115 protein-coding genes and 1 pseudogene (2 of these 116 cut by a window edge) are annotated in these 111,726 nt (G+C 67.9%); 75 read left to right on the forward strand and 41 right to left on the reverse strand.

Going from position 1 to position 111,726, the window contains the following annotated elements; all coding sequences use genetic code 11:
• The 3 genes from pntB to Y710_RS08870 form a co-directional block, all read left to right on the forward strand.
• A protein-coding gene (gene pntB / locus Y710_RS08860; protein ID WP_006896880.1) for a Re/Si-specific NAD(P)(+) transhydrogenase subunit beta crosses the window boundary here: on the forward strand, positions 1-531 show its final stretch. It extends 918 nt beyond the left edge of the window; 531 of the gene's 1,449 nt are visible here — the last part of the coding sequence; its start codon lies off the left edge, out of view; it ends in the stop codon at positions 529-531.
• Between the two features lie 150 nt (positions 532-681).
• Positions 682-2,445 (forward strand): HSP90 family protein, encoded by a 1,764-nt coding sequence (locus tag Y710_RS08865; protein ID WP_062367240.1) that lies wholly within the window; start codon positions 682-684, stop codon positions 2,443-2,445.
• Entirely contained in the window at positions 2,442-5,258 is a 2,817-nt protein-coding gene (locus Y710_RS08870) for a hypothetical protein (protein WP_062367242.1), read from the forward strand. The genes Y710_RS08865 and Y710_RS08870 overlap by 4 nt, the downstream gene beginning before the upstream one ends.
• 19 nt (positions 5,259-5,277) lie before the next feature.
• Here the strand turns inward: Y710_RS08870 and Y710_RS08875 are convergent, their stop codons facing one another.
• Both Y710_RS08875 and Y710_RS08880 read right to left on the reverse strand, forming a co-directional pair.
• Positions 5,278-6,027 (reverse strand): metallophosphoesterase family protein, encoded by a 750-nt coding sequence (locus Y710_RS08875; protein WP_006896877.1) that lies wholly within the window; start codon positions 6,025-6,027, stop codon positions 5,278-5,280.
• A 64-nt stretch (positions 6,028-6,091) separates the two neighbouring features.
• On the reverse strand, positions 6,092-7,324 hold the full coding sequence (locus tag Y710_RS08880; RefSeq protein WP_062367244.1) for a helix-turn-helix domain-containing protein: 1,233 nt from the start codon (positions 7,322-7,324) through the stop codon (positions 6,092-6,094).
• 168 nt (positions 7,325-7,492) lie between these two features.
• Between Y710_RS08880 and Y710_RS08885 the strand changes: the two genes are divergently transcribed.
• Positions 7,493-9,331, forward strand: a complete 1,839-nt coding sequence (locus tag Y710_RS08885) for a flavin-containing monooxygenase (protein ID WP_062367245.1) — start codon at positions 7,493-7,495, stop codon at positions 9,329-9,331.
• Between the two features lie 140 nt (positions 9,332-9,471).
• On the forward strand, positions 9,472-11,127 hold the full coding sequence (locus Y710_RS08890) for an HNH endonuclease signature motif containing protein (RefSeq protein ID WP_231875712.1): 1,656 nt from the start codon (positions 9,472-9,474) through the stop codon (positions 11,125-11,127).
• Here Y710_RS08890 and Y710_RS18465 read toward each other — a convergent pair.
• Positions 11,030-11,638, reverse strand: coding sequence for a TetR/AcrR family transcriptional regulator (locus Y710_RS18465; RefSeq protein ID WP_082781283.1), 609 nt, complete (start codon positions 11,636-11,638; stop codon positions 11,030-11,032). The two genes, Y710_RS08890 and Y710_RS18465, sit on opposite strands and share 98 nt — an antisense overlap.
• A gap of 225 nt (positions 11,639-11,863) precedes the next feature.
• Between Y710_RS18465 and Y710_RS08895 the strand changes: the two genes are divergently transcribed.
• Genes Y710_RS08895 through Y710_RS08945 form a run of 11 tightly spaced genes read left to right on the forward strand, consistent with a single transcriptional unit; the run spans position 11,864 to position 23,290 of the window.
• Positions 11,864-13,621: an FAD-dependent oxidoreductase gene (locus Y710_RS08895; protein WP_062367246.1), complete on the forward strand. Its 1,758-nt coding sequence runs from the start codon at positions 11,864-11,866 to the stop codon at positions 13,619-13,621.
• Positions 13,618-14,391, forward strand: a complete 774-nt coding sequence (locus Y710_RS08900) for an MlaE family ABC transporter permease (RefSeq protein ID WP_062367247.1) — start codon at positions 13,618-13,620, stop codon at positions 14,389-14,391. The genes Y710_RS08895 and Y710_RS08900 overlap by 4 nt, the downstream gene beginning before the upstream one ends.
• A gap of 30 nt (positions 14,392-14,421) precedes the next feature.
• Entirely contained in the window at positions 14,422-15,288 is an 867-nt protein-coding gene (locus Y710_RS08905) for an MlaE family ABC transporter permease (RefSeq protein ID WP_062367248.1), read from the forward strand.
• Positions 15,285-16,451: an MCE family protein gene (locus Y710_RS08910; RefSeq protein WP_062367249.1), complete on the forward strand. Its 1,167-nt coding sequence runs from the start codon at positions 15,285-15,287 to the stop codon at positions 16,449-16,451. Before Y710_RS08905 ends, Y710_RS08910 begins: the two co-directional genes overlap by 4 nt.
• Complete coding sequence (locus tag Y710_RS08915) at positions 16,448-17,485, forward strand: MCE family protein (RefSeq protein WP_062367251.1); 1,038 nt, start codon at positions 16,448-16,450, stop codon at positions 17,483-17,485. The genes Y710_RS08910 and Y710_RS08915 overlap by 4 nt, the downstream gene beginning before the upstream one ends.
• Positions 17,482-18,474, forward strand: a complete 993-nt coding sequence (locus tag Y710_RS08920; RefSeq protein ID WP_231875713.1) for an MCE family protein — start codon at positions 17,482-17,484, stop codon at positions 18,472-18,474. The genes Y710_RS08915 and Y710_RS08920 overlap by 4 nt, the downstream gene beginning before the upstream one ends.
• Positions 18,471-19,589, forward strand: coding sequence for an MCE family protein (locus tag Y710_RS08925; RefSeq protein WP_062367252.1), 1,119 nt, complete (start codon positions 18,471-18,473; stop codon positions 19,587-19,589). Before Y710_RS08920 ends, Y710_RS08925 begins: the two co-directional genes overlap by 4 nt.
• The gene (locus Y710_RS08930) at positions 19,589-20,689 is read left to right on the forward strand and encodes an MCE family protein (protein ID WP_062367254.1); all 1,101 of its coding nucleotides are present in this window, start codon (positions 19,589-19,591) and stop codon (positions 20,687-20,689) included. Before Y710_RS08925 ends, Y710_RS08930 begins: the two co-directional genes overlap by 1 nt.
• A complete protein-coding gene (locus Y710_RS08935) occupies positions 20,686-22,098 on the forward strand; it encodes an MlaD family protein (protein ID WP_062367255.1) in 1,413 nt (470 codons plus the stop codon). The genes Y710_RS08930 and Y710_RS08935 overlap by 4 nt, the downstream gene beginning before the upstream one ends.
• Entirely contained in the window at positions 22,071-22,655 is a 585-nt protein-coding gene (locus tag Y710_RS08940; RefSeq protein WP_231875714.1) for a hypothetical protein, read from the forward strand. Before Y710_RS08935 ends, Y710_RS08940 begins: the two co-directional genes overlap by 28 nt.
• Positions 22,652-23,290: a hypothetical protein gene (locus Y710_RS08945; RefSeq protein ID WP_197462926.1), complete on the forward strand. Its 639-nt coding sequence runs from the start codon at positions 22,652-22,654 to the stop codon at positions 23,288-23,290. The genes Y710_RS08940 and Y710_RS08945 overlap by 4 nt, the downstream gene beginning before the upstream one ends.
• 30 nt (positions 23,291-23,320) lie before the next feature.
• Here the strand turns inward: Y710_RS08945 and Y710_RS08950 are convergent, their stop codons facing one another.
• Positions 23,321-23,932 (reverse strand): CHAP domain-containing protein, encoded by a 612-nt coding sequence (locus tag Y710_RS08950; RefSeq protein WP_062367372.1) that lies wholly within the window; start codon positions 23,930-23,932, stop codon positions 23,321-23,323.
• A gap of 121 nt (positions 23,933-24,053) precedes the next feature.
• On the opposite strand from Y710_RS08950, the pseudogene Y710_RS08955 reads away from it, so the two are divergent.
• Positions 24,054-24,284: pseudogene (locus Y710_RS08955) on the forward strand (hypothetical protein).
• Between the two features lie 146 nt (positions 24,285-24,430).
• Here the strand turns inward: Y710_RS08955 and dps are convergent.
• The 3 genes from dps to Y710_RS08970 all read right to left on the reverse strand — a co-directional run bounded on the left by dps (position 24,431) and on the right by Y710_RS08970 (position 26,021).
• Positions 24,431-24,985, reverse strand: a complete 555-nt coding sequence (gene dps / locus Y710_RS08960; RefSeq protein ID WP_006896859.1) for a DNA starvation/stationary phase protection protein Dps — start codon at positions 24,983-24,985, stop codon at positions 24,431-24,433.
• Positions 24,986-25,040: 55 nt separating this feature from the next.
• Positions 25,041-25,370, reverse strand: coding sequence for a hypothetical protein (locus Y710_RS08965; RefSeq protein WP_006896858.1), 330 nt, complete (start codon positions 25,368-25,370; stop codon positions 25,041-25,043).
• A gap of 63 nt (positions 25,371-25,433) precedes the next feature.
• The gene (locus Y710_RS08970) at positions 25,434-26,021 is read right to left on the reverse strand and encodes a type 1 glutamine amidotransferase domain-containing protein (RefSeq protein WP_006896857.1); all 588 of its coding nucleotides are present in this window, start codon (positions 26,019-26,021) and stop codon (positions 25,434-25,436) included.
• Positions 26,022-26,157: 136 nt separating this feature from the next.
• On the opposite strand from Y710_RS08970, the gene Y710_RS08975 reads away from it, so the two are divergent.
• Entirely contained in the window at positions 26,158-26,580 is a 423-nt protein-coding gene (locus tag Y710_RS08975; protein WP_006896856.1) for a nitroreductase family deazaflavin-dependent oxidoreductase, read from the forward strand.
• Between the two features lie 7 nt (positions 26,581-26,587).
• Here the strand turns inward: Y710_RS08975 and Y710_RS08980 are convergent, their stop codons facing one another.
• Positions 26,588-26,902 carry an AzlD domain-containing protein gene (locus tag Y710_RS08980; protein ID WP_006896855.1) on the reverse strand — a complete coding sequence of 105 codons (315 nt, stop codon included), beginning with the start codon at positions 26,900-26,902 and terminating at the stop codon, positions 26,588-26,590.
• Positions 26,899-27,612: an AzlC family ABC transporter permease gene (locus Y710_RS08985; RefSeq protein WP_039867626.1), complete on the reverse strand. Its 714-nt coding sequence runs from the start codon at positions 27,610-27,612 to the stop codon at positions 26,899-26,901. The genes Y710_RS08980 and Y710_RS08985 overlap by 4 nt, the downstream gene beginning before the upstream one ends.
• An 18-nt stretch (positions 27,613-27,630) precedes the next feature.
• Here Y710_RS08985 and Y710_RS08990 point away from each other — a divergent pair, with 18 nt between their 5' ends.
• Positions 27,631-28,224, forward strand: a complete 594-nt coding sequence (locus Y710_RS08990; protein WP_006896853.1) for a helix-turn-helix domain-containing protein — start codon at positions 27,631-27,633, stop codon at positions 28,222-28,224.
• A 7-nt stretch (positions 28,225-28,231) separates the two neighbouring features.
• Here Y710_RS08990 and ligD read toward each other — a convergent pair whose 3' ends face one another.
• Positions 28,232-30,196, reverse strand: a complete 1,965-nt coding sequence (gene ligD / locus Y710_RS08995; RefSeq protein ID WP_062367257.1) for a non-homologous end-joining DNA ligase — start codon at positions 30,194-30,196, stop codon at positions 28,232-28,234.
• A gap of 62 nt (positions 30,197-30,258) precedes the next feature.
• Between ligD and Y710_RS09000 the strand changes: the two genes are divergently transcribed.
• The 4 genes from Y710_RS09000 (at position 30,259) to Y710_RS09015 (ending at position 34,584) form a co-directional block, all read left to right on the forward strand.
• The gene (locus tag Y710_RS09000; RefSeq protein WP_062367373.1) at positions 30,259-31,119 is read left to right on the forward strand and encodes a non-homologous end joining protein Ku; all 861 of its coding nucleotides are present in this window, start codon (positions 30,259-30,261) and stop codon (positions 31,117-31,119) included.
• 119 nt (positions 31,120-31,238) lie between these two features.
• Positions 31,239-32,705: a flavin-containing monooxygenase gene (locus Y710_RS09005; protein ID WP_062367259.1), complete on the forward strand. Its 1,467-nt coding sequence runs from the start codon at positions 31,239-31,241 to the stop codon at positions 32,703-32,705.
• 50 nt (positions 32,706-32,755) lie between these two features.
• Entirely contained in the window at positions 32,756-33,232 is a 477-nt protein-coding gene (locus tag Y710_RS09010; protein ID WP_045538085.1) for a DUF4334 domain-containing protein, read from the forward strand.
• Between the two features lie 65 nt (positions 33,233-33,297).
• Positions 33,298-34,584 carry an alpha-hydroxy-acid oxidizing protein gene (locus tag Y710_RS09015; protein WP_062367261.1) on the forward strand — a complete coding sequence of 429 codons (1,287 nt, stop codon included), beginning with the start codon at positions 33,298-33,300 and terminating at the stop codon, positions 34,582-34,584.
• A gap of 18 nt (positions 34,585-34,602) precedes the next feature.
• On the opposite strand, the gene Y710_RS09020 is transcribed toward Y710_RS09015, so the two are convergent.
• The gene (locus Y710_RS09020; RefSeq protein WP_062367263.1) at positions 34,603-35,466 is read right to left on the reverse strand and encodes an oxygenase MpaB family protein; all 864 of its coding nucleotides are present in this window, start codon (positions 35,464-35,466) and stop codon (positions 34,603-34,605) included.
• 76 nt (positions 35,467-35,542) lie between these two features.
• Between Y710_RS09020 and Y710_RS09025 the strand changes: the two genes are divergently transcribed.
• From Y710_RS09025 to Y710_RS09040, 4 genes are all read left to right on the forward strand, one after another.
• Positions 35,543-36,205 (forward strand): TetR/AcrR family transcriptional regulator, encoded by a 663-nt coding sequence (locus Y710_RS09025; RefSeq protein WP_045538079.1) that lies wholly within the window; start codon positions 35,543-35,545, stop codon positions 36,203-36,205.
• Between the two features lie 4 nt (positions 36,206-36,209).
• A complete protein-coding gene (locus tag Y710_RS09030) occupies positions 36,210-36,809 on the forward strand; it encodes a TetR/AcrR family transcriptional regulator (RefSeq protein ID WP_045538076.1) in 600 nt (199 codons plus the stop codon).
• A gap of 91 nt (positions 36,810-36,900) precedes the next feature.
• Positions 36,901-38,109, forward strand: a complete 1,209-nt coding sequence (locus Y710_RS09035) for an acyl-CoA dehydrogenase family protein (protein WP_062367374.1) — start codon at positions 36,901-36,903, stop codon at positions 38,107-38,109.
• Positions 38,106-39,125, forward strand: a complete 1,020-nt coding sequence (locus Y710_RS09040; protein ID WP_062367375.1) for a phosphotransferase family protein — start codon at positions 38,106-38,108, stop codon at positions 39,123-39,125. Before Y710_RS09035 ends, Y710_RS09040 begins: the two co-directional genes overlap by 4 nt.
• A gap of 566 nt (positions 39,126-39,691) precedes the next feature.
• Here the strand turns inward: Y710_RS09040 and Y710_RS09045 are convergent.
• Positions 39,692-40,357 carry a histidine phosphatase family protein gene (locus Y710_RS09045; RefSeq protein ID WP_006896842.1) on the reverse strand — a complete coding sequence of 222 codons (666 nt, stop codon included), beginning with the start codon at positions 40,355-40,357 and terminating at the stop codon, positions 39,692-39,694.
• A gap of 350 nt (positions 40,358-40,707) precedes the next feature.
• Here Y710_RS09045 and Y710_RS09050 point away from each other — a divergent pair, with 350 nt between their 5' ends.
• Positions 40,708-41,979: an ROK family transcriptional regulator gene (locus tag Y710_RS09050; protein WP_006896841.1), complete on the forward strand. Its 1,272-nt coding sequence runs from the start codon at positions 40,708-40,710 to the stop codon at positions 41,977-41,979.
• 24 nt (positions 41,980-42,003) lie between these two features.
• On the opposite strand, the gene Y710_RS09055 is transcribed toward Y710_RS09050, so the two are convergent.
• The 3 genes from Y710_RS09055 to Y710_RS09065 all read right to left on the reverse strand — a co-directional run bounded on the left by Y710_RS09055 (position 42,004) and on the right by Y710_RS09065 (position 44,879).
• A complete protein-coding gene (locus Y710_RS09055; RefSeq protein ID WP_006896840.1) occupies positions 42,004-42,747 on the reverse strand; it encodes a substrate-binding domain-containing protein in 744 nt (247 codons plus the stop codon).
• A 61-nt stretch (positions 42,748-42,808) separates the two neighbouring features.
• Entirely contained in the window at positions 42,809-43,708 is a 900-nt protein-coding gene (locus tag Y710_RS09060; RefSeq protein WP_062367265.1) for an adenylate/guanylate cyclase domain-containing protein, read from the reverse strand.
• Complete coding sequence (locus tag Y710_RS09065) at positions 43,701-44,879, reverse strand: TetR/AcrR family transcriptional regulator (protein WP_045538074.1); 1,179 nt, start codon at positions 44,877-44,879, stop codon at positions 43,701-43,703. The genes Y710_RS09060 and Y710_RS09065 overlap by 8 nt, the downstream gene beginning before the upstream one ends.
• 125 nt (positions 44,880-45,004) lie before the next feature.
• On the opposite strand from Y710_RS09065, the gene Y710_RS09070 reads away from it, so the two are divergent.
• Together Y710_RS09070 and Y710_RS09075 are read left to right on the forward strand one after the other, a co-directional pair.
• Complete coding sequence (locus tag Y710_RS09070; RefSeq protein WP_006896837.1) at positions 45,005-46,216, forward strand: acetyl-CoA C-acetyltransferase; 1,212 nt, start codon at positions 45,005-45,007, stop codon at positions 46,214-46,216.
• A 34-nt stretch (positions 46,217-46,250) separates the two neighbouring features.
• Positions 46,251-48,449, forward strand: coding sequence for a 3-hydroxyacyl-CoA dehydrogenase NAD-binding domain-containing protein (locus tag Y710_RS09075; RefSeq protein ID WP_006896836.1), 2,199 nt, complete (start codon positions 46,251-46,253; stop codon positions 48,447-48,449).
• Between the two features lie 80 nt (positions 48,450-48,529).
• Here Y710_RS09075 and Y710_RS09080 read toward each other — a convergent pair whose 3' ends face one another.
• Genes Y710_RS09080 through Y710_RS09090 form a run of 3 tightly spaced genes read right to left on the reverse strand, consistent with a single transcriptional unit; the run spans position 48,530 to position 51,216 of the window.
• Entirely contained in the window at positions 48,530-49,363 is an 834-nt protein-coding gene (locus Y710_RS09080; RefSeq protein ID WP_062367266.1) for an ABC transporter permease, read from the reverse strand.
• Complete coding sequence (locus Y710_RS09085; RefSeq protein ID WP_006896834.1) at positions 49,360-50,349, reverse strand: ATP-binding cassette domain-containing protein; 990 nt, start codon at positions 50,347-50,349, stop codon at positions 49,360-49,362. The genes Y710_RS09080 and Y710_RS09085 overlap by 4 nt, the downstream gene beginning before the upstream one ends.
• Before the next feature lie 24 nt (positions 50,350-50,373).
• Positions 50,374-51,216: an SGNH/GDSL hydrolase family protein gene (locus Y710_RS09090; RefSeq protein ID WP_006896833.1), complete on the reverse strand. Its 843-nt coding sequence runs from the start codon at positions 51,214-51,216 to the stop codon at positions 50,374-50,376.
• A gap of 132 nt (positions 51,217-51,348) precedes the next feature.
• Here Y710_RS09090 and Y710_RS09095 point away from each other — a divergent pair, with 132 nt between their 5' ends.
• Genes Y710_RS09095 through Y710_RS09115 form a run of 5 tightly spaced genes read left to right on the forward strand, consistent with a single transcriptional unit; the run spans position 51,349 to position 54,763 of the window.
• Positions 51,349-52,596 carry an alkane 1-monooxygenase gene (locus tag Y710_RS09095; protein WP_006896832.1) on the forward strand — a complete coding sequence of 416 codons (1,248 nt, stop codon included), beginning with the start codon at positions 51,349-51,351 and terminating at the stop codon, positions 52,594-52,596.
• Positions 52,593-52,760, forward strand: coding sequence for a rubredoxin (locus Y710_RS09100; protein WP_006896831.1), 168 nt, complete (start codon positions 52,593-52,595; stop codon positions 52,758-52,760). The genes Y710_RS09095 and Y710_RS09100 overlap by 4 nt, the downstream gene beginning before the upstream one ends.
• Position 52,761: 1 nt before the next feature.
• A complete protein-coding gene (locus tag Y710_RS09105; protein ID WP_006896830.1) occupies positions 52,762-52,950 on the forward strand; it encodes a rubredoxin in 189 nt (62 codons plus the stop codon).
• The gene (locus Y710_RS09110) at positions 52,947-54,131 is read left to right on the forward strand and encodes an NAD(P)/FAD-dependent oxidoreductase (RefSeq protein ID WP_062367269.1); all 1,185 of its coding nucleotides are present in this window, start codon (positions 52,947-52,949) and stop codon (positions 54,129-54,131) included. The genes Y710_RS09105 and Y710_RS09110 overlap by 4 nt, the downstream gene beginning before the upstream one ends.
• Positions 54,128-54,763, forward strand: a complete 636-nt coding sequence (locus tag Y710_RS09115; RefSeq protein WP_006896828.1) for a TetR/AcrR family transcriptional regulator — start codon at positions 54,128-54,130, stop codon at positions 54,761-54,763. The genes Y710_RS09110 and Y710_RS09115 overlap by 4 nt, the downstream gene beginning before the upstream one ends.
• A 16-nt stretch (positions 54,764-54,779) precedes the next feature.
• Here Y710_RS09115 and Y710_RS09120 read toward each other — a convergent pair whose 3' ends face one another.
• Complete coding sequence (locus Y710_RS09120) at positions 54,780-55,637, reverse strand: alpha/beta fold hydrolase (protein WP_062367272.1); 858 nt, start codon at positions 55,635-55,637, stop codon at positions 54,780-54,782.
• Positions 55,638-55,689: 52 nt separating this feature from the next.
• On the opposite strand from Y710_RS09120, the gene Y710_RS09125 reads away from it, so the two are divergent.
• Together Y710_RS09125 and Y710_RS09130 are read left to right on the forward strand one after the other, a co-directional pair.
• On the forward strand, positions 55,690-56,001 hold the full coding sequence (locus tag Y710_RS09125; RefSeq protein ID WP_062367274.1) for a hypothetical protein: 312 nt from the start codon (positions 55,690-55,692) through the stop codon (positions 55,999-56,001).
• A gap of 67 nt (positions 56,002-56,068) precedes the next feature.
• On the forward strand, positions 56,069-57,229 hold the full coding sequence (locus tag Y710_RS09130; protein WP_062367277.1) for a L,D-transpeptidase: 1,161 nt from the start codon (positions 56,069-56,071) through the stop codon (positions 57,227-57,229).
• Positions 57,230-57,246: 17 nt separating this feature from the next.
• On the opposite strand, the gene Y710_RS09135 is transcribed toward Y710_RS09130, so the two are convergent.
• Positions 57,247-58,224 carry a R2-like ligand-binding oxidase gene (locus Y710_RS09135; RefSeq protein WP_197462927.1) on the reverse strand — a complete coding sequence of 326 codons (978 nt, stop codon included), beginning with the start codon at positions 58,222-58,224 and terminating at the stop codon, positions 57,247-57,249.
• Between the two features lie 102 nt (positions 58,225-58,326).
• Here Y710_RS09135 and Y710_RS09140 point away from each other — a divergent pair, with 102 nt between their 5' ends.
• A complete protein-coding gene (locus tag Y710_RS09140) occupies positions 58,327-58,911 on the forward strand; it encodes a DUF3592 domain-containing protein (RefSeq protein ID WP_156479429.1) in 585 nt (194 codons plus the stop codon).
• A 32-nt stretch (positions 58,912-58,943) separates the two neighbouring features.
• Here Y710_RS09140 and Y710_RS09145 read toward each other — a convergent pair whose 3' ends face one another.
• The 3 genes from Y710_RS09145 to Y710_RS09155 are packed head-to-tail and all read right to left on the reverse strand — an operon-like array spanning position 58,944 to position 63,809.
• Complete coding sequence (locus Y710_RS09145; RefSeq protein ID WP_062367377.1) at positions 58,944-61,022, reverse strand: MMPL family transporter; 2,079 nt, start codon at positions 61,020-61,022, stop codon at positions 58,944-58,946.
• A gap of 59 nt (positions 61,023-61,081) precedes the next feature.
• Positions 61,082-63,064, reverse strand: coding sequence for a M13 family metallopeptidase (locus tag Y710_RS09150; RefSeq protein ID WP_062367281.1), 1,983 nt, complete (start codon positions 63,062-63,064; stop codon positions 61,082-61,084).
• Positions 63,065-63,083: 19 nt separating this feature from the next.
• Positions 63,084-63,809, reverse strand: a complete 726-nt coding sequence (locus tag Y710_RS09155) for a pirin family protein (protein ID WP_197462929.1) — start codon at positions 63,807-63,809, stop codon at positions 63,084-63,086.
• Positions 63,810-63,939: 130 nt separating this feature from the next.
• Here Y710_RS09155 and Y710_RS09160 point away from each other — a divergent pair, with 130 nt between their 5' ends.
• Positions 63,940-65,571 (forward strand): NTF2-like N-terminal transpeptidase domain-containing protein, encoded by a 1,632-nt coding sequence (locus Y710_RS09160; RefSeq protein ID WP_045540028.1) that lies wholly within the window; start codon positions 63,940-63,942, stop codon positions 65,569-65,571.
• Here Y710_RS09160 and Y710_RS09165 read toward each other — a convergent pair.
• The 5 genes from Y710_RS09165 to trmB form a co-directional block, all read right to left on the reverse strand.
• Complete coding sequence (locus tag Y710_RS09165; protein WP_006896818.1) at positions 65,558-65,971, reverse strand: DUF3054 domain-containing protein; 414 nt, start codon at positions 65,969-65,971, stop codon at positions 65,558-65,560. The genes Y710_RS09160 and Y710_RS09165 overlap by 14 nt on opposite strands.
• Positions 65,972-66,005: 34 nt before the next feature.
• The gene (locus Y710_RS09170) at positions 66,006-67,184 is read right to left on the reverse strand and encodes a lysylphosphatidylglycerol synthase transmembrane domain-containing protein (protein WP_006896817.1); all 1,179 of its coding nucleotides are present in this window, start codon (positions 67,182-67,184) and stop codon (positions 66,006-66,008) included.
• 33 nt (positions 67,185-67,217) lie between these two features.
• Entirely contained in the window at positions 67,218-70,328 is a 3,111-nt protein-coding gene (locus Y710_RS09175) for an MMPL family transporter (RefSeq protein WP_062367285.1), read from the reverse strand.
• Positions 70,329-70,423: 95 nt separating this feature from the next.
• Positions 70,424-71,077 carry an NYN domain-containing protein gene (locus Y710_RS09180; RefSeq protein WP_045540559.1) on the reverse strand — a complete coding sequence of 218 codons (654 nt, stop codon included), beginning with the start codon at positions 71,075-71,077 and terminating at the stop codon, positions 70,424-70,426.
• Positions 71,074-71,862, reverse strand: coding sequence for a tRNA (guanosine(46)-N7)-methyltransferase TrmB (gene trmB, locus Y710_RS09185; RefSeq protein WP_062367287.1), 789 nt, complete (start codon positions 71,860-71,862; stop codon positions 71,074-71,076). Before trmB ends, Y710_RS09180 begins: the two co-directional genes overlap by 4 nt.
• Positions 71,863-72,010: 148 nt before the next feature.
• On the opposite strand from trmB, the gene Y710_RS09190 reads away from it, so the two are divergent.
• The 4 genes from Y710_RS09190 to Y710_RS09205 all read left to right on the forward strand — a co-directional run bounded on the left by Y710_RS09190 (position 72,011) and on the right by Y710_RS09205 (position 76,270).
• Positions 72,011-72,787 (forward strand): hypothetical protein, encoded by a 777-nt coding sequence (locus Y710_RS09190; protein WP_231875715.1) that lies wholly within the window; start codon positions 72,011-72,013, stop codon positions 72,785-72,787.
• A complete protein-coding gene (locus Y710_RS09195; RefSeq protein WP_062367291.1) occupies positions 72,784-73,926 on the forward strand; it encodes a hypothetical protein in 1,143 nt (380 codons plus the stop codon). Before Y710_RS09190 ends, Y710_RS09195 begins: the two co-directional genes overlap by 4 nt.
• 8 nt (positions 73,927-73,934) lie before the next feature.
• Positions 73,935-74,318, forward strand: a complete 384-nt coding sequence (locus tag Y710_RS09200) for a DUF6802 family protein (protein WP_231650293.1) — start codon at positions 73,935-73,937, stop codon at positions 74,316-74,318.
• Positions 74,319-74,437: 119 nt separating this feature from the next.
• Positions 74,438-76,270 (forward strand): phosphoenolpyruvate carboxykinase (GTP), encoded by a 1,833-nt coding sequence (locus Y710_RS09205; protein ID WP_006897427.1) that lies wholly within the window; start codon positions 74,438-74,440, stop codon positions 76,268-76,270.
• 95 nt (positions 76,271-76,365) lie between these two features.
• Here Y710_RS09205 and gluQRS read toward each other — a convergent pair whose 3' ends face one another.
• The 6 genes from gluQRS to Y710_RS09235 form a co-directional block, all read right to left on the reverse strand.
• Positions 76,366-77,271 (reverse strand): tRNA glutamyl-Q(34) synthetase GluQRS, encoded by a 906-nt coding sequence (gene gluQRS / locus Y710_RS09210; protein ID WP_006897426.1) that lies wholly within the window; start codon positions 77,269-77,271, stop codon positions 76,366-76,368.
• Between the two features lie 2 nt (positions 77,272-77,273).
• Positions 77,274-78,776 (reverse strand): DHA2 family efflux MFS transporter permease subunit, encoded by a 1,503-nt coding sequence (locus Y710_RS09215; RefSeq protein WP_006897425.1) that lies wholly within the window; start codon positions 78,774-78,776, stop codon positions 77,274-77,276.
• Entirely contained in the window at positions 78,773-79,396 is a 624-nt protein-coding gene (locus tag Y710_RS09220) for a PadR family transcriptional regulator (RefSeq protein ID WP_045539605.1), read from the reverse strand. The genes Y710_RS09215 and Y710_RS09220 overlap by 4 nt, the downstream gene beginning before the upstream one ends.
• 99 nt (positions 79,397-79,495) lie before the next feature.
• On the reverse strand, positions 79,496-81,466 hold the full coding sequence (locus Y710_RS09225) for an alkaline phosphatase family protein (RefSeq protein WP_062367298.1): 1,971 nt from the start codon (positions 81,464-81,466) through the stop codon (positions 79,496-79,498).
• 58 nt (positions 81,467-81,524) lie between these two features.
• Complete coding sequence (locus tag Y710_RS09230) at positions 81,525-82,622, reverse strand: Glu/Leu/Phe/Val family dehydrogenase (protein WP_045539608.1); 1,098 nt, start codon at positions 82,620-82,622, stop codon at positions 81,525-81,527.
• Between the two features lie 35 nt (positions 82,623-82,657).
• Positions 82,658-86,173 (reverse strand): indolepyruvate ferredoxin oxidoreductase family protein, encoded by a 3,516-nt coding sequence (locus tag Y710_RS09235; protein ID WP_062367300.1) that lies wholly within the window; start codon positions 86,171-86,173, stop codon positions 82,658-82,660.
• Between the two features lie 153 nt (positions 86,174-86,326).
• Between Y710_RS09235 and Y710_RS09240 the strand changes: the two genes are divergently transcribed.
• From Y710_RS09240 to Y710_RS09255, 4 genes are read left to right on the forward strand one after another with little or no spacing between them, the layout of a single operon-like run.
• Positions 86,327-86,842 (forward strand): Lrp/AsnC family transcriptional regulator, encoded by a 516-nt coding sequence (locus Y710_RS09240; protein ID WP_006897420.1) that lies wholly within the window; start codon positions 86,327-86,329, stop codon positions 86,840-86,842.
• A 4-nt stretch (positions 86,843-86,846) separates the two neighbouring features.
• Positions 86,847-87,800: an alpha/beta hydrolase gene (locus Y710_RS09245; protein WP_045539243.1), complete on the forward strand. Its 954-nt coding sequence runs from the start codon at positions 86,847-86,849 to the stop codon at positions 87,798-87,800.
• A gap of 60 nt (positions 87,801-87,860) precedes the next feature.
• Complete coding sequence (locus Y710_RS09250; RefSeq protein ID WP_006897418.1) at positions 87,861-88,913, forward strand: ATP-dependent DNA ligase; 1,053 nt, start codon at positions 87,861-87,863, stop codon at positions 88,911-88,913.
• 1 nt (position 88,914) lies between these two features.
• Complete coding sequence (locus tag Y710_RS09255; protein ID WP_045539230.1) at positions 88,915-89,973, forward strand: DNA polymerase domain-containing protein; 1,059 nt, start codon at positions 88,915-88,917, stop codon at positions 89,971-89,973.
• A gap of 19 nt (positions 89,974-89,992) precedes the next feature.
• Here Y710_RS09255 and Y710_RS09260 read toward each other — a convergent pair whose 3' ends face one another.
• Both Y710_RS09260 and Y710_RS09265 read right to left on the reverse strand, forming a co-directional pair.
• Positions 89,993-90,760: a helix-turn-helix domain-containing protein gene (locus tag Y710_RS09260; protein WP_045539232.1), complete on the reverse strand. Its 768-nt coding sequence runs from the start codon at positions 90,758-90,760 to the stop codon at positions 89,993-89,995.
• Positions 90,733-91,125 (reverse strand): VOC family protein, encoded by a 393-nt coding sequence (locus Y710_RS09265; RefSeq protein ID WP_006897415.1) that lies wholly within the window; start codon positions 91,123-91,125, stop codon positions 90,733-90,735. The genes Y710_RS09260 and Y710_RS09265 overlap by 28 nt, the downstream gene beginning before the upstream one ends.
• Before the next feature lie 118 nt (positions 91,126-91,243).
• Between Y710_RS09265 and Y710_RS09270 the strand changes: the two genes are divergently transcribed.
• The 3 genes from Y710_RS09270 to poxB are packed head-to-tail and all read left to right on the forward strand — an operon-like array spanning position 91,244 to position 95,267.
• The gene (locus tag Y710_RS09270) at positions 91,244-92,332 is read left to right on the forward strand and encodes an HtaA domain-containing protein (RefSeq protein WP_062367302.1); all 1,089 of its coding nucleotides are present in this window, start codon (positions 91,244-91,246) and stop codon (positions 92,330-92,332) included.
• A 59-nt stretch (positions 92,333-92,391) separates the two neighbouring features.
• Complete coding sequence (locus tag Y710_RS09275; RefSeq protein WP_062367306.1) at positions 92,392-93,537, forward strand: AI-2E family transporter; 1,146 nt, start codon at positions 92,392-92,394, stop codon at positions 93,535-93,537.
• On the forward strand, positions 93,534-95,267 hold the full coding sequence (gene poxB, locus Y710_RS09280) for a ubiquinone-dependent pyruvate dehydrogenase (RefSeq protein WP_006897412.1): 1,734 nt from the start codon (positions 93,534-93,536) through the stop codon (positions 95,265-95,267). Before Y710_RS09275 ends, poxB begins: the two co-directional genes overlap by 4 nt.
• Positions 95,268-95,530: 263 nt before the next feature.
• Here the strand turns inward: poxB and Y710_RS09285 are convergent, their stop codons facing one another.
• From Y710_RS09285 to Y710_RS09300, 4 genes are read right to left on the reverse strand one after another with little or no spacing between them, the layout of a single operon-like run.
• Positions 95,531-96,802, reverse strand: coding sequence for a tyrosine-type recombinase/integrase (locus Y710_RS09285; protein ID WP_062367308.1), 1,272 nt, complete (start codon positions 96,800-96,802; stop codon positions 95,531-95,533).
• A 1-nt stretch (position 96,803) separates the two neighbouring features.
• Positions 96,804-97,745 carry a hypothetical protein gene (locus Y710_RS09290; protein ID WP_062367310.1) on the reverse strand — a complete coding sequence of 314 codons (942 nt, stop codon included), beginning with the start codon at positions 97,743-97,745 and terminating at the stop codon, positions 96,804-96,806.
• Positions 97,746-97,791: 46 nt separating this feature from the next.
• Positions 97,792-98,205 (reverse strand): hypothetical protein, encoded by a 414-nt coding sequence (locus tag Y710_RS09295; protein ID WP_062367312.1) that lies wholly within the window; start codon positions 98,203-98,205, stop codon positions 97,792-97,794.
• Positions 98,192-98,689 (reverse strand): helix-turn-helix domain-containing protein, encoded by a 498-nt coding sequence (locus Y710_RS09300; RefSeq protein ID WP_156479431.1) that lies wholly within the window; start codon positions 98,687-98,689, stop codon positions 98,192-98,194. Before Y710_RS09300 ends, Y710_RS09295 begins: the two co-directional genes overlap by 14 nt.
• A 157-nt stretch (positions 98,690-98,846) precedes the next feature.
• Here Y710_RS09300 and Y710_RS18935 point away from each other — a divergent pair, with 157 nt between their 5' ends.
• From Y710_RS18935 to Y710_RS09380, 18 genes are all read left to right on the forward strand, one after another.
• Positions 98,847-99,083 (forward strand): XRE family transcriptional regulator, encoded by a 237-nt coding sequence (locus Y710_RS18935; RefSeq protein WP_197462930.1) that lies wholly within the window; start codon positions 98,847-98,849, stop codon positions 99,081-99,083.
• Entirely contained in the window at positions 99,080-99,310 is a 231-nt protein-coding gene (locus Y710_RS18940; protein ID WP_062367318.1) for a helix-turn-helix transcriptional regulator, read from the forward strand. Before Y710_RS18935 ends, Y710_RS18940 begins: the two co-directional genes overlap by 4 nt.
• Complete coding sequence (locus Y710_RS09315) at positions 99,307-99,492, forward strand: hypothetical protein (protein WP_062367320.1); 186 nt, start codon at positions 99,307-99,309, stop codon at positions 99,490-99,492. Before Y710_RS18940 ends, Y710_RS09315 begins: the two co-directional genes overlap by 4 nt.
• Entirely contained in the window at positions 99,489-99,617 is a 129-nt protein-coding gene (locus Y710_RS19255; RefSeq protein ID WP_269449339.1) for a hypothetical protein, read from the forward strand. Before Y710_RS09315 ends, Y710_RS19255 begins: the two co-directional genes overlap by 4 nt.
• Before the next feature lie 132 nt (positions 99,618-99,749).
• Positions 99,750-100,073, forward strand: coding sequence for a hypothetical protein (locus tag Y710_RS09320; RefSeq protein ID WP_062367323.1), 324 nt, complete (start codon positions 99,750-99,752; stop codon positions 100,071-100,073).
• Positions 100,070-100,210 carry a hypothetical protein gene (locus Y710_RS18740; RefSeq protein ID WP_156479432.1) on the forward strand — a complete coding sequence of 47 codons (141 nt, stop codon included), beginning with the start codon at positions 100,070-100,072 and terminating at the stop codon, positions 100,208-100,210. The genes Y710_RS09320 and Y710_RS18740 overlap by 4 nt, the downstream gene beginning before the upstream one ends.
• Positions 100,207-100,440 carry a hypothetical protein gene (locus tag Y710_RS09325; protein ID WP_062367326.1) on the forward strand — a complete coding sequence of 78 codons (234 nt, stop codon included), beginning with the start codon at positions 100,207-100,209 and terminating at the stop codon, positions 100,438-100,440. Before Y710_RS18740 ends, Y710_RS09325 begins: the two co-directional genes overlap by 4 nt.
• Positions 100,441-100,627: 187 nt before the next feature.
• Positions 100,628-101,692 (forward strand): YqaJ viral recombinase family nuclease, encoded by a 1,065-nt coding sequence (locus Y710_RS09330; RefSeq protein ID WP_062367329.1) that lies wholly within the window; start codon positions 100,628-100,630, stop codon positions 101,690-101,692.
• 3 nt (positions 101,693-101,695) lie between these two features.
• The gene (locus tag Y710_RS09335; RefSeq protein WP_062367331.1) at positions 101,696-103,279 is read left to right on the forward strand and encodes a DNA cytosine methyltransferase; all 1,584 of its coding nucleotides are present in this window, start codon (positions 101,696-101,698) and stop codon (positions 103,277-103,279) included.
• On the forward strand, positions 103,279-103,584 hold the full coding sequence (locus tag Y710_RS09340) for a hypothetical protein (protein WP_062367333.1): 306 nt from the start codon (positions 103,279-103,281) through the stop codon (positions 103,582-103,584). Before Y710_RS09335 ends, Y710_RS09340 begins: the two co-directional genes overlap by 1 nt.
• 116 nt (positions 103,585-103,700) lie before the next feature.
• Entirely contained in the window at positions 103,701-103,895 is a 195-nt protein-coding gene (locus tag Y710_RS18745) for a hypothetical protein (RefSeq protein ID WP_156479433.1), read from the forward strand.
• A gap of 3 nt (positions 103,896-103,898) precedes the next feature.
• Positions 103,899-104,852: a recombinase RecT gene (locus Y710_RS09350; protein WP_082781288.1), complete on the forward strand. Its 954-nt coding sequence runs from the start codon at positions 103,899-103,901 to the stop codon at positions 104,850-104,852.
• 3 nt (positions 104,853-104,855) lie between these two features.
• Positions 104,856-105,278: a DUF7171 family protein gene (locus tag Y710_RS09355; protein WP_062367340.1), complete on the forward strand. Its 423-nt coding sequence runs from the start codon at positions 104,856-104,858 to the stop codon at positions 105,276-105,278.
• A 244-nt stretch (positions 105,279-105,522) separates the two neighbouring features.
• The gene (locus Y710_RS09360) at positions 105,523-105,816 is read left to right on the forward strand and encodes a hypothetical protein (RefSeq protein WP_156479434.1); all 294 of its coding nucleotides are present in this window, start codon (positions 105,523-105,525) and stop codon (positions 105,814-105,816) included.
• The gene (locus tag Y710_RS09365) at positions 105,817-106,890 is read left to right on the forward strand and encodes a hypothetical protein (RefSeq protein WP_062367344.1); all 1,074 of its coding nucleotides are present in this window, start codon (positions 105,817-105,819) and stop codon (positions 106,888-106,890) included.
• On the forward strand, positions 106,887-107,408 hold the full coding sequence (locus tag Y710_RS09370) for a hypothetical protein (protein WP_062367346.1): 522 nt from the start codon (positions 106,887-106,889) through the stop codon (positions 107,406-107,408). Before Y710_RS09365 ends, Y710_RS09370 begins: the two co-directional genes overlap by 4 nt.
• Complete coding sequence (locus tag Y710_RS09375; protein ID WP_062367348.1) at positions 107,405-108,058, forward strand: RuvC family protein; 654 nt, start codon at positions 107,405-107,407, stop codon at positions 108,056-108,058. The genes Y710_RS09370 and Y710_RS09375 overlap by 4 nt, the downstream gene beginning before the upstream one ends.
• A 91-nt stretch (positions 108,059-108,149) precedes the next feature.
• A complete protein-coding gene (locus Y710_RS09380; RefSeq protein ID WP_062367351.1) occupies positions 108,150-108,587 on the forward strand; it encodes a hypothetical protein in 438 nt (145 codons plus the stop codon).
• A gap of 20 nt (positions 108,588-108,607) precedes the next feature.
• Here the strand turns inward: Y710_RS09380 and Y710_RS09385 are convergent, their stop codons facing one another.
• The gene (locus tag Y710_RS09385) at positions 108,608-109,099 is read right to left on the reverse strand and encodes a hypothetical protein (RefSeq protein ID WP_062367353.1); all 492 of its coding nucleotides are present in this window, start codon (positions 109,097-109,099) and stop codon (positions 108,608-108,610) included.
• Between the two features lie 265 nt (positions 109,100-109,364).
• Here Y710_RS09385 and Y710_RS09390 point away from each other — a divergent pair, with 265 nt between their 5' ends.
• The 7 genes in view from Y710_RS09390 to Y710_RS18755 are tightly spaced (each overlapping or abutting the next) and all read left to right on the forward strand, a layout consistent with a single transcriptional unit that may run on beyond the window.
• Entirely contained in the window at positions 109,365-109,655 is a 291-nt protein-coding gene (locus tag Y710_RS09390; RefSeq protein WP_062367355.1) for a hypothetical protein, read from the forward strand.
• Positions 109,652-110,179, forward strand: coding sequence for a DUF7448 domain-containing protein (locus Y710_RS09395; RefSeq protein WP_082781289.1), 528 nt, complete (start codon positions 109,652-109,654; stop codon positions 110,177-110,179). Before Y710_RS09390 ends, Y710_RS09395 begins: the two co-directional genes overlap by 4 nt.
• Complete coding sequence (locus tag Y710_RS09400) at positions 110,176-110,604, forward strand: hypothetical protein (RefSeq protein ID WP_062367357.1); 429 nt, start codon at positions 110,176-110,178, stop codon at positions 110,602-110,604. The genes Y710_RS09395 and Y710_RS09400 overlap by 4 nt, the downstream gene beginning before the upstream one ends.
• The gene (locus Y710_RS09405) at positions 110,601-111,290 is read left to right on the forward strand and encodes an exonuclease domain-containing protein (protein WP_062367359.1); all 690 of its coding nucleotides are present in this window, start codon (positions 110,601-110,603) and stop codon (positions 111,288-111,290) included. The genes Y710_RS09400 and Y710_RS09405 overlap by 4 nt, the downstream gene beginning before the upstream one ends.
• Complete coding sequence (locus tag Y710_RS09410; RefSeq protein ID WP_062367361.1) at positions 111,287-111,517, forward strand: hypothetical protein; 231 nt, start codon at positions 111,287-111,289, stop codon at positions 111,515-111,517. Before Y710_RS09405 ends, Y710_RS09410 begins: the two co-directional genes overlap by 4 nt.
• Positions 111,514-111,687 carry a hypothetical protein gene (locus tag Y710_RS18750; RefSeq protein WP_156479435.1) on the forward strand — a complete coding sequence of 58 codons (174 nt, stop codon included), beginning with the start codon at positions 111,514-111,516 and terminating at the stop codon, positions 111,685-111,687. The genes Y710_RS09410 and Y710_RS18750 overlap by 4 nt, the downstream gene beginning before the upstream one ends.
• Positions 111,684-111,726 carry the start of a hypothetical protein gene (locus Y710_RS18755; protein ID WP_156479436.1) on the forward strand. It continues 113 nt past the right edge of the window, so only the first 43 of its 156 coding nucleotides appear in the window; the start codon lies at positions 111,684-111,686; the stop codon falls past the right edge of the window. The genes Y710_RS18750 and Y710_RS18755 overlap by 4 nt, the downstream gene beginning before the upstream one ends.

Genomic DNA, 111,726 nt, shown 5'->3' on the forward strand with positions numbered 1-111,726 from the left:
GACTACGGCGAACACCGCGAGATCAACGCGGAGGCTGCCGCCGAGCTCCTGTCCGGCGCCAAGTCGGTGATCATCACCCCGGGCTACGGCATGGCGGTGGCCCAGGCGCAGTACCCGGTCGCGGATCTGACGTCCCGGCTGCGCGCGAAGGGCATCGATGTCCGGTTCGGCATCCACCCGGTGGCCGGTCGTCTCCCCGGCCATATGAATGTGCTGCTGGCCGAGGCGAAGCTGCCGTACGACATCGTGCTCGAACTCGACGAGATCAACGACGATTTCCCCGAGACCGACGTCGTGCTGGTCATCGGCGCCAACGACACCGTGAACCCGGCTGCCGCGGAGGATCCGGGCTCGCCGATCGCGGGCATGCCGGTGCTGGAGGTCTGGAACGCCAAGGACGTGATCGTCTTCAAGCGTTCGATGGCGGCCGGCTACGCGGGCGTCCAGAACCCGCTGTTCTTCCGCGAGAACACCCAGATGCTCTTCGGCGACGCGAAGGACCGCGTCGAAGACATCATCGCTGCTCTGTAACCGGGCACCGAACCCGAGCACCCCGTCGATCCGTCCGGATCGGCGGGGTGCTCGTCGTCCCGGGGCGGTGCGGCCTCGGTTCGCCGGACGACTGGATTCGCCGATCCCGGGGCCCGGGAGTGTCACCGGCGACCCCTACCATCGACAGACATGGAGCAAACTGGGGTCTTCGATGTGGACCTGCGCGGACTCATCGATGTACTGGGGAACAATCTGTACACCAACCCGGGCGTATTCGTCCGGGAGCTGCTTCAGAACGCGATCGACGCCCAGACCGAGCGCCCGAGCGTCGATCAACCCATCGTCATCACGGCCGACGGGGCCGAGTTCGTCATCTCCGACACCGGCGTCGGGATGCGGGCGGACCAGATCGCCGAGCTGCTGGGGACCATCGGCCGCAGCTCGAAACGGGACGAGCTCGGATTCTCCGAGCAGGCGACGATCGGCCAGTTCGGCGTCGGGCTGCTCAGCGGATTCCTGGCCGGGGACCGGATCGAGGTCTCGTCGAAGGCCGAAGGACATGACCCGGTCCGGTGGGTGGGCGATGCGTCCGGAACCGTCGAGACCGGACCGGGAGACCGGAGCGAGACCGGCACCACCGTGCGGATCTGCGCACGTCCGGGATTCGAGCAGTGGCTCGATCCCGACCGCGTGGCCTCGCTGGCTGCGCGATACACCGCCCTGCACCCGACCCCGGTCACGGTGAACGGACGCCGAGTCAATCCACCGGTCGAGGTCTTCGCGGCCGAGGCGGGCCGCCGGGTCGCCGCGCAGGTCGCCTACTGCCAGGACGAGTTCGGATTCACTCCGCTCGACACCTTTCAGGTCGATATCCCCGAAGCGGGTCTGCGCGGCGTCGCGTTCGTTCCGCCCAGCGGCGGAGACCTCGTGGCACGGTCGGAGCACCGCGTCCACGTCAAGGGACTCCTGGTCGGCGACCTCGCGGAGCTGCTCCCGGAGTGGGCGTTCTTCGTGCGGGTCGTCGTCGACGCCACCGGACTGACTCCGACCGCATCGAGGGAGAGCGTGGTGCGCGACGATCTGTTCCACGACGTCGTAGAGTCGCTCGGCGCGCAGGTTCTGGCCTGGCTCGCCGGGCTCGAGCAGCGGCCGGCCACACGAGCGAAGTTCCTCAGCGTCCACGAGCAGGGGATCAAGGCGCTCGCGGCCCACCGGCCGGAACTGCTGGGCTTCGTCGACCGGCACTGCGTCTTCGAGACCAATTACGGGCCGATGCCGCTTGCGACCTTCCGAGCGAGATTCGGCGACCTGCGGTACACCGGCAGCGTCGATGACTTCCGCGTCCTCGGCGACATCCTGGGCAGCCGGGGTTTCGGCCTGGTCAACGCCGGCTACGCCTTCGAGACAGGCGTGGTCCGCGCGTTGATCGCCGCCGACCCCGACATCACCGGCGAGTACGTGACGCAGGAGGTGCTGCTGACCGCGCTGGGAGACGTCGGTGACGATGTGCGGACGCGGTTCGCCGGTGCCCTCGCCCTGGCGGGAACCGCGCTGGCGCCGTACGGCTGCGACGTGGATCTGACGGCCATCGAGCCCGGCGAACTCTCGGGTGTGCTGCTGACCGATGACTCGGCGAAACTCGCGGGCGACCGTCGCGAGATGCTGTCGGAGGTCGCCGGGGACCCCGACGCGTGGTTGGCCGCGGTCGCCGCGGTCGACGCGCACGACCATCAGGTGCCGAGCCGGCCGGTGCTGCTGCTGAACGTGGCGAACACGCTCGTGGGACGGTTGCCGTCGATCACCGATCCGACGGTGGCGGGCGCCCTGGTCCGGACGGTCTACAGCCAGGCGTTGGTGCGAGCGCACCGATCGTTGTCGTCGGACGCGGCCAGGGACGTGGACGAAGCCGTGATGCTGCTGGCGGATCTCGCTACTCGGGCGGGCGCCAGGTGACCGACCAGCCGACGCACGATCCGCGTCTGGAGAGTTTCGTCAACGACCTCTGGCACGCGCGGTACGGGGATCCGCGGTTCGGCCACGAGGATTTCGGGCCCTTTCCCGCGCTGATCGCCCGGGCCGACGAACTGGGCGACGACTACTGGCGGTTCGTCGTCCGGCTCGAGGCCTCCTACGCCGCGCTGTGGTCGGGAACCGCGGCCGACGTGCTGACTCTGCTGGCGTGGATGCTCCGGGCCCACGACCGCCAGGCGGCGACGCTCGATTTGGAGCCGACACAGCTCGAACAGCTCAACACCACGCTCGTCGACTTCCTCGAATCGGTGCCCGACGTCCCCGAACTGTCGCTCGACCAAGTGCGAGATCTGCTCGACGACTGGATCCGGAGGACCCGCGGGACGGGCTACGAGTCGGATGCGCTGGTCGCGGTGGTGCGCGCGAAGATCGCACTGCACCGCGGCGACCCCGACGCGGCCCGCCGGTTCCTCGACGAGTGCCGGGACTTCGCTCCGCCGGCCGGCACCTGCCGGGAGGGTGCGCGAGCGATGGTCGCGGCGCTCTACAGCCGGTGCGGCGATCACGCGCGAGCGCTCGAGTTGTCGGAGCCGGATCTAGAGGACGACGGCGAGCGATGCGGGTTCTTCCCCGCCGAGACGCATGTCGCGCTGATCGGTGCTTACGCAGCGGCCGGCCGGCGCGACGACGTCGTATCGGCGGCCGATCACATCGACCGGATCTACGGTGAGTTCCCGGGCTCCACCGGCCACGCCGAAGCCATTCCCGCGCTGTTGCGCGTCGGTGAGCTCGGGCGGGCACGGGATCTGGCGGTGAGCCGCCTGCCCCATCTGGACGACTGCTTCACGTCGCTCGACCGGGCGCGGCTGGCCGCGGCGCTGTCGGCGGCGTTCGCTTCGGCCGCGGCGGTGGACGGGGACGCCGTGATCTCCCATCACACCGATCCGGGTCGTCCGGCCCGGACCCGACCGGCGGCCGATCTGGCGGCCGAACTCGCCGACGTGGCGCGCGACATCGCCCGGGGGTTCGACATCCGCAACGGCAGCGGCGCGGTCTCGACGTGGGTCGAGCAGACCCTGGCGCTCCGCGCCGCGGGTCGGCCCGATGACCGGGTGAAGCCGGTCGCCGAACGGACGGCCCAGGAGTTGATGAGCGGCATGGCCGTGTTCTCCATGGTCTCGAGTCGCAGGGCCGAGGCGTGCGCCGAGGCGCTCGCGGGCCGGATCGGCGAACTCACCGGCCGCAGCCTGGCGCGGGCACGGATCATGCTGGCCTCCGACCTGCGCCGCAGCGATCGTCACGCCGCCGAGGCGGCACTGCGGGAAGCCGCTGCGGCGGCGCGCGCGGAGTATCCGGCCATGGCGGCGCAGGCCGAACTCATGGCCGATGTGGAGGCGGCGGCACAGGGCGTCCTCGATCCGCAGCGGCTCCTGTCGGCGCCGGACCCGGATCCGGCGTGGGCCGCGCTGTCTCAGGCGAACTACTGGCGTTTCGTCGCCGTGGCGAGCGAACCCGTGGACGGTGAGCGAGCCGGCCGTGCGGTGGACGCGGGGATCGAGACGCTGCGACGCGGCTTGGCGGGCGAGATCCGCCTCGTGGAGGACGAGATGGCGTCGCGCCCGGGCTCGGCGGAGGCCGATGCCTACTCGATCGCGGCGGCGCTGCACATCATGGCGGCGTCGATGCGGGCCGCCGCCGGATACTCTCCCGACGCCGAGATCGATGCGGCGCTCGTCTCAGCCCGCCGGATGGTCGCGGCCGCCTCGACGCCCGACCAACGCCTCGAAGCCCACGCCCAGCTGGCCGGCGTCCTGGGATTCGCCGCGCAACTGCAGTCGATGAGCGACGAGCAGGCGGCCTTGCGTCTGCTGGACGAGGCCGTCGAGAACTCCCGGTACGCGCAGCGTGCGCCTCTGCTCGCTCAGCGGGCCGAACTCCGGATCACGGCGGCCGAGGACTTCGACGGTGCGGTGACCGATCAGGAGCAGGCGATCGCCGTCTGGATGGTGGAAGGCCTCGATCATCAAGCCGATGCCGCGTTGATCGACTTGGCCCGGATGCAGCTCTCGCGAGGCGACGACGCGCGGCGGGTGATCGAGGCGGTACGGCCGGTGATCGACCGGATGTCCGAGCGCGGCGACGAGGATGCCGTCGCCGCCGGTCTCGCGGTGCTCGGCCGTGCGCAATCGTCGGCTCGGCTCCCGGACGACGCGGTGATCTCGTTCTCCCGAGTGCTCGACACGGTGGTGGGCGACGAACATCCCGGGTACCTCGCGCAGCTGTATCAGGCGCGTGCGGGCGAACTGATGGATCTCGGACGGCACCCCGCGGCGATGGCCGACTTCGACCATGCGGCGGAGCTGTTCGCCGAGTTCGGCGCGCAGCACGATCTCGGCGAGGTGCTCCGATCCGCCGCTCTGGCCGCTCATTTCGGGGGCGACGACGCCACCGCCGTGAGCCTGCTGGAGCGCGCCGAGCGCGTCTACGACGAGCTGAGCGTCGACGGTCCGGTCGATTTCGAGCGAGCCCGGCTCGATCTCGCTCGCGCCGACATCCTCCGGTCCACGGACCCCGAGCGCGCCGAGTCGCTGCTGCAGTCGGTGGTGGAGCGATCGTCGGCGGCCAACTGGCTTCCGCTGGCGTTGAGCGGACTGAATCTGCAGGCGCTCATGGCCGTGGAGGCGGGCGGCGACGACGGGCGCGCACGGGCGTGGGACCTGGTGCTCGAAGGACTACGGCTCGACCCCGAGCATCCAGGGCTCAACCAGCTGGCGTTCGAGTTGAACGACGAGTGATCCGCGGTGGGCCGACGAGCTACACCGGCACTCCGCGGAAATGGGTCGTGAGCCGGTGGTCGTCGTCGATCAGGTGGAAGGCGACGCCGGGACGCTGAGCGATGTTGAGGACGTCGGTGCCCTCGAACGGAAGGTTCAGGGTCGAGGCGACGCCGGGGGCGATGACGTGCGGCCGCCCGGCGAAGGTGGTCACGGCCGGTGTGTGCGCGTGCCCCGCCACGCAGCCGACGATGTTCGGGTGCTCGCCGACGAACTCCGCGAGCAGTCCGGGATCGAGCTGTCTGCGGTCGTCGATGAACGGGATCCCGACCGGGACCGCCGGGTGGTGGAAGGCCACCAGCACATCGGTGTCCGGGCCCGCTTCGGCTATCTGCGCGCGCGCCCAGTCGAGGGTGCCGCGGGAGATGTAGCCGTCGGAGCGGCCGGGGATCGACGAGTCGAGCGCGAGCACCAGGAGTCCGGACAGACGGAGCGCCGAGTTCACCGGTTCACTGCACTCGGTTCCGGTCACCACCGAGTTGTACGCGGCGCGTTCGTCGTGGTTGCCGAGGGTCATCAGAGTCGGAATGTCTGTGACGAGCGCGTCGAGGGCCTCGCGGTATTCCTCGGGGAGCCCCTCGTCGGCGATATCGCCGGTCACCAGCAGTGCATCCACGTTCCGCGGGCCGCCGCAGCGACCGTTGAGATAATCCATCAGCGCGGCCACCCGCCTGCGGTGGTCGGGGCCGCCGTCGAAGTGGAGATCGCTTATCTGTGCGATGACGAACATGCGTCTCCTTTGGGCATCGGCCGATACCTGATCCAGGCTAGACGACCGATGCACCTGAGTCAGATCACGTCGGCGCCGGTGACACTTCCACACTCACGATGTCGGCGAAACGGTAGGGCGAGGCCACCAGCAGCCCGCCGAGCTTGCGCCGCAACCGGGACATCTCGGCGCGGACCGTGACGGTTCGATCCGCGGTTCCGAACAGGTGCGCCGACAGTTCGGCCGCGCTGAGTCCATCGGGATGAGCGGCGAGGAGCCGGAGGATCTGAAGATGCCGCGGTGACGGATGGAGGACCCATGCCGCACCCGAAGAGTCGACATGTACTGTCGCGGGCCCGTCGGTGCTTTCGACGAGCACGACATGCGTGGTGGCGGCCGTTTCGTCCGGATCGGTGACGCGCAGGAGCCAGCCGCCGGGAAGGGGCTCGACGTCGCACGGTCCCAGATCACCGACGTGTGCGCGCCCGGCGCTGAAGTCCCGCGGAAGCGAGACCCGGGTGCGGGGAGGCAGCCGGTCGACGGCGGCGACCCACCCGTGGGGATCCACCGCGAGGGCCGGTGCTCCGGTGCGGGCCAGAATCGGTGCGGCGACGCTGCGGAGCAGGTCGAGGCGGGTGCGGTGGGCATCACGCAGTTGCGCTTGCGCGAGTCGTGCCACCGAGTCGACCAATGCGAGCGTCGCGGGATGAATCGACGGAGCCGGGCCGCTGACGTCGACGACGCCGATCACGTCGCCTGTCCGCGGATCGCGGATGGGTGCACCGGTGCACGTCCAGGTGTGGTGGGTGCGGACGAAGTGTTCGGCGGAGAACACCTGGACGGCTTGGCGTGAGACCAGCGCCGTCCCGATCGCGTTGGTCCCCACATTCCGCTCCGACCACGAGGCCCCTTCGGTGAACCCGAGTCGGTCGGCGCGGCGCAAAACCTGCGGCCCGCCCGACCGCCAGAGAACGTGGCCGGAGGCGTCCGCGACCACGAGGAGATTGTCCCCGCCGGAGATGAGGACTTCGAGGTTGCCGGTGACCGATTCGAGGACGTCGGCCAGTCCGGATTCGGCGCGACGGCACTCCACCTCACCCGGATCGAGCGGGTCGTGTCCGGCTCCGCGATCGGGATCGACGCCCGCGGTGGTGACCCGGTCCCACGACTGCCCGATCACCGATCTCGGGCGGGCGGGCAGTCGGTCGCCGGATCGTGCGGCGTCGTAGACCGCGCGGAGCACGGCCGCGAACTCGCGGGGATCGTCGCCGGAGGAGATCGCCGGTTCCGGCACCGGCCGGGCCGTCGCGTTCGACATCGGACTCCCTCATACCGCTGTGGTGGTCGTCACATGACGGATTCAGCTTCACCCCCGCCCGCGCGGTCGTCAAGCCGGTTGCAACCCCCTGCAACGCTTGTCGGCCCCAATCCGAAAGAGTGTGCTGTGCATCACAACGTTGAATGACCGCAGTGAGAGGACACAGTCATGACGCAGACCATGGATCGGCCGGTGGACACCGGGCGGCACACCCCGTCCGAACGCATCGACGCCTGGCTCGAGAAGTTCGATCGAGCCCTGGCCTCGGGGGATCCGCAACAGGTCGCCTCATTGTTCGTGGCGGACTCGTTCTGGCGTGATCTGGTGGCGTTCACCTGGAACCTGAAGACGGTCGAGGGACACGACGAGATCGTCGCGATGCTCGCCGCGCGTCAATCGGATGCGGCGGCCGGCGGCTTCGCGCGCACGGAGGAGGCGAATGAGACCGACGGGGTGGTCGAGGCGTTCATCGAGTTCGAGACCCGGGTGGGTCGCGGTGACGGTCACTTGCGCATCAAGCAGGACGACGACGGCGTCGACCGAGCTTGGACCCTGCTCACCACCCTGCAGGAGTTGAAGGGCTTCGAAGAGCCCAGCGGCTTGCGCCGGCCGAGGGGCGCGGTGCACGGCAGTGACCCGGACCGCCGGTCGTGGGCGGAGAAGAAGGAGGATGAGGAGGCCGAACTCGGCCGAGCCGTCCAGCCCTACGTCCTCGTGATCGGCGGCGGCCAGGGCGGAATCGCGCTCGGTGCGAGGTTGCGGCAGCTCGGCGTTCCGTCGATCGTCGTCGACAAGCACGATCGGCCAGGCGATCAGTGGCGTGGCCGGTACAAGACGCTGTGCCTGCACGATCCGGTCTGGTACGACCACCTTCCGTATCTGCCGTTCCCGCCCAACTGGCCGGTGTTCGCGCCCAAGGACAAGATCGGCGACTGGCTGGAGTTCTACACCAAGGTGATGGAGGTGCCGTACTGGAGCAGGACCGAGTGCACATCCGCCGCCTACGACGAGGCGGCCGGACGCTGGACCGTCGAACTCGTCCGCGACGGTGAGCCGATGACACTGCACCCGACACAGTTGGTGCTCGCGACCGGGATGTCGGGCAAGCCCAACGTCCCCGAGTTCCCGGGACAGGACGTGTTCGCCGGCGAGCAGCACCATTCCAGCAGACATCCGGGACCCGATGAGTATGTGGGCAAGAAGGTGGTGGTGATCGGTGCGAACAATTCCGCCCACGACATCTGCAAGGCGCTCGTGGAAGCGGGAGTCGACACCACGATGGTCCAGCGGTCGTCGACGCACATCGTGAAATCGGACTCGTTGATGGAGATCGGTCTCGGGGCGCTCTACAGCGAGCAGGCAGTGGCCGACGGGATGACGACCAAGAAGGCCGACATGACCTTCGCATCGTTGCCGTACCGGATCATGCATCAGTTCCAGATCCCGTTGTACGACCAGATCCGGGAGCGTGACAAGGACTTCTATGCGCGGCTTGAGGCCGCGGGATTCGATCTGGACTTCGGCGACGACGGCTCGGGTCTGTTCATGAAGTACCTGCGCCGCGGTTCGGGCTACTACATCGACGTCGGGGCGTGCGAGCTGGTGGCCGACGGGACCATCAAGCTCGCCAAGGGCGGAGTGCAGCGTCTCACGGAGAACTCGGTGATTCTGGAGGACGGGACCGAACTTCCGGCCGACGTCGTGGTTTACGCCACCGGATACGGTTCGATGAACGGCTGGGCGGCGGATCTGATGGGCCAGGAAGTGGCCGATCGCGTCGGCAAGGTGTGGGGTCTGGGCTCGGACACCACCAAGGACCCCGGCCCTTGGGAGGGCGAGCAGCGGAACATGTGGAAGCCGACGCAGCAGCCGGGACTCTGGTTCCACGGAGGCAATCTGCACCAGTCGCGTCACTACTCGTTGTACCTGGCGCTGCAGCTGAAGGCCCGGTTCGAGGGGCTGGACACGCCGGTCTACGGATTGCAGGAGGTCCATCACCTGAGTTGAGACATTGGCTGACCGCCCGGACACCAGGTCCGGGCGGTCAGCCGTCGACGCGAGTCGTTTTGTCGGACCTGGGTGATAGCGTTCAGGTAGTCAAGAAAACATGGTTTGACCAGCTGAAACACTCGGGGGAGGTGGCAGCGATGACCGATCCGATCACCGATTCGATCGCCACTGTCGTCGCCACCGGTGCATTGCCGGGGCGGCCCGCCGAACTACTCGCACTGATCGATGCCGCGGCGGTCAAACTCGCCGAAACCTCCCTATCACCGGAGACCGAACCGGAACTGCTGGCCCACACACAGACCGCCGAACGCATCCGGCGACGCTGGGACGGCATCTCCGCAGCACTCCTGGTGGAAGTCTCCGACCGCAACGCCCACCGCACCGCCGGCTACCTGAATCCGCACCAATACCTCTCGCAAGGGCTGCGGCTGGGAACCCGCGAGGCTGGCCGACGACTGCGGATGGCCGAGACCATCGGCGAGTTCTCCAACTTCCAAGGCGAGACCCTGCCTCCGCGGAAGCCGGCTACTGCCGCAGCGGTCGCGGCCGGGACTGTCGGCGCCGAACACGCTCTGGTGATCTCCGCGGTGCTGGCGAAAGTGCCCGGCTGTATCTCGCCGGAGGTCAAAGCCCGCGCCGAGGCGGAGTTGGCCGACGCGGCGGCTGGGTTGAATCCGGATGATCTGGGCAAGGTCGGTGACCGACTGCTCGCTCACCTGGATCCGGACGGGCAGGAGAGCGATCACGTCGACCGGCAACGCCAACGCGGAATCACGATCCTCCCGCAGGATCGTCAGTTGATGAGCAAAGTCCGCGGCGCGATGACCCCGGAGTTGCGGGCCAAGTTCGAAGTGATCTTGACCGCCTGGGCCGCACCCGGCATGAACAACCCCGCCGACCCCGACTCACCCACCGGAACCATCGACGCCGACGGCATCGACGCCGAGGCACTCGCGGCGGCGCGGGGCCGGGATCTGCGCAGCGCCGCCCAACGCACACACGACGCACTGCTGGCCCTGTGCGACTACGTTCTCGCCCACGGCGGACTCGGAGCACCGAACCGGATACCGACCGAACTCGTCATCACCGTCACCGACCAAGAACTCGCCGCCCACGCCGGCATCGCCCTGACCGCCACCGGCACCCGCATCCCGATCGGCGAACTCGTGAACCTCGCTGCCGACGCCGTCCCGCACCTGGCCGTCTTCCGCAATCACACCAGCGAGATCCTCTACCAGGGCCGAAGTGCACGCTTCGCGAGCAAGGCGCAGCGGTTGGCGTTGTTCGCCCGCGACCGCGGCTGCACCGCCCCCGGCTGCGACCGCCCCTTCGCCCAAACTCAAGCCCATCACGCACCGGACTGGATCACCCCGGCCGGACGCACCGACATCGACGCCCTCGGCGCAGCCTGCGGACGCCACAACCGCGCCGTCGGCACCAACCGCGGACAATGGGAAACCACCACCCTCACCGACGGACCCGACGCCGGACGCATGGCCTGGCGACCAGCCACCACCGATCAACCCTGGCGCCTGAACCCGATCCACCACGCCGGACAAGCACGGCACCTGCACCCACCGCCGCGCAATCACGCTGCGCCGGACCCGGGTACAGACCTCGAACGCCTTTTCAACCGAGCTTGCGGCCTGACCGTGCGGGCCTCTCGAGGCCTCAGCGCTCGGCCCTGCTCCGTCCTCAAGGCTGTACGAACGTCGAGATCAGACCGCGGACGGTCGCCCGGATCTGATCAACCGCGGCCGTATGGTCGCCACGGGGTTGAAGCAGGTGACTGACGGTGAGGCGCACGAACACTTCGACTAGTGTCGCCCGGTCTGCATCGCCGATCTCGGGTGCCACCGACCGCGATTGTTCGGCCACTACCTGCATCGCCCGGCCGAGAACCGTTTCGGAATCGACCGCGACTAAAGACAGGAGCTCGGTCTCACGTGCCCGGGCACCTTCGCTCACCACCGACAGCAGAAGCCGGTTCTGCTCACCGGTCGCAAGCGTGACTGCCGCGGCGGCGGCGAGGCCCTCCACCAGATCGGGGGCATGGGTCGAAATGGCCTCAGTGACACCGGTGAGGAAGCGGTCGGCTTCCCGAGCCACCAACGCCGCCGCCAGATCCTGACGCGTCCCCATTTCGTTATAGAGACCGGCCCGGCTGATCCCGACCTCGCGGGCGACGCGTGACATGTTGACCGAGGACCAGCCGTGGGCGATTACGAGATCGCCTGCGGTGTCGAGTATTCGGTTTCGGAGGAGGCTGCGGACCTCGCTGTGGAAGGTCCGACTCTCACCCATGCGGCCAGTCTACGCGGGCAAACACTGAGGCCTTCCGTGCGTTTCGGGCGTTTGAGGACGTCCCGGCATCGTTGACAGTTCAGGAGAAACTGCTGATCTAGTTGACACAACCGCCATAAATGTATAAACAATGTGCAGTACAAATCACAGTGTCTGAGCTCGATAACCCAGATCACCTCCTAGACCCGGTGCGCCGGCCCAACCATTTCAGCGACGGAGAAGCCCATGCCTGATCCCCGACGGAACCCTCGGCCTCTCCGGCAGAGCGCCTCCAGTGAGCGCGACTACGACGTCCTCGTCGTGGGATCAGGGTTCGGCGGAAGTGTCACCGCCCTGCGGTTGTCGGAGAAGGGATACCGCGTCGGGGTGCTGGAGGCGGGACGACGTTTCGAGGACTCCGACTTCGCGAAGACCAGCTGGGACCTGCGGCGATTCCTCTGGGCACCGAAGCTGGGTGCGTACGGGATCCAGCGCATCCACCTGCTTCGCGACTGCGTCATCCTCGCCGGCGCCGGGGTCGGCGGTGGCTCGCTGAATTATGCGAACACGCTCTACAAACCGTCGGGCGCGTTCTTCGCCGACGAGCAGTGGGCGCACATCACCGACTGGGAAGATGAGCTCAGCCCCTACTACGACCAGGCACGACGGATGCTGGGGGTCGTCACCAATCCGCACATGACGCCGGCCGACGAGATCGTGAAGGCTGTCGCCGACGACATGGGTGCCGGTGACACCTTCATCCAGACGCCCGTCGGCGTGTACTTCGGGGCGCCCGGCCGCACCGCACCCGACCCCTACTTCGGCGGAGTCGGTCCGGAACGGACGGGCTGCATCGAGTGCGGTGAGTGCATGACCGGATGCCGCCACGGTGCGAAGAACACCCTCCTCAAGAATTATCTGGGTCTCGCGGAGAAGATCGGCGCGGTGGTCCATCCCCTCACCACCGTCACCGACCTACGTTCGACGGCCGACGGTTCATGGGAGGTCCACACGGCCCGCACCGGTGCGTGGATGCGGAAGCGCAGACAGGTTTTCACCGCTCGCAGTGTGGTGCTCGCGGCGGGCACGTGGGGGACGCAGCAATTGCTGCACAAACTGAAGGACTCCGGTCGCCTCCCGCAGCTCTCGTCGCGCTTGGGCGAGCTGACCCGAACCAACTCCGAGTCGATCCTCGGTGCAATCCGTTACAGCGTCGACGAGTCGCTCGACCTCACTCGTGGAGTGGCGATCACGTCGTCGTTCTATCCGTCGCCCGACACGCACGTGGAGCCGGTCCGTTACGGCAAGGGCTCCAACGCGATGGGCATGCTGCAAGCGCCGATGACCGACGGCGACGGACGCCTGCCACGCTGGGTGCGTTTCCTGGGAATCATGCTGCGCCACCCGATCGCGACCGGACGGATCCTGGCGGTGAAGGGGTGGAGCGAGCGGACAGTGATCGCGCTCGTGATGCAAAATCTCGACAACTCGATAACCACGTTCACCAAGCGAGGTTTGCTGGGCCGGCGGCTCTCGAGCCGGCAGGGGCACGGGCAACCGAACCCGACCTGGATTCCCGCGGGCAACGAAGCGACGCGCCGCATCGCGGAGCAGATCGGGGGAGTCCCGGCGGGTACCTGGGGCGAGGTGTTCAACGTTCCGATGACCGCGCACTTCCTCGGTGGCTGTGTAATCGGTGACGACGCCTCGACCGGGGTGATCGACCCGTACCACCGCGTACACGGCTACCCGACGCTCAGCGTGGTCGACGGATCGGCGGTCTCGGCGAATCTCGGTGTCAACCCCTCGCTGACCATCTCCGCGCAGGCCGAGCGGGCGGCGGCCCTGTGGCCCAACAAGGGCCATGCCGACACTCGACCGGCCCAGGGCGACGGATATCAGCGGATCGAGCCGGTGGCGCCTGTCGCTCCGGTGGTTCCAGCGTCGGCACCCGGTGCCTTGCGTCTGCCGATCACGCCGATCGACAGGCCGGTGAGCCGATGACGGCGGCTTTCGCTCCCGCCCTCGGGAAGGCCCGCGACGGAGTCCAGACAGTCGGTTCCTTCTTCCTGACATTCTGGGAGATCCTCAAAGCCTTGCCGCGCAGACCGTTCCAATGGCGCGAACTCGTCGCGCAGGCCTGGTTCATCGCCAGTGTCTCGATCGTCCCGACGATGCTGATGTCGATTCCGTTCTGCGTGATGGTCGTCTTCCAGATCAATGTCCTGCTCAATGAGATCGGTGCCATCGACCTCAGCGGTGCGGGCGCGGGCATCGCGGTCATCCGCGAGATCGGCCCGATCGTCACCGTGCTCGTCGTCGCGGGAGCGGGTGCCACCGCCATCTGCGCCGACCTCGGATCCCGAACGATCCGCGAAGAGATCGACGCGATGCGCGTGCTCGGAATCGACCCGATTCAGCGTCTCGCGGTACCGCGTGTCATCGCCTCGTGCGTGGTCGCGGTATTTCTGAACGGGCTGGTGACAGCTATCGGACTCACCGGCGGATACCTGTACGGAGTCTTCCTGCAAGGTGCGACACCCGGCCAGTACATCACCGCCATCCCCATTCTGACCGGCACGTCAGACCTGTTGATCAGCGAACTCAAGGCGGGCATCTTCGGACTTCTCGCGGCCGTCGTCGCCTGTCATCTTGGCTTCAAGGCGGGCGGCGGGCCCAAAGGCGTCGGCGACGCCGTCAACCAAACGGTCGTGTTCAGCTTCGTGCTGCTGTTCCTGGCGAACGCCGTCATCACGACTCTTTCTCTGCATTAGGCGGGTACCGGTGAATCGGAGGACCACATCATGACGAGCGCACCCACCGCTCGAGAACCGTCTCGCGCGCGATTCGAACGGCTCGCGCCTGGCCGCGTCCTGGCGCCGGCCGAGCGCCTCGGCCGGCAACTGGCGTTCTACGGCGCGTCGCTGCGGGCGGTGCCTCGCGCCTTCACGCATTACCGACGCGAGACAGTCCGGCTGCTCGCCGAGGTCTCGCTGGGCGCGGGAGCGCTCGCGGTGATCGGCGGCACCGTCGTCATCATCGGATTCCTCACGGCAGCCGCGGGCTACGAGGTCGGTCAGCAGGGCTCGAGTTCTCTGGGGCGCGTCGGCGTCGAGGCGATGTCGGGCTTCATCTCGGCGTTCTTCAACACCCGCGAGGCGATCCCGGTTATCGCAGGCGTTGCGTTGACGGCGACCGTCGGTTCCGGTTTCACCGCCCAACTGGGTGCTATGCGGGTCAGCGAGGAGATCGACGCCCTCGAAGTGATGTCGGTGCAGTCGCTGCCGTATCTGGTCTCCACGCGAATCGCAGCCGGACTGGTCGCGGTCATCCCCCTCTATGCCATCGCGCTGTTCACCGGATATGCGGCGACCGAGTTCGTCAGCGTATTCCTTTCCGACCAATCGCCGGGTACCTACAACCACTATTTCCAGCTCTTCCTGCAGCCGTCCGATGTCGCGATCTCGCTGCTGAAGGTGATCGTCATGGCGGTGTCGGTGATGGCTGTGCACTGTTACTACGGCTACAACGCGAGCGGCGGACCGGCCGGCGTCGGTGTTGCGGTCGGCCATGCCGTGCGGACCTCGCTGATCATCATCATGGTCGTCGACTTCGTGGTCGGAATCGCGCTCTACGGAGGCGTTCACTCGACTGTGCGGGTGTCCGGATGATCGAGCATTCGCGCACGCGCCACCTGTTGTACGCATTCACCGCAGCTGCCGTCGTCGTCCTTCTCGTCGTTTTGGCAGTGTTGTCGTACCGAGGCAGATTCCAGAACACCGAGACGGTCTATCTCAACGCGCCGCGCGCCGGACTGCTGTTGGTTCCGGGCTCGGACGTGAAGATGTACGGCGTCGTGGTGGGCCGGGTATCGCAAGTCACCGTCGCCGACGACAAAGCTCGAATCCGGATGGAGATCGACTCCGACGTGATGGACGACTTGCCGTCCGACATGCGAGCCGAGATGGAACCCACGACACTGTTCGGACGCAAGTACGTTGCGCTGTCGATGCCGTCGTCGCCGTCGGCGGGCAAGCTGGCCGCCGGCGCGACGATTGACACGTCCGCCACCCCGGTCGAGGTGTTCGACACCTTCGACCTGCTGGTCAAGATCCTCGACAGGATCGATCCGGCACGCGTCAACGCGACGCTCACTGCGGTGCAGACGGGCACAGTGAACCGCGGCGGCAAGCTCGGCTCCGTGATCGACGATGTGAACCGTTACCTCGCGACCTTCAACAAGTCGCTGCCGACGCTGCAACGCGATCTGAAGCTGGGCGCGGACAACCTCGAGACGTTCGCCGATATGACGCCCGACCTGATGACCACGATCAGGAATCTAACGGTCACGTCGAAGACGATCGTCGACGAGCAGACTCAGCTGACGTCGTTCCTGCTGAGCTTCACCCGCTTCGGCAACACCGGCGACCGATTCATGGCCGGCGTCCAAACACCGCTGGTGAAAGCCGCGGAAGCACTGGCGCCGCCGACTCAGGTGCTCGGCGACTACGGCCCGATCCTCCCGTGCTTCCTGTCCGGCCTCAACCTCGGACGCAAGTATCTGGAGCGTGCGTTCGGGGGCGCGCGAGCCGGACTGGACATCGTCGGAACACTCATCATGGGCGACCCGCCCTATCGGCCGGGAACAGACGCTCCGCGCACCGGCGCGGGAGAGTCGGGACCCAGCTGTTACGGGTACCCCCGCGGCCCCGGTGCCAAGGCGCCCGGCCACGTCGATTTCAACGACGGCAGCCACGCCTACCGTGATGTGAAGAACCCGGAGGACATCATCGGCAACCCGTTCGCCTCCATGATCTACGGAATGACGCGATGAACGTCACCGGGCCCGCGATCAAGCTGAGCATCTTCCTCGTCGTCAGCGCACTCATCACCGCCGTGCTCTTCGTCATCGTCGGCGACCTGCGGTTCGGGCCTACGAAGTCGTACCGTGCCGTGTTCACGTCGGCGTCCGGGCTGCGGACCGGTGACGATGTGAAGCTCGCCGGCGTCGTGGTCGGAAAGGTGACCGACGTCCAGGTGGCCCGCACCGAAGAGGACGGCCCTCACCTCGGCGCCGAGGTGGCCATGGACGTCGACTCCGACGTCGTCGTCACCACGGCGACCAACGCGAACGTCAAGTACAAGAACCTGATCGGCGACCGCTATGTGGAGCTGAAGACGCCGCCGGCGGCTGCGGCGAAGGAGCGTCCGTCCGGATCGGTGATTCCCGCGACGCAGACGCGCGCCGCGCTCGACATGGACGCTCTGGTCAACGGCTTCAAACCGTTGCTCGTCGGAGTGAACCCCGACCAGACCAACCGTCTGTCGGCGGCACTGGTATCGGTCCTCAACGGCCGGACCGACGACATCGGAGAAGTGATCACGCAGCTCGGACAGCTCAGCAAGACGATCGCCGACCGGGACGCCACGATCGGCTCCGTGGTGAGCGACCTCAACACGGTCCTCGGCACGGTCGACGAACGTAAGGCAGCGTTCGGCTCGATGATCGGACAGATGCAGCGGCTGGTGTCCGGGCTCGCCGAGGACCGAACCACGATCGTGGACGGACTCGCCCACATCGAGGCGGCGACCTCGCAACTGGACAGCCTGCTGTCGGAGGTCAGACCGGATCTGACCATCGACATCACGCGCCTGCGTGGCCTCGCGGCGAACCTGAACAAGAACACGTCGACGATCAACATGCTGCTGAACAAGCTTCCGGAGGCGTATCGCCTGCTCGGCCGCTCCTCGGGGTACGGCAGCTTCGTCAACTTCTTCGTCTGCGGTCTGGCCATCCGCTACCCGACGCTCGACGGCGGCCACCAGGACACGCCGATGATCCAAGTACCCGCCCAGAGGTGTAAATGATGAGACCTGACGACTCCGTCCGTGCCGTGCGGGCCGGGATCATCGGTAGCGCGGTGATCCTCGTCGTTCTCGCACTGGCCTTCAACTATCGGTCGCTGCCCTTCTGGCCCGGCGCCACCACGGTGGTCGCCGAGTTCGCTGACGCGAGCGGTCTGAACACCGATGACGAAGTCCAGGTGGCGGGAGTCTCCGCGGGCACAGTCACGGCGATCTCACTGAAGTCCGATCACGTGGACGTCAAACTCCGTCTCACCGAGGGGTGGAGAGATCTGGGCTCACAGACACGCGCCGCGATCAAAGTGGAGACCGCGCTCGGACGCCGCTACGTCGAGCTGACGACCGGCGGCGGCGGTGAGCTCGGTGACCGGATCCCGCAGTCGCGCACCACCTCAGGCTTCGACCTCACCGATTCACTCGATCAACTCACCGAGAACGTCGGCGACACAGACAAGAAGCAGGTTGTCGACGCGGTGCAGAGCCTGGACAAGGTGATGAAGGGCCTTCCGGACGATCTCGGCGGCTCGCTCGAGAACGTCGCGGACGCCGCTCGGACAGTCTCCCGCCGGGATGCGGGCATTCGGACCCTGTTACAGCACACCCGTTCGCTCTCGGGCGTCCTCGCCGAGCGCAAGGGCAACCTGACCCGCCTGATCGACGACGGCGATGTCCTGTTCCAAGCGCTGAACGATCGCGCCGCGGTGATCCGCCGCGTGCTCGTCAGCCTGCGAGGTGTCGCCGACGAGATCGAGCGTGTCACCGTCGAGAACCGCACGTCGACGCCGCCGATGCTCGAGGAATTGCGCAGAGTGACCGACACCCTGAACGCGAACTACACGAATCTCGACAAGTCGATCTCGGGAATGCGGCCGTACGTCATGCAGTTCACCGACGTCCTGGGAAGCGGGCCGTTCTTCGCCGTTCTGCTCGAGAACATCACGCCCGCGAATCTCCGCGGTCAGCAGCCTGGAAGCCCGGGAGGCGGACGATGAAGGCAGTCAAGAGACTCGGTGCGCCGGCGGTCATCGTGATCGGCATCGTCGTCACGGCGATGGTGGCGCTGGCGGTGTCGGTGGTGTGGGAGCGTACGCACACATCCACAGCGACAATCCATTTCACCGACGGCACCGGGCTGTTCCCCGGCGACCCGGTGAAGATGCGAGGGGTGTCCATCGGCACCGTGAAGTCGGTGGAACCGTCGCCGGGCGACGTGGTCGTCGAGGTGTCGTACGACGACTCGGTGTTCGTATCGGCGTCCTCGCGCGCCGTGATCGTATCGCCGACCCTCGTGTCGGGACGTTACGTGCAGTTCGTGAATCCGGAGCGGCCGGGAGGCGCGGCACTGCCCGACGGCGCAGTCATCGGCCTCAAGCGCACGGCAGTGCCGGTCGGATACGACGAGATCAAGAAGCAGGTCACCGACCTCGCCACTCAGCTCGGTCCCACCGCGCACGACGAGAAGGGCACGTTGAGCCGGTTCGTCGACACCTCGGCCGCGGTTCTCGGCGACAACGGCCAGTCGCTGCGGCACGCGGTCGACGCGTTGTCCGACGCAGCGGGGACGCTATCCGCCGGCGGTCCGGATCTCTTCGGCACCGTACGCAATCTTCAGCAGGTGGTGACCGCACTGCGTGCCTCCGACAACCAGATCGTCTCGTTCTCGGCGCAGCTGAACGACGCCTCGGCGCTTCTGGCCGACAACCGGACGCAGCTCGACGCCGCGATCCATGCACTGAACGACATGGTTCCAGACCTGCGCGACTACCTTTCGCGGAATCGCGACGCGCTGAGCACGGACGTCAGGGAACTCACCCGGGTGTCGCGACTGCTCGTCGACCGTGAGGACGACCTCGCCCAGATCCTGCATACGGCACCGACCGCTCTGTCGAATCTCTACAACATCTACGACCCGGATTCGAATTCCCTGACCGCCGGACTGGCGATCGCCGATTTCCCCGACCCGGTATCGCTGATCTGCGCGCTGCTCACCACGGTCGACGCACCGAAGAAGGAGTGCCAGAAGGTGAACACCACGCTGACCCGGGTCCTCACCTCCGAGATAGCACGCTCGTCCGCGTCGTCGACGTCGAAGACGGGAGGTCGCTGATGAGACGCAGAAAGATCGCTGCTGCACTGGCCGCACTCCTGGCGGTCGTGTCCACTGCGCTGACCGGTTGCCGGTTCGACGGCGCGAACTCCCTGCCGCTGCCCGGCGACGCGATTTCCGGCAAGGCCTATCGCGTGACCGTTCACTTAGCCGACGTGCAGAATCTCGTATCGAATTCGCTGGTCAAATACGACAATGTGACGGTCGGACAGATCGGGTCGATCTCGGTGGTCCAATCCGTCGCCGCAGTGGAGGTGGAACTCTCGGAGGGCGTCGTGATCCCGGCGAATGCCACGGTGAAGCTGGCGCAGACCTCGGTCCTGGGCGCCCAGTACCTCGAGTTCGTGCGGCCGTCCCGGCCGGCTGCAGGCCATCTCCTTCCCGGTGACACGATCGACGTGAAGTCGTCGTCGGCGTATCCCTCCACCGAATCGGTTCTCGCGGCCCTGTCCCTGGTGCTCAACGGCAGCGGACTCGAACAGCTCCGGTCGATCATGACCGAACTGAACACCGCCACCGACGGCCGGACGGCGGCTGCGAACGAAGCGATCGGCAGGCTCAAGACCCTCGTCACCCGGCTCAACGGTCAGCGCGACGACATCGGCCGCGCGATCGACGCTCTCGGGCGGCTCAGCGGATCACTCGCCGATCAGAATTCGACGATAGCCGCGGGAATCGACGGTATCGAACCCGCGCTCACCGTGCTCGCGGACCAGCGCGAGAACCTGGTCACGATGCTCGACCGTGTCGGAGACTTCGGCGCCAAGGTGTCGACGGCGCTGTCCCGCAGCCACGACGACCTGGCCACTATCGTGTCCGAACTGCGGCCTGCGCTGACCGGGCTCGAACAGTCGGGAGACGACTTGGTCGGCTCGCTGCTCGTGGGTCTGACCATCCCGTTCCCGGTGACGACGATCGACAAGGGGATGAAGGGCGACTTCCAGAATCTGTTTCTCACTCTGGACCTGTCCGTGGGTGCCATCCGCGACAAGGTGATCGGCAGCCTGCCGAAGATCGACGTGGAGAAGATGATGCTGTCTCGCCAGGCGGCCGATCCGCTGCGCGCACCGTTCGCTGCGCCGAAGGGCGGCCGTCGATGAGGCTGACGAAGCTGGTCAGGTGGCAGTTGATCGTGTTCGCACTGCTCACCGTGGTGAGTGTGGTCTACGGTGCGATCACGTACATCGGTATCGGTCGTGTCACCGGCATCGGCACGTACCGGGTCGTCGCCGAGTTCGGCTCGGCCGGCGGCGTCTACGAGTCCGGGTTGGTCACGTATCGCGGCGTCACCGTGGGCCGGGTCGACGGCGTGGACTTGGATCTGGCGAATCCATCGGCGCCGGTGCGTGTGACGCTGCGCATCGACTCGGGTCGGCGCATCCCGCGCGACAGTTCGGCCCACATCAAGAGTCAGTCGGCCGTCGGTGAGCAGTACGTCGATCTCGTACCGCGATCGGGCGCCGGCCCCTCACTGAGCGACGGCGATGTGCTCCCGGCGGGCGGCAACGTGGCGCCCACACCCACCAAAGACGTGCTCGGGCGAACGATGAGCTTGGTGGGGGCACTCTCGCCTCAGCATCTGGAGACCACGATCGACGCTGTCTCGGACGGGCTGGGAGAGTCCGGGGACCGGCTGGCCCGTCTGATCGACTCGTCACAGCAGTTACTGCGGCTGGCGCAGATCGACCTCGTACCCACGACCACGCTGATCGGCGATGCCGACCCGCTGCTGCGCACCGGAAACAAGGTGGCCGTCGACTTGCGATCGTCGGTGGCGAATCTGGCGTCGTTCACTGATCAGCTCGCTATGAGCGACGGCCGGATTCGCACGCTGATCGAGGACGCACCCGCCGCCGCTGACGAGGTGTCGGCGACATTGGGGAAGCTGACGCCGACACTGCCGACGCTGCTCGCGAACCTGCAGACGGTCGGTCAGGTGCTGCGGGTCAACGTGCCCGGGCTCCGCCACATCTTGACGGTGTATCCGGCGTTCACATCGGGCACGCTATACTCCGTCAAGGACTTCGCGCTCGGTGAGAGCCCGCAGGCCCCGCTCGACGTGAAGCTCGGAAATACGCTGAACCCGCCGCCGTGCACCGAAGGCTACGGCCGCACCCAGCGGCGTGATCCGTCGGACCTGCGGGAGGTTCCGGTGGTCCCGGACCAGTACTGCGACGTCCTCGCCGCCAACCCGAAGGTCGCTCGTGGCGCGCGCAACGTGCCCTGCGCCACCGATCTGTCGGTGAGGACCGCGCTGGTCGCGGACTGTCCGGGAGGTCTGCCGTCGACGTGGCCTGAGATGCTCGCCAAGCCGCACAGCGCGACCGCAGGCGACCCGCCGGACCGGCGTCCGCGATCGTCGACGCCCACTGATCGGCCGATTCCCTACTCGGAGAAGACGGGCCGGTTCACAGGACCTGACGGAGTGACGTACTTCGTCGGATCGCCCACCAGCACAGCATCCGGAAAGGGGAACACGACATGGCAGTCGTTGCTGATCAAGTGGTAGATGCAGACGAAGCGCAGGAGACGGGCCAGGAGCAGGCGACGGAACAGGAGACACGAACGCTCAGCGACCGGGGAGGTCGCCGGCCGGCGCTCGTCGTCTGGTCCCTGCTGATCGCCGCCGTCGCGGTTCTGACGATGTTGGGAGTCAAAGGCGTCGACCTCTGTCACGCCGAACGGAACAAGAGCCGGGACGCGCAGGTTCTCGACGTGACGCGAGAAGCGGTCGCCGGGCTGGTGAGCTTGGACTACCAACGGTCCAAGGCCGACATGGACCGGATCTCCTCGCTGGCGACCGGCTCGTTTCAACAACAGTTCGGCCAGCTGGCCGCCTCCTTCGAACAGGTCCTCGCCTCGGGTCAGGTTCGTTCGACGGGCGCGGTCAAGGAGGCGGGGATCGTCGAGGCCGACGACGACTCGGCGAAAGTCCTCGCAGCGGTGAGCTCGGTAGTCAAGAACACCGAGGCACCCGACGGTCAGCAGCGCGTCTACCGGATGCTGGTGGACCTCCAACGACAAGGCGACGACTGGAAGGTCGGGAATGTGGAGTTCGTGTCATGACGGTCAATGAGCAGGCGAGCGTGGATCCGGACGATGCGGTCGGCGCCACCGAGCCGGAGACGCACGAGGAACAAGAGGCCGTCGACGAGGGCACGGGCACGAGTAGCAGCCGGATGCGTGGACTGCTTCTGTGGCCCGCCGATCTGTCGGTGCGGGCGCGAAGGCTCGTCGTCGGAGTGCTCGCGGCGGTGACGGTCGTCGGTGCCGGTGCGCTCGGGTACGTGTGGTGGGCTGCGTCGTCGGCCGCTGCCGATGCCGATGCCGGGCAGTCGGCGCTGGCATCGGCCCGCCGTGACGTACCGGAACTGCTGAGCTACGACTATCGGACCATCGACCAGGCCTTTCCGAAGTCGGCGAAGAAGCTGCTGACCGGTAAGTTCCTCACTGAATACACCGAACTCGGCGCGTCAGTGGTGCAGCCCGCGGCCAAGAGAGATGCCATCGTCACCAAGGCCGATGTGGTCGAAGCCTCGGTGGTGGCCGCGGAGGAGGACTCGGTGACCGTGCTGCTGTTCGTCAACCAGACCACCACCAGCAAGGACCTGGAAGGTCCGCGCCTCGACGGCAGCCGGGTCCGCGTGCACATGACCAAGGACGGCGACTCGTGGAAGATCTCTGAGTTCGTTCCGGTCTGACGGCGCATCCGGCGCGCGGGGTGAAGCCCGCTACTGCTCGGCTGCCGACGGCAGGACGCCGTACCCCACGAGCCCGACGTATCCGCCGATCCGGAATCGGTTCACCTTCACGTGTCCGCCCCACTCGTTGCCTCCGACGGTGGTGACCTCCCCGTCGGAGTAGTCGAGCACGATGTTGGTGTGCTGACGGAAGAAGCTCTTGGTGGAGTAGAGCATCACGTCGCCGAGGACGGGACGGTAACCCGAGTCGGCTGCGCGGAAGCGTCCCTGCGACTGGAAGTACTCGGTCAGGGTGTACACCCCCGGGATCCGCCAGTGCCCGGAGAACGGATTCTCGAAGGGCACGCCCGACTCCCGCATCACCCAGCTGATGAAGTCGGCGCACCACTCCTCGTCGACCCCTTCAGAGTACTTGGTGCCCGGCGGCTGGGCGTCGAACTCCGCGCGGGTGACGGTAACGATGCGCTGCTGCGTGGGGCCGAGAGCAGTGGTGTCCAGGTCCGGATAGGCGCGGTCGCGGTTGTTCCACCAGGTCCGGACGAATCCCACCGCGCCTTCGTGGACGGCCACGGCGGTCGCGCCGCCCAGGAGTACGACGACCACTGCGAGTGAGATGGCGAGCCTTCGGCGGCGGGGCGACATTCGGCCAGCGTATCCGCCCATCATGTTTCGGGGTCTCGGCGATCGGGAACTCGATCGATGTCCGGAGACGGACTTCGCTTCCGGACGGACGAATACCGACTATCTGAACGGAGGACGCGGCATGTCTGCAAGCACCGAGTCCGGGGAAGTGACCGGAACACGCGACAAGACGTACAACCTGATCTGATACGTGGAGAAGTGCCTGTCGAACGCGCTTCGGATGGACACTTTCATCGCCGACGCCGAGCGCGACGGCGACCACGAGACGGTGGAGTTGTTCACGAAGGCGCAGAGCGACAGCCTCAAGGGCGCAGAGATGGGCAAGAAGTTGCTGCGCGCGAGGCTCGTCTGAGGTCACTGGACGCGTTTCGCCAGATCGCAGTCCGGCTTCCGGAACCAGCGAGATGAACCAGCGAAATCGGCGGCGCTGCCCGAGCAGCGCCGCCGATTCATGTGCCTCTGTCGCGTTTCTACCGAGCTACTGAGCGAGCGACCTCCTCAGCGAGCTGCGTCGGCGGCGCCGAGTTCGGTATGCGACCCCGCGTGTGCCAGTTCGCCGGAACGGTCTTCCAGATGGGCGCGCAGGAACCACTGGAACTGCTCGAGTTCGCGCGTCTGGCCGATGAGGACGTCCTCGGTGATCGGATCGATCATCCCCGCCTCGGCGATGGCGTCGCGATGGGACTTGACGACCCCGGTGTAGACGAGGTCGAGGGCCGCGAGATGCGCCTGGACGGTGTCGCGGCCGAGATCGTAATCGTCCCAGTCGCGATTCTTCGTGATACCCGCCGATGTCCCGCTCGGCGAGCCGCCCAGCGTCGCGATGCGTTCAGCGAGCACGTCGGCGAATCCGCGGACCGTGGCGGTCTGCGGGTCGAGCATCTCGTGGACTCCGATGAAGTTGGGGCCCACCACGTTCCAGTGAACATGCTTGAGCGTGAGATGCAGATCGATCAGGGAACTGAGCCGGTGCTGCAGGATCGAGATCAGTGCATCGGACTCGGTGTGCGAGAGACCGCCGATCTCCGGCTGATGGGTGTTGATGAGTGACATGGTGCCTCCTCGTCTGTCGGGTCGGCCGTCGCACGGGCGGGTGATCGCTCGGCGATCATGCCCTCCTGCGGCGGCCGCGTGGATGATGCAGGTGCTCGTACTCGTCGGCCTCCTCGGCCGTCGTCTCCGGGATGAGCGGGTCGTGCTGGGGACGGTCGAGCGCGCGATGGGACCGCAACCTCACCCGCGACCAACCGAGGCATCCGACCGCGGCCACAGCGCAGACCACCGTCGCCACGATCCACGGTGCGAGCGCGTCGTCGGCCGCCGCGGTGGTCAAGGTCACGGCGATCAGCACCAGGGCGATCAGGAGCAGCCCGTAGCCGATCAGCCCGAGCGCCTTCAGTGGACGAACGGTCGCGGCGCTCAGATGGTCTCCGGTCATGGGCGGGCCTCCTCCCGGCGTGGATTCGCTGCGTCTCATGTGAACCTCCTTGAACGAAAGGCATCAGGGCCGGCCCGTGGCCGCGACCGAGAACCGGTGCAGCAGAGCCTCGTCGAAGGCGGGCAGATCGTCCGGCGCCCGGCTGGTGATCAACGGACCCGGGCCCGAGTCGCACACCACCACCGGCCCGTCCTCCCACGTGGCGCCCGCGTTGCGCACGTCGGTTCGGAGGCTGGGCCAGGCGGTGAGCCGGCGACCCCCGATCAGACCCGTCTCGATGAGCAGCCACGGCGCGTGGCAGATCGCGGCGACGGGGCGGCCCGACTCCAGGAACCGCGCCGCGAACTCGACAGCGCCGGGAACGGTCCGCAGATAATCCGGATTCGCGACACCGCCGGGAAGCACCAGCGCATCGAAATCCGTGGAGTCGAGATTCTCGACCACCTCGTCGACCGGGTATGAGGCGGCGCGGTCCAGGTGGCGGAAAGTCTGTACCGTTCCGCCGACGGTCGACACGAGAGTCGGAGTGCCACCGGCCTCGCGCACGGCCTGCCACGGGTCGGTGAGTTCGCGCTCCTCGGCGCCCTCCGGCGCGACCAGGAACGCGACGGCCCGTCCGCTCAGGTCGGGGTCGTGATGGTGCACTGTCATGGCGAACTCCCTCCAGCTGTGCTGCGGCGGACATGCAGTGCCGGGATACCCCGTCCATGCGGCTCTCAAACGTCGAGTCGGTCGAACCTGCCGATGTCGACGCCCTGCCGCGGGCGATCGCCCTACCATCGGGACCATGAGTGATTCCCCCGAACTGAGCCCCACCGACTGGGTGCGCGATCAGACCGAGAAGATCCTGGCCGCGGGCACGACCGACGTCGCGGACATCAACGGCATGAGAGTGGTGCTGTTCACCACGCTCGGCGCCAAGTCCGGCAAGCAGCGGTATGTCCCGCTCATGCGGGTCGAGGAGAACGGCAAGTACGCGATGGTGGCGTCCAAGGGCGGCGCGCCGTCGAACCCGTCCTGGTACTACAACGTGAAGGCACACCCCGAGGTCACCGTGCAGGACGGCACGGAGGTCTTCCACCTCACTGCGCGCGAGGTCTCCGGCGAGGAGCGCGAGCACTGGTGGAAGCTGGCGGTCGAGGCATTCCCGCCGTACGGCGAGTACCAGCAGAACACCGACCGTCAGATTCCGGTTTTCGTCCTGGAGTGACCCGCCGTCACAGCACCAGTCGCAGTGCCGCGGTGGTCGCTGCCGCGACGACGATCACGACGGCCAGCGGCGCGCGCAGCAGGGCCGCCACCGCACCGGCTGCGACTCCGATCGGACGGGCGGGATCGCTCAATTCGGTGCCGGCGAACAGGGCGCCGGTGAGACCGACGGCGATCAACAGGATCATCGTCGACCGTTCCAGCAGGGTCTCCACCGCCGGTGAGACGGTGATCCGGCTGCGCAGCCGCACGCCGGCGACCCGGATCAGATAGGTCCCTCCGGCGAGGATCGCGACGCCGCAGGCGAACTCCCAGCCGGTCACGACGGCACGCTCTCCGGCTCGCGACTCCGGTCAACGCGCGGGCGGCCGGTCACCATCAGCCCGAGCGGAATTCCGAACAACGCCAGCACAATCGGCAGTCCGGCGGCCACGAAGCCCGCCGTCGCCAGCGCGATGGTCCCGCCGAACAGGGCCGCCCAACGCGTCTCCCGGTCGCGCAGTGCGGGAAGCGCCAGGGCGATGAGCAGAGCGGGGAAGGCGGCGTCCAGCCCGAGCGTCTCGGGCGAGGCGATCACCTGCCCGACCATCGCACCGGTGAGCGCGCCGAGTGGCCATGCGATGACGACCGCGGTTCCGCAGATCACGAAGGCCGACCGTGCGGCCGTCACATCGCGGTGACCGGCCGAGTAGACGGCGGTCTCGTCGTTCACCATGTGGGCTGCGGCGTATGCCGATCGGTCGTCCCGGAGGAATCGGCCGGCGGAGAGCCCGTACGAGAAATTGCGCAGGTTCACCAGCAGGCCGGCCAGTGCGCCGACCACGGGCAGCCCGCCGCCGGCCACCACCGACACGAAGACGAACTCGGACGATCCGGCGAGTACGACGCAGGCCATCAGCAGGACCTGCCACCATGCCATGCCGATCCCGTGTGCGGCGGCGCCGTACGAGACGCCGACGATCCAGAGGGAGAACGCGATGGCGATGATCTCGCGGGGCGCGCGCCGCACGAGTGTTCTCCATGATGAACGCATGTCCACTATGATGAACCTATGGAAGAGGTTCGTCAAAATGAACGTTCGTCCGCTCTGTCGAACGATGTGAGTCCGCAGAAACTCGTCGCGGCGGCACTGAAGAGAGAGCGGGCGCGGGCGGGCATCTCCTTGGCCGAACTCGCGCGCCGTGCCGGAATCGGGAAGTCGACTCTGTCACAGCTGGAGTCCGGGGAGGGAAACCCCAGCGTGGAGACGCTGTGGGCACTCAGCGTCGCACTCGGAATCCAGTTCTCGGCGTTGGTCGACGCGCCTCGTCCGACCGTCGAAGTGATCCGGCTGGGCGAGGGTGCGACGATCTCCGCCGGCGAGGCCGATCATTACAGCGCCACCCTGCTGTCGGCGGCGCGGCACGGCACGCGCCGCGACGCCTATCTGATCCGCGCCGAGCCCGGCCGTCCCCGAGTCTCCGAACCGCACGCCAGAGGAGTCGTCGAACACGTCGTGCTCTGCTCGGGCCGGGCGTCGGTGGGGCCGACGGAGGCGCCCGTGGAACTGTCGCCCGGCGACTACGTGAACTATCCCGGCGACATCGAGCACATCTTCGACGCTCTCGAGGAGGGGACGATCGCGGTTCTGCTCAGCGAGTCCTGAGAGCCGCTCACAGGTCGCCCGGCAGCTTGTCACGGCGGATTCCGCGCCAACTCGGATGGCGCAGGTGCCCCGTCGACGTCCAGTCCATGAACTGCACGTCCGCCACGATCTTCGGCAGCACCCACGTCGCGCTGCCCGCGACGGGCTTGTCGATGTCGTCGATGAACGGGCACATGCTGATCCGCAGGGGCCGGAGTTCTTCGAGCAGTGCGTCGAGTTCGGCGTCGCTGAAACCGGTGCCCACCCGGCCGAGGTAGCGCAGGCCGCGCTCGGCGGGCAGGCCGACCAGCAGTGATCCGATCTTCGACTCGGAGCCGCGACCGGGCCGATAGCCGCCGATCACCACTTCGATGTCGTTCCAGTTCTTCTGTTTGCGCCAGTCGGGGCTGCGGCGTCCGCTCGCGTAGGACGAAGCCCGCCGTTTCGCGATGACCCCTTCCCACCCCCGGTCCCGTGCGGTGCGGATCGCGGTGTCCGCCGGCCCGGGAAGCAGCGGCGGCACGTCGATCAGCGGTTCGCCGTCGAAGTAGTCGAGGGACTCCAGGATCTCGCGCCGCACCTCCCACGGCTGCTCCCACACTCGGACGCCGTCCAGGTACAGGACGTCGAAGAGGTGCACCCGGAGCTCGTGCGGCTCGGCTCTGCGCCTCCGCGATGCGAGCAGCGAGAAGTCGGTGAGCCCGGCGTCGTTGATCGCGACGATCTCACCGTCGAGCACGGCGTCGACCGGTCGGCCGCCGGAGACCAGGAGGTCACCGAACACGGACAGTTCCGGGAAGTCGCCGGTGAGGTCGTTGCCCGACCTCGAGATCAACCGGACCCGGCCGCCCACCACCCTGATCAGTGCCCGGAAACCGTCCCACTTGCCCTCGTACGCCCAGTCGTCGGTCAGGGACTCGATCGGGTCGTCGGTGGCGAGCATCGGGCGGAGTCCGACGAGACCGGGCAGCGGATCGTCGACCTCGCTGTCGCGGGCGGGCGCACTCTCTCGCGGAGGCGGCGCGACGCTCTCCCTCCGAGAGCGTGAGGACCGTTTCTTCCGATACTCGCCGAGGTCGACGACCGCGTCGTCGGGAACGGTGGTCGTCTGGACCGGCGGGCTCGCCTCCGACAGTCCGGCGAGCAGATCGCCGTCGTTCTCGTAGCGGTCGAGGACCTCGGTGCAGAGCAGATGGGCGAGTCCGGACTCGGACAGTTCGTCCCACGACCGCGGCGCCGCGACCCACGGCCGTTCGCGTCCACGCAGCGAGTACGGCGCGAGCGTCGTCTTAGCGGCGGTGTTCTGGCTCCAGTCGATGAAGACCCGGCGCTCGCGCTCGGCTTTCGCCATGGTCGCGGTGACGGTGCGGGGGTGCGCCTGCGCCAGGGCGGTCGCGATCTGGCGGGCCACGGTGCGCGCCGATTCGGACCGCACGGGCGATGCGAGGCGCCCGTAGACGTGAATCCCCTTGGAACCGCTGGTGACCGGGAACGACTCGAGACCGGCGTCGGTCAGCATGGCGCGGATGTCGAGGGCCACGGCGGCGCAGTCGTCCAGTGTCACGCCGGGCCCGGGATCGAGGTCGAGCACGATGCGGTCGGTGCGGCGCTCCTCGTCGTCGGACAGGTCGATGCGCCACTGCGGCACGTGGAGCTCCAGCGCGGCCACCTGGGCCAGCCACACCAGATCGGCAGCCGACCGGACCACCGGGTACACCGTCCGGCGCTCGGAGTGCTCGATCGTGAAGCGGGCCACCCAGTCGGGTGCGCCTGCGGGGAGGGTCTTCTCGAAGAACGGCGCCGACTCGACTCCGCCCGGCCAGCGTTTGCGGGTCACTGGGCGCGAGGCCATGTGCGGCACCATCGCGTCAGCGATCCGGATGTAGTAGTCGACGACGTCGAACTTGCGGGTCCCGGTCTCCGGATACAGCACCTTCTCGAGGTTGGTCAGCACAATCCTGCGCCCGTCCACGTCGAGATGCGATCGCGTCATAGGAGACCATTGTCCACGCGCACACCTGCCTCTCGGCTCTCTTTCCTGGCACAATGACGGACATGCGCTCGATCTGGAGAGGTGATCTGAGCTTTGGTCTGGTGAACGTGCCGGTCAAGGTGTACTCCGCTACGGAGAGCCACGACCGCAGTTCGCATCAGGTCGATTCCGCCGACGGAGCCCGGATCCGGTATCGGCGGGTGCGGGAGGGCACCGATACCGAGGTCGAGTTCTCCAAGATCGCCAACGCCTACGAGTCCGAGAGCGGCGAGCAGGTGGTGCTGACCAAGGAGGACCTCGCGACCCTGCCGGTCAACAAGAGCCCGGAGATCTCGATCCTCGAGTTCGTGCCGATCGACCAGGTGGACCCGATCTACTTCGACAAGCCGTACTACCTGGAGCCGGCGTCCAAGTCGCCGAAGGCGTATGTGCTGCTCGCGAAGGCGCTGGAGACCACCGAGCGTCTCGCCATTGCGAATTTCACGCTCCGGAACCGGACACGGCTGGCAGCGCTGCGGGTCATCGACGGCGTGATGACCCTGCAGACGCTGCTGTGGCCGGACGAGGTCCGGGTGCCGGACTTCGACTTCCTGAACGCCGACGTCGAGATCCGCGATCAGGAACTGGACATGGCGTCCTCGCTCATCGAGACGATGGCCTCGGACTTCGACCCCAGCCAGTTCGAGGACACCTATCAGGTGGAGCTCGGAAAGCTCATCGAGGCGCGAGCCGACGGTGGCCAGGCATTCTCGGAGACCGAAGAGGAAGCGCCCGACGACGACTCGGAGGTCGCGGACCTTCTCGCGGCGCTGCGGGCGTCGGTCAAGAGCCGCGGCCGGGAGGTCGAGGACGAGAAACCGCCCGCGAAGAAGGCGGCGAAGAAGGCTCCGGCCAAGAACGCGGCCAAGAAGAAGTCGGCCTGAAAACTTTGGCTCCCGGAACGGTCTCTCAGGCCGTTCCGGGAGCCGAAATCTCTGCGGGACACCGATCTGTACAGTGATGCACATCATAGATGTCGCTCGGGTGATGGAGGATGGCGGAAATGGCTGATGCGCAGCGTGGCGGGTCGACTGACCAGCCGCTCGACGTGCTGATCGTCGGAGCGGGACTGTCCGGAATCGATGCCGCCTACCGGCTCCGGGATCGGAATCCGGGGCTGGACTACCGGATCGTGGAGCGTCGGTCGCGGATCGGCGGCACGTGGGATCTGTTCCGGTACCCGGGCGTGCGTTCGGACTCCGACATCTTCACCCTCAGCTTTCCCTGGAATCCGTGGCGAGGCTCGCGGACGATCGCCGAAGGCGACCAGATCCGCGACTACCTCGAGCAGACCGCCCGCGACTTCGGCATCTTCGACCACATCACCTTCGACGTCGACGTGACCGGCGCCGACTTCGACACCTCGACCGATCTGTGGACCGTGGACGCGCTGATCGGCGGGGTGCCGCAGACGATCGTCACCCGCTTCCTCTACATGTGCACCGGTTACTACAAGTACGACGCCCCGTATCGGCCCGACTTCCCCGGCGAGGAGACGTTCACCGGGACCTTCGTGCATCCGCAGTTCTGGCCCGAGGATCTGGACTACGCGGGCAAGAAGGTGGTCGTCATCGGTTCCGGAGCCACCGCGGTCACGCTCATTCCGGCGATGGCGCCGACCGCAGGCAGTGTGACCATGCTGCAACGCTCGCCGACCTACATGTTCCCGTACCCGTGGGAGGACGGGATGACGAAGCTGCTGCAGCGAGTGCTGACGCCGCAGCTCGCGCACGATGTGATCCGGTGGCGGAACGCCTTCATCACCCTCGGCCTGTACCTGTTCTGCAGGAGCTTCCCCAAGCTCTCGCGGCGGCTCATGCGGCGGATCGCGAAGTCGATGCTGCCCAAGGGATTCGACGTCGACACTCATTTCCGGCCCAAGTACGAGCCGTGGGACCAGCGACTGTGCGTGATCCCCGACGGCGATCTGTACCGCGCCGTCAAGGCCGGCGACGCGGACGTCGTCACCGACACCATCAAGCAGATCACTCCCACCGGCATCGACCTCGACTCGGGCCGTCATCTGGAGGCCGACATCATCGTCACCGCGACCGGCCTGGACCTGGTGACCTTCGGCGGCGCCTCACTGTCGGTGGACGGCGAGCACTTCGAGGCGGGCGACAAGTACGCCTACCGCGGATACATGCTGAACGACGTTCCCAACCTCGCGTGGTCGGTCGGGTACACCAACGCCTCGTGGACGCTGCGGGTGGACCTCACCAGTCAGGCTGTCGCCGAACTGCTGGCGTACATGCGCCGGCACGGGTACACCCGCGCGGTGCCGTCCCTGCACGGCGCGAAGCCTCAGACGCACCCGTTGCTCGAACTCGACTCGGGCTATGTGCGGCGCGCCGGGGCTCGACTGCCGAAGGCGGGCGACCGTGCACCCTGGCAGGTGCGCCACAACCTGGTTCTGGACGCGATCGACGCGCGCAAGTACGACGTGACCGAGGAGATGACCTTCGCCTGAACGACGGTCGACGGGTTCCGTAGCAGGAGTTTGAGACGTACAGTGCAGTTATGTCTCAGCTGACGCGCGACGAAGCCGTCGCCGATTTCTTCCGTCGTGCCGAATCTCAGGAGGTGAGCGACCCGGCCGACCTCGACCGGATCTGGGCCGCTCTTCCGGTGGTGCAGGTGGACGAGTTGATCGGCTCGTGGCGGGGTGGGGAACTGCCCTCGGGGCACCCGATGGACGGCCGGTTGGCCGCGGTGAGGTGGCACGGGAAGACCTTCCACTCGTGGCACGACGTGAAGCCGATGGTGTGCGTGGCCGACGACGGCTCGCTGTACTCCGACACCGAGATCGGCAAGGGCGAGGCGAGCGCGTGGATGGTCGGTTTCCGAGGCGAGTCGACGGCCTCGATGGTCTACGACGGTCAGCCGGTCATCGACCATTTCAAGCGCGTCGACGAGCGGACGCTGATGGGGATCATGAACGGGAAGACGTCGCTGGTCCGCGACCGGCACTTCTACTTCTTCCTCGTCCGGGAGTGACGCCGCACAGCCGCCGATCCGGCCTGCCCGGTGTGCGGGAGCCGTCTGTGGGGAACAATGGCCGCATGGTTTCGATCGGCTTCGGCAGGGCTCGGCAGAACGACATCTACACCGCGGGGGTGCACGGGCGGAAACCCAGGGTCCCAGCGGATTTCGCGGAACTGGAGCGTCGCGCCAAGGCCGTGATGAGCCGGCGCGGCTGGGCGTACATCGCCGGAGGTGCGGGCGAGGGCCGAACGATGGAGGCCAACCGGGACGCGCTCGACCGCTGGGCGATCGTGCCGCGCATGCTGCGCGACACCTCGCAGCGCAACCTCGAGATCGAACTCTTCGGGCAGAAGCTCAGCGCACCGGTCCTGTTCTCCCCGGTCGGCGCCGGCGCCCTCGCCCACCCGAACGCCGACGTGCACATCGGCGAGGCCGCCGCCGAACTCGGCGTCCCGTACATCTTCTCCAATCAGGGCTGCGCGCCGATGGAAGACGTCGCGGCAGCGATGGAATCGGTGCGACCCGGCGCGCCGCGGTGGTTTCAGCTGTACTGGTCGACCGACGACCGCCTGGTCACCAGCCTGATCGACCGCGCCGAGCGGATGGGCGCTGCGGCTCTGGTCGTCACCCTCGACACCACGATGCTCGGATGGCGGCCCCAGGACCTCAACCTCGGTTCGCTGCCCTTCGCCCGCGCCGAGGGCATCAGCCAGTACACCTCGGATCCGTCGTTCTGGGAGATCGTCGCCGAGCGGATCAAGGCCGCCACCGCGGAGAAGCCGGAGATCTCGGTGGGCGCGATCAAGACCCTGTTCTCGATCGCCCGCAACGTACCCGGCGACCTCCGCACCAACCTGACCGCACCCGAACCGCGCGCGGCGGTGCAGACCTTCCTCGACATCTACTCCCGCCCGTCACTGAACTGGGACGACATCGCGACCCTGCGCGACCGCACCTCGCTGCCGATCGTCCTCAAGGGGATCCTTCATCCGGACGACGCTCGCCAGGCGGTCGACTCCGGAATCGACGGCCTCATCGTCTCCAATCACGGCGGTCGGCAGGTCGACGGCTCCATCTCCTCGACCGACGCGCTGGTGGACGTGGTCGACGCCGTCGACGGCCGCGCGAAGGTCCTCGTCGACTCCGGCTTCTACACTGGGTCGGACGTGTTCAAAGGGCTGGCGCTGGGAGCGGACGCGGTGTGCATCGGGCGGCCGCACATGTACGGACTCGCACTCGACGGCACGGCCGGAGCCCGCGACGCGGTGGCGAACATCATCGGCGAACTCGATCTGACGCTGGGACTGTCGGGCCACCGGGACGTCGCCGACCTGGACCGCAGCGCCCTCAAGCACCTCGGCTGACGCGGACGGGCCGGCGGGTCAGACCAGCGGCCGGCCGGTCCGCATCCGCCACCGGACGTCGGCGAGCAGCAGGTTGAACGGGAAGGCGGTCAGCGGGCGGGGCAGGATCCGGAGGACGCGCCGGGCGATCGCGTTGTGAGTGTTGAAGAGCAGTTCCTGCCGTCGCGACATCCGCACGCCCATCTTCTCGCGGAACTCGGGCGGCAGGAAGCCGAGGGTCATGGCCTCCGACCACCAGCCCGCCATCAGCGACACCGGACGCGGAAGAAACTCCATCCGCACGATCTTCAACAGGTAGTCGCGGATGGTGTCGTCGATCTCGATGCCTTCGACCGTCTCGTTCCAGTAGGCCTCGAAGTCGGCTCGAGTGGCGGGCCACATCTCCGGCGGCATCTGCAGGGTGGTTCCCATCACCGCGCCCTGGCGGTAGGCGTCCTCGGTGATCTTCGACGGATCGCCGAAGAATCGCTGGGTGTCCTCCCACCCGCGATACAGACATGCCGCCACCCACAGCTGCAATTCGGGATCGAAGGCGTTGTACTTCACCGGGCTGTCGTCGGTGGAGCGCACCTGGACGTGCGCCTTGTTCACCGCCTGCCGGTACCGACGGCGGTCGTCCGCGGTGCCCATCGCCGCGACGGCGAGGTAGGTGAGTGTGGTCCGGGTTCGCTTCACCGGGACCTTGAAGAGGTTGCCCGACTCCACCTTGCTCTCGTAGACGCCGTATCCGACCGCGGGGACGGCCAACTGCATGATGACGTTCGCCGGGCCCGCGAGCAGAGCCAGGCCGAGCATGTCGAGGTCGTCGACGGTCTGCGCATCGAGTTCATTCCGCTTCGAATGACGTTCCGCGACTGAAGGATCGAGTGCTTCCGCGGTCATGTTCGCCTCCCGGGCGGATAAACTGATAACGACTGTTTCCCCTTTGATTCAACGCCCGCGTGGCCGAGGTGTCAAGATGTGTGTCGTGACTGAATCCGACGACGCTCCGGGAGGGCTGCGCGATTACGGCGGCGAATCCGGCGACGCCCGGGTGGCCCGCCGTCGTGCCGCCCTCATCGACGCCGCACTCGACATGCTCGCCGAGTCCGAGCCGGGCGCCGTCACCGTCCGTGGCATCTGTGCCCGCGCGTCGCTCACGCCGCGCTACTTCTACGAGAGCTTCGAGAACGCGGACGCGCTGGTCGGCGCCGCGTTCGACATGATCATCGAGCAGATCGCCGACCGCGCCCTGGCCGGTTTCAATGCCGGCTCGAGTGCGCGGGGGAAGGTCGTCGGTGCCGTCGAGGCGATCGTCGACGTCATCGAGGGCGACCCGCGGAAGGGGAGGGTGATCTTCTCCGACACCCTGCGCAGTCCGGTGCTGGTGCGCAAACGCCTCGAGATGCTGAAGATCTTCACCGAACTCACCTTCCAGAGTGCGCCCGCGGTCGCGAACGTCAGCGGAGGTCAGCAGACTCTCGCCGCGGCGCATTTCCAGGTGGGCGGCCTCGGCCGGCTGCTCGCGTCGTGGACGGAGGGGCTGATCGATCTCGACCGCCCGGCGCTCGTCGACATCTGCGTCCGGATGCTGCTTCCCGAGAGTCGCGCCGCGGATGCGTCTGGGGCCCGGCTAAGTTGAGTGCATGACGAACTGGCGTGACTACGGCGAGCCCGACCTTCCGGCGCCGTTGGCCGCGGCGCTCGACGCGTTCGTCGAGCACGGCTATCACGGCACCTCGGTCCGCGACATCGCCGCGCGTGCGGGGTTGTCGGTCCCGGGGCTCTATCACCACTATCCGTCCAAGCAGTCGCTGCTCCAGGGGCTGCTCGAATTGACGATGTCCGACCTCCTTCGCCGGTCGGAGGAGGCGCTGGCCGCCGCGGGCGACGATCCGCTGGCTCGCTTCGACGCCGTGGTGGAGTCGCTCCTGCGATTCCACATGTACCGACGTGAGCAGGCGTTCGTCGGATCCACCGAGCTTCGCAGTCTCGATCCCGAGTACCACCGCGTCTACATCGGTCACCGGATCCGGCAGCAGCGGATGGTCGACGAGGTGGTCGAGGACGGCGTGGCGTCCGGCGCGTTCACGACGGATGCGCCGAAGGGTGCGGCCCGGGCGGTCGCGACGATGTGCGTCGGTGTCTCCACGTGGTATCGAGTCGACGGGCCGATGAGTGCCGACGAGTTGATCGCTCAGAACCTGGTGTTCGCCCGGTCGATCGTCGGACATGTGGCGGGCTGAGTGGCGATCGCCGAATGCTTGACGTCGTGCGGGGCCGCATGACAACCTGGCCCTGACCGAACGTTCGCTCGGTATGAACACGGAGGCTCAGATGGCTGTCGATCTCGCATACAGCGCGCAGGTGCGCGACCTCGTCGAACGGACCTCGGCGTTCATCGCCGAGGAAGTTCTCCCCATCGAGAACCGTTTCGCGGGCGATGTCACCGCGGCCGGCGGCGACGACCTGCGCCGGGAACTGAACGCGAAAGCCAAGGCCGCGGGCGTCTTCGCGCCGCACGCGCCGGTGGAGTTCGGCGGACTGGGCCTCAACATGAGCGACCGCGCACCGGTGTTCGAGGCCGCGGGCGCTTCGACGTTCGGGCCCGTCGCACTGCACATCGGTGCACCGGATGAGGGCAACGTGCACATGCTCGCGCACATCGCCACGTCGGAACAGAAGGACAAGTACCTGGCGCCACTCGCCACCGGCGAGGTGCGCAGCGCGTTCGCGATGACCGAACCCGCCCCCGGTGCAGGCTCCGACCCGAACGCCCTGTCGACGACGGCGGAGAGGGTCGCCGGCGGATGGAAGATCAACGGCCGCAAGCAGTTCATCACTGGAGCCGACGGTGCCGGATTCTTCATCATCATGGCCCGCACCGTCGGGCAACGGGGCGACCGCGGTGGTGCGACCATGTTCCTCGCGCCCGCGCACACCGAGGGCATCGAGGTGGAGCGGCACATCCACACCACTGACAAGTCGATGATCGGCGGGCACTGCGTGGTCGGTTTCACCGATGTCTTCGTACCCGACGAGGACGTCCTCGGCGCCCCGCACGAGGGCTACCGGTACGCGCAGGTGCGGCTCGGCCCGGCGCGCATGACTCACGTGATGCGCTGGATGGGCACCGCGGTCCGCGCGCACCGGATCGCCGTCGACTACGTCGAGCAGCGCGAAGGCTTCGGCGGGCGACTCGCCGACCTCGGCATGATTCAGCAGATGATCGCCGATAACGAGATCGACCTCGCCGCGGCGCGGGCGCTGCTGGTCCGGGCCTGCTACGAACTCGATCTCGGCGAGCACGCCTCGGACTCGACGTCGATCGCGAAGACCTTCGGTGCGGAGGCGTTCTCGCGCGTCGCCGACCGGGCCGTGCAGATGTGCGGAGGCCTCGGAGTCTCAGAAGACCTTCCGCTGGCGCGGCTCGCCGCGGAGCTACGACCGTTCCGGATCTACGACGGCCCCAGCGAAGTCCACCGGTGGGCCATCGCGAGGCGGGCGGTCGGACGCGCACGGAGGGCTCGAGAGGCGACGAGGTGACGGCGGATCATCCCGGTCTGGGCGCTGATAGCCTGCGAAAGCTGTTGGCGGCGAACGGTATCGATGTCGCGGGTGAGTTGCGGATCGACTTGATCGGCGGTGGCCGGTCGAACCTGACCTTCGACGTCCGCGACGACGGCAGCCACTGGGTGGTCCGACGGCCCCCGATGGGCGGGCTCACACCGTCGGCGCACGACATGAATCGCGAATGGAACGTGACCTCGGCGCTGGCGGCGACCGATGTGCCGGTGCCGCGGACCGTCGCGATCGACCGTGACGGCGAGTACATCGGTGCTCCGTGCACCGTCGTAGAGTTCGTCGACGGCGCCGTGATCCGCTCGGTGGACGACCTCGCGACACTCTCCGACGCCGAGGTGACCGCGAGCGCCGACGCACTGGTGCGGACGCTCGCGGCTCTGCATTCCGTCGACTACCAAGCGGTGGGCCTGGGCGATTTCGGCAGGCCGGACGGATTCGCCGGCCGGCAGGTCAAGCTGTGGGCTCGTCAATGGGCGCTGGTCAAGACGCGTGAGCTCGACGACGTGGAGCGCCTGGCGACGGCGCTCTCCGAGCGGGTGCCGGCGCGGACCCGGAACTCGATCGTCCACGGCGACTTCCGGATCGACAACACCATCCTGGCTCCCGGTGACCCGGGCACCGTCGCCGCGGTCGTCGACTGGGAACTGTCCGCGCTCGGCGATCCGATCACCGACCTCGCGCTGATGTGCGTGTACCGCGAGCCGGTGTTCTCGTCGGTTCTCGGATTCGATGCGGCGTGGACGAGTGACCGGTACCCCGATGCGGACGGACTGGCCGAGCGCTACGTCGCCGCGACCGGTGCCGACCTGGGCGACTGGGCCTTCTACCTCGCCCTGGCGAATCTGAAACTCGGCGTCATCGCGGAGGGGATCACGCACCGAGCGCTCTCCGGAGGCTCGTCCGGATCGGCGGGCGCCGAACGCGCCGCCGAAGCCACCGCCGAGTTCATCGCCGCGGGTCTGCGCGCGCTGAGGTAGAGGTCGGCCCTGCCTGCCGGTTGAGCCGTCCGGAACGTAGTGGGGGTGTCGGGTGGTTTCGACTCGCTGCGCTCGCTCAACCAGCCTTTGGGGGGCTGCTCGAAGAGCCTGCGGGGGCCTCGCTCGACGAGCCTGGGAGCTTCGCTCGGTGGGCTTTGTCGCTGGGTCGGCTCTTGTCGGCTGGTTGAGCCGTCCGGAACGTAGTGGAGGGCGTGTCGAAACGTGGTGGGGTTTGGTTTCGACTCGCTGCGCTCGCTCAACGAGCCTTGTGGGGGCCGCTCAACGAGCCTTTTGGGGGCTGCTCGAAGAGCCTGCGGGGGCCTCGCTCGACGAGCCTGGGGTGGTCTCGCTCGGTGGGCTTTGTCGCTGGGTCGGCTCTTGTCGGCTGGTTGAGCCGTCCGGAACGTAGTGGAGGGCGTGTCGAAACTTGGTGGGGTTTGGTTTCGACTCGCTGCGCTCGCTCAACCAGCCTTGTGGGGGCCGCTCGACGAGCCTGGGGAGGGCGCGCTCGCTCAACAAGCGTGTGGGGGCCGCTCAACGAGCCAGGGGACGAGCATCGGGCGGCGCTAGCGGTAGGTCAGGAGGCCGGAGTCGAGGGCGGCGAGGTGTTCGTGGGCGTTGAAGGAGACGAGGGTCAATCCGCTGCGGCCGGCGAGGATCTTGGTGATCGAGGTGTTGACGAAGGTGCGCGACATCTGTGGCCACGACTGCGGCGGGATGTCCCACAACTGTGCCACCAACTGGGTGATGGAACCGGCCGACGACACCACGAGCACGTTCTTTCCCGACCCGGCCGCATCAGCGGCACGGTCGGCTGCGGCGCGGGTCCGCTTGGCGTACATCGCGTACGTCTCGGGGCCGATGTCGGCGCCGTCGACCCATTCGTGCAGGGCGCTGGTGATGGCGTCCTGGAAGGGTCTGCCGCCGTCACGGTAGATGTCGTCTCCCTCCGGGAGGGGCGGCGTGACGTACTCGTTCCAGTCGGGATCGATCGTCGGCGCTGCGGCGTCGGGAAAGGCTTCGAGGACGCCGGCCATCGTCGCGCGCTGTCGGGGGAGATCGCCGCAGAACATGGCATCGAATCCGGTCACCTGTCGGGCGAGCGCTCGGCCGGCGGCGCGAGCCTGAGCGAAGCCGAGCTCCGTGAGGCCGGGGCCGCTCACGGCGTCGGCGTCGGGTCCGTAGGCGTGCGCCGGAGCCTGACCGTGCCGGACGATGTACAGAACTCCCACGCCATTCCTCGCTGCCGAGCCGTGGCCCGCGAACCGCGAGCCGGAACCGATCACACCGTCTCGCGCCCGGGGCGACTGAGGCGGCTGCCACATTCTCAACCTATCGGGTGCTCCTCACTTGCACGCGGACAGGGTGCTTGCTACTTTTGGCGATCATGACCAGTCAGCTCGCCGCCATCGGGGAGGTCACGTATGTGACCACCGCTCTCGGATGCCGTCTGCCGCTGGCCCGGGTCCTTTGTTGTTGCCGAATGCGCTGACCCAGCTCCGCCTCGCGCTGATCTGCGCGAGACCACTCGCGGCGTGACCGCCTCTGCCGGTCCGCCCAGGCAACAGGACTCCAAAGAAACATGACTTCTGCTCTCGACCGTCCGATCCTGTCGAAATCCGCTCCCGTCGGCGTCGTGGTTCGCCCCGTCGCGGGCGCCGCCTCCCGACCCGTTGCGAAACCGTCCGCCCCGCACGTCACCACGGCGAAGCTGCAACTCTCCACCAAGGCCGCCGCGCTGGTGCTGCGCACGGCGCGGGTGTCCGGACCGGTGTTCCGCGACGACGCCGCCGCCCTGACGGGGCTGTCCATCTCCACCGTCAACCGTCAGGTGAGCGCATTGCTCAAGGCCGGCCTCATCCGTGAGCGCGCCGATCTGACCCCGCCCGGTGCGGTCGGGCGTCCGCGAGTTCCGTTCGAGATCAACACCGACGGATACCTCACGGTCGGCATCCACATCGGTTACAAGGTCACCTCGATCACGACCCACGATCTCCAGCATCGGGTGGCCGGTGCGATCGCGATTCCCACTCCCCAGGCCGAGGACCCCGAGGCGGTCGTAGCTCAGATCGGTGCCAGCGCCCGCCGGTTCGCCGACCGCTGGGTGGGCAAGCGCCTGTTGTGGGCCGGCGTGGCCATCGGTGGTCGCGTGGCCGACGGCGGCTTCGTCGACCATCCCCGTCTGGGCTGGGAGGGCGTCCCGGTCGGCAGGCTGATCGCCGAGTCGCTCGGACTGCCGGTATCGGTCGCATCGCACGTCGAGGCCATGGCCGCAGCCGAACAGGTCGTCAATCCCGCCGACCAGAGCCAGAACTTCCTCTACTTCTACGCTCGCGAAATGGTGGGCATCGCGTTCAGCGTCGACGGTGCCGTGCACACGCCGGCCGCAGGCCCGCCCACCATCGGGCACTTCCCGACCGGTCCGACCACCCTGCTCGATCCCGACCGCACCGGACGCCTCGAGCCGACGGTCAGCGATTCGGGCATCCTCTACGCGGCCCAGCGAGCCGGACTCGAGGTCGATTCCCTCGACGAGCTGCGGACGCTGGCACGGACCGGGAACACGGTCGCCAACGACGTCCTGACCGAACGCGGCGAGGTGCTCGGCCGCACGGTGGCGCTGATCTCGGACATCTTCAATCCCGACCACGTCATCCTCGGCGGACAGGCCTTCACCGACTACCCGGAGGCGCTGCCGGCCGTGAGCAAGGCGCTGCGCGCCACCACGGTCATCACCCAGCGCGACGTCCGCGTGGCACGTTCGGCCATCACGGTGCAGCAGAAGGCGGCGGGTGCGGTCGCACTCGACGCGATCTACGCCGACCCGCTCGACGCACTGTCGTACACCGCGTAGCCACACGACGCCGCGGCGCGCGGCCTACCCGGACGGCGGACCGAAGCCCTCACGGGAGAGGACTTCGCCGCCGGTGGGACCGATGACCGTCTTCACGAAGTCTTCGGCCAGCGACTTGTCGTCACTGGACCGGACGACGGCGATCGGATATCTGTTGATCGCCTTGGCGAACACCGGATCGTCCACCGTGGAGACGCTCACGCCGAGGCCGGGGCGAGCCTGCGTCTGGTAGGCGAGAGCGGCGTCGGCGCGCCCGGACGCCACGTACGCGACCGCGGCCTCGCCGGAGTCGACGTGGATCGGATCGGTGAGCGCGGCCGACTCGATCCGTTCGACGTCCACCACGGCCGCACCGCACGGCAACCGGTCGGAGCACACCGCCACCCGGAGACCGGAGCGCGCGAGGTCGGCGAACCCCGTGACATGGCCGGGGTTTCCCGGCGGAACCACGATGACCAGCGAGTTGGAGGCGAAGCGCCGGGGGCCGATCACCCGCCGGCCGAGCCTGTCCATCGACGCCTCGTCGTCGGTCGCGATGACATCGGCCGACGCAGCCGAGGGGCCGGCGACGGTGACCCGGGCGCCGGGGTGCTGTTCCTCGAACTCGGTCGCGATCGCCGCCATCACGGCCTGCAGCGACGACGGAGCCGACACCGTGATGGAGGAGTCCTCCGTGCCTGGCGAGCATGCGGTCGTCACGCCCGTGAGCAGGAGCGCGGCGGCCCCCGCCAGTGCGCTGCGGCGCGGGGTGGAACTCCTGGTCCTCATGCCTTCAGACCTTAGAAGGTGCGGTGCCGGCGGTCCGGCGCACCCGGCCCATCCGGCCGCCTCACGCCGTCCAGTTGCGGTCGCGCACGAGCTTGTACGCGCGCAGCTTGCGGTAGCCGCGTACCGAGAGCGACGGGATCGGCCCGACGTGTGTCGCGGCGTTGTCGCGGAGTGCGGTGGCGAGGGCCTCGTCGATCAATGTGGTGCCCGACCGCGCCGCGCTCGCCAGCCGGGAGGCGATGTTCACCGGCTCGCCGAAGACATCGCCCATCCGCATCAGCACGTCGCCGCGGGCCATGCCGATGCGCAGGCTCGGCAACTCGCCGTCGGTGCTGAGACGGTGCAGTTCGACGGCGATCTCCGCGGCCGCGCCGGCGTCGATGACGGTGAACAGCACCGCGTCGCCGATCGTCTTCACGATATGACCACCGTGGTCGGTGATGATCGTGTGCGCCGCGGACTCGAAGGTCTCCAGCAGCGTCTCGAGTTCGGCCATCCCGAGACGCCGGGACAGTGAGGTGTAGCCGACGATGTCGGCGAATCCGACGACCACCTCGGTGTGCTCGGCTGCCCGGCCGGCGTCGGTGAGTCCCACCGCCAGATGCCGCCGCCAGACGAGATCCTGCACTCGTGCGAGCGCCTCAACCATCTCCTCGGCCGTGGCGTCGACGGTGGGGTCGGCCGCCAACCGAGTGATCTCCTCGGCCTGCCACTGCGCCAGTCGCGCGGTGGCCTGTCCGATCGCCCGCGCCGCGGCGAGTTGGGCGGTGGAGTCCATGGCCTGATCGTTGCCGGCGAAGACGCCGAGCGCGGCCAGGTCCTCCTCGGAGAAGCGCTGACCCGAGCCGCCCTCGCCGCGGGCGAAACCGAAGGCGTTCCAGAACCGCTGCGCGTACTCCGGATCGAGCCGCAGGGCGGTGATCAGTTCGTCCCGCGAGTACTCGAGCGGAGGGTCAGACACCCATCACACCTTTCATGAGGTAGGCCATGCGGGCGGCGAACTCGGGGCGCGGCGTGCTGCGCGGCAGCCGGACCGCGTCGTTGACGATCGCCAGCGCTGCATGCACAGCCAGGACCGCCGATCCGGGCGGCCGGTCGGCGTCGATGTCGGTGAGCAGCTGCACCCAGCGTGCCACGTAGCGGCGCTGCACCGCCAGCAGTTCGGCGGCCTGCGGTTCGCCCGCGAGGACATAGGAGCTGACGAAGCCGACGAGCAGGTCGGGAGAGGAGGTGACGGCGTCGACGTAGTGGTCGACCAGTGCGTTCAGCCGCCCCGCCGGATCGGGTGTGATCGCGTACGCGGCCATCACGCCGGCCTCCAGTCGCATGGCGCTGCGCTGGCTGATCCCGACGAGGATCGCCAGCTTCGACGGGAAGTGCTTGTAGACGCTCGGCCCGGTGATTCCGACCGCCGCGCCGATCTCGTCCATTCCCGTTCCGGCGAAGCCGTTCTCGGCGAACAGGCGGGCGGCGGCGTCGAGGATCTCGTCGCGGCGGGTGGGGGCGTCGTCGCCCGGCCCGGCGGTCTGGCGCAGGGGGACGGCGTGGCTCGGCGTGAGCCGGATGGTCTGGCGGACCAGTGCGAGGACCATCTCCTCCATCTCGTGCGCACCGCTGCGAACGGCACGCCCGGCGCCGCTGCCGACCACGCTGAGCACGGCGCCGGCCAGATACATCGACTCGCGTTCGGTGAGCTCGGGTCTGTCGGCGCGGATGGCCGAGGCCCACTGTCGGAGCACGGCGCGGGTGCGGCGGACCACATCGGCGTTCTCGTCGGCCGACAGGTGCTGTCCCGACCAGCGCCACAGCGACGTGGCATGCGGGTTGGAGATGCTCAGCTCGGTGACGCTGGCGGCGAGGGCGTCGGCCGGATGGTCGCTGCTCGCGAGGTCGGCGCCCGCGGTGCTCTCCTCGAGCTCGTCGACGCGGGTCTGGACCGCCGCCAGCAGGAGCGCCTGCTTGTCGGCGAAGTGCCGGTACACCGTCGGCGCGCTCACGCCCGCCCGGCGGGCGATGTCGGTGACCGACACATGCGGGTAGCCGCGCTCGGCGAACAGCACTGTCGCTGCATCGATGAGCTGGCGGCGCCGATCCGTCGACCGCGTGCGCCGGGTCGCCTTGGTGGTTGTCATGATGAACCGACCATAGCCGATGGATGGCTGTATATGAACCACTTGACCACTGGGTATAGCCAAATACGTTATTGCGGGTTAGCCTACGAGGGAAACCATTCTCGGTTCGTGTGAAAGGAACACCTGTGTCCGACGAAGCATTCATCTACGAGGCGGTCCGTACGCCCCGTGGCAAGCAGCGCGGAGGCTCGCTGCACAGCGTCAAGCCGATCGACCTGGTCTCGGGTCTGATCGACGGACTGCTGACCCGCCACAGCGATCTCGATCCGAAGGACATCAACGACGTGGTCCTCGGCGTCGTGTCGCCGGTCGGGGAGCAGGGTGCGGTCATCGCGCGTACCGCCGCCCTCACCTCGGGTCTCGGCGAGAGCGTTCCGGGCACCCAGATCAACCGCTTCTGCGCCTCGGGCCTGGAGGCCGTGAACCTGGCCGCGGCCAAGGTCCGCTCGGGCTTCGACGATCTGGTCCTGGCCGGCGGCGTGGAGTCGATGTCGCGTGTGCCGATGGGCAGCGACGGCGGTGCGCTCTTCATGGACCCCGCCACCGCGTACGACAACTACATCGCTCCGCAGGGCATCGGCGCCGACCTGATCGCCACCATCGAGGGCTTCTCGCGTGAGGACGTCGACGCCTACGCCGCCGAGTCGCAGCGTCGCGCCGCCCAGGCATGGGACGAGGGCCGCTTCGCGAAGTCGATCATCCCCGTCAAGGACATCAACGGCGTCACGCTGCTCGACAACGACGAGCACCGCCGTCCCGGCACCACCGTCGAGAGCCTCGGCAAGCTGAAGCCGGCGTTCGCGGGCCTGGCGGCCATGGCCGGATTCGACGACGTCGTGATGCAGAAGTACCCGAACGTCGAGCAGGTCAACCACGTCCACACCGGCGGCAACAGCTCCGGCATCGTCGACGGCTCGGGTCTGGTCCTGGTCGGTTCGGAGGAGGCGGGCAAGCGCAACGGCCTCACCCCGCGCGCCCGCATCGTGTCGTACGGCGAGGTCGGCAGTGAGCCGTCGATCATGCTCACCGGTCCCACCCCGGCCACCGAGCTCGCGCTCAAGCGCGCCGGCCTGACCGTCGACGACATCGACGTCTTCGAGCTCAACGAGGCGTTCGCGTCGGTCGTCATGAAGTGGATGAAGGACCTCAAGGTTCCGCACGAGAAGGTCAACATCAACGGCGGCGCCATCGCGCTCGGTCACCCGCTCGGCGCCACCGGCGCGATGATCATGGGCAGCACCCTCGACGAGCTCGAGCGCGTCGGCGGCCGCTACGGCCTGGTCACCCTCTGCATCGGCGGCGGCATGGGCGTCGCGACCGTCATCGAGCGTCTCTGATCGCCCCGGAACTAGAAGGAAAAAGACTCATCTCATGACTGCGAACATGATCACGTGGGAGAAGGACGCCGACGGCGTCGTCATCCTCACCATGGACGACCCGAACCAGGGCGCCAACACCATGAACGACCTCTACATGGAGTCGATGGCGGCGACCGTCGATCGCCTGGAGGCGGAGAAGGACGACATCACCGGTGTCGTCCTGACCTCGGCGAAGAAGACCTTCTTCGCCGGCGGCGACCTCAAGGACATGACCGCGGGACGCGGCGACAAGTCCAAGGAGGAGATCGCCACCGAGATCACCGAGCGCACCAACGCCATGAAGGCCGTGCTGCGTCGCCTGGAGACCCTCGGCAAGCCGGTCGTCGCCGCTATCAACGGCGCCGCACTCGGCGGTGGCCTGGAGATCGCGCTGCACTGCCACTACCGCGTCGCCGCGGATGTGAAGGGCAACCAGCTCGGCCTGCCCGAGGTGACCCTCGGTCTGCTCCCGGGCGGCGGCGGCGTGGTCCGCACCGTGCGCCTGCTCGGCTTCCAGCAGGCGCTCATGGGCGTTCTGCTCCAGGGCCCGCGTCTGAAGCCGGCCAAGGCCAAGGAGATCGGCCTGGTCAACGAGGTCGTCGGCTCGGTCGAGGAACTGATCCCCGCCGCCAAGGCCTGGATCGCCGCCAACCCGGAGGCCCAGCAGCCGTTCGACGTCAAGGGCTACAAGATGCCCGGTGGCGCTCCGACGAACCCGTCGGTGGCCGCCAACCTGCCGGCGTTCCCGGCTCTCCTGCGCAAGCAGATCAAGGGCGCCAACATGCCGGCTCCGCGCGCCATCCTGGCCGCTGCCATCGAGGGCGCGTACGTCGACGTCGACACCGCCGATCTGGTCGAGACCCGCTACTTCGTGTCGCTGGTCACCGGCCAGGTGGCGCAGAACATGATCAAGGCGTTCTTCTTCGACCTCCAGCACATCAACGGCGGCGGTTCGCGGCCGAAGGGCTTCGACAAGTACCAGGCCAAGAAGGTCGGTGTCATCGGTGCGGGCATGATGGGCGCGGCGATCGCCTACGTCTCGGCCAAGGCCGGCATCGAGGTGGTCCTCAAGGACATCGACATCGAGGCGGCCAAGCGCGGCAAGGGCTACTCGGAGAAGCTCGAGGAGAAGGCTCTCTCGCGCGGCAAGACCACCGAGGAGAAGAGCAAGGCTCTGCTCGACCGCATCACCCCGACCGTGGACGCCGCCGACTTCAAGGGCGTCGACCTGGTGATCGAGGCCGCGTTCGAGTCGGTCGAGGTCAAGAACAAGGTGTTCCAGGAGATCCAGGACATCGTCGAGCCGGACGCCGTCCTCGGCTCCAACACCTCGACCCTGCCGATCACCATCCTGGCCGAGGGCGTCAACCGTCCCGAGGACTTCATCGGCATCCACTTCTTCTCGCCCGTCGACAAGATGCCGCTGGTGGAGATCATCTGCGGTGAGAAGACCAAGGACGAGGTCCTCGCCAAGGTCATCGACTACACCCTGCAGATCCGCAAGACGCCGATCGTCGTCAACGACAGCCGCGGCTTCTTCACCTCGCGCGTCATCGGCACCTTCATCAACGAGGCCATCGCGGCCGTCGGTGAGGGCATCGAGCCCGCGTTCATCGAGCAGGCCGGCAGCCAGGCAGGCTACCCGGCTCCGCCGCTGCAGCTGTCGGACGAGCTGACGCTCACCCTGATGCAGAAGATCCGCAAGGAGACCGAGGCCGGAGCCAAGGCCGCGGGTCAGGAGTTCCCGTCGCACGGCTCGTACGCCGTCATCGACAAGATGGTCGACCTGGGCCGCACCTCGAAGAAGGACGGCGCGGGCTTCTACGACTACGCCGACGGCAAGCGCGGCCTCATCTGGCCGGGCGTGCGCGAGAACTTCGCCTCGGGCACCAATGAGATCCCGCTCGAGGACATGAAGGAGCGCATGCTCTTCGCCGAGGCCCTCGAGACCGTGAAGTGCTTCGACGAGGGTGTGCTCACCTCCGTCGAGGACGCGAACATCGGCTCGATCTTCGGCATCGGCTTCCCGGCGTGGACCGGTGGCGTGGTGCAGTACATCAACCAGTACGAGGGCGGCCTCAAGGGCTTCGTCGACCGCGCTCGCGACCTGGCGTCGAAGTACGGCAGCCACTTCGAGCCGCCGGCCTCGCTCGTCGAGAAGGCGGACGCCGGCGTCGAGAAGCTGACGAACGAGAACCTCGTCAAGAAGTGACGCGCTAGCGGCACACGACGCGAGAAAGCCCCGGTGAACTGGCGTTCACCGGGGCTTTCGGCGTGGATCGGCAGATGCGTTCAGTCCGCCGTGCGGCGCCGGAAGGCGCGCAGTGCGAAGGGGGCGAAGACGGCGGTCAGCGCGACCGACCACAGAATGGTCGCCAGGATCGGGTGCTGAAGCGGCAGCGCTGACGCGTCGGTGGCGTGCGGTCCGTTGCCCCACAGCTGCCGCATCGCCTGGACCAGCGAGGACACCGGGTTCCATTCGGCGATGGTGCGGAGCCAGGTGGCCATGGGAGCGGTCGGGACGAAGGCGTTCGACAGGAAGGTCAGCGGGAACAGCACGGTGAACATGAACCCGTTGACGGCTTCGACGGACTTGAGCCACGACCCGACGAGGATGCCGAACCAGATCATCCCGAAACCGAACACCAGGACGAGGACGAATCCCAGCACCCCCTCGAGCAGCGAGGTGTGGATGCGCCAGCCGATCGCCAGGCCGGTCAGCGCCATCACCACGATCCCGATCGACGAGTGCATCAGCGACGCGATCGCCCGGCCGAGCAGATACGACGTCCGGTTGATGGGGAGAGAACGGAAGCGGTCGACGATCCCCTTGTCGACGTCCGCGGTGATGCCGTTGGAGACGATGAAGGCGGTGAAGACGATGGTCTGGCCCATGATGCCGGGCAGCAGGTACTCGCGATAGCTTCCGCCGCCCGGCACCGGCATGGCGGGACCGAAGACGAACGCGAACAGCACCACGAACATGATCGGCTGGACGGTGACGTCCGACAGCATCTCCGGCATGCGCTTGGTGTGGATCAAGCTGCGCTGCACCATGATCGACGTCTGACGCCAGAGAGACGGCGGCCGGGCCGCGATGGTTCGGTCGAGGGCGGGGGCGCTCATGCGTCGGCTCCTTCGGAGTCGGCCTCCGGAACGGACTCCGCGCGGTGTCCGGTGAGGCTGAGGAATACGTCGTCGAGGCTGGGCCGCGACAGGCCGAGATCGTCGATGGCGATGCCGGAGTCGTCGAGAACCCGCGCGACATGCGTCAGGTCCGCGAGGCCGCCCGCGGGCAGGGTGAGGGTGCGCGCGTGCCGGTCGACGAACAGGTCGTCGGAGATCGGCGCGAGCAGTGCCTGCGCGGCCGCGAGGTCGGCGGAATGGGTGACGGTGGCCACCAGACTCGCCGCTCCGGCCTGCTGCTTGAGCTCGAGCGGGGTGCCCTCGGCGATGATCTTGCCCGCGTCGATCACGACGATCCGATCGGCGAGCTGATCGGCCTCTTCCAGATACTGCGTGGTCAGCACCAGGGTGGTTCCGTCGTCCACGAGACCGCGCAGCACCTCCCACAACTCGTTGCGGCTGTGCGGGTCGAGGCCGGTGGTCGGTTCGTCCAGGAAGAGCACGGGCGGTGACGCCAGGAGGCTCACTGCGAGGTCGATGCGCCGGCGCATGCCGCCGGAGTATTCGCGGACGGTCTTGTCGCCCGCGTCGGTGAGCGAGAACTGTGCGAGGAGCTGCTCGGTCCGTTCCTTGAGCACGCGGCGGCCGATACCGTACAGCCCGCCGATCATGCGCATGTTCTCCCGGCCGGTGAGCAGTTCGTCGACGGTGGCGGCCTGGCCGGTGAGGCCCATGCTGCGGCGGACGCCGTCCGGCTCGTCGAGGACGTCGAAGCCGTTGATGCGCGCGGTGCCCGAGGTGGGTGCGCTCAAGGTGGTCATCATGCGGACGGTGGTGGTCTTGCCCGCGCCGTTGGGCCCGAGCATGCCGAGAACGGTTCCGGTGGGAACGGCGAAGCTGATCCCGTCGACCGCGGTGAAGTCACCGAACTTCTTCACCAGGTCCACGGCTTCGACGGCGATCGAGTCGGTCAGTCGTCTGTTCACTCGATCACCGTACGACGAGATGCCTCACGCCTCCATCGGGTTTTCCGAGGCGACGTCCGCGTTCGGGACCACGCGGATGCTGAGTGCGTCCGCCGCGGCGGCCGGAGGCGCGACCGGCGTCAGTTCCGGCCGCTTCGGCAGTCGGCCGTCGCCGAGGGAGCGTCCGCGGACCTTGCGGATGATCCACGGCGTGAAGAACTCGACGAACCAGCGCGCGTCGCCGAGGGTGCGCAGCACCCGGTTCGGATCGCCGGCCGGAGGCAGCGGCCGTCCCCAATCGGGTGAGCTGTCGGGCAGACCGAGCGCGTGCGCGGCTCCGGCGGCGAAGCGGTCGTGGCCGAGGGGCGAGGCGTGGAGGCGGTCGGGCGACCACGACCGGAGGTCGGAGAGGACCGGCGCCGCATGCAGGTCCACCAGGACGAAGCCGTAGGCGTCGGCGAAGTCGCGCATCATCTGGTTGATCGCTGCGAGCCGCGTTTCGATGCGGCCGGAGAACGGGATGGTCTCCGCGATGTTGGGAAAGGTCGAGACCACCACGTCGGCTCCGGTACCGGCCAGCCGCCGGTAGATGTAGTCGAGGTCGGTGTGCACCTCGCCGAGATCGATCCGGCCGATCACGTCGTTCATGCCGAGTGGTGCGGCGATCAGGTCGGGCTCCAGCGCGAGGGCCGGTTCCAGCTGCTCGTCGCGGGTGTTCCGGGTGTTCTTGCCGCGGACCGCGAGGTTGGCGTACCGCAGGTCGGGGTTGTGCCGGGCGAGGTGCTCCGCCAGACGGTCGGCCCAGCCTCGGTAGCCGCTCGCGGGGTCGCCGTCGCACATTCCTTCGGTCTGGGAGTCGCCGATCGCGACGAACCGTGAGTAGCGCATGCGGACGATCTTATTCCGGCGACGGAGGCCGGGTGCCCTGGGCGACTTTACAAAATTATTGTTAATGTCTAGACATCGTACGTAACAACATCTAATGTCAACGTCACTAGTTCGCTGGACGAGGAGGAACACATGGCGAACCCGACGATCGACCGGAGCACCGCCGAGGTGGTGGAATGGCGCGACAAGAAGCGATACCTGTGGTTGCTGGGCCTGGTCCCGCCGACCGCGGTGTTCATGGCCACCGGTCTGGTGGCACTGTTCAACTGGGCATCGGACGCACTCGGCTGGAGCTGGGTGTCGACGGTGTCGCCCGTCTGGTGGTGGATCGGCCCGCTGCTGCTGTACGTGCTGCTGCCGATCCTCGACATCTTCTTCGGTCCGGACGGCCAGAATCCGCCGGACGAGCTGATGGAGCAGCTGGAGAACGACAAGTACTACCGGTACTGCACCTACGCGTACATCCCGTTCCAGCTCGCGAGCGTGGTCCTGGCCTGCTACCTGTGGACGGCTGACGACCTGAGCTGGCTCGGCGTCGACGGAGGCCTCGGGCTCGTCTCCAAGATCGGTCTGGCGCTGTCGATCGGCGTCATGGGCGGCATCGGCATCAACACCGCCCACGAGATGGGACACAAGAAGGTCTCGCTGGAGCGCTGGCTGTCGAAGGTGACGTTGGCGCAGACCTGCTACGGACACTTCTACATCGAGCACAATCGCGGCCACCACGTCCGCGTCGCGACCCCGGAGGACCCGGCCACCTCCCGATTCGGTGAGAGCTTCTGGCGATTCCTGCCGCGCAGTGTGTTCGGCAGCCTCAAGTCCGCGTGGGAGCTGGAGGCGACCCGTCTCAAGCGTCTCGGGCGTCCGGTCCTGCATCCGAGCAACGACGTCCTGAACGCCTGGGCGATGTCGATCGTGCTGTGGGGCGTGCTGACCGCGATCTTCGGATGGCAGATCCTGCCCTTCGCGGCACTGCAGGCCGTCTACGGTTTCTCGCTGCTCGAATCGGTGAACTTCCTGGAACACTACGGACTGCTGCGGCAGAAGAACGAGCGCGGCCGCTACGAGCGCTGCACGCCGGAACACAGCTGGAACAGCGACCACATCTGCACCAACATCTTCCTGTACCACCTTCAGCGGCACAGCGATCACCACGCCAATCCGACGCGGCGGTACCAGACGCTGCGGAGTTTCGACGGTGCGCCGAACCTCCCGAGCGGATACGCCAGCATGATCGCGCTGACCTACTTCCCGCCGGTGTGGCGCGGAGTCATGGACCATCGGGTGCTCGAGCACTACGACGGCGACCTCTCGAAGATCAACATCCAGCCCGGCAAGGAACGGAGGGTCCAGGCCCGATACGGAAAGGCATCGGCATGAGCGCCTACCGCTGCGAAGTGTGCGAATACGTCTACGACGAAGCCGAAGGCGCTCCGCGCGAAGGCTTCCCGCCCGGTACCGCGTGGTCGGACGTCCCCGATGACTGGGCCTGCCCCGACTGCGGCGTCCGCGAGAAGATCGATTTCGAACTGATTGGACAGTGACATGAGCACCACCGACTACAAACTCTTCCGTTGCATGCAGTGCGGCTTCGAATACGACGAGGCCGAGGGCTGGCCGGAGGACGGCATCGCCCCCGGCACCCGCTGGGACGACATCCCGGACGACTGGAGCTGCCCCGACTGCGGGGCGGCCAAGGCCGACTTCGAGATGGTCGAGGTCGCCCGCCCATGACCGGGCAGACCGCATCCGATGCGGGCGTCGTCGTCGTGGGAGCCGGCACCGCCGGCGTCACCGCGGCGGCGACGCTGCGGGCCGAGGGGTACGACGGACCGGTCACGCTGATCGGCGCCGAGCCCGGCACGCCGTACCGGCGGACCGCGCTGTCGAAGGATCTGCTCGGCGCGGACCTCTCCGAGTCCCGGATCGCCCTGCAGAAGCCCGACTTCTGGGCCTCGCGCGGCATCGACATCCGCACGCGGGTCAGCGTCACCGCGATCGACACCGCGGCGCGGACGGTCGCACTCGACGACGGCACCCGGCTCGACTACCGGGCCCTCGTCCTGGCGACCGGCGGCCGGCCGATCCGCCCGTCATGGCTCGCCGCCGACGTGCCGGCCCTGCGCACGCGCGACGATGCGATCGCGATCCGCGACGGTCTGAACGACTCGCAGCGGCTCGTCGTGATCGGCGGCGGGCTGATCGGCCTGGAACTGGCGGCCTCGGCTGCGGCTCACGGCATGTCGGCGACGGTCGTGGAGGCGGGCGGGCGCGTGGCGTCGCGAGTGATGCCGGCCGTGGTCTCCGACTACCTGCAGCGGCTCCACGAGGGCAACGGGGTGCGACTGCACCTCGGGTCTGCGGCGCATTCGGCGACCTCCGAGCGGGTGCAGTTGTCAGGCGGGGCCGAGCTGGCGGGCACCGTCGTCGCGGCGATCGGCGCCTCGCCGGAAGTGGCGCTGGCCGCCGCCGCCGGCGTGCCGACCGGCCCGGCCGGGATCGTCGTCGACTCGACGCTGGCCACCGAGGTGCCGGGCGTGTTCGCGGCGGGTGACGCCGCCGGACCGCCGGACCTGCGGACCGGACGGCCCGCTCGCGGCGAGCACTGGTTCGGCGCCACCGATCAGGGCAGGGCGGTCGCGCAGTCGGTGCTCGCCGGACTGCGCGGCGAGCCGGCGGCACCGTTCGTCGAGGTGCCCCGGGCGTGGACCGTGCAGTACGGAGTCAACGTCCAGATGGTGGGGTGGCCCACCGCGGAGGGCGAGGTGGAGCTCGACGGCTCCATCGACGACGCCGACGCCACCGTCCGCACGGTGGTCGACGGAGAACTGGTGGGCGCGGTCACCATCGGTCGGGCGGCGGCGGCCCGCGCGTGCCGCTCGGAGATCGCGGCGGCGCTAGTCTCGAAGGTGTGAGTGCCCCAGCCCAGTCTTCGTCCAGCTTCGCGGTCGCGAGCAAGCAGCTGCTGCGTACGACGCTGCTGGACGGTCTCCGCACTCTGCTGCGAGAGAAGGACTGGGCTCGGGTGACGATGGCCGACGTCGCCCGGCAGGCCGGTGTCAGCAGGCAGACCGTGTACAACGAGTTCGCCTCCCGCGCCGGCCTGTCGCAGGCGTACGCGCTGCGATTGGCGGACGAGTTCACCGGCGAGATCGGCGCGGCCGTGGCCGCGAACGTCGGAGACGTGACCGGTGCGCTGCGATCGGGTTTCGCCCGCTTCCTGGCCAGTGCCGCCGACGACCCGATGATCCAGTCGCTGCTGTCGGGCGAGGCCAAACCGGACCTGCTGAAGCTGATCACCACCGACGCCGCGCCGATCATCGCCGCGGCGAGTGACCGCCTCGAGGTGATCCTCGTGGAGTCGTGGATCGCCATCGACGCGGAGACGGCCGGCCGGATCGCGCGGATGATCGCGCGCACGGCACTGAGCTACGTGGCCATGCCGCCCGCCCCAGACGCCGACAGCGACGTCGCCGACGACCTCGCGTCGGTGCTCGCACCGGCCGTGATCGCGGCCCGCGCGTCCGAGCGCGACGGCGCGTCCTGAGCCGCCGCGCCCGGCGTCAGCGGGCCAGGAAGGCCCGAACGGTCGACTCGAAGGCGTCCTTGGCTTCGATCATCACCCAGTGGCCGCACTGGGGGAAGACGTGCAGTTCGGCTTCCGGGATCAGCCGCATCGGCGCCATCGACATGTCGGGCGGGCTGACGCGGTCGTCGCGGCCCCAGGTCAGCAGGGTGGGGCACTTCACCTTGTGCATCATCGCCCAGTAGGGCGGAGTGTCGGCGTTCGCCTGGTACTGCTGCATCATCTCGAAGGCTTTCGACCCGTACATCATCGCGGCGGTCTTCTGCGCGGCCGGATCGTTGGCGGCGGCCCACCGCTCGTCGATCAGGTCGTCGGTCACCAGCGCGCGGTCGTAGACCATGGAGTTGAGCCACCGGACCAACTTGTCGCGGTCGGGTGCGTCGGTGAACTCCTGGAGCAGACGGATTCCCTCCGACGGGCTGGGGCTGAAGATGTTCGGCCCCACGCCGCCGATGGTGATCAGCTTCTCTACCCGGTCCGGATACTTGATCGCGAGGTTGATGCCGACGACGCCGCCCATCGAATTGCCGATCATCGCCGCCGAGGCGATGCCGAGGGCGTCCATGAACCGGATGACGGATGCGCCCGCGGTCAGGACGGGATGGCCGTCGACGGGATCGGAGACGCCGAACCCCGGGAACTCGATGATGTAGCAGTGGTGCGTCTCGGCGAAGAAGCCGAGATTGCCGCGGTAGTTGCGCCAGCCGTTGACGCCGGGGCCGGATCCGTGAAGCAGGATGAGCACGTCGTTGTTGTGCTCACCGGCCTCGTGATACCGGATGACTCCCTCGTCGGTGCTGATCTCGCGTCTGGTTCCCTCGTAGGTCACGTCCATTCCGCCATAATAGAACGTGTTCTAGTTGCTGGTTGGACGTATCCTGGAGCGCGTGAAGATCGATGCCTCAGTTCCGCTCGTCGCCGCAGGTCTGATCGGCGGGTTCGCCGCCGCCCGATACTCCGGGATCCGCCCCCTCGGCGGTGCCGTGCTCGCCGCCGCCGGCGTCGGCGCCGGCCGCAGCTGGCTCCATCGCGGCGCAGCCGTTACGGGAGCTTTGTCGGCAACGTACCTCGGTGCGTTCGGAATCTCACACCCGCTGGCGAAGAAGCTGGGCGCATGGCCGTCCGTGCTGGTCGTGACGGGTGCGGCCACAGGTGTGACGGCGGTCGCCTTGACGCTCGCTGACAGATCGGCTCAGTGATTCGCAGGAAGTCGGGGGAGAATCGTCGAGTGGTGCACGGCACCGCTCTTTGCTCTCGAGGGGATAGATGTTGATTCGACGTGATTCCGCCGCGCTGGTGTCATGCCTGGTGGGCGTGGCGATGGTGCTCGCCGCGTGCAGCGGTGGCACTTCGGCCCCGCCTCCGGCTCCCGCGGCGATCGGCGTGCCCGTGGCGAACGGCAAGCCGATCAATCCGACGACGCCGATCGTCGTCGACGCGACCGGAGGAGAACTCACCGCTGTGACGGTGACCAACGCGGCGGGTAAGAAGGTCGACGGAAAGCTCGACGCCACCGCGACGCATTGGACCACCTCCGAGGACCTCGGGTACGGCGGGACCTACACCGTGGACGCCACAGCGGTCAACAGCGACAAGAAGCCGACTACGAAGTCGTTCACCGTCACCACCATCACCCCCGACGACACCGCGTACGCCAACGTCGTCCCGGCGCCGGACGTGGTCTCCGACGTCGGCATCGGCGTCGGTCAGCCGATGGTCTTCCAGTTCACCAAGCCGGTGAAGGACAAGGCCGAAGTGACCAAACACCTCAAAGTGACGACCACACCCGCTCAGCCGGGTGCCTGGTACTGGATCGACGACCAGAACGTCCACTACCGCGGCCCCGAATACTGGAAGCCGGGCACCAAGATCCACATCGAAGCCGACGTCTACGGCGTCGATCTCGGCGGCGGCGTCTACGGCGCCGAGGACAACGCCGTCGACTACACCGTCCACGACTCGTGGGTGGCGAAGGCCGACGGTGCCACCGAACTGCTCACCGTCTTCCACAACGGCGAGCAGGTCAAACAGATGCCGATGAGCCTCGGCGAGCCGAACAATCCGTCGCACACCGGTCCGCACGTCGTGTCCGAGAAGGCCGCGCAGACCGTCATGGACTCGTGCACCTTCGGTGTCTGCCAGGGCGATCCCGGCTACTACCGCGAGACCGTCTACAACGATCTGCGGATCTCGAACGACGGTGAGTTCGTGCACTCCGCGCCGTGGTCGGTGGGTCAGCAGGGCGCCTCGAACGTCTCGCACGGCTGCGTGAATCTGAGTCCGGCCGACTCGCAGTGGATGTTCGACCACTTCGGTCTCGGCGACGTCGTCGAGATCACCAACTCGGGCGGCCCGCCGCTGCCCGTCTGGGACACCTACGGCGACTGGGAACTCAGCTGGGATCAGTGGAAGGCGGGCAACGCCTGACGAGCTGACGCCGGCGCTCAAGTCTCGGTGTCGCCACCGAGCGAGGCCTCGTCCTCCGCGTTGAACGTCTCCTCCAGCGTCGCCGGACTGTAATCGACGTCGATGTCTTCGACGTTCCTTCCGCGCGCGGACTCGATCGCGTGCAGCCTGCGCTGCGCGCGATCTGCCGCGTACTCGAGGAAGTCGTCGTTGTCGATGCCGAACGGCGGTTCGTCGAACTGATCGTCGACCCAGGCGATCATGCCCATCGCGAGGGGGATCAGTTCGCCGAACCTGTCGGTGACCACCTGCCAGAGCGAGTCGTCGGCCGCCACGTGCCTGCGGCAGGTGAACGTGCCCCAGGCCATATGCCTGGTCTCGTCCTCGGCGATTCGGCCGATCAACTGCTGCATTCCCGGCAGGATCTCGGTTTCGACGCAGATGCGCCGCCACGCGTAGTAGCCGGTGAGCGCCAGGCTTCCCTCGATCACGTGGTTGTAGGTGACGCTGGCGCGGACCTGGTTGACCGGCGACGGGTCGGCGGAGAGCACCCGTAGCGACTGCGGCAGCTGTTCGTAGAAGAGCTGCCGGTAGTAGGGGTTCTCGGCGACGTACGGGTGCAGATCGCCGGTGAGGCCCACGGCGTCCATCCAGAGTCGGAAACCCTGGGCGTGCTTGGCCTCCTCGAGGCAGAACTGCGACAGGTACATCTCGTCACCGAACCGGTCCTCGGACGCCATCGCGTCCATGAAGGGCCGGATGTCCTGGGTCACCGCCTCCTCTCCCGCGACGAACTGCGAGACGAGGTAGGTGGCGCTCCGGCGTTGCTCGTCGTCGAGCGCGGCCCAGTCCTGCGCATCTCGGGAGAAATCGATCGCCGCGGGATTCCAGGTCTTGGCGTTGCCCTTGGTGAACAGTCGGAGCGGGAACGACTGCCAGTTCATCCCGCCCGCTCGCAGTGAGGTGAAGTCATGGCGCACATCGGATTCTGGGGAGGCAGCGGTCACGGGAATCACTTCCGGAGGTCGTATCGGCTGGGTGCTGCCGACGCTAGTGCGTTCCGCACGGGATCGAAGCGGATTCGGTGTCCGATCGGTCGGGATCGTTAGTCTGGGAGCATGTGGCCTCGTCCCGAGACGATGACGCGCACCCTGGTGGTGTCGGTGAGCGCTGCCCTGTGGTGCTCGGTGTGGTGCGCGATCTTCGCCGCGGGGATCCGGGGATCGGAGAGTCTCACGCTGGCGACGGTGGCACTGCTCGCCGCGATCGCAGGCGGGTTCGCGATCCCGACGGCGTGGATGTCGTTGACCGTCGGCGCGCTGGGCGTCGGAGCGGCGATCGGCGCGGCGGCCGGCGGCGTGCCGTGGGTCGCCGTCCCCGCCGCCGCGGTCGGAGTGATCTGCGTCGTGATCTGGCTGTTTCGGGTGGTTCCGCGGATCTGGCTCTATCGGCAGGGGACGCGGGTCCGCGGAACAGTGGTCGAGTCCGACGGCGACCGTGCCGAGGCGATCGAGAGCACCCACGCCACCGTCCGCTACCGGATCGAGTATCGGGACGCGGAGGGCCGAACCCATCAGTTGACCGGCAGAGACGAGTTCCCCCTCGGCGCTCGGCCGTTGGTCGGCGATACGGCCGAGGTGTACTACGCCGAGGCGAAGCCCGAGCGGGCCGTGGCGGTCTTCGGGACGACGCCGCGCGACTGACCCCGCGCCGGGCGGTTCGCGCGAGGAGCGCGTCAGTCCGCGGTGCGCGCGTCCTGGGACGTGTCGGCGGCGATGGCGCCCGGCCACCAGATCCGCGGTCCGATGTCGAGGGTGAGCGCCGGAACCAGCAGCGATCGCACGATCAGCGTGTCGACGAGGACGCCGAACGCGACGAGGAAGGCCACCTGGGCCAGGAACAGCAGCGGGATCACCGCGAGGGCGCTGAACGTGGCGGCGAGCACCAGACCGGCTGCGCTGATGACGCCGCCGGTGCCGGTGAGGGCTCTGATCATCCCGTCGCGGGTGCCGTGTGCCTGCGCCTCCTCCCGGGCCCGGGTCATCAGGAAGATGTTGTAGTCGATGCCGAGCGCCACGAGGAACACGAACGCGAACAGCGGGACGACGGGATCGGCGCCGGGAAAGCCGAACGGGCCGTTGAACATCAGTGCCGCGACGCCCAGCGCGGTCCCGAACGACAGAACCGTGGTCGCGAGCAGGATCAGCGGTGCGAGAAGGCTCCGCAGCAGGACGACGAGGACGGCGAGGACCACAGCCAACACGATGGGGATGATGACGTTGCGGTCGCGTTCGGCGGTGGTCCGGGTGTCCAGGTCGACAGCCGTGGCGCCGCCGACCTCCGCGTCGGCACCGGGGACGGACGAGACGGCGTTCCGGATCCGCACCACGGTGTCCTGTGCGGCGAGGGAGTTCGGGTCATCGCTCAGCGTCACCTGAATCGCCTGCCTCCCGTCGTGGGTGACGGGACCCGATGCGGCGGCGAGGATCTCGGCGGCTGCGACGCCGTCGACCGCACGAACCCGTTCCGCGGTTCGGACCGCGGCCGCATCGTCGGTGATCACCCAGGTTGGGGTGCCCGACCCGGCGTCGAAGTGCCTGCCGTGCATCTGCGCGCCGGTCACCGATTCGGTCTCACCGAGGAAGAAGTCGTCGGTGGAGACGCCGCCGGCGCGGAACGCGGGGGCGAATGCGGCGCCGATGACGAGCACCAGGAGGGTGAGCGCCCAGATCTTGCGCGGCGAACGGGCGACGAATGCGGCGACCCGTTGCCAGATCCGGTGCGTCGAACCGGTGGCCGGCCCCGGCCGGCGCGGCCAGAACGCGGTGCGTCCGATGAGCGCGAGGGCGGCCGGGAGGAAGGTGATCGAGACGAGCAACGAGGCGGCGATGCCGATCGCCGCGATCGGGCCGAGGCTGCGATTCGAGTTCAGGTCGGACAGCAGCAGACAGAGGACGCCCAGGATCACGGTGGCAGCCGACGCGCAGATCGGCGGGAGGGTGGCGCGCCACGCGGTGCGCAGGGCCGCGCGTGCGTCCGGTTCCGCCGACAGCGCCTCGCGGTAGCGAGCCACCAGAAGCAGGGCGTAGTCGGTGGCGGCGCCGAAGACCAGGATGAACAGGATTCCCTGGCTCTGCCCGTTGAGTTCCAGGGTGCCCGCGGACGCGAGCCAGTAGACCACGCCCGACGCCAGTGCGAGGGCGAAGACTGCGGAGAGCAGCACCACCAGCGGCAGGATCGGCGAGCGGTATACGACGATCAGGATCGCCAGCACCACCGCCCCGGCCACCAGCAACAGGACGCCGTCGATGCCCGCGAAGGCGTTCGAGAGGTCGGCGGCCTGGGCGGCGGGGCCGGTCACGGCCACTGCCACTCCGGGCGGTGGATTCGCCAGCGCATCGCGCAGCTTCCCGATCTGCTCCTTCGGTTTCCCATCAGTGGAGACCGGGACGAACAGTTGGACGGCCGCACCGTCCGCCGCCCCGATCGCGGGAGAGAACTGCGGTGCGAAGCCCGGCGTTCCGGCCAGTGGAGTCACGGCGTCGGAGACGAAGGCGGTGTCGGCCGCAGTCATCGGCCCGCCGTCCTGCTTCTCCGCGACGACGATCGCCGGGAAGTAGCCGGTGTCGGTGAACGCGGGCAGCTGCTCGGCCACGCGGGTCGACTCGGCCGACGAGGGCAGGAACGCGCTCGCGTCGTCGGTGGTGACCGTGCTGAGCTTTCCGGCCAGCGGTCCGGTGGCCCCGGCCACCCCGAGCCAGATCAGCACGAGCACGGCGGGCACCAGCGTGCAGGCGAGCCGCGAGGAGGTCATGGCCTCCATGTCTACCGGCTATGCGGTGTTCGCACCATCGAGAGCGCCGGTCGGCTGCCTCACCAGATGCGGACGCGATCGGCGGGCGGCAGATACAGCGCATCGCCGGGGACGACGTCGAACGCTTCGTAGAAGGCGTCGACGTTGCGGACCACACCGTTGCAGCGGAACTCCGGCGGCGAGTGCGGGTCGATGGCCAGACGCCGGATGGCTTCCTCGTCCCGGGTCTTGGTACGCCAGATCTGGGCCCAGCTGTAGAAGACCCGTTGCCGTCCGGTCAGTCCGTCGATCACCGGCGGCGTGGCGCCGGACTTCTCCTGCGCGATCTCGTACGCCACCAGGGCGATCGACAGCCCACCCAGATCGCCGATGTTCTCACCGAGGGTGAACTCGCCGTTCACCTTGTACTTCTCGTCCAGCCCGTGAGGCGTGAACTCGCCGTACTGCGCTGCCAGTGCCGAAGTGCGCTTGCCGAACTCGGCCCGGTCGTCGTCGGTCCACCAGTCCACCAGGTTGCCGTCGCCGTCGTACTTCGCGCCCTGGTCGTCGAAGCCGTGGCCGATCTCGTGGCCGATCACCGCGCCGATGCCGCCGTAGTTGGCCGCGTCGTCGGCGTTCGGATCGAAGAACGGGGGCTGCAGGATCGCCGCCGGGAAGACGATCTCGTTCATCCCCGGGTTGTAGTAGGCGTTCACCGTCTGCGGCGTCATGAACCACTCGTCGCGATCGACGGGGCGGCCGATCTTGCGGAGCTCGCGTGCGGTCTCGAAAGCCGCGGCGCGGCGGGAGTTGCCGACGAGGTCGGTGCGGTCGACCTCCAGCGTCGAGTAGTCGATCCACTTGGCCGGGTAGCCGATCTTGGGGGTGAACTTGTCGAGTTTCGCCAGGGCCCGGGCGCGCGTCGCCTCGGTCATCCAGGGCAGATCGCCGATGTTGCGGCGATACGCCTCGACGAGATTGGCGATCAGTTCGTCCATCCGGGCCTTCGCCTCGGGCGGGAAGTGTCGCTCCACGTATAGTTCGCCGACCGCGAAGCCTGCCGCCTGCTCGACGAAACCGACACCGCGCTTCCATCGGTCGCGGATCACCTCGGCACCGGTGAGGGTCTTGCCGTAGAACGCGAAGTTCTCGTCGACGAAGTCGCTGGAGAGATACGGTGCGACGGTGCGCAGCAGCCGCCAGGCGAGCCAGCTCTTCCATGAATCGAGCGGCTGCGAGGTGAGCAGTCCGGCGCTCGACTCGATGAACGACGGCTGACCGATCACCACCTCCGCGAACGTCTCGCCCGCGTCGAGACCAGTCAGCCAGCCGGCGAGATCGAAACCGGCGGCGAGATCGCCGAACTCCGCGAGGGTCCGCAGGTTGTAGGCGGCCTCGGCGTCGCGTCGCCGCACCACGTCCCAGTGATGCGATGCGATCGCGGTCTCGAGGTCGAAGATCGCCGTCGCCTGCCGTTGTGCGTCGGCGACACCGGCCAGTCCGAGCATCGCGGCGATGTGAGCGCGATAGGCCTCGCGCACGGCGGCGTGATTGTCTTCGCGATAGTAGGACTCGTCGGGCAGTCCGAGACCGCTCTGGGTGATGTGCACCAGGTAGCGGTCGGACCGTCGCGCATCGGTGTCGACGTAGAAGCCGAACAGGCCGCCCACCCCCTCGCGCTGCAGACGCCCCATCAGAGCGGCCAGTTCGGAGGTGTCGGAGACGCCGGCGATCTCCTGGAGCTGATCGGCGATCGGTGCGACCCCGAGTTCCTCGACCCGATCGACGTCCATGAACGACGCGTAGAGGTCGCCGATCCTGGCTGCGGGCGTGCCCGACTCGGGGGAGCCCTCGGCGCACTCCTCGACGATCGCGCGGACGTCCTCCTCAGCGTTGTCGCGCAGCACGTGGAACGCTCCGTCGATGCTGCGATCGTCCGGAATCCGGTGGCTGGCAAGCCATTTCCCGTTGACGTGGGTGAAGAGGTCGTCTGCGGCGCGTACGGATGGTTCGACCCACTCGAGGTCGAGCCCGGAGGTCTGCTCGATAGTCACGTCCTCCATAGTGACATCACGCCGGGGTTTATTCCCCGAGCCGCGCATCCATCGACCAGACGAGCAGTTCGCAATCGGTGGCCGCCCGGACGACGGTTCCGCCGAAGTCGGTGGCGCGCAGGGCGTCGGAGGCCTCCAGCGTCTCGCCCTCCACCTGCGCGGTGCCGCGGGTGACGAACAGGTGTGTGAAGCGGGACGACGGCACCGCGATGGTCTGTCCGGGAGTGAGTCTGGCCGCGGAGAGGGTGGCCCCGCGGTTGGCGATTCGGATCGCGGAGTCGTGGCGGGGGGAACCGGAGGCGACGGTGACGAGGCGTCCCGGTCGCAGTTCGCCCGAGATGTCGAGTTGCTCGTAGCCCGGTGTGATGCCGTACTCGTCGGGCATCACCCACATCTGGATGAAGTGCACCGACTCGTCCGCCGACTCGGCGTCGTCGTTGCGTTCGGAGTGCAGGATGCCGGTGCCTGCGCTCATCCGCTGTGCGAGGTCGGGATAGATGACGCCGCTGTGTCCTTCGGAGTCCTGGTGGACCAGCGATCCCGACAGCACCCAGGTGACGATCTCGGTGTCCGCGTGCGGATGTGTGTCGAAGCCCTCACCGGGCGAGATCACGTCCTCGTTCTGCACCAGGAGCACGCCGTGGTGGGTGTTCGCCGGGTCGTAATGGTCGCCGAACGAGAAGGAGTGGGCCGAGTCGAGCCAGCCGGTGGTGGTGCGCGCGCGGTCCGTGGAACGCAGGATGGACGTGCTCATGGAGTCCATTGTCCTCCGTCGCCCGGAACGGATGCCGTGAGCGGCGCGTTGTGCGATTGTGACCACATAGTTCCCGGAATGCGAGCTTGTGGCCAGAGAAACGGGTGGGAATGAAGTGATAATTGGGACTATGGTTTCGCGGGTTGGAAGAGCGGTGTTCGCTGTCGTCGCTGCGCTGGCCGTGGTTCTCGCCATGGTCTCGTGCTCTTCCGACGACGATTCGGATGCTTCGCGTGCGGTCTCGGCATTCGCGGACGCGATCAGCAGGCAGGACACGCAGGGAGCGGCCGACCTGACGACGTCGCCGAGTCAGGCGGCCGAGCTGCTCGGCGTCACGTTCGCGGGAATGCATCCGCGTGAGGTGTCCGTCGACACCGGGCGGCTCGTGGAGTACAGCGACGGCAGCGCCTCGTTCACCCTGACCATCACGTGGAACTGGGCGGGCGACCGGAGTTTCCAGACCAAGACCTCGGGGTCGGCACGCCGGCTCTCCTCCGGCTGGAAGGTCCAGTGGGATCCGGGGCTGCTGTACACCGGCCTCACCCCGGACGGCCGACTGCAGGAGGTCCGCACCGACGCCACTCCGGCGCCGGTGGTGCGCAGCGCGTCGGGCAAGCCGTTCATGCAGATGGAGCCGGTCAACGAGATCACCATCGACCCGGCCGCGACCAAGGATCTCGACAAGTCGGTGCGAGCGCTGGCGAACGCGGTGGCTCCGGTGGCCCCGATGGTGACGGTGAAATCGATCGACGACAAGCTCGCCGCTTCCCAGGGACGGCAGGTGGTCGCGGTGACGCTGCGCGACTCCGACATGCAGATTCTCACTTCCGATCCGGCTCGGATCGCGGGAGTCAACGTCAACAAGTCGGGCATGCTCGTGATGACCGACCGCCGGCTGTCGACCCCTCTGAGCGCCGGTCTGACGAACTACTGGAACGCGATCCGCGACGCCACCGCCGGCTGGCAGGTGCAGCTCGTGGCGCCCGGGGCGCCGCCGCAGAAACTCGCCGGGCATCAGGGCGGGGCGGGCCCGGACATCGTGACGACGATCGACCCGAACGAACAGCTCACCCTGGGCGACGCCGCCGTCGAGGTGGCGCAGCCGGCGACGATCATGACCCTCGACGCCGCCACCGGAGCGATCCGCGGGATGGCGCAGAACGACGCCGCGGCCGCCAAGAACATCGAGGCGGGCATCGCCTATCCCGTCGGCAGCACCCTCGACCCGGTGTTCGACGCGATCGCCGCGGAGGGCAAGGGCGCCGATCAGCACAGCGCGGAGTCGGTGCTGCACTCACTCGGGTTGGGCCTGCAGTTCACGGTTCCGGGAATGAGCCTGCCGAGCGGCACCGCGCCCAAGGTGTCCGCCGCCGCGTACCACCCGAAGGATTACACGGCGTCGATGATCAACATGGCGGCCCTGGGAGTCGCCCTGGAACGAGCCGGCGGTGACCGGACCGCGGCTCCGCCGTTCGTCATCAAGGGGTCGAAGACCAAGGTCACCGGGGGCCAGTTGGGCAAACTCGACGACGGCGTGGTCCGGCGGATCCAGGCGTCCATGACGACCACGGCGAAGACCGGCGACGCCAGTGATCTGACCCGTGCTCCCGGGCTCAAGGCGCTGGTCGGCACCAACGGGCCACAGGGACCCGGTTGGTTCGTCGGCTCTCAGGGCGGCAAGATCATCGTCATCTACTGCGAGGGCGACAAGTCCGGTACCGCGGCCCTTCAGGTGGCGCAGAAGTACTTCACGCTGAAGTGACGCGGCGCCGCGTCACCAGACCGGCGACGGCGCGCCAGCCCAGCAGCAGGACACCGGTCGCGATGGTGGCGACGATGCAGAACGAGAGGGCCGTGCCCTGCCCGGAGACCACGCGCAGCAGCATCCCGACGACGACGGTCGAGACCCAGACCGCGACGCCGGCGGGCCAGAGTGCGGCGGGCGCGAGGTCTCGGCCCCGGGTGGTCGCGGCGGCGATCGCCCAGCCGGCGATCGCTCCGACGAGGAACGGCCACAGGGTCGTCAGAAATCCGGTGAACGAGCCGGCCTCATCGTGGCTGCTGCGGCCGACGGCGACGAACACGCAGATCGCCGCGAAGTCGGCGACGGCGGGGAGGACGAGACGTCGCTGAACCGGCGCGACGGATACGGGTGCGGTCATGTCCCCACCGTATCCCCGGACCGGCCGGCCTTCCCTACCCTGTGTTCGGCGTCTCGCCGGCACCGGGATCGCGACCGTCGTCGGACCGTCGATCCAGCTGTCCGGGGTCGATGACCGGATACTTCTGCGTCGTGTCTTCGGCGATCTCGTCGTCCAGACTGCGCCGGGACTTGAACGCACCCCGGTACCGCACCGCGATGACGACCCAACCGATCAGTGCGATCAGGATGTAGCTGATGATGCGGTAGATCAGGACGGCGGTGAGCGCATCCGCGGCGCCCATGCCCGCGGAGGCAAGGGCCGCGACCAGGACGCCGTCGACGACGCCGATGCCGGCGGGCAGCAGCGGAACCGCGGTGCCGACCGCCTTGCCCGCGGCATAGGCGACCATCAGACCCGAGATCGAGGGATGCGCGCCGATCGCATAGCAGGCGGCGGCGAGACAGAGAACGTCAGCGACCCAGTTGAACAGGCTCCAGCTGAACGCCTCGACGGCGTTGCGCCGGTCGAGCTTCACCGCCTGCAGCTGGGTGATGATCTGGTGGAGTCGGTCTGTCCCGTAGTCGGCGGGCTTGTCGCGCAGCTCGTTGAACCAGCCGAGCAGCCGGGCGGCGATGGTCTCGAGCACCTGGGGATGACTGGCCATGTACTGCACGACCGCCACGAACACGACGAACAGTGAGACGCTGAAGATCACGGAGAACGGACTGGTCTTGGCGCCGGCGAGCAGGGCTCCGCCGAGACCGAGCAGCGCCAGTCCGGCGCCCGCCAGCAGCCCGGACATCACCAGCTGCCAGGAGGCGACCACCGGTGTCGCGCCCCAGCGCCGGCTCTCGCGGTAGATGAACGCCGGAGCGAGGACCTGTCCGCCGGGCAGGGTCTGGGACACCGAGTTCGAGGCCAGGATCACCGCCAGTGATTCGCGCTGCCGGACCCGGACGCCTGCCGAACGCATCAGGACGCGCTGCACCTGGCCGTAGCTGTCCATCGACAGCAGAGCAGCCACGATGGAGACGAAGACCCACTGCCACCGGAGCTCGCCGATGCGCGCCCAGGTCTGTGTGAGCTTGGGCCAGACGATCACGCCCTCGGTGACCAGAATGGCGACGACGAGGACGATCAAACCCCATCGGAGCCAACGGCGCCACGGTCGCGAGGACCCGCCCTCGGGCGTCGGGTCCGCGGCGACGTGGTCGGCGTCGTCGTTGGGCATGCGCTACAGCGTAACTGCCCGGTAGCGAGGGACCTATTCCCCGTCCTGCTGTGCCCGACGGCTCCGGCGCAGCAGATCCTGCACGCTGATCTGGGTTCCCTCCTCGCCGCGGTCGGCGCGGAGCTCGCGCGAAGGGGCCTGCGGCTCGGGTGCCGCGGGCTCACGGGCCGGGGCCTCCGTTGCCGGTGCGGTCGGGCGCGGGGGCGGTGTCGGTGCCGGGGGAGTGGCCCGGGCGCGGCGCGGCGCGGGAGCCTGCGGCTGGTCGGTCGCCGGGCGAGGAGCCACGGGCTGCGGGCCGCTCTGACCCGGTACCACCGGGCGCGGCGGAACCCGGCGCGGCGGTACCGGCGGTGCACCGATCGGGCGGCGCGCGGTCGCCGGGGCGGTGGGAGCGGGTCCCTGTGGCCGTGCAGCGGGCGTCGCACCGCCCGTCGTCGGTGCGATCGGCGTCCGCGCCGGACGCGGCTGCGGTGCAGGCGGTGCGGTCTGCGGTCGTGCCGACGGGGCTGCCTGCGGTCGTGGGCGCTGATCCGGGCTCACCTGGCGGACGCCGCCGAGTCCGAGCTTCCACGAGCCGGTGTCGGGGCCGGAGCCGCGGCGGTCGGTGCGCGCGGCGGACGGCGCGACCACCTCGTCGTCGACGAGTTCGTCGAGCGTGCTGTCGGCGGTGGGCTGGGGTCCGCTGTCGGACTCACCCGGCGTCTCGTGCCGCGAGAGCGCGCGGCGGGGCCCCGTCGGCTCGGCCCGTCCGGCCACTGGACGTTCGGCCACTCCGGACGGTACCCGCATCGCGGTGGTCGGTGCCTCCGCCGCGGCCACGACACCGCCCGAGGTGCCCGCCGGCACCGCGTCGAAGTAGTCGGGGCGCTTCTGGCTCGGGTCGTCCTCGAGGATGGTCTCGCCGAGGCCGATCTTCTGCTGCAGTCGTTGCATCCAGCGCGGCGACCACCAGCAGTCGTCGCCGAGCAACTTCATGATCGACGGCACCAGCAGCATGCGGATCACCGTCGCATCGAGGATCAGCGCTGCGATCATGCCGTAGGCGATGTACTTCATCATGACGATGTCCGACAGGCCGAACGCGCCGGTGACCACCACCAGGATGGCCGCGGCCGCGGTGATGATGCGGCCGGTGTGCGCGGTGCCCACCCGGATCGCCTCGGTGGTCGACGCACCCTGCTGCCGGGCCTCGACCATGCGGGAGAGCAGGAAGATCTCGTAGTCGGTCGACAGGCCGTAGATGATCGCGATGATCAGAACCAGCACCGGCGCGAAGAGCGGGCCGGGAGTGAAGTTCGCGATCGACGAGCCGTGACCGTCGATGAAGATCCACGTCAGGATCCCGAGCGTGGAGCCCAGACCCAGCGCGGTCATCAGTGCCGCCTTGATCGGCAGGATGACCGAACCGAACGCCAGGAACATCAGCAGGCCGGTGACCAGGACCAGCAGGATGGCCATCCACGGGAGCAGCTTGATCAGCGCGTCGATGGAGTCCTGGGTCAGGGTCGGGGTGCCGGCGACGTAGACGGTCATGCCCTGGTCGTCGATCTCGCGGAGCTTCTTGATCGCCTCGGGTGCGGTGTTGCGGTCCACCAGACCGGCCGACATCTGCGTCACGCCGAGCCCGGTCTCGTCGTCGCCGTACACGCCTTCGAGGGCTCCGCCGTCGGCCGTGGGCGAGAACTGCTTGGTGAACCCGGGGATCTGGTTGGCCTCGTCGGCGATCCGCTGAATCTTGCCCGCCGCGTCGTCGGTGTTCTGGTCGTAGGTGACGATCAGCTTGAGGTCTTCGGTGCGCTCGGTCGGGAAGTACTTGTCGAAGTCCTCCTGCGCGACGCGGTTCGCGTTGTCGGGCGGGAGATAGGCCTCGGTCATGCCGCCGAACTGGATGTTGCCGAACGGGATGATCAGCGCCAGCAGCAGCAGGACCGTGGGTGCCGCGGTCTTGACCGGGTGCTGCATCACCCATCCGGACAGGCGGCCCCAGAATCCGGCCTCGATCTCTTCGCGCGTCTTGGTCCGACGCAGGAAGGGCAGGCTCAGCGCGTCGATCCGGCGGCCCAGGATCGCCAGGATCGCCGGGAGGACGGTGATCGACAGGATGGCGGCCAGACCGACCGACGCGATCGCCCCGTACGCCACGGATTTCAGGAAGGCCTGCGGGAACATCAGGAGACAGGCCAGCGCGGCGACGATGATGGTCGCCGAGAACACCACGGTCTGGCCCGCGGTCATCACGGTTCTTCGGACCGCGGCTTTGACCGTGTATCCCTCGGCCATTTCCTCTCTGAATCTGCTGACGATGAACAGGCCGTAGTCGATCGCGATGCCCAGACCGATCAGCGTGACCACCGACTGGGCGAAGATGTTCAACTCGGTGAGCTGCGCCAGCACCTTCATGATGCCGAGGGAGCCGGCGATCGTCAGACCACCGATGAAGACCGGCAGCACGGCCGCCACCACGCCGCCGAAGACGAACAGGAGCATGATCGCCACCACCGGTAGCGCGATCAGCTCGGCACGCGAGATGTCGTCTTCCATACCCTTGCTCATCGCGGCCGCGATCGGTTGCAGACCGGCCAACTGAAACTTGGTTCCCGGTAGGTCGTACCGCTCGGCGAGCCCGTCGAAGAACGGCTCGATGGTCTTGTAGTTGTTCAGGATCGTGGTGTCGTCGTCACCCGCGACGCCGATGGACACGAAACCGTGTTTTCGGTCGGCCGTCCACATCCGGGACTGCTTGATCTCGGCAGCGGTCTGACCGGCGCCCGCGTCGGCCTTCTCGAACGGATCGATGATGCCAGCGTGCCCGTCGCCGGACTCCCGGCTGACGATGTCCGGATGCTCCTTGACCAGGTCGTCGACGATGTTCTCGGTCTTGGCGCTGAACGCCGGATCGTCGACCTTGGTCCCCGCAGGCGGCGTGATCAGCAGGATCACGTCGGACTTGTGGTCTCGCCCGAGGGCGGTGTCGGCGATGACGGATCCCTGGGCCGACTCCGAGCCCGGGTCGAACCATCCGCTCTGGGACAGGTACTGCGGCAGGTTGATGCCGTACAGCCCCAGACCGCCCATCAATGCGACGAGGACGGCGATGACGGTATAGCGCATTCGGTAGACGAATGAGCCGATGGATCCGAACACGCCGGTGTCCTTCCTACTTGCGGGTACCGAAAGTGCGATTCTCGCAGCCTAAACTGAGAAAACCTGCGCACGGCTTCAGGTCTCTGAAGACCTGTCTACTTGAGCAACGCCGTGAGGGGACGGAACGGGGTGAGCCAGGCACCCTCGTCCGGCAGCGAGTCGAGACTGATCCGCGGCAGCGGTTCGCGGAACACGCCGGGGATCTCCTCGAGATCGATGAACTCGATCTCTTGGCAGGTCAACGCCCAGCTCGCATGCTCCCGGAAACCGATGACGGTGACCGGCACGCCTTCGGCCGCGATCTCCAGCAGCGGTTCCCGGAAGGCCTGGCCGTCGGCTGAGGCGACGATCACACCGGCGAGGCCGGGTGTATGACGTCGCACCTGGATGTGGTCGAGCATGTCGGCGTCGACGTCGCTGTCCTCGGTCAGCTTCGGCTTGGCGAACACCGCGTAACCGACGTTCCGCAGCGCCTCCACCCACGGGCGCACCACGTCGGCGCTGCCGGGCACGATGTTGGTGAAGACGGTGGCTTCGGGCTCGACCTCGGCGTGCAGACTCGCCGCCAGAGCGGCGTTCCGCTTGAGAATCCAGCGGCCCAGGGCGTCGAACCGCGGCCGGTGCGCGGCGGTCGGGCGGCCGCCGAGGATTCCTCCGAGACCCATGTCCATATTCGGGGCGTCCCACACCAGCAGCAGTCGGCGAGCACTGCTCGCGCCGGAGATCGTCTCCGCGAACTCGGGGCTCATGCGTCGTCCTCCCTGGTCTCCGTGCGCGTGGGTTTGGGATGCGGCTTCACGTAGACGAACTCGTTGACCTCTCGGCCCTCCTCCTGGGCGCGGCCCTCGAACTTGGTGGTCGGGCGGTCGAGCAGAATCGGCGAGTCGAAGGTCAGCGGCACCACATGCGGCCGGTCCGGACGCTGCGTCGCCAGCAGTTCGGCGATCCACAGCGCGTAATCGGCGTGATCGGTCGCGATGTGCAGGACGCCGCCGGGCTTGAGTCGATCGGCGATCAGTTCGATGGTGCCCGACTGCAGGAAACGCCGCTTGTGATGGCGCGACTTGGGCCACGGGTCGGGGAAGAACACGCGGACGCCGGTGAGGGTGTCGGGACCGATGAGCTCGGAGAGGACGACGGTCGCATCGCCGCGGACCATGCGGACGTTGGTCAGTCCGGCTCGGTCGACGAGGCCGACCAACTGCGCGAGCCCGGGCTGGTACACCTCCACGGCCACGACGTCGGCGTCCGGCTCGGCCTCGGCCATCGCCGCGGTGGAGATGCCCGTGCCGCTGCCGACCTCGACGATGAGGGGAGCCTGCCGTCCGAACCACTCCGCCGCCTCGAGCGGTGGCTCGTCCGCGCGGTCGGGTCCGGTGCGCAGGTCGCGACCCAGCCGGGGCCACAGAGTCTCCCAATTGCGCTGCTGTCCGGGGGTCAGAGTCCCGCGCCGGAACCGGAAGCTGGTGACTCTCGGGTAGAGGCGGGAGCGGTCGGTGTCGGGCGCCGATCCATCGGCGGCGTCGGTGTTCACCGTTCCATGGTGTCCTATTTACGGTGCTCGCTCACAACGGACACCCCGATCAGCCGCCTCGGACCGCCCGATTCCGGCGACCGCCGCACAATGTCGGACCTGCGGGGTAGGTTCAGTGCACGCAGACACCTTGGGGGAGGTGGACGGGGTGGAACCCATTCTCAGCGGCCTCGCATTCGACGGGCCGGACTTCGCACGCACACCATTGGTGGTCGACGTCTCCGGGGCGCCCGGCGCGGGCAGTTCGACGATGGCCGCCGCGCTCGCCGCGCGCTTCGGAGTGGTCGCCAGACCGGTCGGTCAGGACCGGGGAGACGGTCCGGATCACGACCGGCGCCTCGACGACCCCGCGGATCTGCTGATCCGGGTCATCGGCGCACAGGCGCGGGCCTGTGATCGCGCCGCGATCCGGGCAGCGGAGGTGCCGGTGGTCGTCGTCGCCGCGAAGGCCGACACCCGGCCCGACGCCGACCGCCTCGCCGCGAACGCGAGCGAGGATCTCGCCTGTCCGGTGCATCCGGTGTCCGCACTGCCGGCCGCGGCGCGGATCACTTCAGCTGACGTGGACGTCCTACGGTCGTGGGCGGCCGCCGGGGTCCGCGTTCCCGAGTCCGCTGCAGCGTTCGCCGCAGCCGCGCCCGACCAGGGCTCCGCAGCGCGGCTCCTCGCATTGCTCGGTCGCGCCGGTCTCGTGGAGTCGCTGGCCGCCGTATCGACCGACCCCGACCTGGACGCGCAGGCGCTGGCGGTGCGGCTGCGGCAGGCGAGCGGTCTGGACGCGCTGGTCGCGCCGATCGCCGCCGCTTCCGCGGAGATCGCGCGCGGTCGCCGGGTGCGCAGACTCTCGGGGCTGCGCCTGCATGCGGCCCGCGGCTTCGACCGCGTCGCGGTCGAACGGCGTCTGGCGGGGGAGCGGGTCCGATGACTCTGCTGATCGCCGGAACCGCCGGAGCCGATCCGGCGGGACTCGCCGCTGCACTGGCGGCCGCCGGGCTGCGGGAGGAGATCCTCGTCGCGGGCAGCCCCGCCGACGCCGCGTCGCAGGCCGCGCGGGCGCGGACGGCCGTGCTGGCGATCGACTCGTCGATGCCGGCGTGCGAAGAAGAAGACCTGCTGCTGGCCGAACTCGCCGCGGCGGGCCTGCCGACGGCACTCGTGGCATGTCGCGTCGACGCCTTCCCGGCATGGCCGAAAGCGCTGGCCGAGACGCGGCGCCGCCTGGATCCGCAGCGCGGACTTCCGGTGTTCGCGACCTCCGCGGCGCTCGCGAGCGCTTCCGGTTCCGCGTCGGGTGTCCCGGAACTGGCACGCTGGTGCCGCGATCGGGCCGACGGTGAAGCCGTTCCCCGGGCTCCCGCGCGGGCCGAGAACGGACAGGCCGAGAGCGGACAGAGGGCGCAGCCGCCCTCGGAGTCGGTCGCGCTGATCCGTGCCGATCGGCTCGCCGGACTGCGAGCGGGCATCGTCGCCTCCAGGGCGGAGGCGATCGAATCGTTGCGGGCCGCGACGTCCGATGTGCATCGCTGCGTGCCGGACGCCAGCGCCGCTCCCGGTTTCACCGACTGGCTGCCGTCGTTGCTCGACGCGCTCGAACACCGGGTGATGGACCACTTCGCGCAGCGGCTCGATCAGGTACGGGCAGCGGCCGTCGGCGGACTGGCCGGCGGCTCGTCTCCGCCGTCTCCGCCCGAGCCGTTCGGGAACGGCACGCGGGTCGTGCCTCGACCGCAGGGCGGTCGCCGCACCGAGGACGTCATGGTGCTGCTCCTCGGCGCATCGATGGGTTTCGGAATCGGCCGGATGGTGATCGCGCCGACCCTGCAGTGGGCCGGACTGGGCATCGCCGGGACCGTGCTCACCCTCCTGGGCGGCGTCGCGCTCGCCGCATGGGTGGTGTCCGTCCGCCGCGCATCCGCCGATCGCGCGCGGCTGGAACGGTGGGCCGCTGAGGTGATCGCGTCGAGGCGGCTCGGCATGGAACACCGCATCGGCACCAGGGCCGGCGCGGCCGAAGCTCAGTTCACGAGAGAGGTATGGAACCGGACGCGACCCGCTCGCGTCTGATGGAACCGATGGACGAATTGACCGGAGGACTCGCCGGAGACAGTGAGGATGGTCTCATCTCCCCGGAGGGAGGGGTGCACCACCTGTCCGGCTTCGGTGTGATGTCCGACGCTGAGAACTCGCCGGGTGTCGATGTTCACGACCACCTGTGGTGGTACTCGGACGGTGCCCTGTGGGACCTCGGGCCCGCGGAGTTCGATGCGAACGGAGACGGTGTCCGTGACTCGCTGACCTGCGAGGTCGATGGTTCCCCGGCGATCGTCGCCGATACCGACGGGGACGGGCGAGTGGACCGGGTGTCCGTTCTGCGAACAGATTGCCGAGTCGACGCGGGGGCGTTGGGCGAGCATGACGCCGAGTGGAGTCCGACGACGCTGGGCCGACTCGAATAGCCGCTGGTCGCGATGCCCGGGGGTTCGGTCCACGGCGTATGGGGCGTATCCTGGGGCCAGTATGCGTTCGCACAGCCACTGCGCGCAGGCACCCGTGAGTTTTCGATGAGGAGATCCGCATGACCGCTGCGACAATTCCGGGCGTCGAGCCCGGGAGCGCCCCTACCAAGCACGCCGGGCTCATCGCCTGGGTGGCCGAGGTTGCCGAATTGACGCAGCCCGACCGAGTTGTCTGGTCGGATGGCAGCGACGAGGAGTGGGATCGCCTCACTGCGCAACTCGTCGAGTCCGGCACCATCACCAAGCTGAACGACGAGCGCAAGCCCAACTCGTATCTGGCGCTCTCAGACCCCGCGGACGTCGCCCGCGTCGAATCTCGCACCTTCATCTGCAGCAAGACCGAAGAAGCCGCAGGCCCCACCAACAACTGGGTGGAGCCCTCCGAGATGCGTGCGACCATGACGGAGCTGTACCGCGGCTGCATGCGCGGACGCACCATGTACGTCATCCCGTTCTGCATGGGTCCCCTCGGATCGGACGATCCCAAGCTCGGCATCGAGATCACCGACTCCGAGTACGTCGTGCTGTCGATGCGCGTGATGACCCGCGTCGGCCCCAAGGTGCTCGAGGCGCTCGGTGAGGACGGCTTCTTCGTCCAGGGCCTGCACTCGGTGGGCGCCCCGCTGGAGCCGGGACAGACCGACGTGCCGTGGCCCTGCAACACCGAGAAGTACATCGTCCACTTCCCCGAGGACCGGGTGATCTGGTCCTACGGCTCGGGCTACGGCGGCAACGCGCTGCTGGGCAAGAAGTGCTACGCGCTGCGCATCGCCTCGGCGATGGCGCACGACGAGGGCTGGCTGGCCGAGCACATGCTGATCCTGAAGCTGATCAGCCCCGAGGACAAGGTCTACTACGTCGCCGCGGCGTTCCCGTCGGCGTGCGGCAAGACCAACCTCGCGATGATCCACCCCACTCTCGACGGATGGCGTGCGGAGACCGTGGGCGACGACATCGCCTGGATGCGCTTCGGCGAGGACGGCCGGCTGTACGCGGTGAATCCGGAGTTCGGCTTCTTCGGCGTCGCACCGGGCACCAGCTACGACTCGAACCCGACGGCGATGAAGACCGTCGAGGCAGGCAACACGATCTACACCAACGTCGCGCGCACCGACGACGGCGACGTGTGGTGGGAGGGCATCGGCGGCGAGACCCCGGCGCACCTGATCGACTGGAAGGGCAACGACTGGACCCCCGAGTCCGGGACCAACGCCGCCCACCCGAACTCGCGCTACTGCACCCCGATGTCGCAGTGCCCGACGCTGGCTCCCGAGTGGGACGATCCGCAGGGCGTGCCGATCTCGGCGATCCTCTTCGGCGGTCGCCGGAAGACCACCGTGCCGCTGGTCACCCAGGCCCGCGACTGGGAGCATGCGGTCTTCATGGGCGCGACCGTCGGTTCCGAGCAGACCGCCGCGGCCGAGGGCAAGGTGGGCACCGTCCGTCGCGATCCGATGGCGATGCTGCCGTTCCTCGGCTACCACGTCGGTGACTACTTCAAGCACTGGCTGAACATCGGCCGCAAGGAGGGCGCGCAGCTGCCCGCGGTGTTCTACGTCAACTGGTTCCGCCGCGGCGAGGACGGCCGCTTCCTGTGGCCGGGCTTCGGCGAGAACAGCCGCGTCCTGAAGTGGATGGTCGATCGCATCGAGGGCAACGTCGAGGGCGTCGAGACCCCGATCGGCATCGTGGCGGCGCCGGGCGAGCTCGATCTCACCGGACTGGACGTCTCCGAGGCCGATCTCGCCGAGGCACTCGCGGTGAACGCCGACGAATGGCGCGACGAACTGCCGACCATCGAGGAGTGGTTCGAGTTCGTCGAGGACGGCAAGGACAAGCTCCCCGCCGAGCTCGCCGACCAGCTCAAGCACCTGCGCGATCGCCTGGGCTGACGCTCAGAGTCCGCTGACGAGAGGCCCGACCGGTTCGCCCGGTCGGGCCTCTCGTCGCAGCGGTCGGCCCCGGGAAACGCGGCCGGGACCGCCGTTCACTCCGGCGGGACGAACACCCAGGGTGTGCGAACCAGCGTGGACGGGTCGAATCGCTCCGCCAGAACGCTCAACGTGACCGGTTCACCCGCGGCGGCCAGTCCCAGCGACTCCGCCATCATCGACAGCGCCGATGCCGCGTCCACCCCGTGGCCGGCGAGATCAGTCAGGGTGACGGCGCCGTCGCGCTTCGCGAGGCGGGCACCGGAGCGGTTGAGGACCATCGGCACGTGGGCGTATTCGGGCGGGCGGTGACCGAGCAGAGTCGCGAGGAAGGCCTGCCGGGGTGCAGAACTGAGCAGATCGTCGCCGCGGACCACCTGGTCGACACCCGTGGCCGCGTCGTCGACCACCACCGCCAGGTTGTACGCCGGGGTTCCGTCGTTCCGGACCAGGACGAAGTCGTCGACGTCGCCGGTGAACTCGCCGTACAGCAGGTCGTGGACGGTGAACGACGAGACCTCGGCGCGCAGGCGGATCGCGGCGGGCCGCTCCGACCGTCGTTGCGCGCGCTGCGCCTCGCTGAGGTCGCGGCACGTTCCGGGGTAAGCGCCCTGCGGCGCGTGCGGTGCGCTCGGCGCTTCGAGGATCTCCCGGCGCGTGCAGTAGCACTCGAACGTGCGTCCGGCGGCCACCAATTCGTCGACCACGGCGCGGTACTCCTCGAGCCGCTGTGACTGGTAGACGACAGGCTCGTCCCAGCTGAGGCCGAGCGCCGCGAGATCCCGCAACTGCCGGACGTCCGATCCCGGCCGGACGCGGTCGAGGTCTTCCATCCGGATCGCGAAACCGCGGCCCGTGGCATGGGCGAACAACCATGCCAGGACCGCGGTGCGCAGGTTTCCGATGTGCAGATCGCCCGACGGCGACGGTGCGAAGCGGCCCGCGGGGCTCGGCGGCAGCATGTCTACACGGTAGTGTCGACCGCCGCCGTCGTCTCCGCCCGGTACCCCGGCCTCGTGCTCTCCGGCCGGACCAGGAAGAGCGCCGCGACCACGCCGACTATCAGGATCGATGCGGGCAGCAGCATCGACTGCGCCATGGCGGTGGAGAACGGCGCCACCAGGAAGTCCGGCAGTTGCCCGACGCCCACCGAGCCGGTGTCGCCGGCGCCGGGCACGTTGGCCTCCAGCCGGGACTGCATGCCGGCGGCGATGGCGGCCGACCCGATCACCGACCCGATCTGTCGGGTGGTGTTGTAGATGCCGGCTCCGGCGCCGGCCTGCCGCGGCGGGAGATTGCGGGTGGCGGTGGTGGCCAGCGGTCCCCACATGCCGGCGTTGGCGATGCCCATCAGCGCGGCGGGCAGCAGGAACATCGGAATGGCGGTGTCCGCGTTCATCATCGACGCATACCAGAACAGCGAGACGCTGTAGAGGCCGAGGCCGGGCACCAGCAGGAATCGGGGATCGGTCCGGTCGAGGAGCTTGCCGGCGAGCGGGGCGAGCACCCCGGCGAGGACGGCCATCGGAATCAGCAGCAGCGCCGACTTCGTGGGGCTCAGTCCGCGTGCCACCTGGACGTAGAACATCATCGGGAGCGTCATACTCGTGACCGCGAAGCCGACGACGGCGATGCCGAGGTTGGAGATGGAGAAGTTCCGGTCGCGGAACAGTGCCAGCGGAACCAGCGGTTCGCTCGCGGTGCGGGATTGCTGCCAGAGGAACAGCGCCATGATCGCTACACCGCCGATCACCATCGTCCACACCCAGGCGGCCCAGTCGTACTTCTCGCCCTCCTGGAGACCGAAGACGATGAGGAAGAGGCCGATCGTGCTGATCGTCACGCCGACGACGTCGAACCGGTGCTGGTGGGTCTCGAGGCGGGGAACCAAGCGCCACGCCGCGGCGAAGCCGATGACGCCCACCGGGACGTTGATGATGAAGATCCACTCCCAACCGGCGTGATCGACCAGCAGACCGCCGGCCAGCGGGCCGACCAGCATCGCCACACCCGCCACCGAACCCCACAGACCCATCGCCGCGCCGCGCTGATGCGCCGGGAACGTTCTGGTGATCACAGCCATGGTCTGCGGGGTGATCATCGCGGCGCCGAGACCCTGGACGGCGCGGAACGCGACGAGCATGGCCAGGGAATTCGACAGACCGCAGCCCAGTGACGACAGGGTGAAGACGGTGATGCCGATGAGGTAGAGATTGCGGGGACCGAAGCGGTCGCCCATCCGCCCGGTGATCAGCAGCGGCACGGCGTAGGCGAGCAGGTAGGCGCTGGTGACCCAGACGACGTTGTCGAGATTGTCGGTGTCGGGGTCGAGCGCCTCTTTGATGGCCGGATTCGCGACCGACACGATGGTCGTGTCGACGAGGACCATGAAGAAGCCGATCACCAGTGCCCACAGTGCGGGCCACGGGCTCCGCTGCGAGTCGGCGGTGCCGGACGAGACTGTCATTTCGAGTCCTTCGAGTCGGTGCGGAGCATGGGTGTCGGTGATGTCGCGGAGTCGACGCCCCACGCGTAGTCGGGATCGGCGAGGCGTTGGAGCAGGCGGTCGGTCCAGCGGAGATCGGTCTCGATCAGATCGGCCTGACGATCCACTTCGATGAGGAACTGCGATTGCACACCGCGGCCGGTGGCATCGCTCAGGCCTCGGCGGTGGACCTCGAGATCGGCGGCGAGCCCCTCGCGCCGCAGCGTCAGGAGAGTGATCACCTCGTCGCGGTCGAGGTTGTGGGCCTCGGCGAGAGCGACCCGGAATTGCGCCGTGCGGTCGCTCCGGGGCAACTCTCGGCGAACCCACTCGGTGACCGCGTCGCGCCCGGCGTCGGTGAGTCGGTACGTGGTCCGCTCGGGGCGGTTGCCCTCGCGGTCCACTCCGACTTCGACCAGGAGTTCTTGTTGATTGAGTCGGTCCACGGTGTGGTACAGCGTGCCGTTCGTGATCGACACCATGCGATCGTCGCGCCGTTGTCTGAGCAGGCGGACCATCTCGTACGGGTGCATGGCACCCTCGCGCAGCAGCGCGAGGACCATCACACCGAGCGGCGTGAGCCGCGGTTGTTCAGCCGACATCGAATACTCCAGATCAATTAGTCCATGTGGACTATATGACGCTGGGCGGTGTCGGTCAATCGGGTGGTGTGGGCGGTGGAGGCTGTCTCGACGGTTCGACTAGCCGGGTGGGCGGCGCAGGGGACTCGTACGGGTGACGGCTCCGCTCTCGAGGCGGCCGGTGAAGTACTGCCTCCCCTCGGGGCCGACCACGGTCACCTCGTACCAGCTGCCGTGCACGCGCGTTGCGGTGACGTCACGCCCGTCGACCGACAGGCGCCCGCGGTCGTGGTCGGGCATCACCTGCGCCGACGATCCTCCCGGGCGGAGGGACAGATCGCGCAGGAAGCGGTCGGGACCGGTGACGACGACCCGTCGCGCGCGCTGAGGAAGAGGGACCCGGCGGCGTCCGAGCACCGTGTGATGAGCGGCGTCGCCGTCTGCGAAGACGCCGAAGACGGCGGCGCGACGGCCCGTGTTCACCAGTTCCAGGACACCGTCGACCACGTTCGCAGACAGCCGGTACGGCGTGGGCAGCGCCGTGGCGGTTCCAGTCTCCTGCGTCGGAGCGGCGCCGCCCGGCCGAGCCGTCCAGCGGCGACGGAAAGGTGGCGGCGGTGCGGGCTGTGCCGGAACGCGCAGTCCGTCGGTGCGGCCGAAATCGAAGGTCGACACCAGATCTCCGCACACCGCGCGGCGCCAGGCGGAGATGTTGGGGCAGCGCACGCCGGTGACCGCCTCCATCAGCCGGATCACCGACGTGTGGTCGAAGACCTCGGAGCAGACCCGGCCGCCCACGGTCCACGGGGACACGATGGTCATCGGCACCCGGAATCCGAGCCCCATCGGCTTTCCCTCCCACCACTCGTCGGCCTCCCCGACCGGCGGCAGCGGCGGAACCACGTGATCGAAGTAGCCGTCGAACTCGTCGTAGTTGAGCAGCACCACCGTCTTGCGCCACACCTCCGGGTTCGACGCCAGCGCGTCGAGCAGTCGGTAGGTGATGCCCGCCGACTGGACCGGCGATGAACTGCGGGGGTGTTCGGAGTCGGCCTCGGAGGTGACGATCCACGACACCGCCGGGAGTCGCCCGCTCTCGACGTCCCGGCGGAAGCGCGGGACCAGAGTGCCCGGTTCGCTGCGATACAGCGCGCGGTCGTAGAGCTCTGCGGCCTGTTCGCCGAGGCCGCGGGCGGCCCGATGCACCGCCCGTGCCCGGGAGCGTTGATCCGCCGACGGGACCACGTTGCCGTGCGCGTCCTTGGCCCCGGTCTCGATCAGCAGAGTGTAGAAACCGGTGAGATCCACTCCGAGCTGTCCGGCGCACGCCACCGCGTCGCGTCCTATGCCTCGGAAGTGCGCGAAGAAGTCGAGGTTGTTGTCGGTGAAGTTGTCCCATTCCTGGTACACGCGCCAGTCGACGCCCTCGCGGTGCAGCGACTCGGCGTACGTCTCCCAGGTGAGACCGGGATGGACGGGTGCGTACATCTCGTTGCCCACCGACCTCGCGCCCCACGGTTCGAATCCGCTGGTGCCGGAGAACAGGTAGTTGCGGTTGGTGCCGGTCCCGGTCGGCGACGATGCGAAGTAGCCGTCGCACACGGTGAACGTCTCGGCGAGCGCGTGGTGGAACGGGATGTCGCGGCGGTCGTAGCAGGCCATCGTGGCCTTGCCCTTCGCCGCGACCCAGCCGTCGCACCGCCCGCCGGCCAGGGCCTGCTGTCCGTCGGCCCACTCGTGAGGCAGAGATGCGAGGTACTCCACCGACAGGGAGCCGCGATTGGCGGCCTCGCGGGCGAGGAACGGGTGGACGCCGCTCTGCAGGAAGACCCCCGGCTTCGCCGAATTGTCGGCGAAGCCGCGGACCCCGCGCATCGTCCCGAAATAATGGTCGAAGGAACGGTTCTCCTGCATCAGGACGACGATGTGCTCGACATCCTCGAGCGATCCCGCAGGCCGGTCCTGTGCCGCTGCCGACACCAACGAAGGAGGAAGAAGCGTTGCGGCGCTTGCGATTCCGGCCGCGCTCGCGGTCAGGCCCAGGAAGTGCCTGCGGGAGTACTCGGAGATCCGTTCGGGAGGAGTCGCCATGAGTGCGCAAGTGTATCGCCCGGCGTCTCCTCCCGGCTCCCGTTACGGGAGCTCGGCACTACCGTGCCTGCGACAGCCGTTCGGCGACGATCAGCCGGGCGGCGTCGCCGCAGGTGATCTTCTTCGATGCCGCGGTGTCCAGGACGTGGCCTGCACGGTCGCGCAGCGCCTCCACCTTCTCCTGGGCGCGGTCGCGGGTCCAGTTCTGCTGCTCGCCGAAGGCCTGGATCACGCCGCCCGCGTTGGCGATGTAGTCGGGAACCCAGGTGACGCCGCGTGCGCCGAGAACCTGCTCAACCGACGGGCTGGTCAGCTGGTTGTTCGCCGCGCCGCAGATGATCGCCGCGGCGGTCTCGCCTGCGAGCGTCTCGGTGACGGTGCCGCCCATCGCGCACGGCGCGTACACGTCGAGCTTGGCCGAACGGACGTCGTCGACGATGCGCGCCTGCGGGAAGCGGGCGGCGAAGGCCTCGCGGGCGGGAGCGTACGGATCGGCCGCCAACACGGTCGCTCCGGCACCTGTCAGCAGTTCGGCCAGCTGGACGCCGACCTTGCCGACGCCCTCCACGCCGACCGTTCGGCCGGTGAGATCAGCCGAACCCCACACGCGTTCGGCGGCCGCCAGCAGTGAGTAGAAGACTCCGAGAGCCGTCATCGGCGCGGTGTCGCCCCAACCGCCGCCCGCGACGGTCTTCGACGCCACATACGAGGTGCCCTCGCCGATCAGGTCCATGTCGTCGGAGGTGGTGCCGACATCGCCGGCGGTGATGTAGCGCCCGCCGAGGGTGTCGACGAACCGGCCGTAGGCGCGGAGCAGATCCGGCGTCTTGTGCACCGCGGGGTCGCCGATGATGACCGCCTTCCCGCCACCCAGGTCGAGTCCGGCCGCGGCCGATTTGAAGGTCATTCCGCGCGAGAGCCGCAGCACGTCGCCGACCGCATCGGCTTCCGCGGCGTAGGGATACATGCGCGTTCCGCCGAGCGCCGGCCCGAGGGCGGTGTTGTGCACCGCGATGATCGCGCGCAGTCCGGTCTCGGCGTCACGGCAGAACACCACTTGCTCGTGCGGGGGATCGATCGACATGTCCGGGTGCGAGAAGACGCTGGTCTGGGCGAGGACGCGAGTGGCTTCCGACGATGAGTGCGCAGTGGTCATGGTGGTTCCTCCGGGGCGGTTGAGACGGTCGGTTTTCAGCGGATGGGGGTGGTGTCGACGCCGAGTTCGGCGAGACGGGCGCGGTAGCGGTCGATGTTGCGGAGCTTGACGTCCTCGTAGCCGACCACCAGTTCGGGGGCGCGGGCCACGTCGACGGCGGCCGCGTACCGCTGCTCGTCGAACTGAGCGGCGGTGAGGCCGGCGACCAGGTCGGTCACCAGATCGCGGTAGTGCGCGAGCAGGCGGCGCTCGATCTTGCGCACCTCGGCGTAGCCGAACGGGTCGAGCTTGGTGCCGCGCAGGAACTTGCCCTTGGCGAGCACGCGGAGCGCGACGTGCGAGCGCGGACCGAGACCGATCTTCTTCTCGCGGCCCATGGCGCGCAGCACCGGCGGATGCAGCTTGTAGGTGAGGCCGGTGGCACCGGGGATCTCGGCGGCGACCGAGTCGATGAACGCCTGGTCGGTGAGCATGCGCGCCACCTCGTACTCGTCCTTGTAGGCGGTCAGGCGATGCAGGTTCTCGGCGACGGCGGCCGACAGCTCGGTGCTGTCGGTGACCGCCCGCTCACGCTGCCACACCAGCTCCACATCCCGGACGTACCGAGCGGCGGCCCGCTCTCCGGAATGCGCCATCAGCTGCGCCGCGCGCCGCTGAACCAGTTCGAGGACGGTCCCGGTGAGCGTGGTGCGGGTGAACAGATGCGTGGGCACCACGGTGTCGCTGCGCGAGACCACCTCGGCGGCCGCGGTGGCCGCGGCGAACGCCTCCGGATCGGCGACGGCCACCCGGCCCCAGCGGAAGGCCGTCTGATTGGCCTTCACCGCGACGCCGTTGACCGCGATCGCCTCTTCGATCGAGGCGGCCGGGATCGGCAGGGCACCCGCCTGGTAGGCGGCGCCCACCAGCAGGAAGTTCGCCGCCGCGGTGTGGCCGAAGATCGCCTCGGCCGCGCTCAGCGCGTCGAACGAGACCACTCGTCGCGCGTGGTCGGAGACGCGGCGCAGCAGCGTGTCGTCCTCGGGGTAGGCGACGTTGCGGTCGTAGACCATCTCACCGGTCGCGACCGCGCTGGTGGAGGCCACCGTCAGGGTGCGCTCGGCGTCGCCGACGCCCACGTGCTTCGCGTCGGCGGCGGTGAGCAGATCGAACGCCAGGACGCAGTCGGCCGAGGCCGGGCTGATCCGGTTCGATCCCGCGCCGGCAGTCGTCCGGGCCGTTCCGTTGGACGCGGTGTCGTCACTGAGCCGCAGGTGCGAGGTGACCGGACCGGCCTTCTGACTCAGGCCGGTCTGGTCCAGGCCCTCCACGTGGAGCCCGGCGCGCAGGGCGGCGGTGCCGAGCACCTGGTTGACGGTCACGATGCCGGTGCCGCCGATACCCGCGAGGAAGATGTTGTGCGTGCCGCGCAGGGTGTCGACCTCGGGGTCGGCGACCGCCGGCGGCACCGGCGCCGGCTTGCTCGGCGCCTTCGCCCCCGCGCCGTCCTCGGGCAGTTCGACGGTGACGAACGACGGGCAGTCGCCGTCGAGGCAGCTGTAGTCGGTGTTGCAGCTGGTCTGGTCGATCCGGGTCTTGCGGCCGAACTCGGTGTCCACCGGCTGCACCGACAGGCAGTTCGACTTCACGCCGCAGTCGCCGCAGCCCTCGCAGACCGCCTCGTTGATGATGACGCGGGTGCGACGCGTCGGCAGGGTCCCGCGCTTGCGCTTGCGGCGCGCCTCGGCCGCGCACTGCTGGTCGTAGATCAGGACGGTGACGCCCTTGACCTCGCGCAGCAGTCGCTGGGCCTCGTCGAGCCGGTCGCGGTCCCACAGGAGCGTGCCCGCGGCGAGCGAGCCCTTCGGGTGGCGAGACGGATCCTCCGCGCACACGATGATCTTGGCGATGCCCTCGGCACGCAGCTTGTGCGTCAGCTGTCCGACGGTGAGACCGCCCTCGGCGTCCTGCGCGCCGGTCATCGCGACGGCCGCGTTGAACAGGATCTTGTACGTGATGTTGACCCCGGCGGCCACACACGCCTGGACCGCGAGCTGGCCGGAGTGGAAGTACGTGCCGTCGCCGACGTTCTGGAAGATGTGCTCGACGTCGGTGTACGGCGCTTGGCCGATCCACTGTGCGCCTTCGCCGCCCATCTGCGTGAGGCCGGTGACCTGGGAGTCGGTACGCGAACTCATGGTGACGAGGGTGTGGCAGCCGATGCCGCCACCCGCGAGGGAGCCGTCGGGCACCGCGGTGGAGCGGTTGTGCGGGCAGCCCGAGCAGAAGTAGGCCGTGCGCTTGGTGTCGAGGAGAGTCAGCTTCGGCGGTGCCGGCTTCGGCACGGTGATCGCGACGCGCCCGTCGAGCACCCGGCGCAGCGGCGCGAGAAGACGGGCGGCGGTGAGCTCGCCGTCGGCGGGCACCAGCGGCCGGCGGTCGGCGTCGCGCTTGCCGAGGATCCGGGGCGCGTCGGCTCGGCCGTAGAGGATGTCGATCACCTGGGACTCGACGAACGAGGTCTTGTCCTCGATCACGAGAACGCTCTCGACGCCGTCGGCCAGTCGACGCACCTTCTCCGAGCCGAGCGGGTAGGGCATGCCCACGCGCAGGATGCGGATGCCGGCGTGGAGGAGGTCGTCCTCGGTGAGTCCGAGTTCGCCGAGTGCCTCGCGGACGGAGTCGTACGCGGTGCCGACGGCGACGATGCCGAGCCAGGCGTGCGGCGGATCGACCTCGATGCGGTCGATGTCGTTCGCGGTGGTCATCTTCTCGACCATCGCCCAGCGCGGGCCGTACAGGTCGGCCTCGGCCAGGACGCTGTCGGGCGGCGCCGCCATGACGCGCTGGCGGTACGTCCACGGGCGGCCCTCCCACTCCAGGTCGGGAACCTCGATGTGCAGGTCCGCGAAGTCGCGGTTCAGGGTCCACAGGCCGTCGCACACATCGGCGACGAGCTTCATCGCAGGCCAGCAGCCGGAGGCACGCGAGAGTTCGATGCCGAACATGCCGAACGAGATGATCTCCTCGGCGTTGCGCGGGAACAGGACCGGCATCGAGAGCGCGGCCAGGGAACGTTCACTGGCGGCCGGCACGGTGGACGATTTGGCGGCCGGGTCGTCGCCGACCATCGCCAGGGCGCCGCCCTTCGGGTGCGCGCCGTACATCGCGGCGTGGCGGAAGGCGTCACTCGCGCGGTCGAGACCGGGGCCCTTGCCGAACCAGACGCCGACCACGCCGTCGTGGGTCCGCTTGCCCTTCGGCAGCTCCTGCTGGCTGCCCCAGACGGCGGTCGCGCCGAGTTCTTCGTTCAGGCCGGGGACGAACCGGATTCCGTGCCCGGCGAGATCGGGTACCTCGCCGAAGACCTTGTCGACCGCGGCCAGCGGGCTGCCCTGATAGCCGGAGACGAAGGCGGCCACGTCGCGGCCGGCGCGGCGCTCGCGTTCGTGGTTCTCGATCAGCATGCGTGCCACGGCCTGGACGCCCGTCAGCAGGACCGGTCCCGAATTGGGGCGGTACTTGTCTGCCAGATCGAACGTCGGTGCCTGCGGTTCGGCGACGGAGGTCATATGGGCCACCAATCTGTCGGTCCGCATCTGTGAGGCGGATCACCGGATGATGCTTAAATGGTGGCCATCGGGTGGCAAGGTGGTCAACTGATCGATCTACAACTGGTAGATTTGTTCAGTTGGTGACGTGGATCTCAGTGAGAGGTGACGAATATGCTCAGCATCGACGAGCTCGACGTGGAGTTGTTGAAACTGCTCGAGCGGGATGCCCGCCAGGGCGTGGCGAGTCTGTCGACGACTCTCGGGATCTCGAGGAACACGGTGCAGTCGAGGATCCGGCGGCTCGAAGAAGGCGGCTTGATCGCCGGCTACCGTCCACAGATCGACCTGGCGCAGGCGGGTCTGGTGGTGCAGGCCTTCCTCGCGCTGGAGACCGAGCAGGGCAGCCTCACCAGAATCGCGCGCGAGGTCACCGAGATACCGCAGGTGATCGAGGTGCACACGGTGACCGGGCGGGAGGATCTGCTCGTGCGAGTCGCGACAGCCACTCAGCCCGAGCTGCTGGAGCTGATCGAGACCATCGTGGGGTACCCCGGCGTGATCCACTCCACCACCTGGCTCACCTTGACCGAGCCGCTGCCGCGCCGTGCGGTGCCGGCGCTGGCGGAGTTGGCGAAGGGGACGGGTTGGGGTCGATCGACTCCGCCGCGCGCAGGTGGGGGAGGATGAGACGATGCCGTTGGTTGAACACGATGAGCGAGACGCCCGTTCCTTCCTGGTGTTCTGGCTCTGTCGATTGATCGTCAAAACGCTCATGCGCATCATTCCGGCGACGCCCTCCACCCTCCGCCGGCTGGCGGTCCTCGATCAGTGGGCGGCGCGGAACGCCCGCCCGATCCGAGGCGTCGTCGTGACGCCGGAGACGATCGCCGAGGTTCGCGTCGAGCGCATCACGCCGGACGGGATCGAGGATTCGCGGATCGCCGTGCTGTACACGCACGGCGGCGCGTTCCTGGCGGGCGGCCTCGACACCCACCGGCCGATCGCCGCCGCGATCGCGCGGGCGGTCGGAGCGCCGGTGGTCAACGTCGCCTACCGGCAGTGCCCCGAAGTCGGCGTGGGCACGTCGGTGCGCGACGGCTATGCGGTGTACCGCGAACTGCGGCGGTCGGGCGAGTTCGACGCCGTGGTGGTCGCGGGCGACTCGGCGGGCGGCTACATCGCGGCCAAGATCGTCGAGTACGCCGCGCGGGACGGCCTCGCCTGCCCCGACGCGTACGTCGGGCTGTCGCCGCTGCTCAACCTCTCGCCGGGCGCCGATCGGACGAGCCGTCACGACGCGATGCTGCCGATCAAGAAGATCGAGAAGCTGCGACAGTTCTACGACCAGGGCCCGGAGGTGCTGGACGGCGAGCTGAACGTGACGCTCGACGCGGTGGCGCGGCTGTTCCCGCCCGCGATCGTCGTCTGCGGTCGCGGCGAGGCGCTGCAGAAGGACGCGATGGACCTGTGCGCCGCCCTCGACCGCGCCGGGGTGACCAACGAACTCCACCTGTACGCCGGTCAGATCCACGCCTTCCCCGCCGCGGTCCCCGGTTCGGCGCAGACCAGGGACGCTGTGGCCAGGGTGGCGGAGTTCGTCCGGCGAGCAGTGGGCGCCGGGCGGGAACGCGCCGACATCGCCTGAGCCGTGCCGCCGACGGCCGGGGTGATTGCCAACCACCGGTTGCTCGGCGACGATGAACGGGTGGACCTCCCGGTGAACCCGCCCGTGCAACCGATGCTGGCCAAGGCGGTCACCGCCGTGCCCGACCAACCCGGCGGCGAGCCGGTGTGGTCGTACGAACCCAAGTGGGACGGCTTCCGGGCCTTGATCTTCCGGGACGGGGACGAGGTCGTGATGTCCTCGCGGGGCGGCAAGGATCTGGCCCGCTATTTTCCGGAGCTGGTCGACGCGGCGCATGCGGTGCTTCCCGAGCGGGTGGTCCTCGACGGCGAGGTCGCCGTCGCCCGGCCCATCGGCGGGGTGAACCGGCTCGACTGGGATTCGCTCTCGCAACGCATCCACCCCGCGGCGTCGCGCGTGGCGAGACTGGCGGAGGAGACACCGGCCGTGTTCATCGGCTTCGACGCCCTGGCCACCGACTCGATGGACCTGACGGCGGAGCGATTCGAGGTCCGGCGCAGCGCGCTGCTGGACGCCGCTGCCGAATCCGGAGACGACCGCATCCAGGTCAGCCGCGTCACCCGGGACTCGGCGGTCGCGACCGACTGGTTCACCGCGTTCGAGGGCGCCGGGCTCGACGGCGTCGTGGGCAAGCGGCTCGACGGCGTCTACGTCCCCGGGAAACGGGAGATGGTCAAGGTCAAGCACAAGCGCACCGCCGACTGCGTGGTGATCGGGTATCGCATTCACAAGTCGGGCACCGGACTCGGGTCGATGCTGCTCGGGCTGTACGCCGAGGGGGAACTGCGGATGGTCGGCGGTTCCAGTGCGTTCTCCGACAAGAAGCGGATCGAACTGCAGGAGATGCTCGAGCCGATGCGGCTCGATCCGGATCGCGTCGCACAAGGCGAGGTGAGCCGCTGGCGCGCGGCGGGCAGCGGCGAGTGGATTCCGATCCGGCCGGAGCTGGTGGCCGAGTTCGCCTACGACCAGATGGAGAATCAGCGATTCCGGCACACGGTGAAGTTCCTCCGGTGGCGCCCCGACCGGGAGCCGGAGAGCTGTGGCTACGACCAGCTCGACGTGCCCCTGACCTACGACGTCTTCGACGTTCTCGTGACCGGAGGACAGTGACATGCCGAAACCGAAGCCGGTCCTGCTCGACGTCGACGGGATCGAGGTGAAGCTGAGCAACCCCGACAAGATCTACTTCCCCGAACTGGGCGAGCACGGCGGTCGCAAGGCCGATCTCGTCGAGTACTACCGGAGCGTGGCGCTCGCCGGACCGCTGCTGAGCGCGATCGGCGGGCGCCCGACCTTCCTGCAGCGCTTCCCGGACGGCGTGGACGGTGAGCAGATCTATCAGAAGCACCTGCCGAAGCATCACCCCGATCATGTGCAGTCCACGCGAATCGTGTTCCCGTCCAAGCGGACCGGCGACGCCTTCTGCCCCCGGATCCCGGCCGACGTCGTATGGGCCGCCAACCTCGGGACTGTCACATTCCACACCTGGCCGACGATGGCGCCCGACAACGACCATCCCGATCAGCTTCGGATCGACCTCGATCCGCCGGACGGCAAGGGTTTCGACGACGTCCGCCGGGTGGCGCTCGATCTGGTCAGACCGTTGCTCGACGATCTCGGGATGACCGGGTACGTGAAGACCTCGGGCAGTCGCGGGGTGCACGTCTTCGTACCGATCCGCCCGGAGTGGGATTTCATCGCCACGCGGCGCGCGGTGATCGCGTTCGGTCGCGAACTGGAACGGCGCGACCCCGCCGCCGTGACCCTGTCGTGGTGGAAGGAGGAGCGCGGCGACCGCATCTTCATCGACTACAACCAGAACGCGCGCGACCGGTCGATGGCCTCGCCCTACTCGGTGCGCAAGTCCGCGCGCGCCCGCGTCTCCGCACCGGTGACGTGGGAGGAGTTGGTCGACGTCGATCCCGATGATCTCACCGTCGCCACCGTCCCGGCTCTGGTGGAGCGGCGCGGCGATCCGTGGTCGGGCATCGACGAGCACCCCTCGGGGCTCGAGCGCCTGCTCGAGATGGTCGAGCGCGACGAGGCGAACGGTCTCGGCGACATGGTCTACCCGCCGAACTACCCGAAGATGCCGGGCGAACCGCCGCGCGTCCAGCCGAGCAAGAAGGTCGCCGAGCATTGGGATGAGGCGGGGAACCGGGTGGAGTGACCGGCAGTCGGAGCAGCGCTCACGCGAACTCCTCGGCCCTGCGCTTCAGCAGGGCGCGCGGCGAGTATCCGGTCAGTTCGGTGAACTCCCGTGACATGTGGGCCTGGTCGGCGTAACCGCACGATGCGGCCACGTCCACGGCCCGGCGCCCGGACTCCAGCCGTGCGCGGGCGGTCTCGAATCGGGTGAGGCGGGCCGCCTGTTTGGGGCCGATACCGAACTCTGCGTTGAACATCGCGGTGAGGTGCCGCGCCGACCAGCCCGACGATTCGACCAGTTCGGAGACGGTGACATCACCGCGGCGGCGGGCGATCACCTCCCAGACCGACAATGCGTCCGACCGCGGTGTGTCCTCGGAGACCGTCTCGGCGAGCATCGCGGCGCACACCGCGCCCCGCTCGCCTGCCGGAGTCTGCGCGAGTCGTTCGTGAAGTCGGCGGGCGAACGCGGTGTCGATCTGTGACAGTTCCACCATCTGCCCGGCCAGCTCGCCGGCGGGCATCCCGAGCAGTGCGCGTACCGCCTCCGGCGAGAGGTCGAGCTGCACGCCGCGTTGGACGCCGTTGTGGTGGATCGTGACCGGTCGCAGGTGGATCCCGGCGATACAGCACCGGAAGGTGGTGGTGACCGGGCTGTCGCCGGAACTGAGGACGAGGCCGTCGGCGAGGTCGACGACCAGGGTGGCGCTGGTGCCGGGCAGCCCCAGGTGCTCGCCTGGAGCGCTGCCCGTCACGTCGTAGGGGACGATCCCGACGCCGGTCAGCCCGCGTAGGTTCCGAAGCTCCATGTGTTCCCCTCCGGGTCGGCGACGGAGAACCCTCGTGATCCATAGTCCTCCTCCGCCATGTCGCGGACCAGTCGCGCACCGATCGCCGTCGCCTTCGCGTACACGGCGTCGGGGTCGGTGACGACCACGTAGAGGGAGGCCGATCCGACCGGAGTGGAGAACGTCGTGTCCTTCTTGCACGCGGAGTGGACCATGACCCGTCCTCCGTCGGGCCAGAGCATCTCCGAATGCAGGACCTCGCCGTCGCCGTCGCCCTCCACGAGGATTCCGGGTTCGAAGCCGATGGATTCGAGCCATTCGCGCAGTGCGACGGGGTCGTCGGAGGTGATGCCTGCCCAGATGTTGGTGTCTTTTCTCTCGTTCATGTCTCCAGTGTCGGCCCGTGCGTCGCCGTGTTCTTGAAGAAATCGGCACGCGGTGCAGTCTCGGTCGCGGGACTTAAGCCCCATTCGACCTGAAGTGGACATAGGTTAGGCTCGGCTCATGAACAAGCTCCTTCGGGTGGCCGTGCTGTTCGCCGCCGGCCTGACGGCACTGTCGCTGACCGCATTCTGCGTAGGGACTGCCGACGCCAAGACGTGGAAGCCCGCCATCGAGGTGTTCCTCGCCGACGGGGTCACCCCGGCCGGCGCGACGCGACTGCACCCCGGCGATCAGGTGGTCGTCAAGGGCACCGGCTTCGATCCGCGCGCCAACACCTCCGGTCTTCCGGTTCCGGTCCCGCCGGGCGTGCCGCACGGGACGTTCGTGACCTTCGGTGCGTTCGCGCCGGATTGGCGGCCGTCGCAGGGAGCTCCCGAATCGTCGCGGACCACCGTCCGAGCCCAGACCAAGTGGGTGCTCTCGCGCGACGCGCTCGACCGGGTGCCCGACGTTCCGTTCGACATGCGCCGCACCGTCCGGCAGCAGTGGGTGCCGCTGAGCCGCAGCGGCGAGTTCAACGCCCGCATCACGCTGGCCACGCCGAAGACCTCGCCGGCCGGCGGCCGCTGGGGCATCTACACCTTCGGTGCTGCGGACGCGGTGAACGCGGCCCAGGAGCTGTCGGTGCCGCTCGACTATTCGACGCAGCCGGGCCCGAACACGCCTCAGCCCGCACCGAAGAACCTGGTGTGGGCGTATTCGCCGAGCTTCGCGCAGACCGTCCGCGGCACCACCTCGGGTGCGCTGTCGGGGAGCGGCGGCGCGGGGGTGGACGACGCGGGAGCGATGTCGTTCGCGCTCGCCGAGAACACGGTCCGCAACGGGCGGGGAGAACTGCGGTACCGCGGAACCGTCGTCGCGTCCACGAAGTTCCACCTGCTCGAGATCGCGCTCGCCGATCCGATCATCCGCGTCGACGGCACCCGCGCGGTGCTGAGCATGCGCACGTCCACCACCGACATGAACGGCGACGACGTTCTGCGGCGCGTCGATGTCGCCGATCTGACGCTCACGCGGTCGCAGGTGGAGCGGCTCTCGCGCGGTGAGGACGTCACGGCGATCGCCGCCGCTTTCCGCTCGGGGATCACTCCCGTCTCCCTCGCCGCGCTGTCGCTGGGGCAGGCGTCGCCGGTGACCGTGCGGTTCTGACGGCGGATCGGCGGCCTCGACACCGCTCGCGGATCGCCGAGCCCAAGTAAGCTCGCCGTGTGAGCGCCGAACCGGGCGACCGCCCGTCCCCGAACGACCCGTCGTGGGCCGCAGCACAGGTCCATCCGGGCGTTCGCGCGGCCGTCGCGTGGACCTGGCGTCTGTTGATCCTCGCCGCGGGGCTGTACGCGCTCGGCAAGCTCTTCCTCTTCGCACAGGAGGTCTTCGTCCCGGTCGCCGTCGCGATCCTGCTCTCGGCGCTCCTCGTACCGTTGGTGGGATGGCTTGAGCGGCACCGGATCCCGCGATCAGTGGGGGTTCTCACCGCGGTGGTCGCGACCTTCGCGATCATCGCCGCCGGACTCACCTTCGTCGTTCAGCAGCTGATCGTGGGCATCCCCCGGATGTCGGGCGACATCGCCGATTCCATCTCCAAGACCCGCAACTGGCTCGAGACCGGGCCGCTGCACATGGACTCGGAGAACCTGCGCAACGTCAGCAACGACATGATCGACTGGCTCAAGGCTCACGAGGCCAGCATTGCGACCGGAGCCCTCGACACCGCAACCGTCGCCACCAAACTGGTGACGGCCGCACTGCTGACGGTGTTCCTGCTGATCTTCTTCCTGTACGACGGCCACCGCATCTGGGAGTTCGTGACGAGGATCGTGCCGTCGGCGCACCGGGAGCACGTGCGCGGGGCGGGCGACGCCGGCTACCGGACGCTGCAGTCGTACGTCCGCGCGACGGTGCTGGTGGCGTTCATCGACGCCGTGTTCATCGGCATCGGCCTGGCAATCCTGCGGGTGCCGATGGTGATGCCGTTGATGGCGCTGATCTTCCTCGGCGCGTTCATCCCGATCGTCGGATCGGTCGCCGCGGGATCGCTCGCGGTCCTCGTCGCGCTGGCCACGCACGGCTGGTTCACCGCGGTGCTGGTGGTGGTCGTGCTGATCGTCGTGATGCAGGTGGAGGGGCATGTGCTGCAGCCCTTCCTGCTCGGGCGTTCGGTGAAGCTGCACCCCGTGGCGGTGATCCTGGTGATCGCGATCGGCCTGATGGTCGCGGGAATCGTCGGCGGCCTGCTCGCCGTCCCGCTGCTGGCCTTCGCGAACACCGCGGTGAGTTTCCGGCCCCAGGAGGGCCTCGATCAGGACTGGCTCCTGGAGGAGCCCGTCGACGTCTCCGGAGGGGAGAATCCATGAGCTACACGGTCGCAGACCTCATCGTCGACACCATCGCGGCAGCCGGGGTGCGACGGATCTACGGCATCCCGGGTGACTCGCTGAACGGCTTCACCGACGTCCTGCGGACGTCGAAGGACGTGACATGGACGCATGTCCGTCACGAAGAGGGGGCCGCTTTCGCGGCGGCGGGTGAGGCCGCGATCACCGGCGGGCTCGCAGTGTGCGCCGGCAGCTGCGGTCCGGGAAACCTCCATCTCATCAACGGCCTGTACGACGCGCATCGGTCGCGGGTGCCGGTACTGGCGATCGCGGCGCAGATCCCGGCGGGCAATGTGGGGACGCGGTACTTCCAGGAGACTCATCCCGAGCAGATCTTCGCCGAATGCAGTTCTTTCTGCGAGACGCTGAGCACCGTCGACCAGCTGCCCTACCTTCTCGACATCGCCGTCCGGACGGCGGTGGAGGAGCGCGGCGTGTCGGTCCTGGTGATTCCGGGCGAACTGTTCCTGAAGAAGATCGACAGGCCGGACCGTGTGTCCCGGATTCGGGCGGCGGGTACCGTGATGCGCCCGGACGACGAGTCGCTGCAGCTCGCCGGCGTCCGGCTCAACGAGTCCGAGCGCGTGACCATTCTCGCCGGCGCGGGAGTGGCGGGTGCCCACGACGAGCTCGTGGCGCTGGCCGAGGCGTTGCGGGCGCCGATCGTGCATGCGCTGCGCGGCAAGGAGTTCGTGGAGTACGACAATCCCTACGACGTCGGCATGACCGGCTTGCTCGGCTTCTCGTCGGGTTACCGCGCCATCGAGCACTGCGACACGCTGTTGATGATCGGCACCGACTTCCCGTACTCCCAGTTTCTGCCGTCGAAGGCGTACACGATTCAGCTCGACGTCCGCGGCAGCCAGATCGGTCGGCGCTGCCGTGTGGATCTCCCGCTCATCGGATCCGCGGCCGACACACTGCCCCTGCTCACCGCGCTCATCTCCGGCGGCCGCAGCGACGAGCACTTGACCACGGCACTCGACCACTATGCGCGCACTCGCGCCGGGCTCGACGAACTGGCGACGTCGTCCGCCGACGGCGATCCGATCCATCCGCAGTACCTGACGAAGCTGCTGTCGGAGATGGCCGCCGACGACGCCGTCTTCGTCCCGGACGTCGGGTCGCCGGTGGTCTGGGCGGCCCGCTACCTGAAGATGAACGGCCGGCGTCGTCTCATCGGATCGTTCAACCACGGATCGATGGCCAACGCGCTGTCGCAGAGTGTGGGAGTCTCGGCGGTCGACCCCGCGCGTCAGGTGATCGCGATGGCCGGTGACGGCGGACTGGCGATGCTCCTCGGCGAGCTGTTGACGCTGGTCCAGAATTCGCTGCCGGTCAAGGTGGTCGTCTTCGACAATTCGTCGCTCAACTTCGTGGAGCTGGAGATGAAGGCGGCGGGCTTCGTCACGTTCGGCACCGATCTGGAGAATCCGGACTTCGCCGCGCTGGCCGAGTCGGTGGGGATCTGGGGCCGCCGCGTCACCGATGCCTCGGCCCTGCCCGCCGCGGTGCGCGACTTCCTGGCGCACGACGGCCCCGCCGTCCTCGACGTCACCACCGCGCGGCAGGAGCTGTCGATTCCGCCCGCGATCTCCGCCGCTCAGGCGAAGGGCTTCGCGCTGTACGCGCTGCGGACCGTGATGTCCGGCCGCGGCGACGAACTGGTCGACCTCGCCGAGACGAACCTGCTCAAGCGGCTCTTCTGAGCTAGCGCCAGAATCTTGTCGAGTTGAGTACCTGAGAGGGTGCCGACTCGACAGGATTCTGCGCGCGAAATTCAAGTGGTCCCCTGCCCGGAAACGGGCAGGGGACCACATCTGCGGAGGATAGGGGATTCGAACCCCTGAGGGCTGTTGAAGGTTCACCGCCCTATCGACTGATATTGAACATGATCCAAACGTGTCATAAATTGCTTCTACCGGCGCCTAGTCGCATCACTGGAATCATGGTCGATGCCCGAGAATCGGATTCAATTCCTGGGATATTCCTGGGATCTGTCAGCCGGGCCAAGGGCTTCCAGGACCTCCGACGAATCCGCCGTCGGACGCTCCTTGGGCTTCGCGACATAGTGCCGAGCAGTCACCTCAGTACCCGCATGCCCCAGCTGCGCCGCTGCATCCTCGAGCGACATCTCCCGCTCCACCAGCGTCGCCACAGTCCGCCGAAATGTGTGTGGTGTCACCCATGACCATTCCTTGCCGCGTGCCGCCCGCAGCTGCGTCGCGAGGTTCTTCGGAGCTCGGAGAGTTCCAGTCGACGACGGGAAGATCACGTCATAGTCGTTCGGCACAGCGTGCACTTTCCTCCGCAGCAGCATGTCCACAGCGAACCTCGGCAGCGTCACCGAGAACCGGTCCTTCGCCTTCCGATGCTCCTGACGGGTCAGTCCTCCGCCAGCTTTCTTCCCTCCGGGGATGCGGACGATAGTGCCGCCGATCGTCGCCGTCGGCTTCTCAGCCTCGAGGTCGACGTCCTGCCAGCGCAGGGCAAGTACTTCACCGATGCGGGCGCCGGTCGCGAGCTGCATGTCGACGATGTCGAGCAGGTCCTGGGTGCGCGGCGGGCCGGATCGTTTGCGACCACCGCGGCGCTCGCGTGCTTCGATGTCCTCCGGTGTCGACTCAGTCATCCACAAGAGCACGCGCTGGCGGTATGCCTTCAGCTGGTCGGTGGTGATCTCCTGGGCGTCCTCGCGCTTGGATGGTCCGACAGTGAGTTCGCGGGCTGGGTTCTCACCTTCGTAGGCGTCATGTCTGATCGCGATGGTGAACATCGCGCGGAGCGTGCGGCGCAGGTTCGCGGCCTTTGCGGGGCGATCGCCTGCCTCCGTTTCGATGAACCATTCGAGGGTTCCTGGCGTGACATCGCCGATGCGAAGTTCGCCCAGACTCTTCTTGATGGTGTCGCGGTATCCGCGGTAGTCGGGGATCGTCTGAGGCGACAGTTTGCCTTCGTTCTCTTTCTGCTGCATCCACTTGTCGGCCAGCACCGACAGTGGTGTCGTCGGCGTGATGGTCGCGGCTGCGGCGCCGGGCCTCGGGCGGCCGGCCGCCACTGCTCGTTCGGCTGCTCGGGCCTTGACTGCGTCGGTTGCCGCGCCTTTGGACGGGCCGTCGGCTTGCACTGATCGGATCTTCCCGTCGCGGCATCGGACTTCGCAGCGTGCGCGGTACTTCTTCGGGGCGAGCTGGGTGACCTTGATCTGTCCGTGCTCGCCGACCTCGAGGCGGCGGCGTCCCATGTCAGCAGAAGTGTCCGTTGCTGCGGCGGTGGCCGTTGACGCAGTCGGGGATGAGGTCAGGTGCATCGACGTTCGGGACGTTGATGTCGTCACTACCGGAACCGCTGCCTGTGGTCGCGGTCGGCTCCGGGGCCGGTTCCGGTTCGGTCGTCGTGATCGACGTCGTCACCTTTCCGACTGTCCACACTGCGGTCTCATTGAGGCTCTCCTTCACGAACTTGTAGTGCCGCGGCTGCAACCGGACCTCGGCAAGGTTCACTTGTTCGTTCGCTCTGAACTCGACTTCGCCCTCGACCTTGCCGTCGACAACCTCTCCGAAGGCATCGTCAGTGTCCAGGAAACCTGGGTGTGTCTTGCCGCCCTTGGTCTTGATGGTCCACGCGTTGTCGAGCGGTAGCTCACCTTCGGTGATATCGATCTTCGCTCGGATGACGATCGTCGAGTCGGTGGTCCGGACGACGTCGGTGACTGTCACCCGCGCCTTGAACGGCTTCTGCTCGTACTCACCGGTGATGGTCTGCGTCTGGCCGACCGGCACTGCGGGCAGATCGGCAGCTGCCGTAGCCTTCGATGCCGTTGTCGGCGTCGTCATCATGACCGTCGGAAAGGCCGATGCGGTAGGCACCGCGGCGACCGGCGCCGGCTTCGGTGTGTCGATGATGGAACCGATCGCCGCGAGGATCAGCAGGATGACGAACCCGATCGCCCCGACCGTGATCACCTCCTTCGCCTGCGGACCGCGCGGGGGAGGACCAACAGGACCGGATGATGGAGGTGCTGTCCCGATCTGGCCGTCGGCGAGCCACGCCTGGTTGTCTGCATCGGCGCGCGCAGCGATCGCCTCGCGCTGCCGTTGCCGCTCGATCGCAGCAGGATCGTTCTTCCGCAGCAGCCACCACTCCTTGATCTCGAGGGTGCGGCGGGTCAGGTAGCTGGTGTTCATCGGGTCTCCTTCGGAATAGGCCGGGCTGGTGGGGTCCGGCTGGGGGTCAGGCTGCGTCGCGGATCAACGCTTCGATCTGGTACTGCTCGTCCGCCGACATGGTGTCGAGCCGTGTGCGGACGCATCCGACGTCGACCCACAGCACGTCGGCGAGTCCTTCGAGTGTCTGCCGGCGGTGCCAGCGGACGGCGTCGACAAGTTGCTCGGTGGTGATGAGCCGCTCGGCGGTGAGCCGCTTGACGCGCGCTTCCTCGTAGGCGTCTGCGGGGATGATGCCGCGCTCGATGTGGATGGTCTCGTGGCAGACGACGACGCGGCGCTGCGCCTGGGAGAGGCGGTCGTCTATCCAGATCGTCGAGCCGTCAGTCCATCCGCGGTAGGTGCCGGGGAGCCTCGCCCAGACGACGCGGACGTCAGGATGGTTCTGTGCGAGGTGGCGCCATGGATTATGCGGGATCAATGTCCTCCTCCCCGGGGTCCTGGGATTCCTCGGCCTCGCTGGGGATGTCGGGAATTCCCTTTTCGTCGCTGGTGTTGGCCGCGACTGTATCGGGCGGTGGTGACATCTCCCACCGACCAGGGCGAACTGTGGGGGTGCGCGGCGCGAAGTCGGGCGTGATGACGTTCCGAGGTCGGAATAGCCTGACCGCGTCGGGGTCGACGCGTCGCATGATCTCTTCGTAGAGCTGCTGATTCGTCGCGTAGCCGAGTGCTTGTGGGACGCCCGCGACTTCGAGGTCCTCACCTTCGAGGTATCCGGTCTCGACAAGGGCGTCGGCTGGCGAGGTGCTGTAGGCGCGGGCTATCGCGATGACCAGTTCGGGGTCCAGTCGGCCTCGGGCGACCTGTCTGCTGATGGTCGACTGAGGCACTCCCACCTTCGCCGCCACAGATCGTTGGCTGTCATTGCCGATCGTCTGTTCAAGCCATTCTTCATGTCTCATAGTGATGCACATTAGCATCACTCATTCGGTGCTGTCTACCTGGGAGTATCGGCGATCTGACGACAACGGTGTAATTCGAAGTTTGCGGAAACGGATCATGTGATGCATACTCGAATCGCTCCACCCGATAATGCATCACCGAAAGGGGTTCCGCACGATGCGACTTCGACTCCGGTCTGGCGTCATCGAGACGATCAAGGCCGACCACAACTTCCGATCCGATTTCCAAGTCGCTGCAGCTCTCCGCGTCACCGTCGACGACGTCGAAGCCATGCGACACGGTGCCGAGATCTCGCCCGATATGGCACTCCTCGTCGCCTCGATCCAGGGAAGCGGCTTCGACCTCTCCCAATTCGTCGAACCCATCCCGACCCGCCCGGCGGTATCGGCATGACCGGTCTCGCACTTGTTCCCGAGCCGACACCCGAGCCGGAACCGATCGACCCGAACATCCTGATGTCGCCAGACGACCTCGCCGCGCGGCTCAACGTGAGCCGCGGCCAGATCATCCAGATGCGGTACCGCGGCCAACTGCCGCCCGCCATCAAGGTCGGCCGCTACGTCCGCTGGGACCCCGCCGACATCGAAACCTGGATCAACAGCCTCAAGGAGAAGGCATGAGCATGCAGAACCTTGACCAGTCGGCCGACGGTGAAGTCCTCGACACTCACGTCGACGACATGCCCGTCCGGTGCCGGCACGTCTCAGTGATGTCCGGCATGCAAGCGCGATGCGAACGGATCGACGGGCACCGCGGTCCGCACCGGGTGACCGCGACGTGGATGGGAGGTGAGTTCCTGTGATCGACGCCGATGAACTTCTCGCCCGCGTCCGCGCGCGCCGCGCCGAAGACGGTGACGACATCCCCGCACCTCGCGCCGACCAGGCACGCCTCCTGGCCGACCTCATCCGCGGGACCCGGAACTAGTTCGGCCGGGCAGCTATTCGGCCCGGGGCACCACCCCCGAGCCAGCTACCCGGCCTGGGCCCGAAGGAGATCGTGCCCTTGACCACCGATCGTAGCCGCTCACCACGGCAATCACCGAAGGAGAACCCTCACATGTCCAACACGAACCTCGTGAATCTGATCGCGCTCGCCGACTCCGCGGCGAAACACGCGTCCGGGTCCCTCGCCTCGTCCGTGTCTGTCGACGTCGAAGTCACGCCCGGGACGGTACTGCCGCGCGTCGTCGCGACCTTACTGGACCTCGACGCATTCCCGCCGCGCGGGGAGTTCGGCGACCGGATCCGGATCACTCACAGCGGCTCATACGCGTTGCTTCGGATCACCGGCGATGTCGGCGACGACGTCGAGCAGCTGCTGCACGAAGCGATCGACATCCTCACCGAGCAGCCGCTGGTCGAGACGGCGGTGACACTGTGATCGCGCAGGCGATGCTGTTCACGCTCGGCGTCGCTGCCCTGTGGTCGCTGATGCCCGATCGGCCGGCGCCGCGGTTCACGGTCGACCCGGATCAGATGCCGGTCGGCCCGATCATCCGGAACGGGGTCCCGCTGTGAGCATCATCGAAATCGACCTTGACCACCCGAGGTTGCGGACGGTCTTGAAGTCCGCGAATCCGGGGGAGTCGGACCCGTCGTGGGAGTTGACCGCTCGCACCGTGATGGGCAACGTCCTCGACTTCAACAGCTCGGACACCAAACCTGGCCTCGTCACGCTGCTCTGTGACCTGCTCGGTCAGCCGGAACTCGTGACCCGGATTGACCTGATCGTGTGGGTGCCGTCGTGACCGGTCACCGACTGCTGCCGTGCCGGTGCGCTGCGGGCCTTCACAGCGCGGGCAGACATGAGGGGTTCTGCCCGCGCTCCCAAGGCCGCTCGTGGTGCGAGGACTGCGGCCGCGAGCACTGTGCTTGCCGCCCCGTCAACGTCCTGATTCCCGCTGACCGTCCCGATCCATGGGAGGAGAAACTCTGATGACTACCACCGTTTTCAAGCCCAGCACCGACTGGAACCCGTACGAGCTTCACGCGACGCTGCTGCCGACGCCGGCCGACGAGATCGCCTGGCTGATGCAGCGACGCGAAGGCGTCGGCGCCAGCGAGTGCGCCGCGATCCTCGGGATGGGGAAGTGGACCGGACAGACACAATACGGAGTCTGGCTCGACAAGACCGGTCAGATCCCGCTGTCGACGGCGATGACCGAGCAGATGGAACTCGGCCACATCCTCGAGCCCGTCATCCGCGATACCGCGGCAGCGCGCCTCGGGTTCGACGTCATGACGATCGGCGGCCTCGCTTCGCGGGAACGTCCGTGGCAGCGCGCGTCACTCGACTCGGTGGTGATCACCCCGGACGATGGTCCGATCCCGATGGAGGTCAAGAACACCTCGCAGTACCTCGCTTCCGACTGGTCTGACGACCAGGTCCCGGACGCCGCAGAACTGCAGGTTCAGCATCAGCTCGCCGTGTGCGGCGCACCGTATGGCTACGTCGCCGGCATGATCGGCGGATCGCGCATCGTGACGCGTCGCGTCGACCGTGACCAGGAACTGATCGACCACATCATCCGCGAGGAGGAAGCGTTCTGGACGCATGTGGTCGACGGTACGACTCCGCCGGTCACGTCGCGGGAGTCGCTGTCGGACATCATCACGGCCGCGGGCACTCCTGACGTCGACGAGCTGGTCCTCGATCCGGCGGCAGCGGGCGAGGTCCGCCGTTGGGTCGCAGCGTACGAGCAGGCGCGCGCCGAGGAGAAGGCCGCGGTCGCGAAGAAGGACGAGGCTCGCAACAACCTCCTCGTTCTCGCGCAGGGGCATTCGACGTTGCTCGAGCAGACCGGCGACGTCCTCCACGCGGTTCTCAAGGTGCAGCGGGGTGTGTTCTCCAAGAAGCGGTTCCGGGAGGAAGAGCCTGACCTGGCACCGCTTTTCGAGAAGAAGGTGATCGACGTCGACACCGCCGCGCTCAAGGCGGAGGATCCCGATCTCTTCGCACGATTCCAGTCCCGCTCAATCCGCATCCCGAAAGGAGCGTGACCCATGCTCACCATGACCGATTTGTTCTGCGGCGCCGGCGGATCCTCGACGGGCGCGATCCAGGTGCCCGGTGTGTCGGTACGCGTGGCGTCGAATCACTGGGACCTCGCGGTCCAGACGCACAACGAGAATCATCAGGACGCCGACCACATCTGTGCTGACATCTCGCAGATCGACCCTCGGCTGTTCCCGACCTCGGACGTTCTCTGGGCTTCGCCCGAGTGCACCAACCACAGTGTCGCGAAGGGTCGCAAGCGCGCAGGTAACCAGCCGGACTTGTTCGGCGAGGTCCTTCCGGACGCCGCAGCTGAACGATCAAGGGCGACGATGTGGGACGTTCCTCGGTTTGCTGAACACCACCAGTACAGGGCGATCATCGTTGAGAACGTGGTCGACGCCGCCCGGTGGGTGATGTTTGACGCCTGGCTGATGGCGATGCACTCGCTCGGCTACCGCCACCAGATCGTGTGGATGAACTCGATGCACGCGAACTACGTTGGCGCGGGTGCCGCGCAGTCCCGTGACCGCATGTACGTCGTGTTCACGCTCGAGGGCAACCCAGTCCCGAAGCTGAACCGTCTGTGCCGACCGCTCGCGGTCTGCGACACCTGCGGCCCGGTCAAGGCGATGCAGTCATGGAAGAAGCCGGACCGGCCAGCCTGGGGACGCTACCGCGCCCAGTACGTCTATCGCTGCCCGAACGTCACGTGCAGGAACGCGATCGTCGAGCCCATCGTTCGACCGGCCGCCGAGATCATCGACTGGTCGATCGAAGGCCAGCGGATCGGCGACCGCGCTCGGCCGCTCGCCGACAAGACGATGCGCCGCATCCAGGCCGGGATCGACCGCTACTGGCGGCCGCTGATCGCCGAAGCCGAGACCGACGGTCTCGTCGTCCCGGTCGAGGGCCGCGTCGGTAAGACCGCCACGTCGACAGCCGATCCGCTGCGCACCATGACCACCCGCAATGAGACCGGTATCGCAGTCCCGTGCGGCGGCACCTGGCGAGAGTCAGCGACCTCGCTCGCCGACCCGCTCCCGACCAGAACAACCATCGAGACCGACGGCGTCGCGTTCCTCACGCAGTTCCGCGACCGAATCAGAGACCTCGACCCACATCGCGAACCGCTCACGACCGTCGTCGCCGACGGCGCGAACCACGGACTCGTCCAGATGCCGCCGTTCATCGCCGAGCTGCGCGGCGGCGGCTCCGACGCACGGTCGACCACCGACCCGCTGTCCACCGTGACCGCGAGCGGTAACCACCACGCCCTGCTGATGCGGAACTACACCGCGCGCGGCGACGCCGGCCACATGTCGACGCCGATCACCGAACCCGCCCGCACCATCACGACGGCAGGGCACCAGAGCTTGGTCGACGCGCCCGTCCCGACGATCGACATCCAGGATGTCCACTTCCGGATGCTCGAGCCGACCGAGATCATCCGCGCGATGGACTTCCCCGACACATACACAGTCCTGGGGAACCGCCGCGAGAAGGTCCGGATGGCGGGCAACGCAGTCACTCCCTGCGCCGCACGGGATCTCCTCGCCGTCGTTGCTGAATCGCTGGGGGTGGTGGCGTGATGGCGGCCCCGATCGACGAAATGCTTGTCGACCGGATCGCCGAAGGCACCCGCCGCGGCGAATCGGCCGAACTGATCGCACAACGCATCGGTGTCAGCGCCCGCACCGTCGTCCGCTGGCGAAAGCGCCTCGGCATCGGAAAGAAGCGATCGGCGCTACTCACCGACGAACAGATCACCGTCGCCCGCACGCTTCTCGAGTCCGGAGTGTCGTACCGGATCGCGGCGCAACACATTGGCTGCAACGCCGACCACCTCCGCGTCCGCATCCCGGGGCGCGGACGCGCCGAGGCGGGTGCCGGATGATCCAGACCCGCACGCTCCCGATCGCATCGACTGTCTGCTCGATCTGCGGTGCGATCTACCCCGCCCGTGACGTGCACACCTGCACGTACGAAACCCCCGAAGGAGAAGGAGAACCCATGCCCATCGAACACCCCGACAAGGTGCCCGTCGACCAGCCGTACGTCACCCCCGGCGACCGCAACCGCCACCAGGACGTCCGTCTCGGCTGCCTGCGACTCGCAGCCGAAACCGGCATGCCCGTCACCGACATCAAGACCACCGCCGAACAGTGGGCCACCTGGGTCCTCGGCGGCAACCAGAAGGAGAACTAACCGATGGCCTCGAACCTCAAACAGCGTGCGATGGCACCCGCCCAGCAGGGACAGCCGACGCTCACCCAACTCATCGACCAGATGAAGCCTGAGATCGCACGGGCCCTCCCGAAGCACATGAACCCCGACCGCATGGCCCGCATCGCCACCACCGTTCTGCGGCAGACGCCGGCCCTCGCACGCTGCACCCCCGAGTCGTTCCTCGGTGCCCTGATGACCGCCTCCCAGCTCGGCCTTGAACCCGGGCCCCTCGGCGAGGCGTACCTCGTCCCGTACGGCCGCGACGTCACGTTCATTCCCGGCTACAGAGGGCTGGTCAAGCTGGCTTGGCAGTCCGGGAAACTCGCATCGTTCAACGCTCACATCGTGTACGAGAACGACCAGTTCGACTACGAGTACGGACTCGCACCCACCCTGTCGCACAAGCCGGCGATGAAGGACCGCGGCCAGCCGGTCGCTGCGTACGCCGCGGCCGTGTTCAAGGACGGAGGCAACGTCTTCGAAGTCATGTCGGTCGACGACATCGAGGCAATCCGCCGCCGCTCCAAGGCATCGAACAACGGCCCGTGGAAGACCGACTGGGCAGCCATGGCCCGCAAGACCGTCACCAAGCAGCTCGCGAAGTGGATGCCCCTCTCACCCGAGTTCGCCGATGCCGTCGTCCGTGACGGCACCGTCCGCACCGATCACGGCGATCTCGTCGACGTCGCACCCTCGTACATCGAAGGCGACACCGACGATCCCGCGCCGGCCGAAGTCGAGGCCGCGTCCGAGCCGCAGATGGATCGGGAATCGCTCGAGGCCGCGGTCCTCGCCGCGTTGGCGGACGCCGGCGTCACCGACATCGCCGCCTACCTGTCCAAGCAGTTCGGCGACAAGCTCGAAGCCCTCGCAGACCTCAACGACGAGGAACTCCTCAACACCCTCAACGCGCTGCAGGCGCAGAAGGAGCAGTAGACCATGGCCAAGGTCACCAAGCACAACGGCGAAGGCGGCACCAGCAGTGGCCTGTTCTTCCACCAGTACTCCGGGAAACCGATCGATCAGTACGAGTGGCCGAACAGCGACGGCGACCCCCGCGCGAACATCGGCGACGTCTTCGTCCTCACCGTCCGCGCCGAAGTCGTAAAGGTCGTCGAAGACGAGGTCAAGGACGGCCGCCGTCAGACGATCGGGTTCAAGGTCATCGACTCGCAGCTCGGGAAGATGGTCGCCAAGGCCGACGGCAACGACCCGAACCAGACGTCGATCGACGACATGGGCGAGGGGAGCAGCGACGACTACGGCGACTACAGTCCGCCGCAGTTCGACGCCGACCAGCCGACCATCGACGACCCCGAAGGCGACGGCCCGAACCACAATCAGCCGTTCAAGGTCGTCTGACATGGCGGCCGTCGCGATCCGGATCTGCCCGGTCTGCCTCTGCCATGTGCGCGTCAGTCGCACGGTGTGGACCCACCTCGATACCGCGGGAACGAGATGCCCGATGTCCGGGCAGTTGTCCGTCGAGGAAGCAGCTTGATGGAGGCGCGCCGGGGAGACTGTCGGAATGTCTCCTCGGCGCGCCGAACAACAGTAACGGTGTAACAGTTACTGGCTGATACGGGTAGGAAAGTGAATAGGAAAAGTGACAACAAACCGAAAGGGCAGCACCATGGCGAACTACACGCGCCTCTACCCGTGGACGCTCCGGCACCCCGCCGTCCGCAGCCTCACATTCCGAGCGCGCATCGCCTACGTGGAACTCCTCGCCGACACCGGAAGTGACCCCGACCGCGTCGACGCGAACACGCTCGCCCACCTGACCCGCAAGGATCACCGAGAAACCCTCATCGAAGCCGGTCTGATCCGAGCCAACGGCGACGGGACCTACGCCGTCATCCAGCCCAGCGATCCCCTCGCAGCCCTGGGGAGCGCGTAGATGAGAGCCACCGGAAAGGACCACGCGCGCGTCAACCTCGCACTCTGGGGCGACGACGACTTCCTCGACCTCAGAGTGGACGAACAACTCCTCTACCTGTCCCTGTGGACCAGCCCCGGGCTGTCATACTGCGGCGCCGGAGACTGGCACCCAGGCCGTATCGCCAACCTCGCAGCCGACTGGACACGCGACCGCGTCGAGCATGCCGCGGCCGGACTGTCCCGCAACCTGTTCCTCATCATCGACACCGACACCGACGAATACCTCCTGCGGTCATGGATCAAGCACGACGGCCTCTGGAAGACCCCGAACATGGCCGTCAGCCTCGCGAACGCTCGCGCGGAACTGTCCTCTCGAATGCTGCGAGGAGTAATCGTCCACGAGGTTCGCCGCGTCCGTGATGCGCACCCCGAATCGACGTCGTGGCAGCGCGAAGCAGTCATGTCGATGCTCGACCAGCGAGCAGTCGATCCCGCGGAACTCGAACCGTTCAACCCCCCGTCCAACCCCGTCGCTAACCCCTCGCCTAACCCTTGGGGTCAACCCATAGGGTCAACCCCCGACGCAACGGTTAACCCCAACCCCACGGCTAACCCCGGCCCTACTCCTGCTCCTTCTCCGGCTACTACCTCCATTTCTCCAACTCCACGCGAAATCGTTTACGAGGAACCTCACCTCGCGCACGCGGAGCGCGCGCCAGCGCGACGCGAATCCCGAGCCGAAACCCGCCTCCGCGAACTCAACCGGACCGCACGATCCGCCGACGCCGACGCCGTCGCCCGCCAGTTCAACCAATGGGCCGGTGGAGGCGTCGCATCACAGACCCTCGTCGAGGTCGCGATCGAAGTCGACCGGCTCATCACCGACGGCATCCACCCCATCCAAATCGCGCAAGGCATCAAAGCCTGGCACCACTCCGACCGGCTCTACCCGTCGCAGATCCCGCACTTCGTGTCCAAGGCCGCCCGCCCCGCCGAACGCGAAGCTCAACCGACTAAAGCCACCCAGAAAGCCATGGACACCCACGCCTGCGCCGAGCAGATCATCGCCGAAATGCAGAAAGAAACCGCATGAACCCCGAACCCGAAGTCACCGAACACACCATCCGCGCCGTCGCCGCCGCCATCAGCCGCGCCGAAATCCACGACGACCGCATGACCAGCGACGCCAACCGCATCCGCGTCTGGGCAGACACCTGCGCCAAACACGGCATCGACGACACCCAACTCGCATGCCAAGCAGTCGACGCCCACTACGAGCAACGAGACCCCGACACCCTCCGCGTAGGAACATTCATCGCCAACTACCGCCGCATCCGCGCCCTCGCAGGCGAGATCGACAAAGGCGAACAGATCGCAGCCGCAGAAATCGCCCCACCCGACCCACAACTCGCCGGACTCCCCATCGGCAGCGCAGACGGCAAACCGATCTGGACCGCATACGAGCACGCCCACAACGCGATCGCGCACCCATGCACCACCTGCGGAGCCGCACCCGAAGAATCCTGCACCAACCCCGTCAACGGCAAAGCCCGGAAGATCCCCTGCATCGCCCGCGTCATCACCGGACGGAAAGCCCAGGACAACGCATGAACACCATCCGCATCACCGGCCTCGACCTCAGCCTCACCAGCAGCGGCATCGCCCACATCACCATCGACCGACCACCAACATTCGACCCAAAAACGCAGGTAACCACACACACCATTACCTCGACCGGACGCCGCGACGACACCCTCCCCCAACGCGTCGCCCGCATCCGGAAACTCCGCAACGCGATCGTCGACCAAGCCCGCCACTCCCAACTCGTCGTGATCGAGGCGCCGGCGTACTCACGGAACGTCGGCAGCGTGTGGGACCGCGCCGGCCTGTGGCATTCGGTCGTTGGTGCCCTCGACCACCTCGGCGTGCCGTACGTCGACGTGATCCCGCAGCGCGTGAAGCAACTGGCGGCAGGGAAGGGCAACGCGGACAAGGCGGCCGTCGCGGCCGGAATGGCGCGGCTATGGGGCGAGCAGCTGCAGGCCCGCGACAACAACCAGTTCGACGCGGCGGCACTTGCCACTCTCGGTGCGATTCATGTGGCGCGGCGGCAGCTTCCCGTCAGGGTGTTGGAGCGGCACTTGGAGGTGGTGTCGGCGATCGCGTGGCCGTCGGTCGAGTTGCGGCATGGGTTCCGACCGGCTGGCGGCAACGGAGCGCGACTTTCAGGCGCTCCCGGCAGGTCGGTGCCCGCCGGGTGATTCTGGCGGTTCCTGCGGACACTCAGGCCGATGAAAGAACAGTGACGGTAGAAACGGTTACTGTCGAACCACACCGAAGGAGAACCACCACATGCCCACCTGGATCAACCTCATCGCCGCACTCACCTCAGGCCTCGGATGGGGATACCTGCTCACCACCACCGCCATGCGCCGCGGCTGGCTACCCACACCGCCGCGCGCCCCGTCGAAGGCAACCCGCTGCCACGGCTGCGGAGGACACCACGGCACCGGCACCGACGCCGACCGGACCGTCGACATGCTCGCCGACATCGGACAGACCGCACTCATCGCCGCCGGCTTCACCCCCGGCATGGCCCCGGGCGCGGCAGCGTTCTTCGCGCCCGACCACACCGGTGTCGTGCGGCAGGTGATCGTCCATCCCGACGCGTTCCCCGACGTCGCTGACCTCGCGGACGCCATGTCGGCGGCGGCGAAGGACCTCCGCAGCGAGCAGGGACAGATCAACCACGACACCCACCAGCTCCGCCAGAACGGAGCAGGACAGTGATGGTCTGCGGGCAGAGTGGACTACTCGCGGCCCAGTTCGTCTGCGAGACGAGTCATTTCGGAGTGAAGCGCCAGCTGTTGCCTGGTAGTCAGGCCTGGCAGGCGGTGACTCCTCGAGAGCGCGCCGAGCAGACCTATCGCAAACCCCGGCGCTGCCCCGATGGTGAACATCGCAATCCGGGCGGGCAGGCCATGGTCGCTACCCGAGCTGGTGATGACCCCAAGTGTCGCTCCCGCGGCCGTGACGATCATGAGGAACCAGCCCCAAGCCTGGTCACCGGTAAACCTGGACCCACGGACCTCGGACGCTGCCAGGTAGTGCAAGCGAGTCCGTGCGTATCGCTGCAGCCAGTCTTTCAACGGGTCAGTGTCATCCAGCGCAGCGGCCAACTCCAGGTCGGCCTTCACCGAATCCCATCGCCTGAACCGTCTGCGGGAGAGGGCCAAGTTCACCGCTGCTGTCAGCAGTGCCGCAACCAAGGTCGCGATTGGTATGAGGAGCTGCTTGTCCATCGGGTCATCCAATCAGGTCGGCCTCGGAAGGCAGCCAGGTGGATGTCCGTATTGCTGTATTCGGGTATTCACCTCGACGTGAAGTCCCGCTGATGTTCACCCTCCACGACGTCGAACAAGTCCTCGAACCCGAGACCTACCGAACCATCAGCCAAGCCCTCGACCGCGCCACCAAATACGCAATCTGGGCCGGCCGCCCCTGGCAAATCACCGACCCCACCGGCCGCCCCGCCTACTCCGCCCGATACCCGAAAGGCACCTAACCATGACCACCACCACCGACAGCACTCTCACCGTCGAGCAGCAGCAGCGCGCCGAAGCTCTGGACCGGGCCCGCGGCGCGCTCGCCACCCGGTCCGGCGGATTCACGCCCGGCACCACCGGCCCCGACGCCATCGACCTCGTCAACGTCGCCCAGTACATCGTCACCGGCGACGACCCATGGGAATCCTCCATCACCCGCATCGCCACCGCGGCCGCAGACACCGCCGCAACAGCCCTCGGAGACGCGATCGGAAACACCACCACCGGTGGCGAGGACGGAGAAGACCAGTGACCGTTCCCGCACACAACCCGTACCCACCCGACAGCGCCGACAACTACCCCGACTGGCCGGCCGACGACAACGGCACCATGCCCGACAGCGTCAACAACCTCGCCGCCGCCGTCATCGGCCGACGCATCGTCAGCGTCGAGCCGCACGTCTCGTTCAACAGCAACGACTTCGAAGCAGCAGGCGACAGCGAATGGTGGCACGACAGCGTCGCCGCGCTCATGCTGACCCTCGACGACGGGCGCCGCGTCGCCATGGTCGAACAGGGTGACTGCTGTGCGTTCACCGACATCAAGAAGTTCCTGCTGCACCCCGACAAGGTCAACCACGCCATCACTGGCGTCGCCACCGAGAACGGCTACACCAAGTGGCACATCCTCGCAGACCTCGGCGACGTCCTTGAGCTCGACGTCGACTGGTCGTGCGGCAACCCGTTCTACTACAGCTACGGCTTCACAATCGGCATCTCCAACACGATCGACGGCCGCGTCATCACCAACGAACTCCCCGCAGGCGGCGACACATGAGTGAGAACACCGGGATGTTCCAGCAGCCCGACGACACCTACACGCACGTCCCTGACGGACCACCGAAGCTGGCCGGCCGCGACTTCTACACTCCCGCGATGCGGATTCAGCGGCTGCCGATCCCGGTCGCAGACGAGGTACTGCCCCCCGGACCCGGATGGGCCGACGCCGGAACCATCAGCGGAGACAACCCGCACACGCCCGAGTACACCGACACTGCGAACTTCGGCACCATCCCAGATTCACCATGGATCCTGACCGGGCCATTCACCGTGCCGATCGAAGTGAAGTTCATCGACATCAACCACGACGTCGTCACCTGGCTCGTCGGTCGTACTCCATGGAACTGGGTCGTCCGCCCCAAGATGAAGCGCCGCGCGGCCCGCCGCATCGCCGGCTACACACGGACAGGACGACGCCGATGATCGCCGACATGCCCTTGGCCGCGTTCGATCTCGAGACCACCGGAACCGACGTCACCCACGACCGCATCGTGACCGCCACCATCATCACCATCGACGGCGCGAAAGTGAACGCCGACGAATGGCTCCTCAACCCCGGCATCGACATCCCCGAAGGCGCCGCCAAGATCCACGGCATCACCACCCAGAAGGCCCGCGCGGAAGGCCAGGACTACAGCGACGGCTACCGGCAGATCCGCGACCGCCTCGAAACCGTGTGGGCCCAAGGGCACGCCGTCGTCATCATGAACGCCGCATTCGACCTGTCGATGCTGCACTGGGAAGGCCTACGGCTCGGGCACCCCGAACTCGTCGTCGGCGCCGTCGTCGACCCATACGTGATCGACAAGCAGATCGACCGGTTCCGGCGCGGGAAGCGCACCCTCACCGCGCTGTGTGAGCACTACGGCGTCGACCAGGGTGCCGCGCACGACGCGACGGGAGACTGCCTGTCGGCGGCGCGCGTCGCATGGAAGCAACTCCGCCTACCGGACATGGCGTCGTTCGACGACGTCGAGTCCCTGATGCGCGCGCAGGCCCAGTGGCGCGCCGAGCAACAGCAGTCCCTGCACGAGTACTTCCTCCGCCAGGGCAACCGCGAAGCCGCCGCGACGGTTGACGGCGAATGGCCAGTCAGGAGAACAGCGTGAAGCCCAACAAGCTGGGCGAGGTTGTCGAGTCGATCCCGCTGCCGATCGTGTTCACTGCGACCGAAGGTGGCGACGCACCGACCCCGCAGGACATGCACGAGCAGGCCTGCAAGATGGCTGGTATCAACCCGCGGTGGGTCGACACCGTCGGCATGGAGAGCGACAGCGCCGGTACGCGGCTCGTCGTCGAGATGAAGACCATCCGCATCCCTCTGGTGGAGCCATGAGGATCACCCCGAACAGTCCGGCGATCTGCATGCACGAGGAACTCGACACCGACATCGTCGAAGTCCGGTCCGCAGGCGTGCTGCGCGTCGACGTCAGCATCGTGTGCCGCGACTGCGAAACCCTCCTGCAACGCGAAACGCACACCCTCCCGATCGGAGACACGGCATGAGGCACCTGATGTGGTGGTGGCAGAACTTCACCGACCGCC

Source organism: Gordonia sp. QH-12, from assembly GCF_001578675.1.
Taxonomy (GTDB): domain Bacteria; phylum Actinomycetota; class Actinomycetes; order Mycobacteriales; family Mycobacteriaceae; genus Gordonia; species Gordonia sihwensis.

Bases quoted from the DNA above. Each gene is read 5' to 3' on its own strand.
- Y710_RS08865 (WP_062367240.1), top strand. From the start codon at position 682: ATGGAGCAAACTGGGGTCTTCGATGTGGACCTGCGCGGACTCATCGAT.
- Y710_RS08875 (WP_006896877.1), bottom strand. From the start codon at position 6,027: ATGTTCGTCATCGCACAGATAAGCGATCTCCACTTCGACGGCGGCCCC.
- Y710_RS08880 (WP_062367244.1), bottom strand. From the start codon at position 7,324: ATGTCGAACGCGACGGCCCGGCCGGTGCCGGAACCGGCGATCTCCTCC.
- Y710_RS08885 (WP_062367245.1), top strand. From the start codon at position 7,493: ATGACGCAGACCATGGATCGGCCGGTGGACACCGGGCGGCACACCCCG.
- Y710_RS08890 (WP_231875712.1), top strand. From the start codon at position 9,472: ATGACCGATCCGATCACCGATTCGATCGCCACTGTCGTCGCCACCGGT.
- Y710_RS18465 (WP_082781283.1), bottom strand. From the start codon at position 11,638: ATGGGTGAGAGTCGGACCTTCCACAGCGAGGTCCGCAGCCTCCTCCGA.
- Y710_RS08895 (WP_062367246.1), top strand. From the start codon at position 11,864: ATGCCTGATCCCCGACGGAACCCTCGGCCTCTCCGGCAGAGCGCCTCC.
- Y710_RS08900 (WP_062367247.1), top strand. From the start codon at position 13,618: ATGACGGCGGCTTTCGCTCCCGCCCTCGGGAAGGCCCGCGACGGAGTC.
- Y710_RS08905 (WP_062367248.1), top strand. From the start codon at position 14,422: ATGACGAGCGCACCCACCGCTCGAGAACCGTCTCGCGCGCGATTCGAA.
- Y710_RS08910 (WP_062367249.1), top strand. From the start codon at position 15,285: ATGATCGAGCATTCGCGCACGCGCCACCTGTTGTACGCATTCACCGCA.
- Y710_RS08915 (WP_062367251.1), top strand. From the start codon at position 16,448: ATGAACGTCACCGGGCCCGCGATCAAGCTGAGCATCTTCCTCGTCGTC.
- Y710_RS08920 (WP_231875713.1), top strand. From the start codon at position 17,482: ATGATGAGACCTGACGACTCCGTCCGTGCCGTGCGGGCCGGGATCATC.
- Y710_RS08925 (WP_062367252.1), top strand. From the start codon at position 18,471: ATGAAGGCAGTCAAGAGACTCGGTGCGCCGGCGGTCATCGTGATCGGC.
- Y710_RS08930 (WP_062367254.1), top strand. From the start codon at position 19,589: ATGAGACGCAGAAAGATCGCTGCTGCACTGGCCGCACTCCTGGCGGTC.
- Y710_RS08935 (WP_062367255.1), top strand. From the start codon at position 20,686: ATGAGGCTGACGAAGCTGGTCAGGTGGCAGTTGATCGTGTTCGCACTG.
- Y710_RS08940 (WP_231875714.1), top strand. From the start codon at position 22,071: ATGGCAGTCGTTGCTGATCAAGTGGTAGATGCAGACGAAGCGCAGGAG.
- Y710_RS08945 (WP_197462926.1), top strand. From the start codon at position 22,652: ATGACGGTCAATGAGCAGGCGAGCGTGGATCCGGACGATGCGGTCGGC.
- Y710_RS08950 (WP_062367372.1), bottom strand. From the start codon at position 23,932: ATGTCGCCCCGCCGCCGAAGGCTCGCCATCTCACTCGCAGTGGTCGTC.
- dps (WP_006896859.1), bottom strand. From the start codon at position 24,985: ATGTCACTCATCAACACCCATCAGCCGGAGATCGGCGGTCTCTCGCAC.
- Y710_RS08965 (WP_006896858.1), bottom strand. From the start codon at position 25,370: ATGACCGGAGACCATCTGAGCGCCGCGACCGTTCGTCCACTGAAGGCG.
- Y710_RS08970 (WP_006896857.1), bottom strand. From the start codon at position 26,021: ATGACAGTGCACCATCACGACCCCGACCTGAGCGGACGGGCCGTCGCG.
- Y710_RS08975 (WP_006896856.1), top strand. From the start codon at position 26,158: ATGAGTGATTCCCCCGAACTGAGCCCCACCGACTGGGTGCGCGATCAG.
- Y710_RS08985 (WP_039867626.1), bottom strand. From the start codon at position 27,612: ATGCGTTCATCATGGAGAACACTCGTGCGGCGCGCGCCCCGCGAGATC.
- Y710_RS08990 (WP_006896853.1), top strand. From the start codon at position 27,631: ATGGAAGAGGTTCGTCAAAATGAACGTTCGTCCGCTCTGTCGAACGAT.
- ligD (WP_062367257.1), bottom strand. From the start codon at position 30,196: ATGACGCGATCGCATCTCGACGTGGACGGGCGCAGGATTGTGCTGACC.
- Y710_RS09000 (WP_062367373.1), top strand. From the start codon at position 30,259: ATGCGCTCGATCTGGAGAGGTGATCTGAGCTTTGGTCTGGTGAACGTG.
- Y710_RS09005 (WP_062367259.1), top strand. From the start codon at position 31,239: ATGGCTGATGCGCAGCGTGGCGGGTCGACTGACCAGCCGCTCGACGTG.
- Y710_RS09010 (WP_045538085.1), top strand. From the start codon at position 32,756: ATGTCTCAGCTGACGCGCGACGAAGCCGTCGCCGATTTCTTCCGTCGT.
- Y710_RS09015 (WP_062367261.1), top strand. From the start codon at position 33,298: ATGGTTTCGATCGGCTTCGGCAGGGCTCGGCAGAACGACATCTACACC.
- Y710_RS09020 (WP_062367263.1), bottom strand. From the start codon at position 35,466: ATGACCGCGGAAGCACTCGATCCTTCAGTCGCGGAACGTCATTCGAAG.
- Y710_RS09025 (WP_045538079.1), top strand. From the start codon at position 35,543: ATGTGTGTCGTGACTGAATCCGACGACGCTCCGGGAGGGCTGCGCGAT.
- Y710_RS09030 (WP_045538076.1), top strand. From the start codon at position 36,210: ATGACGAACTGGCGTGACTACGGCGAGCCCGACCTTCCGGCGCCGTTG.
- Y710_RS09035 (WP_062367374.1), top strand. From the start codon at position 36,901: ATGGCTGTCGATCTCGCATACAGCGCGCAGGTGCGCGACCTCGTCGAA.
- Y710_RS09050 (WP_006896841.1), top strand. From the start codon at position 40,708: ATGACTTCTGCTCTCGACCGTCCGATCCTGTCGAAATCCGCTCCCGTC.
- Y710_RS09055 (WP_006896840.1), bottom strand. From the start codon at position 42,747: ATGAGGACCAGGAGTTCCACCCCGCGCCGCAGCGCACTGGCGGGGGCC.
- Y710_RS09065 (WP_045538074.1), bottom strand. From the start codon at position 44,879: ATGACAACCACCAAGGCGACCCGGCGCACGCGGTCGACGGATCGGCGC.
- Y710_RS09075 (WP_006896836.1), top strand. From the start codon at position 46,251: ATGACTGCGAACATGATCACGTGGGAGAAGGACGCCGACGGCGTCGTC.
- Y710_RS09080 (WP_062367266.1), bottom strand. From the start codon at position 49,363: ATGAGCGCCCCCGCCCTCGACCGAACCATCGCGGCCCGGCCGCCGTCT.
- Y710_RS09090 (WP_006896833.1), bottom strand. From the start codon at position 51,216: ATGCGCTACTCACGGTTCGTCGCGATCGGCGACTCCCAGACCGAAGGA.
- Y710_RS09095 (WP_006896832.1), top strand. From the start codon at position 51,349: ATGGCGAACCCGACGATCGACCGGAGCACCGCCGAGGTGGTGGAATGG.
- Y710_RS09100 (WP_006896831.1), top strand. From the start codon at position 52,593: ATGAGCGCCTACCGCTGCGAAGTGTGCGAATACGTCTACGACGAAGCC.
- Y710_RS09105 (WP_006896830.1), top strand. From the start codon at position 52,762: ATGAGCACCACCGACTACAAACTCTTCCGTTGCATGCAGTGCGGCTTC.
- Y710_RS09110 (WP_062367269.1), top strand. From the start codon at position 52,947: ATGACCGGGCAGACCGCATCCGATGCGGGCGTCGTCGTCGTGGGAGCC.
- Y710_RS09120 (WP_062367272.1), bottom strand. From the start codon at position 55,637: ATGGACGTGACCTACGAGGGAACCAGACGCGAGATCAGCACCGACGAG.
- Y710_RS09130 (WP_062367277.1), top strand. From the start codon at position 56,069: ATGTTGATTCGACGTGATTCCGCCGCGCTGGTGTCATGCCTGGTGGGC.
- Y710_RS09140 (WP_156479429.1), top strand. From the start codon at position 58,327: ATGTGGCCTCGTCCCGAGACGATGACGCGCACCCTGGTGGTGTCGGTG.
- Y710_RS09145 (WP_062367377.1), bottom strand. From the start codon at position 61,022: ATGACCTCCTCGCGGCTCGCCTGCACGCTGGTGCCCGCCGTGCTCGTG.
- Y710_RS09150 (WP_062367281.1), bottom strand. From the start codon at position 63,064: ATGGAGGACGTGACTATCGAGCAGACCTCCGGGCTCGACCTCGAGTGG.
- Y710_RS09155 (WP_197462929.1), bottom strand. From the start codon at position 63,809: ATGAGCACGTCCATCCTGCGTTCCACGGACCGCGCGCGCACCACCACC.
- Y710_RS09160 (WP_045540028.1), top strand. From the start codon at position 63,940: ATGGTTTCGCGGGTTGGAAGAGCGGTGTTCGCTGTCGTCGCTGCGCTG.
- Y710_RS09165 (WP_006896818.1), bottom strand. From the start codon at position 65,971: ATGACCGCACCCGTATCCGTCGCGCCGGTTCAGCGACGTCTCGTCCTC.
- Y710_RS09170 (WP_006896817.1), bottom strand. From the start codon at position 67,184: ATGCCCAACGACGACGCCGACCACGTCGCCGCGGACCCGACGCCCGAG.
- Y710_RS09180 (WP_045540559.1), bottom strand. From the start codon at position 71,077: ATGAGCCCCGAGTTCGCGGAGACGATCTCCGGCGCGAGCAGTGCTCGC.
- Y710_RS09195 (WP_062367291.1), top strand. From the start codon at position 72,784: ATGACTCTGCTGATCGCCGGAACCGCCGGAGCCGATCCGGCGGGACTC.
- Y710_RS09200 (WP_231650293.1), top strand. From the start codon at position 73,935: ATGGACGAATTGACCGGAGGACTCGCCGGAGACAGTGAGGATGGTCTC.
- Y710_RS09205 (WP_006897427.1), top strand. From the start codon at position 74,438: ATGACCGCTGCGACAATTCCGGGCGTCGAGCCCGGGAGCGCCCCTACC.
- gluQRS (WP_006897426.1), bottom strand. From the start codon at position 77,271: ATGCTGCCGCCGAGCCCCGCGGGCCGCTTCGCACCGTCGCCGTCGGGC.
- Y710_RS09215 (WP_006897425.1), bottom strand. From the start codon at position 78,776: ATGACAGTCTCGTCCGGCACCGCCGACTCGCAGCGGAGCCCGTGGCCC.
- Y710_RS09220 (WP_045539605.1), bottom strand. From the start codon at position 79,396: ATGTCGGCTGAACAACCGCGGCTCACGCCGCTCGGTGTGATGGTCCTC.
- Y710_RS09225 (WP_062367298.1), bottom strand. From the start codon at position 81,466: ATGGCGACTCCTCCCGAACGGATCTCCGAGTACTCCCGCAGGCACTTC.
- Y710_RS09230 (WP_045539608.1), bottom strand. From the start codon at position 82,622: ATGACCACTGCGCACTCATCGTCGGAAGCCACTCGCGTCCTCGCCCAG.
- Y710_RS09235 (WP_062367300.1), bottom strand. From the start codon at position 86,173: ATGACCTCCGTCGCCGAACCGCAGGCACCGACGTTCGATCTGGCAGAC.
- Y710_RS09240 (WP_006897420.1), top strand. From the start codon at position 86,327: ATGCTCAGCATCGACGAGCTCGACGTGGAGTTGTTGAAACTGCTCGAG.
- Y710_RS09245 (WP_045539243.1), top strand. From the start codon at position 86,847: ATGCCGTTGGTTGAACACGATGAGCGAGACGCCCGTTCCTTCCTGGTG.
- Y710_RS09255 (WP_045539230.1), top strand. From the start codon at position 88,915: ATGCCGAAACCGAAGCCGGTCCTGCTCGACGTCGACGGGATCGAGGTG.
- Y710_RS09260 (WP_045539232.1), bottom strand. From the start codon at position 90,760: ATGGAGCTTCGGAACCTACGCGGGCTGACCGGCGTCGGGATCGTCCCC.
- Y710_RS09265 (WP_006897415.1), bottom strand. From the start codon at position 91,125: ATGAACGAGAGAAAAGACACCAACATCTGGGCAGGCATCACCTCCGAC.
- Y710_RS09270 (WP_062367302.1), top strand. From the start codon at position 91,244: ATGAACAAGCTCCTTCGGGTGGCCGTGCTGTTCGCCGCCGGCCTGACG.
- poxB (WP_006897412.1), top strand. From the start codon at position 93,534: ATGAGCTACACGGTCGCAGACCTCATCGTCGACACCATCGCGGCAGCC.
- Y710_RS09285 (WP_062367308.1), bottom strand. From the start codon at position 96,802: ATGGGACGCCGCCGCCTCGAGGTCGGCGAGCACGGACAGATCAAGGTC.
- Y710_RS09290 (WP_062367310.1), bottom strand. From the start codon at position 97,745: ATGAACACCAGCTACCTGACCCGCCGCACCCTCGAGATCAAGGAGTGG.
- Y710_RS09300 (WP_156479431.1), bottom strand. From the start codon at position 98,689: ATGAGACATGAAGAATGGCTTGAACAGACGATCGGCAATGACAGCCAA.
- Y710_RS18935 (WP_197462930.1), top strand. From the start codon at position 98,847: ATGCGACTTCGACTCCGGTCTGGCGTCATCGAGACGATCAAGGCCGAC.
- Y710_RS18940 (WP_062367318.1), top strand. From the start codon at position 99,080: ATGACCGGTCTCGCACTTGTTCCCGAGCCGACACCCGAGCCGGAACCG.
- Y710_RS09315 (WP_062367320.1), top strand. From the start codon at position 99,307: ATGAGCATGCAGAACCTTGACCAGTCGGCCGACGGTGAAGTCCTCGAC.
- Y710_RS09320 (WP_062367323.1), top strand. From the start codon at position 99,750: ATGTCCAACACGAACCTCGTGAATCTGATCGCGCTCGCCGACTCCGCG.
- Y710_RS09330 (WP_062367329.1), top strand. From the start codon at position 100,628: ATGACTACCACCGTTTTCAAGCCCAGCACCGACTGGAACCCGTACGAG.
- Y710_RS09335 (WP_062367331.1), top strand. From the start codon at position 101,696: ATGCTCACCATGACCGATTTGTTCTGCGGCGCCGGCGGATCCTCGACG.
- Y710_RS09340 (WP_062367333.1), top strand. From the start codon at position 103,279: ATGGCGGCCCCGATCGACGAAATGCTTGTCGACCGGATCGCCGAAGGC.
- Y710_RS18745 (WP_156479433.1), top strand. From the start codon at position 103,701: ATGCCCATCGAACACCCCGACAAGGTGCCCGTCGACCAGCCGTACGTC.
- Y710_RS09350 (WP_082781288.1), top strand. From the start codon at position 103,899: ATGGCCTCGAACCTCAAACAGCGTGCGATGGCACCCGCCCAGCAGGGA.
- Y710_RS09355 (WP_062367340.1), top strand. From the start codon at position 104,856: ATGGCCAAGGTCACCAAGCACAACGGCGAAGGCGGCACCAGCAGTGGC.
- Y710_RS09365 (WP_062367344.1), top strand. From the start codon at position 105,817: ATGAGAGCCACCGGAAAGGACCACGCGCGCGTCAACCTCGCACTCTGG.
- Y710_RS09370 (WP_062367346.1), top strand. From the start codon at position 106,887: ATGAACCCCGAACCCGAAGTCACCGAACACACCATCCGCGCCGTCGCC.
- Y710_RS09375 (WP_062367348.1), top strand. From the start codon at position 107,405: ATGAACACCATCCGCATCACCGGCCTCGACCTCAGCCTCACCAGCAGC.
- Y710_RS09380 (WP_062367351.1), top strand. From the start codon at position 108,150: ATGCCCACCTGGATCAACCTCATCGCCGCACTCACCTCAGGCCTCGGA.
- Y710_RS09385 (WP_062367353.1), bottom strand. From the start codon at position 109,099: ATGGACAAGCAGCTCCTCATACCAATCGCGACCTTGGTTGCGGCACTG.
- Y710_RS09390 (WP_062367355.1), top strand. From the start codon at position 109,365: ATGACCACCACCACCGACAGCACTCTCACCGTCGAGCAGCAGCAGCGC.
- Y710_RS09400 (WP_062367357.1), top strand. From the start codon at position 110,176: ATGAGTGAGAACACCGGGATGTTCCAGCAGCCCGACGACACCTACACG.
- Y710_RS09405 (WP_062367359.1), top strand. From the start codon at position 110,601: ATGATCGCCGACATGCCCTTGGCCGCGTTCGATCTCGAGACCACCGGA.
- Y710_RS18750 (WP_156479435.1), top strand. From the start codon at position 111,514: ATGAGGATCACCCCGAACAGTCCGGCGATCTGCATGCACGAGGAACTC.